General features: G+C 55.2%; 80 protein-coding genes, 1 tRNA gene and 3 pseudogenes. 50 read left to right on the top strand and 34 right to left on the bottom strand.

What is annotated here, in order from left to right; genetic code table 11:
* From IPM58_14950 to IPM58_14920, 7 genes are all read right to left on the bottom strand, one after another.
* A partial coding sequence (locus IPM58_14950; protein ID MBK9308339.1) for a hypothetical protein occupies positions 1-222 on the bottom strand: 222 nt, incomplete at its 3' end.
* Positions 223-258: 36 nt separating this feature from the next.
* Positions 259-1,323, bottom strand: coding sequence for a transposase (locus tag IPM58_14945; GenBank protein ID MBK9308338.1), 1,065 nt, complete (start codon positions 1,321-1,323; stop codon positions 259-261).
* Between the two features lie 66 nt (positions 1,324-1,389).
* Positions 1,390-1,965, bottom strand: coding sequence for a transposase (locus tag IPM58_14940; protein ID MBK9308337.1), 576 nt, complete (start codon positions 1,963-1,965; stop codon positions 1,390-1,392).
* 1,793 nt (positions 1,966-3,758) lie between these two features.
* Positions 3,759-3,995 carry a CopG family transcriptional regulator gene (locus IPM58_14935; protein MBK9308336.1) on the bottom strand — a complete coding sequence of 79 codons (237 nt, stop codon included), beginning with the start codon at positions 3,993-3,995 and terminating at the stop codon, positions 3,759-3,761.
* A complete protein-coding gene (locus IPM58_14930) occupies positions 3,964-4,248 on the bottom strand; it encodes a BrnT family toxin (protein ID MBK9308335.1) in 285 nt (94 codons plus the stop codon). Before IPM58_14930 ends, IPM58_14935 begins: the two co-directional genes overlap by 32 nt.
* Before the next feature lie 58 nt (positions 4,249-4,306).
* On the bottom strand, positions 4,307-5,119 hold the full coding sequence (locus IPM58_14925) for a class I SAM-dependent methyltransferase (protein MBK9308334.1): 813 nt from the start codon (positions 5,117-5,119) through the stop codon (positions 4,307-4,309).
* 13 nt (positions 5,120-5,132) lie between these two features.
* Positions 5,133-6,779 carry an alpha-D-glucose phosphate-specific phosphoglucomutase gene (locus IPM58_14920; protein ID MBK9308333.1) on the bottom strand — a complete coding sequence of 549 codons (1,647 nt, stop codon included), beginning with the start codon at positions 6,777-6,779 and terminating at the stop codon, positions 5,133-5,135.
* Positions 6,780-7,039: 260 nt separating this feature from the next.
* On the opposite strand from IPM58_14920, the gene IPM58_14915 reads away from it, so the two are divergent.
* The 3 genes from IPM58_14915 (at position 7,040) to IPM58_14905 (ending at position 12,375) form a co-directional block, all read left to right on the top strand.
* Positions 7,040-10,399 carry an AsmA-like C-terminal domain-containing protein gene (locus tag IPM58_14915; protein ID MBK9308332.1) on the top strand — a complete coding sequence of 1,120 codons (3,360 nt, stop codon included), beginning with the start codon at positions 7,040-7,042 and terminating at the stop codon, positions 10,397-10,399.
* A 227-nt stretch (positions 10,400-10,626) separates the two neighbouring features.
* Positions 10,627-11,775 (top strand): aminopeptidase P family protein, encoded by a 1,149-nt coding sequence (locus IPM58_14910; GenBank protein MBK9308331.1) that lies wholly within the window; start codon positions 10,627-10,629, stop codon positions 11,773-11,775.
* Between the two features lie 249 nt (positions 11,776-12,024).
* Positions 12,025-12,375 (top strand): PilZ domain-containing protein, encoded by a 351-nt coding sequence (locus IPM58_14905; protein MBK9308330.1) that lies wholly within the window; start codon positions 12,025-12,027, stop codon positions 12,373-12,375.
* Positions 12,376-12,499: 124 nt separating this feature from the next.
* Here IPM58_14905 and sthA (IPM58_14900) read toward each other — a convergent pair whose 3' ends face one another.
* Positions 12,500-13,915: a Si-specific NAD(P)(+) transhydrogenase gene (gene sthA / locus IPM58_14900; GenBank protein ID MBK9308329.1), complete on the bottom strand. Its 1,416-nt coding sequence runs from the start codon at positions 13,913-13,915 to the stop codon at positions 12,500-12,502.
* Positions 13,912-14,775 (bottom strand): HDOD domain-containing protein, encoded by an 864-nt coding sequence (locus tag IPM58_14895; protein MBK9308328.1) that lies wholly within the window; start codon positions 14,773-14,775, stop codon positions 13,912-13,914. The genes sthA (IPM58_14900) and IPM58_14895 overlap by 4 nt, the downstream gene beginning before the upstream one ends.
* A 129-nt stretch (positions 14,776-14,904) precedes the next feature.
* On the opposite strand from IPM58_14895, the gene IPM58_14890 reads away from it, so the two are divergent.
* Together IPM58_14890 and IPM58_14885 are read left to right on the top strand one after the other, a co-directional pair.
* Positions 14,905-15,342: a hypothetical protein gene (locus IPM58_14890; GenBank protein MBK9308327.1), complete on the top strand. Its 438-nt coding sequence runs from the start codon at positions 14,905-14,907 to the stop codon at positions 15,340-15,342.
* A 25-nt stretch (positions 15,343-15,367) separates the two neighbouring features.
* Entirely contained in the window at positions 15,368-15,688 is a 321-nt protein-coding gene (locus IPM58_14885; protein MBK9308326.1) for a cupin domain-containing protein, read from the top strand.
* Positions 15,689-15,800: 112 nt separating this feature from the next.
* On the opposite strand, the gene IPM58_14880 is transcribed toward IPM58_14885, so the two are convergent.
* The 5 genes from IPM58_14880 to IPM58_14860 all read right to left on the bottom strand — a co-directional run bounded on the left by IPM58_14880 (position 15,801) and on the right by IPM58_14860 (position 20,856).
* Positions 15,801-16,256, bottom strand: coding sequence for a cytochrome c (locus tag IPM58_14880; protein ID MBK9308325.1), 456 nt, complete (start codon positions 16,254-16,256; stop codon positions 15,801-15,803).
* Between the two features lie 358 nt (positions 16,257-16,614).
* Positions 16,615-18,480 carry a transketolase gene (locus IPM58_14875; GenBank protein ID MBK9308324.1) on the bottom strand — a complete coding sequence of 622 codons (1,866 nt, stop codon included), beginning with the start codon at positions 18,478-18,480 and terminating at the stop codon, positions 16,615-16,617.
* 182 nt (positions 18,481-18,662) lie between these two features.
* Positions 18,663-19,277, bottom strand: coding sequence for a fibronectin type III domain-containing protein (locus tag IPM58_14870; protein ID MBK9308323.1), 615 nt, complete (start codon positions 19,275-19,277; stop codon positions 18,663-18,665).
* 286 nt (positions 19,278-19,563) lie between these two features.
* Positions 19,564-20,415 (bottom strand): sulfite exporter TauE/SafE family protein, encoded by an 852-nt coding sequence (locus IPM58_14865; GenBank protein ID MBK9308322.1) that lies wholly within the window; start codon positions 20,413-20,415, stop codon positions 19,564-19,566.
* Between the two features lie 6 nt (positions 20,416-20,421).
* The gene (locus IPM58_14860; GenBank protein MBK9308321.1) at positions 20,422-20,856 is read right to left on the bottom strand and encodes an Rrf2 family transcriptional regulator; all 435 of its coding nucleotides are present in this window, start codon (positions 20,854-20,856) and stop codon (positions 20,422-20,424) included.
* A 269-nt stretch (positions 20,857-21,125) separates the two neighbouring features.
* Between IPM58_14860 and IPM58_14855 the strand changes: the two genes are divergently transcribed.
* The 12 genes and pseudogenes from IPM58_14855 to IPM58_14800 all read left to right on the top strand — a co-directional run bounded on the left by IPM58_14855 (position 21,126) and on the right by IPM58_14800 (position 33,534).
* On the top strand, positions 21,126-22,061 hold the full coding sequence (locus IPM58_14855) for a glycine--tRNA ligase subunit alpha (GenBank protein MBK9308320.1): 936 nt from the start codon (positions 21,126-21,128) through the stop codon (positions 22,059-22,061).
* A gap of 6 nt (positions 22,062-22,067) precedes the next feature.
* A complete protein-coding gene (locus IPM58_14850; GenBank protein MBK9308319.1) occupies positions 22,068-24,257 on the top strand; it encodes a glycine--tRNA ligase subunit beta in 2,190 nt (729 codons plus the stop codon).
* A gap of 57 nt (positions 24,258-24,314) precedes the next feature.
* Positions 24,315-24,785: a hypothetical protein gene (locus tag IPM58_14845; protein MBK9308318.1), complete on the top strand. Its 471-nt coding sequence runs from the start codon at positions 24,315-24,317 to the stop codon at positions 24,783-24,785.
* A 49-nt stretch (positions 24,786-24,834) separates the two neighbouring features.
* Positions 24,835-27,621, top strand: a complete 2,787-nt coding sequence (locus IPM58_14840; protein ID MBK9308317.1) for a pyruvate, phosphate dikinase — start codon at positions 24,835-24,837, stop codon at positions 27,619-27,621.
* A 26-nt stretch (positions 27,622-27,647) separates the two neighbouring features.
* On the top strand, positions 27,648-28,736 hold the full coding sequence (ribD, locus tag IPM58_14835) for a bifunctional diaminohydroxyphosphoribosylaminopyrimidine deaminase/5-amino-6-(5-phosphoribosylamino)uracil reductase RibD (protein ID MBK9308316.1): 1,089 nt from the start codon (positions 27,648-27,650) through the stop codon (positions 28,734-28,736).
* Complete coding sequence (locus IPM58_14830) at positions 28,733-30,022, top strand: hypothetical protein (protein ID MBK9308315.1); 1,290 nt, start codon at positions 28,733-28,735, stop codon at positions 30,020-30,022. Before ribD ends, IPM58_14830 begins: the two co-directional genes overlap by 4 nt.
* Positions 30,019-30,834 (top strand): hypothetical protein, encoded by an 816-nt coding sequence (locus tag IPM58_14825; GenBank protein MBK9308314.1) that lies wholly within the window; start codon positions 30,019-30,021, stop codon positions 30,832-30,834. The genes IPM58_14830 and IPM58_14825 overlap by 4 nt, the downstream gene beginning before the upstream one ends.
* Positions 30,831-32,000 (top strand): MFS transporter, encoded by a 1,170-nt coding sequence (locus IPM58_14820; protein ID MBK9308313.1) that lies wholly within the window; start codon positions 30,831-30,833, stop codon positions 31,998-32,000. The genes IPM58_14825 and IPM58_14820 overlap by 4 nt, the downstream gene beginning before the upstream one ends.
* A gap of 157 nt (positions 32,001-32,157) precedes the next feature.
* Positions 32,158-32,811: a riboflavin synthase gene (locus tag IPM58_14815; GenBank protein MBK9308312.1), complete on the top strand. Its 654-nt coding sequence runs from the start codon at positions 32,158-32,160 to the stop codon at positions 32,809-32,811.
* A 122-nt stretch (positions 32,812-32,933) separates the two neighbouring features.
* Positions 32,934-33,123: pseudogene (locus IPM58_14810) on the top strand (hypothetical protein).
* 8 nt (positions 33,124-33,131) lie between these two features.
* On the top strand, positions 33,132-33,434 hold the full coding sequence (locus IPM58_14805) for a HigA family addiction module antidote protein (protein MBK9308311.1): 303 nt from the start codon (positions 33,132-33,134) through the stop codon (positions 33,432-33,434).
* Positions 33,421-33,534, top strand: a pseudogene (locus IPM58_14800) (riboflavin synthase). The gene IPM58_14805 and the pseudogene IPM58_14800 overlap by 14 nt, the downstream one beginning before the upstream one ends.
* 771 nt (positions 33,535-34,305) lie before the next feature.
* On the opposite strand, the gene IPM58_14795 reads toward IPM58_14800, so the two are convergent.
* The gene (locus IPM58_14795) at positions 34,306-34,503 is read right to left on the bottom strand and encodes a transposase (protein MBK9308310.1); all 198 of its coding nucleotides are present in this window, start codon (positions 34,501-34,503) and stop codon (positions 34,306-34,308) included.
* Positions 34,504-34,749: 246 nt separating this feature from the next.
* Here IPM58_14795 and IPM58_14790 point away from each other — a divergent pair, with 246 nt between their 5' ends.
* Both IPM58_14790 and IPM58_14785 read left to right on the top strand, forming a co-directional pair.
* On the top strand, positions 34,750-34,944 hold the full coding sequence (locus IPM58_14790; protein ID MBK9308309.1) for a hypothetical protein: 195 nt from the start codon (positions 34,750-34,752) through the stop codon (positions 34,942-34,944).
* Positions 34,922-35,347 carry a PIN domain-containing protein gene (locus tag IPM58_14785; GenBank protein MBK9308308.1) on the top strand — a complete coding sequence of 142 codons (426 nt, stop codon included), beginning with the start codon at positions 34,922-34,924 and terminating at the stop codon, positions 35,345-35,347. Before IPM58_14790 ends, IPM58_14785 begins: the two co-directional genes overlap by 23 nt.
* A 120-nt stretch (positions 35,348-35,467) precedes the next feature.
* On the opposite strand, the gene IPM58_14780 is transcribed toward IPM58_14785, so the two are convergent.
* Together IPM58_14780 and acs are read right to left on the bottom strand one after the other, a co-directional pair.
* On the bottom strand, positions 35,468-35,692 hold the full coding sequence (locus IPM58_14780; GenBank protein MBK9308307.1) for a hypothetical protein: 225 nt from the start codon (positions 35,690-35,692) through the stop codon (positions 35,468-35,470).
* A gap of 5 nt (positions 35,693-35,697) precedes the next feature.
* Positions 35,698-37,587 (bottom strand): acetate--CoA ligase, encoded by a 1,890-nt coding sequence (gene acs, locus IPM58_14775; protein ID MBK9308306.1) that lies wholly within the window; start codon positions 37,585-37,587, stop codon positions 35,698-35,700.
* Positions 37,588-37,798: 211 nt separating this feature from the next.
* On the opposite strand from acs, the gene IPM58_14770 reads away from it, so the two are divergent.
* Positions 37,799-39,157 (top strand): caspase family protein, encoded by a 1,359-nt coding sequence (locus IPM58_14770; protein ID MBK9308305.1) that lies wholly within the window; start codon positions 37,799-37,801, stop codon positions 39,155-39,157.
* Here the strand turns inward: IPM58_14770 and IPM58_14765 are convergent.
* Complete coding sequence (locus IPM58_14765) at positions 39,154-39,324, bottom strand: hypothetical protein (protein MBK9308304.1); 171 nt, start codon at positions 39,322-39,324, stop codon at positions 39,154-39,156. The two genes, IPM58_14770 and IPM58_14765, sit on opposite strands and share 4 nt — an antisense overlap.
* 147 nt (positions 39,325-39,471) lie before the next feature.
* On the opposite strand from IPM58_14765, the gene IPM58_14760 reads away from it, so the two are divergent.
* From IPM58_14760 to IPM58_14735, 6 genes are read left to right on the top strand one after another with little or no spacing between them, the layout of a single operon-like run.
* Entirely contained in the window at positions 39,472-40,038 is a 567-nt protein-coding gene (locus IPM58_14760; GenBank protein MBK9308303.1) for an LPP20 family lipoprotein, read from the top strand.
* A 21-nt stretch (positions 40,039-40,059) separates the two neighbouring features.
* Positions 40,060-40,698, top strand: a complete 639-nt coding sequence (locus IPM58_14755) for a penicillin-binding protein activator LpoB (protein MBK9308302.1) — start codon at positions 40,060-40,062, stop codon at positions 40,696-40,698.
* Positions 40,699-40,752: 54 nt separating this feature from the next.
* On the top strand, positions 40,753-42,198 hold the full coding sequence (locus IPM58_14750) for a hypothetical protein (protein ID MBK9308301.1): 1,446 nt from the start codon (positions 40,753-40,755) through the stop codon (positions 42,196-42,198).
* 32 nt (positions 42,199-42,230) lie between these two features.
* The gene (locus IPM58_14745) at positions 42,231-43,334 is read left to right on the top strand and encodes an LPP20 family lipoprotein (protein MBK9308300.1); all 1,104 of its coding nucleotides are present in this window, start codon (positions 42,231-42,233) and stop codon (positions 43,332-43,334) included.
* A gap of 31 nt (positions 43,335-43,365) precedes the next feature.
* Positions 43,366-43,635 (top strand): hypothetical protein, encoded by a 270-nt coding sequence (locus IPM58_14740; GenBank protein MBK9308299.1) that lies wholly within the window; start codon positions 43,366-43,368, stop codon positions 43,633-43,635.
* A 4-nt stretch (positions 43,636-43,639) separates the two neighbouring features.
* Positions 43,640-44,083 (top strand): type II toxin-antitoxin system VapC family toxin, encoded by a 444-nt coding sequence (locus tag IPM58_14735; GenBank protein ID MBK9308298.1) that lies wholly within the window; start codon positions 43,640-43,642, stop codon positions 44,081-44,083.
* Between the two features lie 31 nt (positions 44,084-44,114).
* Here IPM58_14735 and IPM58_14730 read toward each other — a convergent pair whose 3' ends face one another.
* Complete coding sequence (locus IPM58_14730) at positions 44,115-44,987, bottom strand: HAD-IIB family hydrolase (GenBank protein ID MBK9308297.1); 873 nt, start codon at positions 44,985-44,987, stop codon at positions 44,115-44,117.
* A 408-nt stretch (positions 44,988-45,395) separates the two neighbouring features.
* Complete coding sequence (locus IPM58_14725; protein MBK9308296.1) at positions 45,396-47,057, bottom strand: alpha-keto acid decarboxylase family protein; 1,662 nt, start codon at positions 47,055-47,057, stop codon at positions 45,396-45,398.
* Positions 47,058-47,219: 162 nt separating this feature from the next.
* Between IPM58_14725 and IPM58_14720 the strand changes: the two genes are divergently transcribed.
* Positions 47,220-48,395: a class I SAM-dependent rRNA methyltransferase gene (locus IPM58_14720; GenBank protein MBK9308295.1), complete on the top strand. Its 1,176-nt coding sequence runs from the start codon at positions 47,220-47,222 to the stop codon at positions 48,393-48,395.
* A gap of 614 nt (positions 48,396-49,009) precedes the next feature.
* Here the strand turns inward: IPM58_14720 and IPM58_14715 are convergent.
* Positions 49,010-49,195: a hypothetical protein gene (locus IPM58_14715; GenBank protein MBK9308294.1), complete on the bottom strand. Its 186-nt coding sequence runs from the start codon at positions 49,193-49,195 to the stop codon at positions 49,010-49,012.
* Positions 49,196-49,431: 236 nt separating this feature from the next.
* On the opposite strand from IPM58_14715, the gene IPM58_14710 reads away from it, so the two are divergent.
* Complete coding sequence (locus IPM58_14710) at positions 49,432-49,692, top strand: type II toxin-antitoxin system ParD family antitoxin (GenBank protein MBK9308293.1); 261 nt, start codon at positions 49,432-49,434, stop codon at positions 49,690-49,692.
* Positions 49,692-50,012 carry a type II toxin-antitoxin system RelE/ParE family toxin gene (locus IPM58_14705; GenBank protein MBK9308292.1) on the top strand — a complete coding sequence of 107 codons (321 nt, stop codon included), beginning with the start codon at positions 49,692-49,694 and terminating at the stop codon, positions 50,010-50,012. Before IPM58_14710 ends, IPM58_14705 begins: the two co-directional genes overlap by 1 nt.
* A 322-nt stretch (positions 50,013-50,334) precedes the next feature.
* Here the strand turns inward: IPM58_14705 and IPM58_14700 are convergent, their stop codons facing one another.
* The 3 genes from IPM58_14700 to IPM58_14690 form a co-directional block, all read right to left on the bottom strand.
* Positions 50,335-50,508 carry a hypothetical protein gene (locus IPM58_14700; protein MBK9308291.1) on the bottom strand — a complete coding sequence of 58 codons (174 nt, stop codon included), beginning with the start codon at positions 50,506-50,508 and terminating at the stop codon, positions 50,335-50,337.
* Between the two features lie 340 nt (positions 50,509-50,848).
* Positions 50,849-51,571 carry a hypothetical protein gene (locus IPM58_14695; GenBank protein ID MBK9308290.1) on the bottom strand — a complete coding sequence of 241 codons (723 nt, stop codon included), beginning with the start codon at positions 51,569-51,571 and terminating at the stop codon, positions 50,849-50,851.
* Between the two features lie 177 nt (positions 51,572-51,748).
* A complete protein-coding gene (locus IPM58_14690; protein ID MBK9308289.1) occupies positions 51,749-52,768 on the bottom strand; it encodes a TIM44-like domain-containing protein in 1,020 nt (339 codons plus the stop codon).
* A 263-nt stretch (positions 52,769-53,031) separates the two neighbouring features.
* Here IPM58_14690 and IPM58_14685 point away from each other — a divergent pair, with 263 nt between their 5' ends.
* The 3 genes from IPM58_14685 to IPM58_14675 all read left to right on the top strand — a co-directional run bounded on the left by IPM58_14685 (position 53,032) and on the right by IPM58_14675 (position 54,737).
* Complete coding sequence (locus IPM58_14685; GenBank protein MBK9308288.1) at positions 53,032-53,598, top strand: FABP family protein; 567 nt, start codon at positions 53,032-53,034, stop codon at positions 53,596-53,598.
* Between the two features lie 91 nt (positions 53,599-53,689).
* A complete protein-coding gene (locus IPM58_14680; GenBank protein ID MBK9308287.1) occupies positions 53,690-54,439 on the top strand; it encodes a UPF0149 family protein in 750 nt (249 codons plus the stop codon).
* Positions 54,440-54,545: 106 nt separating this feature from the next.
* On the top strand, positions 54,546-54,737 hold the full coding sequence (locus IPM58_14675) for a hypothetical protein (GenBank protein MBK9308286.1): 192 nt from the start codon (positions 54,546-54,548) through the stop codon (positions 54,735-54,737).
* A 6-nt stretch (positions 54,738-54,743) separates the two neighbouring features.
* On the opposite strand, the gene IPM58_14670 is transcribed toward IPM58_14675, so the two are convergent.
* The gene (locus IPM58_14670) at positions 54,744-55,244 is read right to left on the bottom strand and encodes a YbaK/EbsC family protein (GenBank protein ID MBK9308285.1); all 501 of its coding nucleotides are present in this window, start codon (positions 55,242-55,244) and stop codon (positions 54,744-54,746) included.
* A gap of 253 nt (positions 55,245-55,497) precedes the next feature.
* The gene (gene sthA / locus IPM58_14665) at positions 55,498-56,913 is read right to left on the bottom strand and encodes a Si-specific NAD(P)(+) transhydrogenase (GenBank protein ID MBK9308284.1); all 1,416 of its coding nucleotides are present in this window, start codon (positions 56,911-56,913) and stop codon (positions 55,498-55,500) included.
* A 213-nt stretch (positions 56,914-57,126) separates the two neighbouring features.
* On the opposite strand from sthA (IPM58_14665), the gene IPM58_14660 reads away from it, so the two are divergent.
* On the top strand, positions 57,127-57,585 hold the full coding sequence (locus IPM58_14660) for a hypothetical protein (protein ID MBK9308283.1): 459 nt from the start codon (positions 57,127-57,129) through the stop codon (positions 57,583-57,585).
* A gap of 298 nt (positions 57,586-57,883) precedes the next feature.
* Here IPM58_14660 and IPM58_14655 read toward each other — a convergent pair whose 3' ends face one another.
* The gene (locus tag IPM58_14655; protein MBK9308282.1) at positions 57,884-58,297 is read right to left on the bottom strand and encodes a hypothetical protein; all 414 of its coding nucleotides are present in this window, start codon (positions 58,295-58,297) and stop codon (positions 57,884-57,886) included.
* 500 nt (positions 58,298-58,797) lie between these two features.
* On the opposite strand from IPM58_14655, the gene IPM58_14650 reads away from it, so the two are divergent.
* The 7 genes from IPM58_14650 (at position 58,798) to IPM58_14620 (ending at position 71,333) form a co-directional block, all read left to right on the top strand.
* A complete protein-coding gene (locus IPM58_14650) occupies positions 58,798-59,118 on the top strand; it encodes a hypothetical protein (protein MBK9308281.1) in 321 nt (106 codons plus the stop codon).
* Positions 59,119-59,202: 84 nt separating this feature from the next.
* On the top strand, positions 59,203-60,246 hold the full coding sequence (locus IPM58_14645) for a hypothetical protein (GenBank protein MBK9308280.1): 1,044 nt from the start codon (positions 59,203-59,205) through the stop codon (positions 60,244-60,246).
* A 2-nt stretch (positions 60,247-60,248) separates the two neighbouring features.
* On the top strand, positions 60,249-66,902 hold the full coding sequence (locus IPM58_14640) for a DUF2974 domain-containing protein (GenBank protein ID MBK9308279.1): 6,654 nt from the start codon (positions 60,249-60,251) through the stop codon (positions 66,900-66,902).
* A gap of 180 nt (positions 66,903-67,082) precedes the next feature.
* Positions 67,083-67,349 (top strand): hypothetical protein, encoded by a 267-nt coding sequence (locus tag IPM58_14635; protein ID MBK9308278.1) that lies wholly within the window; start codon positions 67,083-67,085, stop codon positions 67,347-67,349.
* Positions 67,350-67,471: 122 nt separating this feature from the next.
* Positions 67,472-68,524: a hypothetical protein gene (locus IPM58_14630; protein ID MBK9308277.1), complete on the top strand. Its 1,053-nt coding sequence runs from the start codon at positions 67,472-67,474 to the stop codon at positions 68,522-68,524.
* Positions 68,464-70,437 carry a hypothetical protein gene (locus IPM58_14625; protein MBK9308276.1) on the top strand — a complete coding sequence of 658 codons (1,974 nt, stop codon included), beginning with the start codon at positions 68,464-68,466 and terminating at the stop codon, positions 70,435-70,437. Before IPM58_14630 ends, IPM58_14625 begins: the two co-directional genes overlap by 61 nt.
* A gap of 5 nt (positions 70,438-70,442) precedes the next feature.
* Complete coding sequence (locus IPM58_14620) at positions 70,443-71,333, top strand: hypothetical protein (GenBank protein ID MBK9308275.1); 891 nt, start codon at positions 70,443-70,445, stop codon at positions 71,331-71,333.
* Between the two features lie 35 nt (positions 71,334-71,368).
* On the opposite strand, the gene IPM58_14615 is transcribed toward IPM58_14620, so the two are convergent.
* Complete coding sequence (locus IPM58_14615; GenBank protein ID MBK9308274.1) at positions 71,369-71,830, bottom strand: helix-turn-helix transcriptional regulator; 462 nt, start codon at positions 71,828-71,830, stop codon at positions 71,369-71,371.
* Positions 71,831-71,988: 158 nt separating this feature from the next.
* On the opposite strand from IPM58_14615, the gene IPM58_14610 reads away from it, so the two are divergent.
* From IPM58_14610 to IPM58_14585, 6 genes are all read left to right on the top strand, one after another.
* The gene (locus IPM58_14610; GenBank protein ID MBK9308273.1) at positions 71,989-72,330 is read left to right on the top strand and encodes a hypothetical protein; all 342 of its coding nucleotides are present in this window, start codon (positions 71,989-71,991) and stop codon (positions 72,328-72,330) included.
* 56 nt (positions 72,331-72,386) lie between these two features.
* Positions 72,387-73,208, top strand: coding sequence for an RNA methyltransferase (locus IPM58_14605; protein MBK9308272.1), 822 nt, complete (start codon positions 72,387-72,389; stop codon positions 73,206-73,208).
* A gap of 98 nt (positions 73,209-73,306) precedes the next feature.
* Complete coding sequence (locus IPM58_14600) at positions 73,307-74,572, top strand: TolC family protein (GenBank protein MBK9308271.1); 1,266 nt, start codon at positions 73,307-73,309, stop codon at positions 74,570-74,572.
* Positions 74,569-75,108, top strand: a complete 540-nt coding sequence (locus IPM58_14595; protein MBK9308270.1) for an efflux RND transporter periplasmic adaptor subunit — start codon at positions 74,569-74,571, stop codon at positions 75,106-75,108. The genes IPM58_14600 and IPM58_14595 overlap by 4 nt, the downstream gene beginning before the upstream one ends.
* Positions 75,035-78,808: a CusA/CzcA family heavy metal efflux RND transporter gene (locus IPM58_14590; protein MBK9308269.1), complete on the top strand. Its 3,774-nt coding sequence runs from the start codon at positions 75,035-75,037 to the stop codon at positions 78,806-78,808. The genes IPM58_14595 and IPM58_14590 overlap by 74 nt, the downstream gene beginning before the upstream one ends.
* A 33-nt stretch (positions 78,809-78,841) precedes the next feature.
* Positions 78,842-79,204 carry a cytochrome c gene (locus IPM58_14585; protein ID MBK9308268.1) on the top strand — a complete coding sequence of 121 codons (363 nt, stop codon included), beginning with the start codon at positions 78,842-78,844 and terminating at the stop codon, positions 79,202-79,204.
* Between the two features lie 225 nt (positions 79,205-79,429).
* Here the strand turns inward: IPM58_14585 and IPM58_14580 are convergent.
* From IPM58_14580 to IPM58_14570, 3 genes and pseudogenes are all read right to left on the bottom strand, one after another.
* Positions 79,430-79,505, bottom strand: a tRNA-Phe gene (locus IPM58_14580).
* A gap of 204 nt (positions 79,506-79,709) precedes the next feature.
* Positions 79,710-80,327 (bottom strand): response regulator transcription factor, encoded by a 618-nt coding sequence (locus tag IPM58_14575; protein MBK9308267.1) that lies wholly within the window; start codon positions 80,325-80,327, stop codon positions 79,710-79,712.
* Positions 80,328-80,831: 504 nt separating this feature from the next.
* A pseudogene (locus IPM58_14570) lies at positions 80,832-81,955 on the bottom strand (IS3 family transposase).
* A 403-nt stretch (positions 81,956-82,358) separates the two neighbouring features.
* Here IPM58_14570 and IPM58_14565 point away from each other — a divergent pair.
* The 4 genes from IPM58_14565 (at position 82,359) to IPM58_14550 (ending at position 84,679) form a co-directional block, all read left to right on the top strand.
* Positions 82,359-82,910 (top strand): UpxY family transcription antiterminator, encoded by a 552-nt coding sequence (locus tag IPM58_14565; protein MBK9308266.1) that lies wholly within the window; start codon positions 82,359-82,361, stop codon positions 82,908-82,910.
* A 65-nt stretch (positions 82,911-82,975) separates the two neighbouring features.
* Positions 82,976-83,254 (top strand): transposase, encoded by a 279-nt coding sequence (locus tag IPM58_14560; protein MBK9308265.1) that lies wholly within the window; start codon positions 82,976-82,978, stop codon positions 83,252-83,254.
* 2 nt (positions 83,255-83,256) lie between these two features.
* Entirely contained in the window at positions 83,257-83,355 is a 99-nt protein-coding gene (locus IPM58_14555) for a PEP-CTERM sorting domain-containing protein (GenBank protein ID MBK9308264.1), read from the top strand.
* A 322-nt stretch (positions 83,356-83,677) separates the two neighbouring features.
* Positions 83,678-84,679, top strand: a complete 1,002-nt coding sequence (locus IPM58_14550; GenBank protein ID MBK9308263.1) for a hypothetical protein — start codon at positions 83,678-83,680, stop codon at positions 84,677-84,679.
* A gap of 22 nt (positions 84,680-84,701) precedes the next feature.
* Here IPM58_14550 and IPM58_14545 read toward each other — a convergent pair whose 3' ends face one another.
* The 3 genes from IPM58_14545 to IPM58_14535 form a co-directional block, all read right to left on the bottom strand.
* Positions 84,702-85,583, bottom strand: a complete 882-nt coding sequence (locus tag IPM58_14545) for a DEAD/DEAH box helicase (protein MBK9308262.1) — start codon at positions 85,581-85,583, stop codon at positions 84,702-84,704.
* A gap of 299 nt (positions 85,584-85,882) precedes the next feature.
* Positions 85,883-86,326 carry a hypothetical protein gene (locus IPM58_14540; protein ID MBK9308261.1) on the bottom strand — a complete coding sequence of 148 codons (444 nt, stop codon included), beginning with the start codon at positions 86,324-86,326 and terminating at the stop codon, positions 85,883-85,885.
* Positions 86,327-87,306: 980 nt separating this feature from the next.
* Positions 87,307-87,533 (bottom strand): hypothetical protein (locus tag IPM58_14535; protein ID MBK9308260.1); only part of this gene is annotated, 227 nt, incomplete at its 5' end.

The following is an 87,533-nucleotide window of genomic DNA, read 5'->3' as shown; positions in this document are numbered from 1 at the left end:
TGATTCAGCCGGTTGCAACACAGTGTCGGGCATGTGCGTGGCACAATAGGCATACCATTGCCGGACCAGGTCGGCGAGTGCTCGCCGATACCCGCCACGACCGACCCACTGGAGCTGGGTGTTTCCAGCCGCCTTCACCGGCAGGAGGGCTGCACCCCGCTCGATACAGGGTTCAGATGTCGTGGGGTCCAGCTGCGTGATAGCGGTATCGAGTCTCAGCACGGTTAGGTACGGCTTGAGCGCATTTGTAATGACTTGTCAAGAAGTGGCCCCCATGGTTCGGTTCTGGTTGTGAGACAAATCGGATGGCACAGTGGGCTCAGGAGCGACAATCTGGTGTCGATCCATAGTAGCGGTCAGGGGAGAAACAGGATTTGGAAAGATGGTTCCTGATGGAAGCGGGGATGAGACGGCCGTGAACGTGGCGAGTTTCTCGGCCGGGGTGAGGCCACTCAGGGCCATAGAGAAGCGCTCGTGATTATAGCGTCGCTCCCAAGCCAGGAGGGCCTCGGCGGCTGGCGTGAAACTCTCGAAGGTCGAGCGGCTCCAGAATTCTTCCTCATCCACGCGATGACTGCGTTCGACTTTGCCGTTCTGCTCTGGACACCGCGGCTTGATGTAGCGCAGCCGCATCCCCGCCTGTTGCACCGTGAGGGCAAAGGCGAGTGGGAACTCGGTGCCGTTATCAACCTGCAGTTTCTGGATTGGAAACGGGAGCGCCGCCCGAAGGGTGCTGAAGAACAGGTGGCTGGTCTGCTGATTTTTCCGGGGATAGAGGCGGAGGATCCGATAGCGGGTACAGTCATCAATGGCGGTGTATTGGAAACACTTGGTACCACCCACTCTGACCTCTTTGACGTCCACCTGCACACAGTCTCCAGGCCGCTCGCGACTAAAGAGGGTCAGTTGTCGCGGACGCCGTTGAGGCTTCCGGCTGAGGGGCGGATACCCGAGCCGCTGACAGATGCGGCGAATCGTGGCGGCGGCGACCCGAATCCGATGGACACGTTCAAGCCAAATGCGGGTACGGACTGCCCCATACTCGAGATCGCGGCGGGCGTGCTCAATCAACGCCACAGTTGACTCGGCAATCCGCCGTGCCCGGATCGAGGGATAGCGCGGCACCAGACCCACAAGCCCCGCGGTCTGCCAGCGGCGACACCAGGCGCGGATCGTCTTCCGATCCAAGCCAAACCGCCGGGCGGCCCCTTTGATCCCATGTTCGGTGGCGTAGGTCACGATGGCGAAACGACTCTTGATATTGTGATGATAACGTTTGGCGATCTTCAGTGTCGTCAGTTCCTTGGTCGAAATAGTCGGCATGTAGTCCCTCCTTTAAGTGGCCTGCGACTCTAGCGCGGTAGAGGGGCCCATTCTCAACAAGATATTTCAATAGACGGCTTTCGTCTTGCCGGCTCCGTCGTGCCGAGACTTCACGAATACACAATCAACATAGAGAATGGGATAGACGGTCTCCAAGGGCCGGCTCTGCCACCGGCGCACATCCTCCAACACCGCATCCGTAATCGTGGAAATGAGCGTGGGGGAGACCTCCGTCCCATACACTTCTTCCAGATGGTGTTGAATCTCACGCGTGGTCATCCCATGCGCATAGAGCGCCAACACCTTGTCGTCAAAGCCGTCGAGCCGCCGCTGCCGTTTCTTGACCACCGTGGGTTCACACGTGCCCGCCCGATCGCGCGGCACCGCCAAGTCGACCGGGCCTTGCTCGGTCTGGACCGTCTTCGGACTACTGCCATTCCGAGCATTGTCTCCTTTCGACGGCAAGCGGGCATGAGGCGCATACCCAAGATGGGTGGTCAATTCAGCGGCCAGCGCTCGTTCCACCAACCGTTTCGTGAGGCCCTTCAGTAATCCATGTTCACCAAGAATTTCTTCTGGAGACTCACAGCTTTGCAACAAGTCATCCAACAACGCATCCGTTTTCGTGTCTGGCTTGGTCATCAAATCCTCCCTCCTCTCTAGAAGAAGCATGATAACCAGTTACACAGTTAAGCTTACACGCCCTCATAGGTGCGAATGCGATCGTCGGCGGGCACGACTGTCGGTGTCTCTGGGGATGGTGGAGTCGGCGCGGTTTGGGTGCTACCAGTCCAGCAGTGTGTAAAGCAGTCGGGACATCCGCCGGAATGGAGAAAGTCGGCTAAGATTTCGGCGGACGGGTGGTTGATGACCAAGGGGTTGGTAAGCCACGCTCCCAGTGGATGAAGGAGAAGCCTCGATTTCCGTAGTTCTTCGTGCGACTGGCTTGGAAAGGTTCGATGGGCATGAACGACGACCTCTGATCCGTACTCAGGCAAAACCTCGTTGTGCTGTATTGCCCCAGCACTCATTGGCTTCCACGCGGCCGGTGCTGCTGAAGAAGACGATCCCTGCCGCATTGTCATGGCAGCGATTGCCGACCACTTTGATCCTGATCGGATGTTACGCACTCCCTCGCTTACTCAGCTGACTTATACCAGTTATCCGTCGTGCCGTTAGAACACTCAATTCCTGCTCTTCGTCTCGGTTATCCATAACATCACCTTGACTCAAAAATCTCGACCCCTTGTCCCAACAATTCTTTGTCTACGAATAGGCCGTACTCACCATCGGCCTGGTATTCTCCGGCTTGTGCCGCTCGAATTCAACCGCCCTGGGATCGTTCTTACGCCTCTCGCTTGCTCAGCCAGCTCCCTTAATCGTGCCTGCACCGACTATAAAACAGGACAATTCTCCCTCCATTATCAATCTCCGCCCCTCTCAACCATATACCCACTTCGTCACCTTGCCCCACTCCATCACCACTTCTTCAACCTGTTTCTCCATCTACTCCCGTAGTTGACTTCGTAACATCATTTCCCCACTATCCTCAAAATACGTAAGGCTCCCAAACTCTTCCTGCTATCTCTGATCCTTCGCGAAACCGCACTTTAAAATTCGCTCCTGCTTACACTTCTCCAACCATTCTCTTCAATCTCTTTCCCCTCCTCCTGCTCCCCCCCACGTAACAATTCACAATCCTTTGAACCTCGCATACAACCCACTCTTCTGTTAAACTCTTCCTTTCCTCTCTTGTCACTCAATTTCATCAAACTCCTCCCATCTAAATAAGTCACTTCTCCATGTGAAGAAGCGAGTACGATGCTGTTTCGAAAACCTCTTGCGGTACAAGACTGAATCGTGATTTGTTCTGACCGCTCGACGAAGATGGCAGCACGAGCGACTCCTCCCCCATCGCACAGGCATTCCGACACCAGCACCCGCTTCGCATCGGTGATCTGCACACAGATTTGTTCTTTTCTAGTGCTACTGAAGCCGATCTTGGAGAGCTGACAATTTGAGCCCGTGATGGCAAGTATCGGTCCTTCGCCATCTTGACGGAGGATGACGCCTTCAGTCCCGATGATCTGTACGCTGGAAGGGAGGGATAAGGTGGCCGTGCCGTGATAGGTGCCCGGTTCGAGGTGGATTTCGTCCCCGGCTTCGGCCTTCGCGAGCAGATCAGCCAGGCCCTGCTAGCCGGCTTGCGCGGTGCATTGATGAATGGCCATCGTCGATTGCCCTGCTGCTCAACCCAGTCGCAAATCCGCCGGCTGCCTCCCTCGGCACGGTGCTGGAGGCGAGCCCGTTCAGGCTACAACCTGGCCATACTTTTAGCAGGGGACTTCACTGGGAGACAAGGGAGGTACGGGTGGGGTATGACCGTTAGCGCCTTTATGGCGCGTGACCGGTGATCAGGCCTAGGACGCAGGCGCTCAACTTGCCTTCTTCTGTTCCTCTTTCAGTCGCTCGGCGATCCACAGCTTGATTACTGATTGTCTCGTGACTCCAAGTCGGCTTGCCTGAGCGTCTAGTGAATCGATGATCCAGCTAGGAAAATCGACGTTCACTCGTCTCTGCTCATGTCCAGGGCGGCGTGCCTTCGAGAGGTCAAGATGAGGTGTTACGTCTTTTCCCTCGTCAAACATCTTCTCGAGATGCTTGGCTTTCATGGTAGAGCTCCCTTTCTTCTTCTCTGGCTCTTCGGACCGAAATCAACCGAATGCGTCTCGTCCGATAGGTGAGAAAGGCCGACCAGAGCTTTTGCTTGAGGGCCGCAATGAGCACGTACCGGGGTTCGTCTTCTGTTCGAGCTGGGATTTCGAGCCGGTCCTCGTCTTCCCACAGTTGTTGGGCCTCGATAAAATCAATTCCGTGTTTTTCACGGTTGGCCGTGCTCTTCGCTGCATCGAATTCGAAATCCATCCTGGTATAGAAAATATACCAGTAGAGAGTCGATCGTCAATCCAGGAGGATTCGGTGCTCAACCTTGGCAATCAGCAGAGGCAGTCCGCTTCCATCCTGAGAGTACACAGCGTTGCGCGATCAGGGGGGTGAATAGCGTAATGTCTTGAGCGATGTCGATCATGAACCGATCGGCGACGGACTGGTCCTCAAAGCACTCATACACGTCATCGAGAAAGCCGCCGCGCAAGAGCGGGTGATAGAGAAATTCTTGCCCCGGACCAGTTTCAACTTCGAGAGGATATTCCATTACCTCGACTCGTTCGAGGTCGAGTTTCCCAAGCCACCCTCGTCCATCCTGTGCTGATGGTCGTTCGTTCAAATAGGAGTGAAATCGCTCTTGCTCGTTCGTTAGTCCCTGCCGGACCATTGCATGATCGACTCGCTGCCACAATGAATCAAACGTTCCATAGGATGGAAAGGTCAGGACGAGTTGGCCTCCTGGGTTGAGCCGTTCGACGAGTTCACGAACGCCCTCGAACCGATGGGGGCGGAAGAACATGACGGAGAGGTTCCCGGTGATGCGGTCAGACATCGGCAGATCCGGTGGCAGTGCGCGCATGTCCGCACACTCGAAATGAAGCCATGGCAGGTGCGATCCTTGGATAGCTCTCGCGCGGGCGACTTGGCCGGCACTGATATCGATGGCCCGCACGGCACCAGCGGGCCCCACCTGCTCTGCGAGGTAGAAGGCCGGGATGCCATGGCCGGAGGCGATATCGAGGATTTTCAGATCTGCTCGAAGGTCGAGATGTTGCAACAACGATTCGGCAAAGGGCGTGGACCAATAATCATGCTTGGGAAGGGTCCAGCGGGGTCTGTGTGTGTTCATGACAAAAGGGGCATCATGGCGCTGAGGCCAGTGCGCTGGAAACGATTGCTCGAGCCTCTTCTTGAATCTTCTTCAGATGCTCTTTCCCTTTGAAACTTTCTGCGTAGAGTTTATACACGTCTTCCGTTCCAGATGGTCTGGCGGCAAACCAGCCGTTCTCGGTTACGACCTTTAGACCACCGATTGCTGCACCGTTGCCGGAGGCTTTGGTGAGCATGGCGATGATCCTATCACCGGCCAACTCCTTGGCTTTGACTTGATCGGGTGAGAGCTTCGAGAGGATGAGTTTTTGCTCGGGTGTGGCTGGTGCATCGATCCGTTCATAGACGGGTTCGCCTAATTCCTTGGTGAGGTCTCGGTATAACTCAGATGGATCACGTCCGGTTTTGGCCATCATTTCGGCAGCCAGCAGGTTCATGATGATACCGTCTTTGTCCGTGGACCACACGGTTCCATCACGGCGTACAAACGAAGCGCCGGCGCTTTCTTCGCCGCCGAAGCCGAGTGACCCGTCAAGCAGGCCGCTCACAAACCACTTAAAGCCCACGGGTACTTCCACCAGTTTCCGGTTCAGTTTTGTAGCGACTCGGTCGATGAGGCTGCTGCTGACTAACGTCTTGCCGATCCCGGCAGTTGGATTCCAGCCGGAACGGTTGGCGAAAAGGTAGGCAATCGAAACGGCAAGGTAATGATTCGGGTTCATCAGACCGGAACGAGTGACGATTCCATGTCGGTCGTTGTCCGCATCGTTCCCAAACGCCACATGAAAGCGATCTTTGAGTGCGATGAGGTTTGCCATGGCATAGGGGGATGAACAGTCCATTCGGATCTTGCCGTCCCAATCCAGTGGCATAAAGCGAAAGGTCGGGTCGACCGATGGATTGACGATCTCGAGAGTCAATCCATATCGCTCGGCAATCGGCTGCCAGTAGCCCACACCGGATCCGCCTAGTGGATCGATGCCAAGCTTCAGTCCAGCAGTCTTGAGGATGTCCATCTCGATGATTGTCGCCAGGTCATTCACGTAGGCGTCAATGTAGGCATGCCGATGGGTTGTCGAGGCCTGCGTGGCTTGCCTGATTGGAAGCCGGTTACATCCGTGGAGGTTGTTCGTCAAAAGAGTGTTCGCCCTCTCTTCAATCCACTTCGTGACCTGGGTATCAGCCGGCCCTCCATGAGGTGGGTTGTATTTGATACCGCCGTCTTCGGGTGGATTGTGTGAGGGGGTTATGACGATGCCATCGGCCAGGCCTGAGGTTCGGCCACGATTGTAGGTGAGGATCGCATGGGAGATGACCGGGGTCGGTGTGTATCCGTCGTTCTGATCGATCATGACCTCGGCACCATTCGCTGCGAGGACTTCCAGAGCGGTCACAAAGGCTGGATCAGATAGTGCGTGCGTATCCTTGCCTAAATACAGTGGACCGGTCGTGTGCTGGGTCGTTCGGTATTCGCAGACGGCTTGCGTAATGGCGACGATATGACTCTCATTGAAGCTGCGTTTCAGGGAGGAACCTCGATGGCCTGAGGTGCCGAAAGCGACACGTTGTCCTCGATCCGAGGTGTCCGGTTTCTCCGTCGAATACAGAGATAAGAGCTTCCCTATGTCGGCGAGGACTGACGAGGGGGCGGGCTGTCCTGCGTGTGAATGAAGGCTCATAGACACAGGTGTAGATCTCTCGTTTGGTCCTTGTCAACTCTTAAAGAGTTGAGGAAACCCGAATGGAGTCGATCTTTTGACTGTACGAAGATCATGATGATGCTGTAGCGTCTGGTCCGATCAAAGCCAACTCAAAGTCAATGGCGATGGGTGAGGCCGTTTGTTGAGAAAGCCCTTGTAGATCGGTGAGTTGATAGATTTCATCTGATTGATCCGGTAAGATGCCATGAAGGACTATAGGTAGTACCGAGGGGGGTGGTGTGTCTCGTTTTCGACTGGGTCTGTTGATTGTCCTCAGTCTGGTGGTATTAGTCGGTTCTTTTCTTGCTTTTTCACGAGAGTTGACCGGCCAGGACTATCTCAAAGACTTTGTTCTTGATCAACTCGAGGAGAGTCTGGGTCGAAAAATCGACGTGCACCGTGTCAGACTTGTCTTCTTCCCTAGCATTCGTGCGGAACTTTTCAATATTACAATCCATGATCCGCAATCGGAACAGGAGGTGTTGACTGCAAAACGGGTCGATCTTGTTCTGCGTCTCTGGCCACTCCTGAAAAAGAAAATCGTCGGCAAACGATTGCTGATCGATGAACCGACGTTGACTCTCAGGCGGAATGAAGGGGACCGCTGGAATATTTTCGATAAGGGAGACAACCAGACTGAAGCCGACCTCGGAACGATGAACGTGATGGCTAGGACGTTCAGAATCACAGAGGCCCAAATCGAGAACGGTACGATCACGGTTGTTGATGCAGCACGGCCTGATGGAATCCGGTCGATCAAGCTTGAGCATGTGAAGTTTGGTCTCGTGATACGGCCCGGCCAGGAACTTGGGGAAGTGCATGCATCGGTTAGTCATCAAGGCACACAAGGGGTCTCGGTGGTCTCGCTCAACGGCGTCGTCAAACCTGCGGACATTCCTGTGTCGTTGACGGGGGAGGCCGCGGGAACATCGCCATCGGGGTATCAATTTGACGGGCAGATCGATGCAGTGGACCTGAAGATTCGTGATGCAGCGGACTTCCTAGGACCCAGACCTGTTTCTGATCAGCTCCAGGGTGCCTTGAACCTCAAGAGTATGGTTCGAGTCATGCCGGGGGTCGCCGGATATGACATGGTGTTATCCGAGATGACTGCGAGGTTAAGCGACATTGCTCTGACCGGCCACGCGAATTTGGCCGGGCTGTTGACTCCTCAACCCACCTTTTCCGTCACATTCGCTAGCGCTCCAGTCTCGGTTCGCAAGCTGGTCCACACCATTCCTCCTGATTGGATTTCACCGCAACTCCCGGCTCTCTTGGCGGATCACCAGGTCGACGGCAAGGTGCAGGCGGTTCATGCGACGCTAACCGGGTCCACGACGACAGGGCCGCAAGTGTCGACCACAGGGGAGTTTAATGTTTGGGACGGGCAAGCTGTCATTGGACGCGACCGAACGCCCGTCAGAGACTTGGCGGCGGTGGTCATGGTGGAGACGGGACGTGTGCGTATCGCGAAAATGAACGGAGCCTATGGAGCGATGCGCCTTACCGACGGAAAGGCCGACGTGTCGTTTCTAGAGAAAGGCCCAGCGCTGGCGCTGGAGGTGACAGGCGAAATGGCCGCAGCACCCTTGGTGGAATTTCTTAGCAAGACCGTCAAGATGGAGCCTGTTCAAAAGATCATTGCTGGTATTCACGATCCTGAAGGAACGGCAGAGGCAACCTTTCGTCTCGTCGGTCCCTTGGATCAGGTCGAGAAGATCGTTTTCGACGGCGGGGAAATTACGGCTCGGCAAGTGAGTCTCAGTCATAGGGCGTTGCCGGAGCGGTTGACCGGGATCCAGGGGCGGTTCATCTTGGAGGGGGGATCCGCTCAATTTGAGCAAGTGGTTGGACACCTTGGGAACACTGCTCTGCAAGTCCAAGGGATGATTACGGGTGGGACGACGAGTCTCTTCCAAGATTTTATCATCAGTGGACGAGGCGATGCGTCTCAGTTGGAGCGGCTGTTCAGATCCGCAGCTGTTGGGCAGGGGACGCTAGAAGGAACGCTGAGCTCGACGGTGGTCTTATCAGGGTCGACAGTGAAACCACAGATTCGAGGGTCACTCGTATTCGATGAGGCGAAAGTGGTCCTTGGTTCACTGGAGAAACCCATTGGAGCGCGCGCCACTGTGGAGTTTGATGGCATCCTGCCTCCTCGAAGCGGCGTGACATTGGATCGGGTGGAGCTTGTCTTGCCTAGACTCACCATCCCTGCGAAGGGATCCATGCATCTTGGTGATCGCTTTCTGATTAATATGGCGATCACGACCAGAGGCCTGTCGATGTCGAGTTTACCGGAATGGATTGCCAAAGCCGGGCTTGAAGCAGGAAATCTCGATCTTTCGCTTGATATTAAAGGCAAAGGAACAGACTGGAAGGCATGGAGAGTCACGGGATGGATGGGAGTGACGAACGGGATGATGGCTGTGAGTGGGGTCGACGGCCATCTCCAGGATCTCTATGCTCGCGTCCGGTTTGCCCGGAATGAGGTTGACCTCAAGCGGCTCTCATTCAAGCTGCAAGGCAGCGATCTTGCTCTGGAAGCCACGGTTCGAAACTGGTTAGGGAAGCCCACGATTGCCGGCAAGATCGAATCGGACCAACTCGATTTGAGCCTTGTGATTCCAAAGGGTGAGCGATCGCCGGTAAGGGAATTCCTCGAAGGCTTGGCGGAGACCAGTCAAGTCACGATGACTGCGTCTGTGGCGAGGGGGCACTACAGACAGATGAAGTTTACGGGGCTGTCCGCTCGGATCAATATTCAGGATGGCGTGCTTGATATCGACCGTTTGTCAGGGGCGTCTAGTCATGGTCACGTAGCTGGGCGACTTGTGGTACGGCTCCCTCCCAAGGCCCCAGCAGAAGTCGACCTGTCGTTTAGAGCAACCGGTGTGGAGTTTGATGATCTCTTGCGACTGACGAAGACACAGGTTCATGGTGTGTCTGGGGAGACGCGCTTGAGCGGAGTGGTTCGTGGGCACGGACGCAATCCTCATGGTATCTATCCTTCATTGGATGGGAAAATCGAAGTTCTGCTGGAAAATGGGCGTGTTCTTAAATCGAATGAGCGGGCGATATGGAAAATCATCAGCCTTCTGAACGTGCCTGCGGTGTTGCAAGGGAAGGTTGATCTGGAAAAGGAAGGATTGCCATACAACCGAATTACGGCAACCGTTGAGATTCAGCATGGCATGTTTCAGACAGACAATCTGATCCTCGATAGCCCGATTTTACGGATTACGGCTGCCGGGAATTATGACTTACCGACTGATCAGCTGGATCTCGCCGTGGCGGTGAGTCCGTTTGGGTCCTATTCGCAATTTCTCAAGACCATTCCGCTCTTCGGTCGTGTAATCGCGGGAGAACGAAAGGGGATCGCGACTGCAATGTTCACCGCGAAGGGAGCGATCGAAGATCCTGAGGTGACTTATCTCCCCGTGAAATCTTTTGCATCCGGTCTATCAGGATTGGCCGAACTCGCCGTGGATGTCCTCACCAACACTCTAACGCTTCCGATCGATCTCGTGGCACCTGATGAAGAAACTGAGGTGAAGCCAAGGGATATGTCGATCTCACCGGCTCCTGCCATTCCATGACCGACGTCGATCGCTAACCGAACTGTTGTTGACCAACCCCTGCCCCCATGCTAGCATCACCTCCCGGATGCTGACGATGTTGGCTGGTCTTAGTTCCACACCGTGAAGGCCATCAGGCCATCTCACTGCATAGGTTGTGATGTATCAGGAATGGGCACATGGCCATGCCGCGAGCTTCAATTTGAGTATGAGATCACTCTGATTATCCTTATTCCGGTCACCCTCCGATGAAACGCACCACAGCCTCTCATACAGAAGCAGCGACGCTGTTCATCGCTGCCAGCGAGTACGATTCTAATCTCTACTATGCGACACGATTCATCGCCCCCGATCCGTTTATCTATCTAGAAGTGAAAGGCGAGCGGATGATGGTCATGAGCGATCTTGAGATGGATCGCGCCAAAACTCAGGCTACTGTGGATCGCGTGCTGTCCTATTCTGAGATCGAGCGGAAGGCCAAGAGACAAGGGATTAAACAGCCGCTGACGATCGATGTGGTGCACGTGGTCTTAAAAGAACTAAAAGTCCGTCGGTTACTGGTACCCGCCAATTTTCCTTTTATCTACGCCACACGTTTACAGGAATTAGGGTACAGCCTCAAGCCGAAGCGTGATCCGTTTTATGAACAGCGTGTGATGAAAAGCGCGGAAGAAGTGCAACATATTGAGCTATCCCAACGCGCCACTGAAGAAGCCGTCGCCTCAGCCCACGACCTGCTCCGCCGGGCAACCATCCGGGAGGGAGCGCTCTGGAGTGATGGAGCGGTCTTAACGTCTGAACGGGTTAAGCAGCTGATCAATGTGAAACTCATGGAACGCAACTGCGTAGCACAGCACACGATCGTTGCGGGAGGCGAACAGGCCTGTGATCCGCACGACGAGGGCAGTGGACCGTTACCGGCCCATCGCAGCATCATTTTTGATGTCTTCCCCCGATCCGCAACAAGCCGCTATTTTGCGGACATGTCTCGCACCGTGATTCGTGGGACTGTCTCGCCTGAGTTGAAGCGGTTGTACGGCATTGTGAAGGACGCCCAAGAAGAGGCGATCACGAAGATCAAAGACGGCGCCGATGGGATTAAGATTCATCAAGGCATTTGCTCACGTTTTGAAAAGGCTGGATACAAGACTGGTTTGATCAACGGACGGATGCAAGGCTATTTTCATGGCACGGGGCATGGGGTAGGACTCGATATACACGAAGCGCCACGCATCAGCCGAACCGGGTCGCTTCTTCAGGAAGGCCACGTTGTCACCGTTGAGCCAGGGTTATACTACCCCGGACTGGGAGCCGTGCGAATCGAAGACATGGTCTTGGTGACGAAGGATGGCTGCCGAAACCTCACCAACTTCCCGAAGGTGTTTGAACTCGACTAGCCGCAGACTTCCCCCGCGGTTAGATTACTAGCTGTCCCACTCTCCGTTCGCTTCATAGTTCGCGTGCGGGTATCCTGTCGTATTCCCGGTTGAGTCGATGTGGCCATGGCGAATCGGAAGAGACTTCCGACATGAATCCATCTGGAGTTGTCGACTTCATCGATCGTGCAAAAATCGAAAAAACAGTAGCGGGATTGCGTGTGATCGGCGATATACAAGGTAGGCACTTACCATTGTAAGGTCGCATTCATGGAACAACGAAAAGATACTCGGTTTCCGGTTGTCTTTCGAAGTTCATTTAGCTCGGCAAATGTTGTATCCGGCGACGGCACCCTTAACGATCTTTCCGTCCGAGGCTGCCGTGTCTTCAGCCTTGTTGAAGTGAAGCCTGGGACGGCCCTCCAACTGCGCATCCATGCATCTGATCACGAACCACCCATTCACATTTCCCAGGCGGTTGTGCGTTGGTGTCGAGCAGGCAGTTTTGGGTGCGAATTCGTCAACCTCAGTCCAGATGAATGGGCCAGGCTCCACCACATGATCAGAGAGTTAAAGGTGCATCCGTTCCAACGACATCACGAAGACACCGAAGTCGCATGATGTTTTGGCTATGCCTCTCGACGAGTAATCTTCCACGGAGCGCTGGCATAAGGACGTGAGGCGTCCAACACGTACTGTAGGTGTGGCATGAGCTTCAGATCGCGAGGCGAGAAGGGAGTTTGTGCTACGCTGCTTTGGCCGCTCGTCGCTTTGCAACCTGCCCTAGAATGTCGAGGGCGGCAATTCGGTAGGCTTCTGCATAGGTCGGGAAATTGAAGATGTTGTCGATAAACGATTCAATTGTGGCAGAGCTTTGAAGCGCCAACTGTCCGATATGTACCAGCTCTGTTGCAGAATCTCCGACGACCTGGACGCCCAGAAGATGCTCTCCTTCAGGATCAGCGACCATCTTCAGTAACCCGTGGCCGGCCCCGGATATTTGGGCGCGAGCCACTTCTTCAAACTTCGCTCGCCCGATCAGAGGGTCTTTATATCGCTCCCGAGCGCTCTTCTCATCAAGCCCAATGCTGGCCATTTCCGGAATCGTATAGATACCCATAGGGATTGTTGACGCAGCATCGCCGACTGGGAGGTTCAAGGCGTGGCGAACGGCTCGCCGACCTTCTTCCATTGCCTTTGAGGCGAGAGCGGGGCCCACCGCCATATCGCCAACCGCATAAATGTGGGCGATATCCGTCTGGCAGTATTGATTTGTGGGAATGAGACCTTTCTCCGAGACGCTGATTTTGGCTGCCGAGAGATTTAAGTCCTCGACGTTCGATTGCCGACCCAGGGCGACGAGCATTTTCTCGCTTTTGATTGTGGTCCCGTCGCTCAATCGAGTGACGACATGGGCCACATTGTCCCAGCGAACCTCTGTAATTTCCCTTCCCCCGAGGTATCGGCCTCCCTGGCGTTCAAAACTCTGCACGAACTGTTTGACAAGTTCGCGATCCATGAATTGCAAGGGGTACTGAGCACGGTCGATCAGGGTGACTTCCACACCAAGGAGGGAAAAAATCGACCCATATTCACACGCGATCACTCCACCACCAAGGACTGCCAGAGACTGTGGGAGGTACATCATGGAAAGGAGGGAATCGCTGTCCAGAATGTGTTCATGGTCGATTGGAATCTCTTTGGGAGCTCTGGGGCGTGATCCGGTAGCGATGATGATGGTGTCGGCCGTGAGTTGTTGCCGTGCCCCGTCGACAGTTTGCATCTCGATGATGTGCTCGCTCAGAAAGTGGGCTCGTCCATGAAGCAAGGAAATGCCGTTCCGTCGGAGCTGTTGACTCATGAAGGAGTCATGCGCTCGAACTACATTTTCGAGCCGACTCAAGAGTGTTGCAATCTGAGTGTCGGGTTTGAGGGTAAATTGGAGGGCTTCGCCAGCCCGCTTGAGTTGATCAAGATGGAGCGCACTTTCCCGTAATGTCTTGCTAGGAATCGTTCCGCGATACACGCAACTTCCGCCGATGCCTCGTTCTCGTTCAATTAAGGCAACATGTTTGCCGGCCTTGGCCCCTTGGACTGCCGCTTTTTGGCCGGCGGGACCGGCTCCGATGACGATAATATCGTATGTAACGGATGTACTCATAAATTGAGCGCATTCACGATCGCCAGGACATGGTCTTTCATGGCCAGTAGCTGATCAATGTCGTTAGGATACAGGTTCAATTCAGCAAAGACCGGTTCGGCACGAAGCGTCTCATCAGGCATCTCCTCGGGTGTGAGTACATGACTTGCTAGTCGGTCGGAGGTGCATGTGAGCAGACATTCCTGTCGAAAGGAATCGGCATGATCGTAATTGTCATAGTATTGGATAGCCGTTGCGACTTGTTTGGGCAAAGCCCATTTTTCTGCAATGAGAGTACCGACACGGGAATGATAGCCGTCGATCCATCCCTGCAAGACCAATGTTTCAATAGAGAGACCGTGGGTCTGGGCGAGTGTAGTTGCTGTCTGCAAGACGACCGGCTTCCCGATTTCGTGCAACAGACCGCAGAGGTAGGCACTTTCGACGTTGACACGTCTGAGTCTGGCCACTTCCTTCGCGAACGCTCCACTCGCTAGAGAATGACGCCAGAGTCGCCTTACTTCATCCTCATGCCCTGGAACTTTAAACGCACCAGATTTGAGAGAAGCAGTAAAGGCTATCTCTGACAACAAGGTCATACCCAACATGGCTACCGCATGCTGAAGAGAGACGACGGGGCTACGAGGCATATAGGCTGGAGAGTTAGCAATCCGCAACACATGTGCAGCGAGGGCTTGGTCTTGATGAATCAAGGCTGAGAGCTTGGCGGCATCGGCGGCTGGATCTGACGCCAACGCCATCACTTGACTGGCTGCTTGCGGAAGGAGGGGGAGTTCAATATCTCCGGTCTCGATTTTCTGAACCAACGACTGTTCAAGCCGTTCAACCGGGGAAGTTGCAGATCCTATTTCCGATGCCATAGCAACGAGCCTCTCGAATGCGGGGAGTTCGGTTCCGACTACCCTTTTCGGTTGATATGGGGAGAAAGTTTAGCGGTCGTGACTTTAGGAATGTGGCAGACTATACTTCAGCGGCTTTGTGAGGAAAATATGAATCGAAGTCAGTTGATCGCAGGTGCAGCAGGGGTGATGGGTGTGTGGTTGGGCCCAATGTCCGGTATGGCCGCTGAATCCGCCGTGAGTGCTGAAAAGGTGGTGAAGGAAGCTCAAGAAACGATCGAGGCGACCAGGCAGTATACCGTTCAGCAAAAGGAGACCTTTCAACGGAAGGCGCAAGAAGAACTGGCAGTCATGCAGCAGCAGATTGTGGAGTTGCGGGAAAAGGTCGAGAAAGCTTCTGATTCTACTCGGGCAGACCTTCAGCAGTCGCTCCACGAGTTGGAGAAGAAAAAGGACGGAGTGAGAGAAAAGCTGGACGAACTAAAATACACAACGGATGCCAAGTGGAATGAGGTACGGGAAAGGATGAACAGCGCTCTCGATGAAGTGAAACGCTCATATCGGAGGCTACTGGCTCATTTGCCGTGATTGCTAAACTAGAGGAGTATTCGTGATGAACGTGGTCACGCTAACAGACTTGGAACAGTTCAGCAGCGAGAAGATGAAGAAGAATAATATCTTTCAAACAGAACGATTCTTCTGTGATATTTATTGCTTCGAGCCGGGACAAGATCAAAAAGGGCATGTCCATCGTGATCAAGATAAGGTGTATATAGTGTTGGAGGGGCAAGGAACCTTTCACGTCGGTGCCGAACAGCGAATCCTTGTTGCGGGTCAAGGCACGATGGCTTCAGCTGGAGAAGAACATGGGGTGAAAAACCATACAAGCGGGCGACTCAAGGTATTGGTGTTTGTCGCTCCAAACCAAGACTGATGGAGTAGAAGCACTCTCAGCCAATGGCAAAGGGGGAGCGGGCATGGCGCCCGCTCCCCCTTTGCGTGTACAGGGCTGATGAAAACCTGTTCAGCCCAACAACTCTCACTCCTCAGGGCTTGTAGCAGGATCGGTCGGCTGGCTTCCCGTCGTGCGAGAACTGGTTTTCATATGCCATCACCTGCCAGATCTGCTCTTCGGATAGAAGACCCTTATTGCCCTTCATCTTGGTTTTTGGAATTCCCTCTGAAATACGCCAGAACCAGTACGCATCTGAGAACCGGCAGACGATTTTGGGATCACGAAGATCGCGTGCACCCTTTTTCTTAGGCTTGCCATCGTCTCCGTGGCAGCTGCTGCAGTTGACATCGGTCTTGAACTCGCCTCTGTAAATCTTGCCGCCCTCCTCGATGGCCTTGGGATCGGTCCATCCACCGGCCGGCATTTTTTTGTCAGCATACTCAGGTGGAACCGGGGCCAATGGGGGCTCATCAGCGAAGGAAACCCCTCCGGAAAGCATGAGGACGCAACCCATCATCAATACTGAAGCACTTACGGTTCTACGCATTCGTACCTCCCATTTAGTTGTAATGAACGTGTTCCCTCTTCGCATACTCGACAGAGTGTCTAAATTTTAACAACTATACCACACCCAATTTTATGGAAAAATGAAAAGGTGGCACAGGAACTCTGTCTCCACATTGGCTACTCTCGTTAGCATGAACCTACTGCCGAATAGGTATAGCCTCAATCCCTTTTGCTCCTAGCAATTCGTGAGTACACCGAATGATCTTGTCGTGGAACAAGATCTTGTGGTGGTAAGGGACGAATCCAGTGAGTTCATGGGAGATGGGCCGGCGGTATTTTTCTCACGGAAGCCTTGACCTAGAATCTTCGATCAAGCTCAAGCCTCATATAGGACCAGGTTATTTAATAAATTGCTTAGCTGCCTCAACAATGGACCGTACTCCGATACCATAATGATCCACCAATTCTTCAGGTTTCCCGCTGTGGGGGATTTCACGAACAGCCAGTTTATGGACCTTGAAGCCATCGGTTGCAACGGCACTCAAGACGGCATCACCGAGTCCTCCGTGGGCGTAGTGGTCCTCCACGGTAAGGATTCGGCCCTGCGTGGATCGCCCACTGTCCAATAGCGTATTCCTGTCGATAGGAGCGATACTATACAGATCGATTACACGAATCGAGATGCCGACTTCCTTCAGTTGATCATAGGCTTTCAGGGCTTCATGTAGAGTCACACCCGCGGCGACGATCGTGAGGACATCCGATGAGCTTTGCCGAAGGATCTTACTGCCGCCGATATGAAATTGTTCTTCCGGGCCATAGAGAATAGGGCTTTTGGGCCTTCCGGCACGCAGATAGACCATCCCTTTGTAGTGAGCAGCAGCTCCGACCAAGTGATAAGTTGAATTTCCGTCTGATGGATAGAGCACTGTGATATTGGGTTGAGCTGCCATCATGGCGATGTCCTCTAATCCCATTTGAGAAGGTCCATCTTCGCCGATGCTGACGCCAACATGAGTTCCAACCAGCTTGATATTTGACCCGCTGATCGCAGCCATACGGATGAAATCGTAGGCACGGCTCAGAAAACAAGCAAACGTGGCTGCGAAGGGGATCTTCCCGCATGCCGCCAGACCAGCGGCTGCGCCCACCATGTTTTGTTCTGCGATAAAGTTTTCGAAAAATCGATTCGAAAACTTCTTGCCGAATTTGTCACTGTACGTGGAGTTCTTCACATCGGCATCAAGGGCGACGACAAGCGGGTTCACGGAGCCTAGCGCCTCGAGTGCGATTCCAAATGCTTCTCGGGTGGCGACCGATTCACCGATCTTGTATGGGGCGGGAGGCATGGTGCCGATAGACCGAGAAGGGATGGAGCCGGGCGACGGTTTTCTGATGTGAGACACCGAGCCGTTCGGACTTAATTGCTTGGTGAGTTCGTCGAGCGCCTTCTGCGTCTCTTCTCCTTTCTTGAGAGGCTTGCCATGCCAGTCGGGTTTGTTTTCAATGAACGAAATGCCTTTCCCTTTATAGGTCTGGGCCAGCAGCACGGTGGGTTTTCCTTTGGTCTGAGCCGCTTCGTTGAACGCTCTGAGTATGGCATCGAAGTCATGCCCATCAATGACGATCGCGTGCCAGCCAAACCCACTCCAGCGGGAACGGTAGGCTTCCATGTCGTGTTGCAGCATCGTAGGGTCACTCTGGCCGAGTCGATTCACATCGAGAATGGCACACAGATTATCCAGCTCATACTGGCGTGCAATTTCGACGGCTTCCCAGACCGATCCTTCGACCGATTCTCCGTCTCCCAGGAGGACGTAGGTTCGGTAATCGAGGTGATCGACGAATTTTGCGTTCAACGCGATGCCGACACCGACGGGAAGTCCTTGCCCCAGTGAACCGGTGGCCATATCGACAAATGGCAATCGTGGAGTGGGATGACCTTCCAGATCAGATGCGAGGGTACGTAATTTTAGGAGATCGGTTGATGGGAAGAGTCCAGCTTCTGCCCACGCTGCGTACAACAATGGGGCGGCATGTCCCTTTGAGAGAACGAAGCGGTCATTGTTCAGCGCTTTCGGATTCTGTGGATCGTACCGCATGACGGAGAAGAACAGGGCGGCCACAATATCGGCGGCCGAAGCACAGCTCGATGGATGACCGCTTCCTGCTTCGCTCGTGGCCCGCACGCTGTCGATTCTGAGTTGAGTTGCTTTATTACGTAAAGTGATAAGTAGTTCAGAGGGAGTGACTTGACCTGTCATCGAAGATCCTTTCGGGATAGAAATCGAACGCCGTCGTAAATCGATTGCCTATATCATATGGACAATTGAGAAAGAAATAGCATGTGAAGCTAGCAAATCGACCGAGGAAGGTCAATGAACTGATCCGCCCTCCGACAACCATCAGAGGGCGGAAGCGTAGAAGCACCGATGGGCAGGTTCTATCAGGTTTGTGCTGGTGGTGTGACCAGAAGTACTTCGTTCGAGCAGGGGCTTTCTGCTTCACCACCATCGCCGCCGTAAGCACTAATTGCAAAAAAATAGGGGGTGTTTGGCTCGAGTCCGCTGATTTCAGCCGGTGGAACTTCGACCGTTTGACCTTCTTCGTAAGAGCATGACCCGTACTCTCCAGATGACTGCTTCCCGTAGTAGACATGATAACCAGATACATTTGGATCGGTAGATGCATCCCAGGTCAATCTGGCCGTGACCCCATCTGGGGTGGAGGTCAGTGAGATTGCCGGGTCGTCCGCTTCATTAGAGTCTGCGAGGTTCGCGAAAACTTCTGAATCTTCCGCGTCATGTTCGGGTGAGCCCAATGCCTGATCATCACCTTCGGACAAGTCCGACGTACTCGAATCAAGGCTTGATTCGTTCGCTTCCTCCGTCGACGCTGGATCATCAGCCGGAGTGGAGAGCGAAGAAATGATCGGACCTCCTCCTTCCTGTTCGCCACAGCCGGATAATGGCAGTGCGATCACACCCAGGAGGATCAGTCCTGCTGTCGATCTTGTGAAGAGATGATAAAAGAAGTCGATCAAATTCATGTTTGCCCGCATATGAATTGCTCCTAAATTAATTAAGCAGGTGAATGGCCAGAACTTGTCACGGATTCCGTCCGCCATGTAGCGGTTGATTCAAGTTAAGCAAACATAGTGCCAAGGTGCGTGCGTGGAAATATTACATACAGTCAATTGGTTATGGGATATTAAGAGTTGCTGAAGATACCAGGTATGTGAAGGGTTCAACCTTCAGCTATTACAATAATTAGGAATGCACCTGGATGGGGGAAGGCTTAATGTGGACTCTTATGGCCCGTGATGTAGTCATCAACGTCGGCCACCGTCAAGGGCGAACTCGTTGGGGATCAGTGCGCTCTTTAAAAAATCTCAAGAGCAGGACCCCATTCACCAGAATGACGATTGCCAGGATAACGTAGGTGGTCACCGGTGAGGCAAGGTCCAGCTCACCCAAGACACGAGAGAGCCCGAATCCGACGATCAACCCGTCGAATGCCATACAAATACGCCTGAATGTCTCAGGGTCCATCAAGCGGATGAGAAACGTCCCCAACGGAATACCAACGATCACGCTCGGGACGATGTAGGGGATAATCTCCATACTGCCGGCGCTGTAGAAGCCGATCAATCCATAGGCGATGGCGGTTAGTGACGATTCCGCCAAACGGATGATGCCCAGCGCGGCGCGGAAATCCTGTTTGGGATAACCTTGATTATTGAAGAGGAGAGCTAACGGGGGACCGGAAATGGTGGTCACGGAGTAGAGGGTGCCGAGTCCTAGTCCAAACGGTACGGCGATGACTTTTTCAGCCTGGATGGGTTTGCGAATGCCTGCGGCTTGGAGCAGAATCAAGGGTAACAGAAAAAAATAGGTGACGAACTTGATCCACGCTGGGTCCACGAGGGAGAGAAGATAGCTCCCGATGCCGACGCCGACCGCTAGACCACCCAGAATTGGAGCCACCCGCCAGAAAATATTGGGGATACTGCGTCGGTTGATAAAAAGCACATAGGCGTTGATCACGAGCTCAACGAGTACGAGTGCTGGGTTCAAGATACGATTGGTGTAGAACAAGAGGGCCACAGGAACGGTAATCGAGGAAAAGCCGTATCCAAGGGCTCCATTCACGATGGAAGCCACAAAGGTAATGACGACAAGAACGACAACATCATCCATGGAGTGTTAGTCCTTGAGACCGTCGGATGCAAAGTCGGCAAGGGTGTAATAGTCGAGGATCCCGGCGATGGCATCACGAACGGTTCCCATCACCTGTTGCACTGGACACCGGGTCTTCTCCGCATAGGGACACTCACGACACTTTTGATAGGCTGTCTTGCTCACGCATCCGATCGGGGCAAGCGGACCATCGAGGGTGCGTATGACCTGTCCTAGCGTAATTTCCTTTGGTTGTTTGATGAGGACATATCCGCCCTTTACACCACGTCGACTGGAAATCAATCCGGCTCGCTTGAGCGTGAGGAGAATTTGCTCTAAGAATTCGATCGGGATGTGTTGCCGATCAGCAATGTCGTGCCGCTGGAGTGTCGTTCGTCCATGTGCGAGCGTGAGTTCGAGTAAAGCTCTCAGACCGTACTCACTTTTCTTCGACAGCTTCATGGTATTGTATTGGCAGAAATTCAACTAACTTTGTCAACAAGCATAACAATATGAAAAGTATATTCCATACGTCAAGGTTAAATCAGAGGGGACAAGAATCTCATCTCAGGCACTCATGCGGGGTAAGGATCTCGTCTTTCTTGAGTCTTGATGGTGTGTGGTAACAGCTTAGAGCGGGCTGTTCCTTGACACTGGAAAAGCATTCTTGCTAGCCTGCCAACTTCACATGTAAACATCTAGTCATCTCTCCTGACGAGGCTGCACGTTCAGTGACGTTCCAAGAACTGATTCTAACCCTCCATCGTTTCTGGGCCGATCATGGATGTGTCATTCATCAACCCTACGATATGGAAATGGGCGCAGGGACGTTTCACCCTGCCACGTTCTTACGATCACTCGGACCAGAACCATGGCGCGCCGCCTATGTGCAGCCGTGTCGTCGACCTACCGATGGCCGGTATGGTGAAAACCCCAACCGTCTCCAGCATTATTATCAGTACCAAGTCGTACTGAAACCTTCACCGGACAACATTCAGGAGCTGTATTTGGAGAGTCTGGCTCGGCTGGGGATTAATCCAAAGGAGCATGATATCCGCTTCATTCAAGATGATTGGGAATCACCGACGTTGGGAGCCTGGGGACTTGGCTGGGAAGTGCGTTTGGACGGGATGGAAATCACCCAATTCACGTACTTTCAGGAAATTGGAGGCATTGAACTGAGCCCCATCACGGGCGAAATCACCTATGGGACAGAGCGAATTGCCATGTATCTGCAGCAAGTGAACAACGTCTTTGACCTGGCGTGGACGGATTCCATCAAGTATGGCGATATTCACCATGAAACCGAGGTGCAGGGGTCGCGGTACAACTTTGAACAAGCGGATGTGGCCATGCTGGTGCAGGCGTTCGAGGCGAATGAACGAGAGTGTACGCGCTTGCTTACCCAAGCCGACCAGCGCAGAACGCTGCCTGCCTATGATTACTGCATCAAGTCGTCCCATGTGTTCAATCTCTTGGATGCGCGCGGTGCGATCAGTGTGGCGGAGCGAACGGGTTATATTGCCAGAGTGCGAGCATTGGCCAGGCAGTGTGCTGAACGCTATCTCGAAGAGCGAACTGCGATGGGCCATCCGCTGTTGAATCACGAACCGAGAGGCACAAAGTCCGGCACGCCTCGAGCAGAGGTCGGAACAGGCCGCACGTAATTCGTTATGGCAACTCAACAGAAAGCCGCACGCCGAAAGACCGCACAGAAGAAACGTAGCGAGACTTCCGCACCTGCCACGGCTGAGTTGCTGTTGGAAATTGGTGTAGAGGAACTGCCCTATCAATTCATTGCTCCCGCGCTCACGTCACTCAAGGAATCGGCTAAAGCTCTATTCAACGATCATCGGGTCACCTTTAAGTCCATCCAAACCATGGGGACACCGCGGCGATTGACGATCGTGGTTGATGGCTTGGCGGCGAAACAGACCTCCATCATGAAAGAGGCAATGGGACCGTCCAAGGCTGTTGCGTTCGATCAGGCGGGGCAACCGACCAAAGCGGCCTTCGGATTTGCCGCTGGTCAGGGTGTGGCCGTTCAGGAGCTTCAAGTACGCCAGACCCCGAAGGGTGAGTACCTGTTTGCAGTGAAACGTGCGGACGGCCGGGCGTCCACCGATGTCTTGCTCGAAACGCTCCCGCAACTCGTATCAGGTCTGGCTTTCCCCAAAGCAATGAAATGGAACGAAAGCGGCGTGCGCTTCGCCCGTCCGATCCGGTGGATGGTGGTGCTGTATGGAGGCAAGGTGCTTCCAATCAAGGCCGGCGGGATCACAGCATCGGATCAGACGAAAGGCCATCGAGTCTTAGGCGGAGGGAAGTGGGGCACTGTTCGCGATGCCGCTTCCTATGCCAGGTTGTTGGAGCGCCAGGGTGTCATCGTTGATCCACAGCGCCGTCGAGAACTGATCGAGGAACAGATTACTGCCATTTGTCACAAGGCAGGATTTCAGTTGAACGACGACGAAGCCTTGCTTGACCAGGCCGTGTACGCCACGGAACAGCCCCAGGCGATTATGGGGTCTTTTAAGGATGTGTATCTGAAGATGCCGGAAGAGATTCTGATGACCTCGATGAAGGAACACCAGGGATTTTTTTCCTTGCGGCAGAAACACACCGGCAAGCTAGCGCCCCATTTCATCGCCGTAGCGAACAACCGTGTCAAAGATATGTCTCTCATCCGCGAAGGTAACGAGCGTGTGTTGGCAGCTCGGTTGGCCGATGCGAGATTCTTTTTCGATGAAGATCGGAAGATCACGTTGGAAGCGCGTGCCAAGAAACTCAGTGGAGTCACGTTTCATCGGAAACTGGGCACGATGGCTCAGAAGCAAGAGCGAATGAGAAAACTGGCTGCTTTCATGACCGCTCAATTGGATGGTAGCCAAGCTGAGCTACCAAAAGTTTGTGATCGGGCGGCGGCATTGTCCAAAGCCGACCATCTGACTGGGATTGTGGGTGAGTTCCCTGAGCTTCAAGGTGTCATGGGGGGAGAGTACGCGCTGCACGACGGAGAATCAACGGCGGTGGCTCAGGCTATTCGAGAGCAGTACCTGCCTAAAGCAATTGAGGGAGCATTACCCAAGACGAGGGCGGGACAGGTTCTTTCCCTGGCAGATCGACTAGATTCCCTTGCATCGTTTTTTCATGTGGGTATCGTCCCGACGGGATCAGAAGATCCTTTTGCGTTGCGCCGTCATGCCACCGCGATCGTAAGGGTCGTGCTTGAAGAGAATCTTCGAATCGATCTCAGGCCATGTATTGACCAGGCCATGGAGATTGTGGTGGACGACGGGTTTAGCGGCGCGCCAGGGTTAGATCAGGAACGTCGTCTGCGTATCACGGAGTTCATCTTTGAGCGACTTCGACACTACGGCCGAGTCGTATATACCTTGCGGGATGACGTTATTGATTCAGTGCTGAAATCATCCCATGCTAAATCGGTAGATCTCGTCGACCTTATGCAGAAGATGAAGGCTATTGAAGAAGTAACAAGGAAACCGGAGTTTGATCCCTTGATTGTCGGGTTCAAGCGTGCGCATCGGCTAGTTGAAAAGGAACAGTGGGAGCGCTTGCCGGTTGATGACACGAGGTTTCAAGATCCCTCAGAAATGACGCTTCACCAGGCAGTCGCCGAAGAAGGACAAAAGATGGGGTTCGCGCTGTCCACAGGTGACTATCAAGGGGCATTGAATTCCTTGGTTGGACTCAGGCCGATCATCGATACATTTTTCGAAGCCGTGATGGTGAATGCAGAAGACAAGACCATCCGCAGTAATCGGTTGTCGCTACTCAAAGAGGTTGATGACCTGTTTATGTTATTCGCGGACTTTTCCCAGATTGTGGTACAAGGACGGTAGATCGAATCGGACGGAAAGCGGACTGCGCTGGGTGGACCAGGCACAGCGAGAATTGCCATGGATCAGCCGATGGTGGCCGAGTCCAGTCGGGCGAACAAGATCCGACGATTTTCTCTTGTGGTTTCGCTGGGCTTAATCGTGTGCTGTAATGCCGTCCTCTTCGTAGGGCTTAAGCTCAGCGGCATCAATTTGGATGACTTGGTAAAGACTCCCGATCTTTTTAATGCCAAACAGGATGTCTGCCTTCGATTGTCATGGCAGTCCCCGCCAGGTGAAACTGAACCAGTTCAGCTCTGTTCGGAATGGCTCAACCTTTCTGATCCGAGCGGCCAGCCGCACTCTCTTTCGCCCGATACGAAGCTCAAGAAGGCACCTGATGGTCACTATTATGTCGATCAAGGTGTTCAGGCCGACTACCGATTGTTGATGCTGATGTTGTTTGTCGCTGCTATTATCGTTGGTGGCGTAAAGACAAAGTGGCTCCTAGTGAACCGGTATCGGCTTCATCTGGAGTCGACCGACAGATGAAGACGTCGACAGCTCATTGATACGCATTCTTCCTGGAAGGAGAAGTCACGTGGCAAAGAAATACGTCTACTATTTCGGTGACGGCAAAGCTGAGGGTACCTCACACATGAAGGAACTGCTCGGCGGAAAAGGGGCGGGATTGGCAGAAATGACGAATCTCGGTATCTCGGTTCCACCCGGCTTCACGATCACGACCGAAGCCTGCATCGAATACGACAAGCACGGGAAGAAATATCCACCCGGCATGTGGGAGGCGACATTGGCTGCCCTGAAGCGCGTAGAGCGGTCGATGGGGATGGGGTTTGGGAATCCCGAAAAGCCGTTGCTGGTCTCCGTGCGTTCCGGTGCCCGCGCATCAATGCCCGGGATGATGGATACGGTGCTCAACGTGGGCCTGACGTTGAAGACGGTTGAAGGCCTTGCCGCGAAAACGAAGAACGAACGGTTTGCGCAGGACAGTTATCGCCGGTTTATTACGATGTTCGGCAGCATCGTCATGGGGGTTCCGCGCGAACATTTCGAAGCAATTCTCAAGCACAAGAAGGAAGAGATGGGCGTGACCCACGAGACCCACTTAGATGCAGGTGGATTGCGGGACCTCGTCGCACGATTCAAGACGTTGGTGAAAGAAGAAACCAGGAAGGAGTTTCCGGACGACCCCAATGAGCAGTTGCGCATGGCGATCAATGCGGTGTTCTCGTCCTGGAATGGTGCACGTGCGATCACCTATCGGCGGTTGAACGGCATTCCGGACCATTGGGGGACCGCGGTCAACGTGGTTGCGATGGTGTTCGGCAATATGGGCGATACCAGCGGAACCGGTGTGGCCTTCACCCGCGATCCGAACACCGGCGAGCACAACTTCTTCGGTGAATGCTTGATGAATGCTCAGGGTGAGGATGTTGTGGCTGGTATCAGAACGCCGTTGCCAGTCAGCGCACTCGCGAAGAATGTTCCGGCAGCCTACAAAGATCTCGAACAGACCTACAAGAAGTTGGAGAAACATTACCGAGACATGCTTGACCTGGAATTTACGATCCAGGAGGGCAAACTCTATATGCTCCAGACGCGCGTCGGGAAGCGGACCGGCATCTCGGCCGTTCGGATTGCCGTTGAAATGGTCAAAGAAGGATTGATCACAAAGCGTGAAGCCGTGCAGCGGGTCGGTCCTGATCAATTGGCGCAGTACCTCTATCCAATTTTCGATACGGCGGTGGAATCCAGTTCGACGCCATTAGGCAAAGGCTTGCCGGCCGGTCCTGGGGCGGCGGCGGGAAAGGTTGCGCTCACACCGGATCGTGCGGTCGAGATGAAAGCCGCTGGGCAACGGGTCGTGCTCGTCCGTGATGAAACCAGCCCGGACGATATTCACGGGATGAATGCGGCAACCGGATTTTTGACCGCGCGTGGCGGGATGACATCGCATGCGGCCGTGGTGGCGAGACAGATGGGGAAGGTCTGCGTCGCCGGTTGTGAAGCCGTAGAGGTGATCGACGATCAATCAGTACGGATCGGTTCGAAGGTGTTCCGCGAAGGGGACTATATCTCCGTCAATGGTTCCACCGGGAATGTCTACGATGGGGACGTGCCGGTAGTGGAATCGGAGATCATTCAAGTCGTGCAAGGGAGACTGGATTCCAAGAAGTCGACGAAGTATCAATTGTTCACGACATTGCTGTCCTGGGCTGACAGCGAACGGACACTGCGTGTTCGAGCCAACGCTGATGTTCCGGACCAGGCAAAGATCGCGAGGGGATTCGGAGCGGAAGGCATCGGATTGTGCCGGACGGAGCACATGTTCTTTGCCGAAGATCGAATTTCGATCATGCAGAAGATGATCCTGGCACGCACGAAAGAAGAACGTGAAAAATTTCTTGATCAACTACTGCCGCTGCAGAAGCAAGACTTTATTGGGCTCTACCGAGAGATGCAGGGGTACCCTGTCACGATACGGCTCCTTGATCCGCCGCTCCACGAGTTTTTGCCGAAGCGCGAAGACCTGATGGTAGAGATTGCCCAGCTGGAACTGACCGAGCATGACGGGGCCAAGCTCGAGGAAAAACGGCGTTTACTGGCTCGAGTGGAAGAACTTCACGAATTCAACCCTATGCTGGGGCTCCGTGGCTGTCGGTTGGGTATTACCATGCCGGAGATCACGCGGATGCAGGCAAAGGCGATCATGGAAGCGGCTTGCGAGTTGGCGAAGGAAGGGAAGAAGATCGTACCGGAGATCATGATCCCACTGGTCGGCATGGTCGCCGAAATGAAGTCTCAGAAAGATCTCGTGAGAGAAGTGGCTCTGGAGACCATGAAACGGTACGGCGTGAAGCTCAATTATCTGGTCGGGACGATGATCGAGTTGCCGCGTGCGGCTGTGACGGCCGATCGGATTGCGCAGGAGGCGGAGTTCTTCTCATTCGGGACGAACGATTTGACGCAGACCACGTTCGGTTTCTCACGTGATGATGCTGCGAAGTTCATCGATTTCTATAAGACCAACAAGATCATGGATTCGGACCCCTTTGCTGTGCTCGACCGCGAAGGCGTTGGTTCGCTGATGAAACGGGCCATCGAGGGTGGGCGCAAGACGCGACCCGATATCAAGCTGGGCATCTGTGGCGAGCATGGCGGCGATCCCAGCTCCGTCGAGTTCTGCCATCAACTGGGGTTAGATTACGTGAGCTGTTCACCATTCCGCGTCGCGATTGCGCGATTGGCGGCGGCGCAAGCAGCGATCGCAGCTTCGAGTGTGAAGCCGGCAGGGAAGAAACCCAGGACGGCGCGCAAGCCAGCGAAGTCGCGTAGGTCTTCGACGTCACGCCGTAAGAGACGGTGACCACTACTCAACACGATCTCCGCTTCATGACCCTAGCCCTTCGCTTGGCGGCGAAGGGCCAGGGAACGACGAGCCCGAATCCGATGGTCGGAGCCTTGGTGGTCCGTCAAGGTGAACTTGTCGGGCAGGGATTTCATCTCCGACCAGGAACTCCCCACGCAGAGATTCACGCGTTACGACAGGCAGGGACTCGCGCTCGAGGTTCAACGCTCTACATCACCCTTGAGCCCTGCTGCCATCTCAAGAAACGCACGCCACCTTGCGTCCCAGAAATCCTTCGCACTGGTGTCCGCCGTGTGGTGATTGCGATGCAGGATCCGAATCCATCGGTCAAGGGAAAAGGAGTCGCCGCACTTCGACGAGCCGGACTCTCGGTCTCGGTCGGAGTGGCTCGCCTCGAAGCCGAAGAATTGAACAGGGCCTACTGCCATTGGATGAAGACCGGTCGGCCTTATGTCACACTCAAGGCGGGCATGACACTAGATGGACAGCTGGCGACGGCAAGGGGCGAGTCCCAGTGGATCACGAGTGAGATGTCCCGTCAGGAGGTGCATCAGCTTCGTCGTTCTGTCGAGAGCATCTTGATTGGAGTGAACACCGTTCTGATTGATAATCCGTCGCTGACTGCGAGGACGGGAGCGCGATTAGAGACGGTCGCCTCACGGCAGCCTCTTCGCATTGTCGTCGATAGCAGACTACGCATCCCCCTCACGGCAAAGATTTTAACGCAACAGGATAAGGCCAAGACGATTGTTGCGACAACGGCGATGGCCCCACGAACCAGGCGATCGGCGTTGGAAGAGAAAGGCATTGAAGTCTTTACGATTTCCGCTCGGGAGGGTCGTGTGTCGTTGCCGGCTCTCCTCAGGGAGCTTGGACGGCGCGGCGTCCGGTCTGTACTGGTAGAGGGAGGGGGCGAGATCAATGCAGCGATGTTGAGGGGCAAGTTGGTTGACCACGTTCGTCTCTACATCGCGCCCCTGTTGCTCGGTGGCCGAGATACCAAGGGACTCATCGGGGGAAACAGTCCCGCACGACTCGCAAAGGCAATACGTGTCCGTCGTATGGTGGTGCGGCCGCTCGGTGACGATATGGTCGTGGAAGGAGTGTTGTGATCTTTTTGCGGTGGATGATTATTCTGACGGCGTTCTTGGCAGGCAGTGGAGCGTTCAGTTTTCTAGAAGTATCCGCTCAGTCCGCCCGAAGTCTCACAGCGCTCGTCCATCAGTATCTCGATGCCGGCGACGCGGATGAGGCAGAGCGTCTGTTGGCAACGATTCTGTCCGATGAGCAGGCGTCGATCGAAACGGTTTCTCTCATCATCAAGAAAGGAAGAGCGTACCAGAGTCAGCTCACCGGGACTCTTCCGAGTGAACAGATTGTCGTCCGTGGGCAGACCTACCCGTTGTCGTTGTTTGTTCCGGATTCCTATGAGACTGAGAAGCGCTATGCGCTGGTCGTGTGTTTGCACGGATTCGGTTTTACCGGTGAAGAATACCTCGAGCGGTGGCGTATTCGTTTGGGAGAAGACGCTCTCTTGGCTTGTCCCACCTATCCCTCCGGCGCCTGGTTTACGAGGCGGGCTGAGGAATTGGTGTTGGAGACGATTCAGGATGTCACCAGGCGATACCATATCGATCCCGATCGAGTCTTTCTGACAGGTATGTCGAACGGCGGGATCGGAGCGTGGCTGATCGGGATGCATCATGCGCCGCTCTTTGCCGGGATTGCGCCCATGGCAAGTGGATTGGATGATGTGCTGATGCCGTTCCTCGTGAATCTTCGCAACACACCCATCTATATCATTCATGGAGCCAAAGATCAGGTCATGCCCGTGCAGCTGAGCCGATCGATTGCGAAAGAGCTGGATGCGCTTGGCTATCCGTACCTGTATCGCGAGCACCAACGTGAGCATCCTATCGCAGGCGGGCATTATTTCCCCAAGGAGGAGTTACCGGACCTTGTTGCATGGTTTCATCATCAGCGCCGCCAGCCGTTACCGGCTAGAGTCACGCTGGTGCGCGATGCCAGCCACTTTCAACCGTTTAACTGGGTTCGCCTTGATGCGACCGACCCCATCGCAGCATTTTCAGAGGATTTGGTGGACAGGCGTGACGAACGCATTAAGCGTCGGGTCTACGCCAGACTTGATGCTTCGATCGCCGAACGCAACCGCATCGAGGTGCAGGCTGAACACGTGCAACGGTATAGTCTCTTTCTGAACGAGGAGTTGATCGACATCTCCAAACCACTCGCCGTGCTGACGAACGGTCGGCCTTCATTCGAAGGGACCGTCACGCCGTCGGTCGAGACCCTCTTGCGACAGGCTAGACTACGCCAGGATTCTGAGCGTCTCTTTCCCATTCATCTCACGATTACCATCACGAAACCGGCTCCATGATTTCCGCAGCACGGCTTGACGTTGGTCCTCTGGCACGCCTGCTCGTCGTGTCCATCGGCCTCGTGCTGTGTACACCATCCGGGAATAGCCGGTCGGAGAGCTGTACATTGCCTCCCAATCATGCCGGGCTCACCTTTCCCGTCGAACGAGTGGACCAGGCCTGGGCCTGTCGACTGCAACCGATCATCGAGAATAATTCGATCGAGAGTCGACTCGGACCGATTCGAACTACGGTATCCGGAGCGTTGTATCGGTATCTCTTGGATGATCCTCCGTTGACTGCAACGCTGATTCGGCGTCTCAATCTTGGCCTGTACCAGTCGGAAGGGCGGGGTCCTGGTCGATTTTGGGGGGACGATGGAGAGGGGTCAACGGGTATCGTCGAGCTGGTGTATGAGGATCCTGCCTCGCGCATCTACTTCCTCGATGGTACGCACGAAAGCCGGCTGCTGCCCCATGTGACGGGGAAGGCGGTCGTCTTTCTTCGGATCGGTGTCGTGCAGGATGAGGGGAGCCACGAATCGACGGTAAGCACGTTAGTGGCCTATACGAAATTGGATAATCCGTTTCTATCGGGGTTAGTGACCATCCTGCATCCGCTTGTGTCCAGACTTGCGGCCGGCAGGTTGAAAAAGGGAGTGGAGACGGTTGATCGATTGGGGGTGGTGATGCGGGAGGATCCTCAACGCGTGTTGTCTGAAGCACGGAATCCTCCGTCTCTACCCGATCAGCACATGGCGTTCCTGAAGCAGATCTTGAGCAGCCCGCGGAGCCCTGACAACGGGAATTCTGACGGGCGATCGACCCCATGACCGCCTCACGCAGCTTCGTGCTGATCTGCACGGTCGGCATCTTTTGTTTCATCAGCTACAACATGGTGCGGATGCCCGCCCTAGCGTTGTTCGCCGAATCGCTCGGCGCGAGTCCGGAGCGAATCGGTTTGATCGTCTCCGTATCGACCATCACGGGTGTCTTGCTGAAGCTGCCGTCCGGCGCCCTTTCCGATATCTATGGACGACGGTTCTTGTTGCGGATCGGCGTGGTGGCGTTCGGCCTGCCGCCCTTTCTCTATCCGTTCATCACAGATTTGGATGCGCTGACGGCGCTGCGGTTTCTCCATGGCCTGGCCACCGCTATGTTTGCCCCAAGCGCATTGGCCACCGTGGCAGAGCTCTATCGGGAACGGCGCGGTGCCGCGCTCGGGACCTACACGGCTTGCACCCAGTCGGGCTCACTGTTGGGGCCCTTTCTTGGTGGCTATCTCATTCATGCGGCCGGATTCGACACGGCATTCGTTACAGCCGGGGTGTTCGGCTGCATCGCCATGGTCTTGTTCTATAGTCTGCATCTCGACGTCGCCGTACCGCCTCGGACAGAAGAGGGAGCAGGGGCGGTCTTATCTGAAATGTGGAAAGGCTTCGCGGCCGTCGTGAAGAATAAGAAAGTTCTGATTACGAGTACGGCCGATGCGGCTAAGATGATCGCCAATGGGGCCTTGATGGCGTTTCTCCCGTTGTATGGCGTGTCGGTGGGGCTGAACCCGGGTGAGGTCGGGATGCTCTTTACGGTGCAAGCCGTCACTTCATTTTTCTCCAAGCCGATCATGGGGCGCATCTCCGATCGGGTGGGGCGGCAGCCGCTGATTATTCTGGGTCTCTGTATCTGTGCCGGGACGTTTATCTGTGTTCCGCATGTCGCGATGTTTCCCATTTTGCTGATGCTGTCGGCTGGGTTTGGGTTTGGTGAAGCCGTAGTTTCTTCGTCCTCTTCGGCACTGGTCGCGGATAGTTCGGAATTCAAGAGACTGGGGGCCGGCTTGGGGATGCAAGGGACGATCATGGATATTGGGCACGCGAGCGGCCCGTTGCTGGCAGGCCTGCTGATTGCGAATTTGAGCTATCCGACGGCCTTCGCCATCATTGCGGGGATGCAATTGATGGCCGCCGGCGTGTTTTGGATCATGATTAAGCGAGTGTAGGTCGTGCCATCATGACGTAGCTGCGCTATAATGGCCGCGAGATGAAGGACATGTCGACGGGCGATCTCACAATCGGCGTGCTGGCTGTTCTGGGCGTGGTGGTGCTGCTTGTGTTGCTTGTCTACGTGGTGAAACAGATCATCCTGAGGAAAGACTGATGTTTACCGGCATTGTCGAAGAAATGGGCGCGATCACGGTCTTGAAGAAATCGCTGACCGGTGCGAAGCTCACGATTTTGGCTTCGACGGTGATGGCCGACCTCAAGATTGGTGACAGTGTGAGTGTGAATGGCATCTGTCTCACGGTCGTCTCGAAAACCGAGCGCGACTTTTCCGTCGAGGTCTCGCCGGAAACGCTCTCCGTGACGACGCTGGGGAGCTACCCGGTGGGCATGCCGGTCAATCTCGAACGGGCGATGAAGCTCAACGAACGCATCGGTGGGCATCTGGTGGCCGGCCATGTGGATGGAGTCGGCGTGATCCGGAGCCGACAGCAAGATGCCAACGCGATTCTGTTGGCCATCGAAGCGCCGCCGAATATCTTGCGATACTGTGTGGCCAAGGGGTCAATTACGGTGGATGGAATCAGTTTGACGATCAACGATGTGAACGACAAGGGGTTCTCCGTCGCCATCATTCCGCACACGGCCAAGGTGACGACACTTGGACTCAAGCAGGTGAACGATTCCGTCAACCTTGAATCCGACCTCATTGGGAAGTATGTCGAACGTCTGCTCCAAGAGCGAGGCCAATTTCCGAAACCCACCCTCAGCATCGATACAGACTACCTGCAGAAGCGCGGACTGATCTGATCGCTGCGAATCGGAAGCGCTTCTGGCTGCCACCGTGCTCAGCCGCCTCTCCCCATGTACATCTCATCTAGACAATAGTTGATGCTTGACCTATGTCGCGTAGCGGAATAGACTGACGCCAGATGATACGGTCATTCAGATCAAAGGCGACCGAGTCGTTGTTTGCCGATGAAGAGGTGCCGCGCTTTCGTGCATTTGAGAGGATCGCCAGACGAAAACTGTTGCTGCTCCATCGGGCGAAGGTGCTGGATGATCTGTTTCTTGTGGGTTCAGGGCGATACCCATGATGTGGAGATTGTGGACTATCATTGAGGTGCAATATGGCGCGCAAACGGTTGCTGGAGCCGATACATCCGGGTGAAATTTTATTCGAAGAGTTCATGAAGCCGATGGACATCAGCATCAATCGGCTTGCCCGTGAGATTCATGTCTCGCCGGGACGGATCAGCGCGATCGTCAATGGAAAGCGCGCCATTACAGCTGATACCGCGCTCCGGCTCAGCCGGTATTTGGGAACGTCGTCGGATCTCTGGATCGGACTCCAGGGGGAGTTTGACCTGCGAGTTGCCCAACGTACGATTGGGCCAGAAATTGAGAGGCATATCCAGCAGCATGTTGCCTAAGCGTGCATGTCCGAAAGTGACGGCGCTTGGTCTCAAGCAGGTGAACGATTCCGTGAATCTCGAGTCCGACCTCATTGGCAAGTACGTCGAGCGGCTGCTCTAAGAGCGCGGCCAGTCTCCTATACTCACCATCAACATCGATACAGACCATCTACAGAAGCGCGGGCTGATTTAATTTGTCGCGGTCATGTGCGTGTGTATCGTGGGTGCGCTCAAGAGCTATTGGTGACTCAGACCTTGAGGATTATCTATGCGGATGTCCTTCATCGAGGGCCAGCGGTGTCCGTAGTCCGCTGGATGGGATGTAAGCCTCTTCAATGAGGGTATGTCATGCGGATCCGCCTAAACATTGTTAGATCGTGAATCCCACCCAATACTCCTACGCGACTCAGCCTGCCCACGAGGCTGATTCACTCTTCTGGAAAGGGCGGCAATGACAGCTGACTATGTGCAGTTGATTAAGGCGCAACTGACTGATCGGCTTTCCGACGAAGTCAGGCGCGCTACCGACTCGGCGGTACAAACTCGGATTCTCCGGTCCACGGCAACAGAGATTATGATCTTCGTAACACCCGCAGGGACACGACTCGCGCCGGAGTTGTCCACAAACTATGCCGAAGCGCTATGGTGCTTCGCCAGGGGGAAATCATTCAGAGGAGTTGACCACGACAGCGCGATCACCATGCCCATAGTTGACAGTGTTCAGGCAGCGCTTCTAGGGAAGCTCTGATTAATTCACAGCTCCATTCAGAACGCTGGTTCTCGAGTGATTCTCAGGTCAAATTCGGTGGGCATCCGCTACTTCACAGGCCTGTTCATGGGGGAGCCCACCGTCTGATGACCCGTGGCTGGCCTCTGGCCCCCACGTTCCCTACGCCCCTGCCATGAGCCGCCTCCGTGCGACATAGAGATTCGCTAACCCGCAGCTGATATACAGCCAGTGCGTATTCTTTGCCAGCCCGCGGTACCGGACTGTGGCCCACCCGAAGATGCGGTTGATGACCAAGAAGGCATGTTCGACTTTCGCCCGCACTTTTGATTTCACTACGCTTGGGGTCGGATCTTGCATCGTGCATAATGGAAACGATTTGGTGTGATCTGCTCTCACTGCCCCAGCCCACACATGATTGCCAGCTGGTATTTTCTTCTCTGCGTCGCGACTTTGGGCGTGATTCTCGATGTGACGCCTCGGCTGCGGTATGACTTGTGAAAGCAGTTCCGTTCATTCCCCCACAACCTGCCTCCAGTGCGAACAGTGTAACCGTCTTGACGATGTCTGACAGAATTTGGTACATTGTCCGACAAGAGGTCGGACATGGCACTTATCCAAGTTTCCGCCAGGCTAGATCCCACGCAATTGCGGCGAGCCCAAAAAGCACTCGGCGCCAAGACTACGAGTGAAACGCTGCAGCGCGCGTTGGATTTGGTCACTGAAAAGGCTGCGCACGATCGCATCCTCCAGCGATATAGCGCGGTGGGTAAGCCCGATGCCTTCGGCGAAGACCACTAAGTTCGCGCTGCTCGATACCGCAATCTACATTGAGAATTTCCGATCCGGTCGCTTCACGGTTCGCTTGCTGCAGTCTCCTTTTGTCATTAGCTGCTCTTCTGTTGTGCTTCACGAATTGCTCCGCGGGGCTCGCACTGCTACTGAACGAAAGTTTGTTCTTGAGCTAAGCCGACGATGCCAGGTGTTGACGCCAACAGAACAGCAGTGGCTGAAGGCCGCAGAGATCCTCAACAGGCTTCGACGGCGGGAACACTATGAGGCCACCAAACTGCGGGATCTCGCTTTTGACGTGCTGATTGCGCTGTCCGCAAGAAGCATTGGTGCCAGTGTGATTACAACGAATCACACCGATTTCCAGGTGATTCAGCGGGAGGTGCCCTTTCATCTTCTGTGTTGGGACTAAGGTGATTTCAGTCTATCCTGATACTCTGTGTGTGGTGTGGGGAAGGTGGAGAACTTCTCGCTGGCCTAAAGCAAGAAAATTGCTTTCTACATCATATCCTGGGGAAGAACCAGACGCTTTCTATGGCTGATTTTTCGCGGATGATCGGTAGGTGTAGTAGAGGATGAGACCGGCCAAGATCGACACGAAAATCCCAAATCCCATCTGTGCATCGAAGCTCACCGGGCCGATGTAGATCTGGTAGAGCTGTAGCAGCACTACCGGCAGGCATACCGCTAGGATGAGCGCGAGCAGATGCCGCCGAAGATAGATCGGCTCGCCCGGTTTTCGCCCGCCCCTTCCCATCACCCTCACTCCTCAATCGTCGAAATGTCTCCTGGGTCTTGCCCTAGCTCTTTGGCTTTGAGCACGCGGCGCATGATTTTCCCGGATCGAGTCTTGGGCAGTGACGAGACGATATCGATCTCAGATGGCACCCCGATTTTACCCAATTCTTTCAAGACTTGATCCTTGATTGACTTGATCAGATCCGGACTATCCTGCTCACCTTGCTTCAAGATGATAAAGGCCTTGATCGATTCACCGACCGTCTTGTGCGGTTTGCCGATCACGGCCGCCTCGGCGACGGCAGGATGACTGACCAAGGCGCTTTCAACCTCGGCGGTGCCCAGCCGATTGCCGGCGACCTTGATTACATCATCAGCCCGGCCCATGAACCACATGTAGCCGTCGGCATCTTTATGACAGACGTCGCCGGCCGTATAACAATTGGGGATCGTGTTCCAGTAGGCCTTGTACCGCTCAGGATCTTTGTAAATTGTGCGCATCATGGAGGGCCAAGGTTTTTTGATCACGGCAAATCCGCCTGCATTTGGAGGCAAGCTGTTTCCTTCTCGATCGACCACATCAGCCTCAATTCCAAGGAATGGTCGCGTGGCTGAGCCAGGTTTCAAGGGCACGGTGGGAAGCGGGGTAATCAAGATGGATCCTGTTTCGGTCTGCCACCAGGTATCCATGATGGGTTTGTCTTCTCCTGCCGCGCGATGAAACCATTCCCAGGCTTCCGGGTTGATCGGTTCTCCGACGCTGCCGAGGATGCGGAGCGTAGAGAGATCGAACTTCTTGGGCCAGTCTTCACCGTACCGCATGAGGAGGCGGATGGCCGTGGGAGTCGTGTAGAAAATAGAGACGCCGTACCGTTCAATAAGATCCCACCAGCGTCCTGGAGTGGGGTAGTCGGGTTTTCCTTCTGCCGTGAGGATTGTCGCACCATTGAGCAGTGGGCCATAGACGATATAGCTATGGCCTGTGACCCAGCCGGGATCTGCCACGCAGAAGTACACGTCCTCGTCTTTCAAATCGAACACATACTTGGTCGTCAGATAGGTGCCGACCATGTAGCCACCATGGACATGGACGACGCCCTTGGGTTTACCGGTTGTCCCGGATGTGTAGAGGATGTAGAGTGGAGTTTCTGCATCGAGTTGTTCTGCCTCGCACACTGCTCGTTCATGCTTAACCCATTCGTTCCAATCGAGTTCCTTCGGAGCGGAGAGCGCTATTCCCGGTGCCTGGCGGCGGATCACAACGACATGCCCAACGGTCGGACAAGTCTTGAGTGCCTCGTCTACGACGGGCTTGAGGTTGATAACCTTGCCCCGGTCGTATCCGACATCGGCCGTGATCACGACTTTAGCTTCGGCGTCGTTCATGCGACTCGCGAGGGCCGGCGCGCTGAATCCTGAGTAGACCACACTGTGGATCACGCCGATCCTGGCGCATGCGAGCATGGCAATGACTTGTTCCGGGATTTTGGGGAGATAGATGGTGACACGGTCACCTTTCTGAAGGCCGAGCTTCTTCAGGGCGTTCGCGCAGCGGTTGACCTGCCGAGAGAGTTCACCGTACGTGAAGATGCGTTCCTGGTCGTTCTCGCCCACCCAAATCAGTGCGACCTTATTCTTCCGCCACGTTTTAACGTGACGATCCAGACAGTTGTAGGCGATGTTGCATCGTGCATCGACAAACCATTTCGCCCATGGATACTCCCACTCCAAGACCTTGTTCCAAGGTGAAAACCACTCTAGTTCTTTGGCGGCATTGCTCCAGAACGTCTCCGGATCCGCGATGGATTTCTTGTACTCGGTTTCGTACTCTTTGATATAGGCTGCAGCGATCGTCTTGGGAGTCGGCTGATAGGTCCGACTCTCTTTCAGCAGAGTTTCGATCTGTTCACTCATGGCAGGCGTGTCTCCTTCATCAACGGAGTCCAGGGAGAGAGCATTATGGAGAAAGTCATGGATACCTGCAACCGTGCAACGACCGCGAACCGATCTCACCGCACCAGGGCGAGTGCTTCGACTCAGTTCCTTGACACCGGTCATGGCCGACGATAGGCTCACGACCTCGGCGATGAACACTCCACAGAGGTTGATGATGAGATGTGCTTGGATGATGCTTGCGAGACCCGTGATGCTGGTTGCTTACCTGATTACCCTGCAATCGCTGCATTGTCTGCCAGTTGCTGAAGCGCAATTGGGAAGGCCTGAGGGGCTTTATTATAAGTCTTGGGCGATCGTGATCGGGATTGAACACTATGTGGTGGGGCCGCCGATCCCAGGCGCGATCGCTGATGCAAAGAAAGTCGCCGAGGCCTTTCGGCAGTTGGGGTTCGACGAGGTAGTTGAACTCTACGACAAGGAGGCTGGATCGCGGCGTCTACACCAGATTTTAAACGATGTGCTCCCGAGAAAAGTTGGGCGCATGGATCGACTGGTGATCTTCTATGCAGGCCATACCGGCTGGATACCAGATGCCGATGGGCAGGACCGGGGATATCTTGTGCCGTTTGATGCACCGCTCAACAACGTCACCAAGTCGGTCACAGTTGAACAGCTCAAGGAATTTACTCGGCGGTCCGCCTCAAAACACACATTGCTGATTCTGGATGCACCGATCGTTGGATGGGAAATGACCAAGCCGCAAGAGCTTACGCTGGAAGGGCGGCTGAGTCCGGAATCGGAGACAGAGCGCCGTGCGGTGCAAGTGATTAGCGCGGCTCGTCAGGGCGAAGTTTCCGAACGACCCGATAACGAGAGCCGCTTTGTTCATACGCTCCTCGCAGGTCTTTCGGGAGCGGCGGATCTCGACAAGAACGGCTGGCTCATGGTGTCCGAGTTAGGCCGCTATCTTGAGCAACAAGTTGGAGCCGCGTCCAGTGGCAAGCAACTCCCGACGACTCTACGCATCGAGGGAGATGGCGACGGTGTCCTCATTGAAGGACGCAAGTCGGCTTTGACATTCGGCGCGGAGCCTCGGTCACCTGCCGAACGACAGCAACACGCGAAGGTTGAATACGAACGCGCCGTCGCCTTGATCCAGGAAGGAAAGGCGATCGAAGAGGCGGTCGAACGGCTGAATCGCGCGATCGAGTATGATCCCACCTATGGCGATGCCTACGTCCTCAAGAGCTATGTTCGATCGGAAGTTCTCCCAAATCTTGATGAGGCCTTGAGTGCCGGTCTTCTTGCTGTAAAATATGCTCCAGAAAATCCTGATTCCTTTTACATGTTGGGAATGATCTACGAAAAGCGCGGGCAGTTTAGGGATGCCGAGACAGCCTTGCAGCAGGCACTGCGTGTGAACGACGCCTATCAGGATGCCTACTTTGCGCTAGGGGAACTCTACGCTGATCGACTCAGCGAGCCACACAAGTCACTCGAGGCGTTTCGTCGGTACGTCGAGCTGGGTGGCACTCATGATCGAGCCCGTGCAGCGGTGAACCAAGCCGATCGTACGCCGACTCCTTAGTCCCGTTCTCCGCCTTTCAAATACCCCAGCCCAATCTTCACTGCGCGACGTGTGATTTCTGCCCAGCGTGTTTGAGGGTAGGCCGAGAGGATGGCTGCCACGGTGGGGTCTTGGATATCAAGCTGCTGAATGCGAAGAATCCCGTCTGTAATTTGGATGTCTGCCACAGATCCTCCTTGGTTTGTGATCGAGGGTGAAGCTTGTAGCGAGCGTTGCGTTGACGGATTAAAACCCACATGTTAGCATGATTTCACGGTTTTTACGCGTAGCCGCTACGTAAGGAACACTTCTTATTCATCTGGAGGAGGATTGCTATGATCAGGTCGCAACTGACTCACTCGAGGCTGGTCGGCCTCTGTCTTACGGTCCTGCTAATGGTGACACTTGTGGCTTGCGGTGGTCCCCCCAAGTGGGTCCAAATGGGATCCGGGGCGTTCAATGAAAAAGACAGCAAAGCCTTTTATGGGGTGGGTGCTGTCACGGGAGTACGCAATATCCCGCTGGCATGGGATACGGCAGAGAACCGAGGCCGGGCCGAGATTGCAAAGACCTTCGAAACCTATACGGGATATTTAATGAGAGATTATGCCGCTTCGACGACGGCAGGGGATTTCACGCGAAATACGGAAGAGCAAAACGTCGAGCGCGCGATCAAGACCATCACGACCACGACACTCAGCGGCGTGCGGAAAGTCGATCAGTATATGGACCCCAAGACCAATACGTATTATGTCTTGACCAAGCTCAATTTAGAGGATATGAAGAACAACTTGGAGCAGGCCAAAGAGCTCAATGCCCAGGTTCGAGACTATGTGAGAAAGAATGCCGATCGTCTCTTTGAGCGTTTGGAGCAGGAAGAGGAACGGCGAGATGTTCGGTAAACGGTGCTGAATAGGTAGAAGATGGTCCCTTCGCTTGGGAGGCGTCCTGTGATCCAAGGAGTGAGTTATTCGCTTATTGCCACGGTGACGGTTGCGTTCGTCCTGTCCGGCTGCGGTCATGAAACAAAGGTCACTCGAGTCGACACCGGGGTGGTTACTGACCTGAGTGGTCGGTGGAACGACACGGATTCCCGAGTGGTGGCAGAGGCGATGATCAAGGACGCTCTGCAATATCCGTGGCTCGGCAATTTTGAAAAGACGAACCAACGTCAGCCTGTCGTCGTGGTAGGGACCGTGCTGAACAGCAGTCATGAACATATCAGCGTCCAGACGTTCATCACGGATCTGGAAAAGGAACTCACCAATTCCCAGAAGGTCACGTTTGTGGCCGGCAAAGGTGAGCGTGACGAGGTTCGAGCTGAACGCAAAGAGCAAGCGATCTACGCGCGCGAAGAGACTCAGAAGTCACCAGGGAAAGAGACTGGGGCTGATTTCATGATGAAGGGCACGATTGCCACCATTCTCGACGAAGCCGACGGGACCAAAGCCGTCTTCTATCAGGTTGATCTTCAGATGATCGATCTGGAGAGTAATGCCAAGGTCTGGTATGGGCAAAAGAAGATCAAGAAGGTGGTCGAAAAGAAGCGTACCGTCTTTTAAGTTCCGCGGACACTGTTGAGACCATTCCTCCCACGGTTTTCCCCCAGGGGTTCTGTGTGGTTGGGCGTTACCACTCCCATCTCGTCGGTCTTGTCAGTTGTCGTTCTTTTTCTCCTGACGGGCTGTGGTCTCTCAGTCAATCACTATCTTCTGATCGAACAAAGCTTACAAGCCGGCGATCCGCATCGGGCTGCCACGATCGTTGAGCACGCTGAGCAAGAGTATGGTGCGAGAGGTCGGCTCTTATACGCGATGGATCGCGGTATGGTGCTGCAGTTGGCCGGCCAGTACGAGCACAGCAACGCAGCACTGAATCGAGCAGAAGAGGATATTGAGCGGCTCTATACCAAGAGTATCCGTACCGAAACCGCCGCCTTTCTGACCAATGACAACGCCTTACCCTACGAAGGGGATGCGTACGAGCATGTGATGGTCAACGTGATCAAGGCGTTGAACTATGCTGCGCAGGGGCACGTCGACGAGGCATTGGTGGAGGTGCGTCGTGTCGACCATCGTCTGAATGTGCTTGGCGATCGGGTCAAGGACAAGGGCAAGTACCGAAACGACGGATTTGCTCGATACCTGAGCGGGATTCTCTACGAAGCAGCCGGAGATCTCAACAATGCGTTCATCGCCTATCGGAATGCCTACGAGGCGTATGGTGCCATGAGTGGGTGGGCGAAGATGTCGTTTCCTCCATCTTTACGGGCTGATCTCCTACGCACAACCGAGGCCCTCGGGCTGACGACGGAATTTGAGTCATACCGGAAAGCTTTCCCAGATGTGACCTGGGAGCCTTCGATTTCTGGTGGGCGATCCGCTCAGGTTGTGATGATCAGCTACAATGGGCGGGCTCCCCGAAAGGAAGACCTGTTACTCGATTTGCCGATCAGTCTTGATGCCGTACAGTTAGTTTTGCTAAATAGAGGGGTGTTGTATCAGCCCTACAGGAGGGATCGCATGGTCGACAGCGTTCTCTATGGCCTCAATGGGCGGGTAGTTCGAGTAGCGCTTCCGCAATTGGTTCGACAGAAAACGCGAGTTCCGTCTGATGCCATGACGTTGACGGATTCACGTGGGCGCTCCGTGACCGTCCGATCGGAGCTGGCTCAAAATATAACAGCCCTGGCCGAACAGAGTCTTTCGGAGCGTCTGCCCGCGATGACGGTGAAGGCCCTTGCCAGAGCTGCGACCAAATTTGCGATGGCGGAAGGCATTACCCGAGGCGCACAACATGCGGCGGGGAGAGATGCCGCTCCGTGGGTGGGACTGCTGGTGGAATTGATCACCAAGGGGGCCGCGGTGGCCTCGGAAGAAGCCGATAAGCGAAGCTGGCAGACCTTACCTGATGAAATTCACGTCGCCAAGGCATGGGTCTCACCTGGTCAGTATCAGGTCTCTGTTCAACCGCCAGGACATCGCATGATGGGGAAGGATGGACAGGCAATCTCGCTGTCTGCCGGCCAAACCCTGTTCATCATTCGGCGTGTGCTGCAATGATCAACCGGTGTGGATCGATGCTGGGGCAAAGGATGGTGATCGGTCTGTGTCTCTGTGGAGTCGTGCCGATGACCGGTGGATGTACCTGGATATTGGGAAAAGACAAACCCACGTGGGTCGATGGTCGGACCTCGGACTATCCTCCCGCGCACTATCTGACCGGGGTCGGACAAGCCGACAATCGGAGCAGCGCGGAGGATCAGGCGTATGCGGCGGTGGCACGCATCTTTAAGGCGAAAGTGGCTTCGCATGCCAAAGACCAGGAGTCCTATTCGATCGTCGAGAACCAGGGCCTTGTGAATACCGAGAGACGGTTGACGATCGATAGCGTGACGAACGTCTCGACCGAGAAGGTGCTCGAGAATGTCAGAGTCCTGGACAATTGGTACGACTCGGACAAGAAGGTGCACCATGCCCTCGCCGTGATGAATCGATCTCAGGCGGAAGTGTCGTTGATGGATAAGCTCGGGGAATTGGATCGGACGATCACCGCGGAGGTTGCAGAGGCCAGGCAGGCAACAGACAAGCTTGCGAAGGTCCGTGCGCTCTTCACGGCTGTTCAAGACACGGTTCTGCGAGAGGCCTATAACATGGATTTGCGAGTGGTTCGCCCTAGTGGACAAGGAATTCCTCCTGCCCATCGACCGAACGAATTATTCAGGGAATTGGAGCAGTTTCTCGCGACAAATCTGGTGCTCTCGGTACAGGTGTCCGGCGAGCAAGGGGAGCTGGCCCAGCATGCGCTGGTCGAAGGGCTGCTTCGAGAGGGGCTGCATGTGAGGCCCCAGGTAAGTGAGGTCGACACCGGCTCGACGGAGGTACTCGTTCGTGGCACGGTGCGGCTCTTCCCCATCCAGGTGGGGGATCCACACTTCAAATATGTCCGATGGTGCAGCGATTTTGAAGTTCTGAATCTCGTCACGAGGCAAGTCATTGGGGCGGTTGCCCGGGGAGGGAAGGAGGGGCATTTGACAGAGGGCGAAGCGATGGCGAAAACGCTTCGCGTAATGCAGCAAGACGTGTCGTCCGAAGTGGCAAAGGCGATTGCGGCACAGATTCTTGACGATGATGCGTCACCCGTCATAACGGGGATGCCGGTGGGTTGTCCGCGAGAAGAGTCAATGGTGGGTCCGTGAGTGAACGTTCATATCTGAGGAGGTCATAATCGTGAAAAGATCGGATGACGTGTCCGTCAGTCGTGCTCCACGCAGCAGGGGCAGAGGCTTGACCAAGTCGGGACAAAAAGTCTCAAGCCGACTGGCTAAGCGGCGCTTGAATGATCGTCTGAAGCAAGACACACTGTCCTTCAACCAGGGTAACTTGGCGGACACCTTTCGTAAAGAAGGGTATGAAGAGGTCCCGCTCGATGAGTTACAGGACCGGCTCTCCAAGCTCCAAGGGCCATTGGCCGAAATCATTTTGAAGGGGAGGGTGTAAAGAGATGCCGTACTATTATTTTGATTCAACTGCACTGGTGAAGCGGTACAGTATGGAGCGAGGCACACGGATTGTGAATAAGTTGATGGTGAAACGTGGGAAAGTAGCCATCCTTCCGACATGGTCCGTCACGGATTTCTTCACGACTCTGTGTGCGCGCGCCCAAGAGGGGCAGATCACGCGGGATGATTGCTATTCTGTTCTGCATAAGTTCGAGATTGAGTCAAAACAGGGGCTCTATCAGTTTATTGCACCAAGAATGGAGACCTATCTGGCGACCAAGGAGTTGGCTTTAGAGTATCCGTTCCTTCGATCACTTCAGGCGATGCACTTAGCCTTAGCGTTAGAGCTGAAGCCCTTGCGGTTGACCGTGGTCAGCGCCGATACCCAGCTGCTCGCAGCATCGAAAACCGCGGGGCTCCATATCATCAATCCAGCGGAAGATTAGCGGCTTCTGTACAGGGAAGAGTAGCTCGCCATCAACTGATTCTGATATTCAGAGGTTGCCCTTGCGGTGTCTTTTCTGAGGCACGCTGAAGGATATCCAGAACAGCATGGTTCCATCCGGCTGGTCCGATGCCTGGGGCTCGAATGAGGTTGGGGAGAGTGATGTCTGGGTCGTAGGATCCGTCCGGTTTTTGCACTAATATCGGATGATCGACCGTAAGTAAGAGGGGGAGGTCGTTGAGGCTATCACCGATACCAATGGTCTCGAGATCCGACAGGTCAGGATCGAGTCCTTGTCGTGTATAGCATCGAAGCAGGATCTCGACTGCCCGGCCTTTATCGTTGTTTCCCATCAAGTGAAAGAAACGCCCTCCTCGTGTCCAATTTAGACCTCGCGTCACGATTTGGCGACAGATCTCCTCGATCAATTTGGGAGGTCCGTTGACCAAGAATGGTTCATCGAACTCGCGAAGCATCGACCGCAGCGCGTCTTCACGTGAAAGCCCTGTCGTCGCCATGACCTCATCGACTGATAGATCGCCGAACCCTTGCAGCCTCGTTCCTACCGCGTCCTCGATTTGTCGGAGGACATCGCGGAGAAGCGCATAGGGAGTGCCTAATTCTATGACGTGATACGAAGCACGTCGGCGAGATCGTGCCGGAGTGAAGTCAAAGGTCTCGAGCGGGACATACACCGCCGCTCCGTTCTCGACGATAAAGGGTGCCTGATGGTCCAATCGTTCGCGAAGCGGTTCGATTTCGGCACAAGTCTTTCCGGAGACCAAAATGACCGGAATATCCTGGGAGCGGAGCAGGTCGAGCGCTGGCCGGGCTTCGTCGAACGAGTAGGTGTTTCCGTCTAACAGCGAACCGTCTAGGTCAGTGAACAGGAGATATTGTGGCATAGGGCCCAAAGATAGTGTTCATCGCCGTTGAGCGAAGACCAGTGTCGGCTGCTCAGACGACGCGCCGAAAATTGTTCGGCGGGTCCTGTCTGTTCAGCTCCGGGTCAAATTGGACGGGGCCTCGCCGGCCGAAACCGTGAGGAGCGGTACTCGCACCATTTTGACAAAAGTACGACTCGACATTCTCGCTACGTATTCAACATTATGGCTGAAATGCGATCGTGCGTAAAGCCTGGATGGGCGCGGAGCAACGGTCCCTTTCTTCTAGGAACAGATGCAGAGGACATGCCATCACTGGTGGCAACGATAACATGTCATGTGTGTTGTTTTCCTCAGAGATTTTTGGGGTCTTGGGGGAGCTTCCCTTTTAGGGTGTAGGGAAAAGGAGGCAGGGGTGAAGGATTGTACCTATGGCTTGTCGGTCGAAAGTTTCTTTCCGAGGCGACGTGCCAAGCGTACCATGCCAGGGGAACGGTCATTCGGGTTCAAGAGGACGTTGAGAAGGTGAAGCTGGCTTCCGTCCGCAAAGGCGGCGGCGAGACCCTGTTCAAATTCTCTTTGCGTGCTCACGCGTGACCCTTTGCCACCGCCGATCAGCTCGCACACCCGTTCATACTGCCATTCATGGACATCGTTGAAAGGACCTTCCAGAATTTCGCGTTCTGTCGAATAGCCTCGGTTATTGAGCACGATGACAATCGGAGCTTGCCCATACCGCACGCAACTGGCCAATTCAGTTCCGGTCATCTGAAACGCACCGTCTCCTACCAGGACGATAGGTCGCAGGCTCGGGTCGGCAAATGCAGCGCCCAAGGCTGCAGGCACAGCGAACCCCATCGACGTGTAATAAGCCGGTGATAGAAACTCAAACCGATGGCGCACGTGCAGATCGGCCGCCGCGAAGAGCGACTCACCCACATCGGCAATGACGACGGTCTTTTCGGTGAGGACGGTATCCAGATGTCGGAACAGCCCCTCCAGCGTGACCGGCGCATCCAAATTCAGAACCGACGAGGTTGCGACGGACCGAGTCGGAAGCGTGCGTGGAGCATGAGAAAACGAGGGAAGCGGAGATCGTACCAGGCCCTGGACAAAATCCTGGAACTTGATCGATTCATACCGATGGTGCTTGATGGCGACACGATCGGCCGTGGCATGGATCGTTCGTCCTTCAGACAGCAACGGCGATCGTGCATCCAGGTCTTCCACATCGGATAAAACAGATCCCAGGATCAACAGACAGTCAGAGTCGTTGATGAACGCCTGGACTTCTTCTCGGCCGATGAGTCCACCGTACACGCCCACATAGAGGGGATGATCTTCCCGAATGATCGATTTGCCGAGCAAGGTGGAGGCGATGGGAATGTTGAGGCGCTCGACCAAGCGCGCCAAGTCGTCCTGTAACCCGAAGCGGCCGACTTCGGCGCCGACGAGCATAGCCGGCCGTTTTGCCGACGCCAGCATGATTCGAACTTCGCTGAGCGCTTCTTCCAAGGCGGCGGGGTCGCTCGGCGTATCTTCGATGCAGATCGGCTTCATTCCCCCAGTCAACGGACAGTGGACCATATCGCGGGGGATTTCGATATAAATGGGGCGGCGGTAGCGAAGCAGGGCGGCAAAGGCTTGATCCATCTCGCGCTCAGCAGTCAGGGGATCGTCCAGAGTGACCGCAGCCACGGTCATCCGTTCGAAGACCTCTCGCTGAGTGGAAAAATCTCGGACCATGTGATGTAAGTAAGGGGTGCGAGTTCGTTCAGACAGACCTGGTGAACCGGTCAGGAGGACGACCGGCGACCGTTCGGCATAGGCGCAGGCAATGGCGTTGACGGTATTGAGCCCACCGACACAGTAGGTCACACAGACTGCCCCGATCCCGTTGATTCGGGCATAGGCGTCTGCCGCAAACCCGGCACAGTCTTCTCGCGTCGTTCCCACATGTTTAATCGGTGAGGCTTCGATCAATTGATAGAGGGAGAGGACGTAGTCACCCGGAATACCGAAGATATGACGAACGCCGAGGCGATGCAGTCGGTCCAATACGGCAGAACCAATAGTGGCTTTGTCGCCCATTCTTCTTTATCCTCATGCAGAATGTGAAATGTGTCATCCTCAGGAAAACATACTGGCCGGGGTTCGTCAAGCAATGAGCGTGTGACGTTCGAATTGATAGCAGCCGGTCCGTGACCATTCACGTAATAGAGTTCGTAACATCATGGTATGGGAGAACAGATTATGACGTCCATGGCCCACGTCCGCCTCACTTCACTCCGCGTCCCGGAGGGGCGGCCTCTCTGGCTCTTTGCCAATCATGTTGGGCCGCTTGTCGGTCAGGCAACCGCTGGAGACTTGGTCGATGTCCTGACCCCTACTGGACAATTTTACGGACGTGGCCTCTACAACCCTGCTTCGAAAATCCGCGTTCGTCTCCTGACGTTTGAGGATGAGCCCATTGATGAGACGTTCTGGCGGGGCAGAATCCAGCAGGCGATCCGCTTACGGCAGCGCGTGGTTGCGCAATCCAATGCCTATCGGCTGATCTATGCCGAGGGCGATCGACTGCCGGGGTTGATCGTGGATCGCTACGATCAGCTGCTGGTCATGCAGTGCCTCTCCTTCGGCATGGATAGCCGGAAGGAACTCATCGCGGACGTGCTGATGAAAGAATTGAATCTGACCAGGGTCTATCTACGGAACGAGGCCAAGAGCCGGCAACTTGAAGGTCTGCCGCTCGAACGGAGGTTTCTCTGTGGCAGCGGCCCGACACAAGTGGAGATTCAGGAAGGTTTCGCGAAGTTTCTCGTCGATGTGGAGAAGGGACAGAAGACCGGCTGGTTTTGCGATCAACGGGAAAATCGGTTGGCGGCGGCCAAGCTCGCGGCAGGAGCGGACGTGTTGGAAGTCTTCTGCCATACCGGCGCGTTCGGCATTCATGCCGCGCTCGCCGGAGCCGTATCAGTGGAGGGCCTTGATGTCAGTCTAGACACACTGGCCATGGCCAAGACGCAGGCTAGGATGAACAAGGTGGAGGATCGCTGTACTTATCGCCAAGCCGATGCGTTTGAAGAGATGCGCAAGCTGGTGAAGGAGGGGCGACGCTATGACCTGGTGATCCTCGATCCTCCAGCCTTTGCCCGGAGTCAACAGGCCTTGGCTGGTGCGTTGACGGGGTATAAGGATGTAAATCTACTGGGCTTGAAGTTGCTGAAGCCGGAAGGATTTCTCGTCACCAGCTCCTGCTCCCATCCCGTCTCCGAGGCAGATCTCTGGAAGAGCATCCGCCTCGCGGCACGCGACGCCAAGCGAGATATCCGGCTCATTGAACAACGTGGCCAAAGCGCCGACCATCCCATCCTGGCCAGCATGCCGGAGACGCGGTATTTGAAGTGTTTTATCGTGCAGGTGTTTTGAACCGCTCGGGAGACGCTTGGGGAATTCTACATTTGATCATCCTTACCTCTATCACTGCGACGAATGATTCGAATGACAAATGAATAAAAGGTCCACCCACCGACAAAGTACCATGCAACACCAGCAAGATAGAACGTCGCTTGCACCATAATTCCAAGCAATGTGCTATCGCAGTTGCGAGCGTGTAAACCACCACAGACGAAGACGGCAGGAATGAGTGCCGGGTATATGAGAAAGATGAAAGCAAGTTCAAGAAGTTCTACTCCTTGCTTGGGTATGCCGCTCGGCATAGTGGCAAGGAATGCACAGGCAAGAGTTGAGTGATATATGATGTACGCCCACCCGATCCGCCTAAGAAGATTTTCTCGTGCCTTTGCTAATCTTATGAGCTTCCGTAAGAAATGCATTCGTCCATTTCTCCAAGCTCAACGCGAAATCCGAGATCTGACTTTGTGCTCATCGAAACATATGCATTCCTGACCTGCCAATAAAAACAGAAAAAATACAGAGTGCCTTTTGTCGCTATCGCGCCATAGCTACAGAGAAAGAAACAAAAACGGTACTTGGAGTATTTTTAAAGGTTACTACGCAAACCGTCAGTACGCGACCGCGGTTCAGTTGTCCATGCCTACACCGATCACGATGAGCAGCGCATAGTCCTGCTTCGTGCAGCCCTCGACCGGAAGCATTGTGGCTCCAGGCGCAACGGGCAACGCTGCCTGCTTTGCGTGAGTTGGCGAGTAGGAGCCACCCACCGTTGCCGGTGCATAGCGTGCAGAAAGGCAGGTCAGGTAGGTCACGGCGAAGGGTGTTGCACCTTGATCGAGCTCTCAGCGTCTGTCGTCATGAGTCTTCTCTCTGGCCGCCAGTGTTGCTCCTCAATCTTGAACTCACACTCAAATTGATGAAAGCCAATAATCGGCTATCTGGATGCAGGGGCTTAGCCACATTTCACCATGGCATCTAATGCCATTTATTGCCATTTCTCGCCATCTGTGGCATAGTCGAAAAGGTACATGACTGAAGGAGGCACCCGATGCAGAGCATGAACATTTCGCTGCCTGATCCCTTGAAGCAATTTGTCGATGGGCAGATCGCCCAAGGCCGGTATAGCAGCGCGAGCGAATATGTGCGGGAACTCATCCGGGCCGATGAAAAGCGCAAAGCCGAGGACGAGCTGGAAGCAAAATTGCTAGAGGGATTGAAGACCTCAAAAGCAGCATTGACGGCGGCAGATTGGAAAGAGTTTCGCGCCGAGGCTTTGGCAAAGGTGGCTGCCCGAAAGAAGCCGCGCTGATGCTGACGGTCTACCAGCACGCGGCGGCCAGGCGCGAGCTGGTCGAGCAATTTGTGTATTTCGTAGAAGAGGCAGGGCTGGACACGGCAGAGCGGTTCCTGGCCAGTGCCGAAGCGAGTTTCAACGATCTGGCCTGTCAACTGATGATCGGCGCGCCGCTGACGCTGCGCCATCCTGATCTTGCCACCATGCGCAAGTGGCGCATCAACAATTTCGAGAGCAATCTGATTTTCTATATCCCACACTCGGATGGTGTCACCATTGTGCGCGTGCTGCATGCGGCACGAGACTGGTGGAGCGTATTGGGAACCAAAGCTTAGCAGGGTAGGGGAAGTTCTTGCTTGAACGAAACATCCGACGCTTAAGCGTGAAGTAAATGGGAGTCTTGTGTTGATAGCCTCAGGTCACTTTATTTCAATTACTCTTTGGCCGCGCCGTTTCCGACTTTCAGCTTCTACCTCTCAGCGAGGAGAGAGTCTTTTATCGACACCGACACGCTGGCGCATCGGGCAACGCCGCCTGCTTTGCGTTGGACGGTGAGCATGGCGTACCCACCGTCGCCGGGGTCTAACACGTGGGACGGACGGTTGCTCCATGAGCAATCCGAGAATGCAAAGTGTCCGTCCTCGTTGCCTCGGTTTCTTACTGCGCAGCAACGGTCTGGGACTCGCGGGCTGCCAGACTCTTTCGTCGATTGCTGGAAATAGTGCGGTCGATGATCGCCCCGCAGTTGATGCATTTCCAGGCATAGAACACGAGAAAGAAATCCGAGAACCGCTCTAACATCATCATCCCTTTACATTTCGGACAGTCCATAGCTCCCTCCTAAGGTGGTTACGGTCACAGCTACCACCAAGGTGGAGCAAGAACTGCGCCAAATGTGCAGATGTCGGTATTCCAAGGATTTCGTAGATATGTATTTAAACTTAGCTAAGTATTGTTAAGTTATTGACGGTTCAAGTGGGATCAATCCGTCAATGTCTTGTCAGGCTGTGCGTAGAGAATAGGAGCGGGAATCTTTTCTCGTCGGCCATGCATCACGTCTGATGCGAATAGCTCTATCTATGCTGTTCCCGACTCTTCACTGAGTGGGAGGAGATGCACTGGGAGGTTTCCGGTAAGCCGGCTGCGTGCACTGTCGGTGCGCCACTGAGGCTCAGTTTCCCACGCCTATACCGATCACGATGAGCACGGCATAGTCTTGCTTCGTGCAGCCCTCAACGGGAGGCATCGTGTCTCCTGGGGCAACGGGAAATGCTGTCTGCTTTGCGTTGGCCGGCGAGCATGAACCGCCAGCCCTCGCTGGTGTATAGCGCGCGGAACGGCAGGCCAGGTGTGTCACGTCATGGAGCGTTGCGTCTTGATCAAGCTCCCAGCGCTGGTCGCCATGGCTGTCGGCGGGATGAATCGTCAGCACGGACGTCACCTTGCGGGCGCCTGTGACCAGGTATTTTCCGGGAGGGAGTGGAATAGTCGGTTGCTCCATGATTAAGCCGTGTTCCTCCAGCCACCAGGTTGTCTCGTCGAATTGCCAGCGTGACGGGGCGACGCCACCGGCATCTTTCAACGATTGATAGTGGTTCAACTTCACGCCTCGAGGACCTGGGTCTCGCGGCCATAAACCCCACCATTGCGCGCCGTTCCCGGAGGTCGCGCCTGGCTCACCCAACGCGGCGATGTACTGTGTCGAGCTACGTTTGAACTTCGCTTGGCTTCCGCCTGCAGCGTCTACCGTCTGAGCCAGGAAGGAGAGCGTCACCAACCACAGGATTCCAATGCAGGTGCGGCGAAGGAGATACTCCGTCCTCTGGTTCCACGGTGGCGTATCACTTCGCGATATCGGCGTGCTCATCCCAATCATGTCGAGTGGTGACATCATCGTGGGCCCCTTCTGTTCAGGATGGGTCGTCACCTGCGAGATTCTCGCCATCGTCCAGTAGGCTGTGTTTCGACATGGTGGGCAGCGGGTTGGGATTTGCCGAGAACGGTGTGCATTCAGCCTTACATGGAGTCGGATCGGCGGCTGACTCACCGAGTCAGCCGCCTTCCCTGAGGATTATTGTTGTTGAATGGCCGAGAGCAGCCACTGTCCGTCTCGCACGCGCATGAAGGTCCAAACTTCACAGGATTCTGACGGTGTTTCGTCACTGCCTTCAATGAGAGAGTCCGCTTGTCCACGTGGGATGGTCGTGGAGATGGTGTAATCACAAGCGTTCCAGCGGAGGTCCACGGTTGCATAGTCCATCTCGCCCTCGGACCAGGCTTCACGCACGTCTCCCTTGAGCAACTCCACCGCTTCCACATGATTCTCTACGCCTCGGCTATGGTTCTCGGCCAAGGCGGTACTGAAATAACTTAGTATTTCTGGTGTCACACATCGTCGCAAAGCCGCGACATCCTGTGCACTCCAGGCGGATTGAATGTCGGTCAGCAGCTGTTGGAAGGTGGCTTTATCTTCCGTCGTCACGGTGTAGGCCTTCGTGTCTTGCTCATCCGTTGTCTGATTGGCTGAAACGTCCAGGAGGCTCCCTCTTGCGGTGGTGCCGCGCGACAGTCCTGTGAAGACCGGTGCTGGTGTCTGCTTGGATCTTCTGAAGAAATACAGTGCGCCGGCTCCGATGGCCATGAGGAGGAGGATGAGTCCAAAGGAGTTTTCCGAAGGAGATGCTGTTCCCGAGCCCGACTCTGTGTCGGTCGTCTTCGCCGTGCTCTCTGTCGCACCGAAGAGCATATGGCCGATCCATGTCCCGGCCAGACCACCGGCGATTCCCGCGAGCAAGGGGTTGCGTTGCCACCATGACGGCGACGTGGCTGGAGCAGGTTGGCCCATCGGACGGTTGGCCGCTGTCGGCGGTGGCGCTGTCGATGGTTTGGCAGTGGTGGATTGTTCGATGGGCTTGGCGCCGTTGTTTTGATAGGTGCGGGAACCACGGCTGCCCATGCTTCCATAACCTCCGCTTTGTGAGCCGCGGGAAAATCCGCCACCCCCTCCACGAGCTTTGGCAAATGATAGCGTCGGTGCTCCGATCAGCGAGGCGATGAGACAGACTGAAATGAGGTGTGAACGTTTCACCATGAGTGTTCCTTTCACAACAAGATAACGCCCTGATACGTACAGGTGCATAGTAGCAGTTTTTGATCGAGAAAACCTGAGATTCGTCACCTATTCCGGGAAGACAAAGGCGTGAAACCGGTTTTCACCGTTTCGAATTTCTGTCGGTTTGGTTTGCACCGCACGATAGGAATCTCCTACAATCACGTGCGATGTGATCAGCCTGGTTATTCACGAACAGGTCGTGTGCATCGTATCAATTGTTCTCATCTGTGTGAGGAGGCTTCATGGATTCAGATTTGGTGGCACAGCTTGGCCCGCTGGCTACGCTGGCTGGTGTGTGGGAAGGCGACAAGGGAACGGATGTGGCTCCGTCGGATGATCGGGGAACGGAAGAGAACAAGTTTCGCGAGCGGATCACGTTTGAACCGATCGGACAGGTGCGTAATCATGAACAGGTGTTGTATGGCTTGCGTTATGCGACGGTGGTGCGACGAATCGGGGAAGCTGAGCCCTTTCATGAAGAGGTCGGTTATTGGCTATGGGATGCAGGCGAGCGACAGGTGCTGCGCTGCTTTATCGTACCGCGCGGGGTAGCACTGATTGCCGGGGGCACGGCTGAGCCGGATGCCACGACCTTTTCCCTCTTAGCGGAGACAGGGTCTGAGACCTATGGAATTTGCTCGAATCGCTTCCTCGTGAAGGAATTTAAGACGGTGCGCTACGAATTGACGGTGACGATTCTCGACAAGAAACGATTTCACTACCGAGAGGACACACACCTTCAGATGCCGGGCCGGTCGGATCTGTTTCATCATACGGATGAGAATACGCTGATGAGAGTGGCGGGATAATCGCGCGAGGTCTTCATCTAATCAAGCCGGGGACCCCGCTAAGGGGGCTATATATGGACAGACCGTGCATTCCTTACAATGGTGGTCGAGCATGAGGGATACGGTTCCATTATTTACAGGCTCACAGGCAACGCTCTTGACGCATTTCTTGTCGTCACCGAAACGTCCTAAAGACACGTTGACCTATCCTCAATTGGCTGGGTTCTTGTTCAGCCTGGGGAATGGGCCGGAGTTGATTCCACCCTCGGAATGGATTCCACTCGTCTTCAACGACCAGGAGGCTCAGTACGAGACCAAGGACGAAGCGGAGCAGGTACTTCAGGCCATGATGGCACTCTACAACGAGTGCATCTGTGAACGAACAGGGGGAAGTGTGTCGCTTCCACCAGGGTGCGAGATCAGACCATGGCCGCTGGATAACCTGAGTGACGATGCGCCCCTGAGTCAGTGGGCACAAGGATTTGGGATGGGGTATGACTATCTAGCGGAGGTATGGAACGAGTACACGCCTGATGAATTCGATGAGGACTTCGGGGCGTTGCTGATGACGCTTAGTTTCTTTACGTCGCTGAAACTTGCCAAGGCCTACCATCAGGAAACAAAGGGGAAGGGGAGTCTAGAGCAGTTTGCCCAAACGGTGATTGAAATCTTCCCCGAGGCGATGCGCGAGTATGCCCATCTAGGGCGTGCCATCTATCAAGCGCGGCTCGAAGCGGGCGATCTCGATCTGGCGCCCTCGAACCACACGAAAATCGGGCGCAACGATCCTTGTCCTTGCGGGAGCGGGAAGAAGTTTAAGAAATGCTGTGGTGGGACAGGCTCCGGCCCTGTGTTCCACTGATCCGCACTGTTCCAGGAGGTGTGATGCCTGGAGCGTTCGGGCAGACACGGTAGCGTGTTTCGTTTATACTCGGCTTATGTCAAATCCTTCGGGGTCGTCTCCCTCTTTGTCGGCCGAAGGTCGGCGGACGTTCTACGAACGCCATCGTTCCCTGGCCTTGTTCATGATTCTCGTCGTGTTCGCGGCCCCGTTTGCAGGACTCTACGTGGCCGGGCTCTTCGGTGCGGTCGTGGGGGTACTGGCCTCTGCCGCAGCCTATCTACTCATCCCCTACCTGTGGAACTGGCTGGGTGAGTGATGCGGCCTAGTTCCTGGCGCTCTCGGTCAATCCATCGCATGGCGGATGATGCAGGTCCACCACCGTGGGGAACATGAGCGCCGCGAAATCCCAGTATCGCATGCTGATCGCCTCCGAGTGCGTACCGCCTTCAAAGACAATCTCTCCGTCCTGCGCGAGCGACCGATCCACATAGACCGGAAGTCCATAGAGCATCCCGAAAGGCGGCATCGCACCCACCTCACAGTCGGGGAACAGCTCCGTCATCTCCTGCTCGGTCGCCAGCCGTACGCGATGAGTCCCAAACATCTTTCGGAGGCCATGAAGGTCGACGGTCCATCTTGCCGGCAGGACGGTGGTGACAAAGTGCTGTTTCACCTTCACGATCACGGCCTTGGCCATTTGCTGTTCAGGCACGTGAAGGGTTCGCGCGACCTGAAGAGCGCCACATGTTCGAGAGTGCGGGAGCACCTCGTAATGAACATGTTCGCGATCGAGACGAATTCTGAGAATTTGAGGAATCGGCATGGCGTACCTCCAGTAGACGCAGATCTCCAGGCAGAGCTCTGCTGGTGGACGAGCAAGACTGTCTATAGGGCAGCGAGGAGAGACGAAGAGTTGAGTAGAGGCTCATGACCACGACTCCTCGTAGATCATGACGACCTGAAGCACAGCGCGATTATATCTTCTTTGGAAACAAAAGCAAACGTGTTCTCACCGATCCAACACTCCTCTGCTTGGAAAGATCACTGGAGGAGAGAGCAGGTGGTGCTGGGCAGTCTCAAGCGGCGGCAGCTGGTTGGCACTTCGTCTGCTGCAGTCGATTGAGCCCATCGAGAGCCGCGGTGCGATAGCACTCGGCCATCGTGGGATAATTGAAGACGTTGTGGACGAAATATTCCACCGTTCCTCCATACGTCAGCACCGATTGGCCGATATGGATCAGTTCGGTTGCTCCTTGGCCGATGATATGAACTCCCAGGAGCGTATGTGTGTTGCGGTGAAAGATCACCTTTAAGAGACCGTGGAGCTCTCCGCTGATGTGACCGCGTGCCATTTCTCGAAAGAAAGCCCTCCCAGTGGCGTGAGGGATATCTGCGGCGGTGAGGTCCTCTTCGGTCTTTCCGACCATCGAGACCTCCGGAATGCTGTAGATGCCGTACGGGATCACCTTGATGTCATGCGCATCGGGGATCTGAAAGGCATGACAGGTGGCGAGACGGCCCTGTTCCATCGCAGTTGCGGCGAGTGCCGGGAACCCAATAACATCGCCTGCCGCATAGATGTGTGGGAGCGCGGTTTGGTAGTGAGCGTTGACGGGGAGTTGTCCCTGCTGGTCTGTGTCCAACCCGATGGCCGGGAGATTCAACGCTTCGGTGTTGCCGATCCGCCCCATCGTGTAGAGCACCATGTCGGCCGTCACAGTTTCACCATTGTGGAGTTGAACGGCCGGGCGGTTCGAGTCACCGATCACCACATTCAGATGCTCCTGCCCCAGCCGTATTGCCACGCCATTCTCCTCCATCTGCGTGGCCAGTGCTGCTGCGATTTCCTGATCAAGAAACCGCAACATCTGGTTCCGGCGGTCAATGAGCGTAACCGTGATGCCGAATGCGGCCAGCATCGACGCATATTCAGTTCCAATGACACCACCACCAATAACGATGATGCTGGTGGGATGCTTCCTGGTGCGTAAAAAAGAGTCCGAATCGCAGATCATCACATCGTCGAATGGGATCTCCGAGGGGCGACGTGGTCGCGACCCTGTGGCGAGGACGATGATCGAGGCGCGGACCTGATCGGCGGTTCCATCCGATCGCGTCACGTTCAATGTATGCGAATCGAGAAAGCTCGCGGTGCCCTGGAGAATCTCGATCTTGTTGCGCTGTAATTGGTGCCCCACGACACCGACCTCAGTTTCGATGACCTGGTCTTTTCGTGCCATCAGATCAGGGAGAGTCAACCGCCGCGTGAGCTCTGCCCCCAGTTGGGGCAAGCCTCGACGCCCTAATCCGTGAAGGTATTCAATAGTGTCTTTGAGGGTTTTGCTGGGTAGGGTGCCGGTGTTCAACGAGGTACCGCCCAATTGGTGGGCCTTTTCGATCAGGACCACCCGTTTCGATAACTTTGCTGCTTGAACCGCTGCTTTCTGACCGGCCGGGCCACTGCCGATGACGACCATGTCATATGATCGCATGAAGTATCTCCGGTAGTTCTTCTGTGGTCTGCTGCACGTACGATAACGTGGAGCCCCCCGCTCGCCAAGAAAATAGCGGATGTGTGAAGCTAACCTCAGCGAGGCTGATCGGCGAAATCCGCTCTCCAATCATGCCAAGGCAAACGGGAAACACATTGTGAGGCGGTGCCGACCTCTTGCATAGGTGTCGGACAGGTTGTAAGGTGTGTCTCTATGGCTCAGCTGTGTGCCATTTCTAGACATTGTCGATGCCTTCTGGGGATCGGTCTTATGGTCGGCATCAGTTTGGGCGAGCCGCTTCCCTATGCGGGTGCGGCCGGTGACCGTCTTCCCATGCTCGGATCCTCGGATTCCGGAACGATGCCGCCGACTGCCATCGTCACGGAGATGGATAAGCAGTGGCTGCCGTCGGGCTCGATACCGGGAAATGGTAAGGTGCTCATCCGGACCCTTCCAAATGTGTCGAAACAAATTTCGGTGGGAGGAACGACGCTGGTACCCTATTTCGGCGCGGGGTTCAGGGGAGGCTATGCCACCGAGTTTGATCGCTTGATCAGTCCGGCGCTGTCTAGTCCATTATCGTCCTCCAATTCCACCGATGTCGGACTCAGAAGCTTGGCCGGACAAATGGTCCCGAATGAAGTGCAGGTCGGTATCCGGTTTCCATTCTAATCAACATCCATTCCGATTGCCTCACGTAATAAGCCTACGGCTGCTCTCCTAGCACGGCGGATGAAGAGCCGAGGAGTAATCGTGCAATTATGTTCGGTTGCGCTCGGTCTGAAAACATGGGATGCGCGATGGGGCATGCCGATTGGCCGAACGTCGCCTGGCTCAGGCAATGGTTGTGATTGGGGAGTTTCGAGAGGCGATCAAGTCGGTGAGAGAAACGCGCTGAGGATCGTCTAGGCGCGGAGGCAGACCACGACGTAGGCAGGGAGATTGCTGCCTACGTCGTCTCCTGACACGGTCATTTTCCCACTTTCAGCAGCCAGCCATCCGCTTTGTCGCAGCCACCGGGGCCTTTGGCGAACACGTCGAGGCGAATATAGCGCCCCACCGCGCTCTCCGGCAGCTTGCCTTTGACCAGGTTCCCGTTGTGGATAGGTTTCACCGTGACGGGGACTTTTTCATCCTTGATCTTCACCGTGATGCTTGACGGAGGGGCGGTCTTGGATACAAGAAACGAAAACTCCGATTTCGGTGCGACTTCCACATTGTTCTTGTCAACGGAGAACGCAGGAGGCGTGAAGGCGGAGAAGATCACCTGGTTGCAAGGATCCGTACTACTTGCGCCCGGGCTGGCGTCGTACGCCCACACGGTACCGACTGTGCCGCAGAGACTTGCTGTCATGATGAGCTGCAAGAGTGTTCGTGATGTCACGGGTCTACCTCTCTATAATGATGATGGTGAATGATCAGATTGGCGTTGACGAATCGGCACTATTGTAACGCCTGAGAGAGAAATTACAACCCCCTTTCCCATCCAGGCCTATTCCAAGGGCGCTGAACTTGATATCTGAACATCTCGATCTGATTGAGGTTATCGGCGCACCGCCGGTTTTATCTAGGGCGATGGGCGTCTCCTATTTACGCCATCGAGGGGTAGGTATTCGGTTTGGCTCGTAGGATCTGAAGGGCGCTTCGATACCGGTCCACCGGTCCTTATTCCCCCTCTTTTGCCCAGTTACAACCTGTAGGTAGTTTCAGGCAAAGTCCATCCGGCCGGCGCTGGTGGCCTATGGGGAGCACGGGTTCTTGACAGCGTATCGACCGCCTTTTAGACTCACGCACCCATCTCATTAGGAATACAAATGCATTGGGAGTATCCCACGCTGTTGTCATCTACTCGGCTGTTTACCCACGACAAAGGAGTGTGAACCGATGAGCGAACCGAACACCACCATTGCACTCAACGTCCGCTTGAAACCCAGCGAGACGTCAGCCCATCCACGTGCGACGAATTATACGAACGTTGGTGTGGCCCAGGGGATCGCGTATCTCGACTTCGGCTTCATCGAACCGGCGCTGCTGGCCACGATTGCAAAGACGGCCAAGGACGGTCAGGCCGCGCCGAAGGGGTTGGAGGGTCACCTTGTCACCCGTGTGGCCATGGACGTGAACGCCCTGGTGCGATTGCACCAGCAGATTCAGCAAGTATTGGGTGGGCTCGGTGCGGCGCAGAAGGCAAAGGCGAAAGGCTGAATGGGAGTAGAGGCACTGGCGGATTGTATAGGGCGCAATGGGCAAACCTTGGGCAACAGGCAAGAAAAGTTGAGAGGTTGGAGCATGCAGCGACTGTGGTTGATTGTGATATTCGCTATGGTGATTGTGAGTCCGCAGTTGGCGACTTCGGCAGATAAACCACCTTTCGTTCTCAAGGATTCAGGGTTCCAGACAAGTAGCCAGCACCGTCTCTACTGGCTCGATAATGATCGCGTGATGTTCACGGGATATGAGATCAACCTCGAGAATATAGACAAACGAGGTCAGTATGCACGGGAGCAGAACATCTACATCTGGGATACTCGCGAGAATCAGCGAACAGTGTATGTGAAGAATGCCAGCCTCGGTTGTTATTTCCGCGGCTACATTGGTTACTCCATCAGCGAGGGTCCATCGAAGAAAGGACCGATGGGGGAGGAACGGACGTACCTCGATGTTCATTACTCGAAGGAAACCTGGGAGGGTGAGCCACCGGAGTGGGAGGAAGGGGTAAAGCACCACCCGATCACGTGCAAGGCTTATCACTCACGAGGGCTGCGAGGTGACTATGTTGAGTTATTGCCTGAGCATGGATACCTAGATGTCCGACGTCCACGCGACCTTCAATCTGGCAAGGATTTAGCGGTTCTCTGGCATCGACCTGGCACGAGCTACGCAATCCCACTACCAATTCTAAAGTCAGAAGTGGATCCATCGCACATCCATTACATAACCTTTCTAGATTCTTATTTCATGTATGGGTGGAACAATATTGCCAAAAGAGAAGTTGTTCAGCCCCAAACCTACTGGTTTATGAAGCCCGATGGAAGTGTAACTAGGCATGAAGTCTTAGGACATTTTGGAGGCTGGACAAACGCCACGCCAACACAAAAAGGACTTTTTGTTATTACTAACGCCATAAACGTTCATAAGTCGCTAGATCCCGGTGACGCGGGTGCCTATTGGGTTCATCAAAATCAACTGCAGAAAATCAGCGGGGGTATGATAGCCAGCTTTACAGCATCTCCGGATGGCTGCAAGGTGGCATTTGTACGTGATCCTTTTGATGCCAAAAATCGAGAGCTACGTATCACTCTAAACATCATAGACGTGTGCAAAGGAACATAATCATGTTTGTAACACAGCAACTCAATGAGTTAGCCAAGCTAGCGCTAATCGCAAGCGATGCTTCGTATTTCACCGCATCACTTTCGGCGCCGCAATTCCTTGCTCCACTTCAAGATACCCCCACCTACAACATTCTTCCGGCCTATACCATTGCTCAAGGCTTCGAGAAACAATTCGAGCGCCGTAATGATGCCGTTGGATTTAAATTTGTAACCTACAAGAACACAACAACAAACGAAGTAATTGTGGCCTTTGGTGGAACCGATGGTTCAGACCCTGTCGATTGGACTGGCAACACAGCATTGGGGTGGAATCAGTGGGTCGCGGGACGGGAACAAGTATTTGCTGATCTACGATTGATGACTGATTCAGAAACCAAAATCCATTTCACCGGCCAAAGCCTCGGCGGCGCCTTGGCACAGTATGCGGCCTATGAATGGGTTCAAAAGAAACTGACGACTACGAATCCGCTGGATCCTGAGTTCCTCGCTGACTTTAACAAGCAGAATGTGAGCTTAACCACATTTAATGGGCTCGGAGGATTGAAGGGGCTGACGGATCATGGTGGCTATGATCCGACTGTTCTGCAAGGTCTCGGTCTCTCCGGCCACTTCTATGTCACCAATGACATGGTTTCCCGCTTCGGTGGCGGCCATGTGGGTGGCGATACCTTCTTGCTCGATTTCAGGTCCGATAGAACCAACGATCTGGGTCACCAGTACGCCTATGGGCTGATCGATGCACATCGGATTGAAACCGGGTTTTATGACAATCTGCGGCCCGGCGCGCTGCTGGAGTTTCAAGTATCACCGGGTACAAGCCCGATTGGGTATCTCAATGTGGATTCGGTGCAAGAGTACGCTGCCTTGCTTGGTAACCTCCTCAACAATCAGAATCTTGGATTGGTTGAATCTCGATTTAGGCTTGTCGCGGCAGTCACGGCGGGGTTGACCATCGGTTCGCCTAGTAGTGTTAATGCGGTGACCCAGGCGCTGCTGACAAGCCTCCATGATTCCGGCGATCTGAGCGATAGTTGGTTCCAGCGATTCACCGGAGTCAACTGGGGTGCCATCTTCACCCCCACCCGCCCCGTGACCGGGGCCCTTTCCATTCTGAGCACTCTGGGTGCCGTCTTCACAGACGCGGTACATGGGGCAGCGAGCGGGATGTCCACTATCTTCCAAGCTATCGGTGAGTATGTCGGTGCTGGATCGCGTCCTGATATTACGATCCTACCTCCACCAGGGAATGTTTCAAACCTTGACCTTCAATTTGAAATTTTGATGGCCAAGTTGGGAGCTGCTCCACATTTGGCAGAGCTCACCGCCAGTCTTTCCCCAGGACTTGATCCAGAAGTGCTGGCGGCACAGATGTTGAGTGGAGGTACTGATTGGTTGGCCAACACGCTGGAGTTTATACGGTCACAAGCTAACGCGGCAGGACAACCCCCGGTGCAATTAGCTGAAATGACCACGCAGCTTGCGGCCGCAATCAGTCATCGAATCGATGCGTTTCAAGACATTGCACCGCAGGACAAGGAACAGCTTGTTGCCCAGTTGAATACCTTCACGCATGAGACAGCCGCTGGTTTCGCCAATGCGTTGCCTGACTTCGTTCAGAAAATTTCCAATGTGGCCTTCAATCTTGGCCAAGCGATCAGTGATTTCGCTGATATGCAATTGATCGATCAAGCGTGGGCTGCTGAGTTGAATGACCCTCGGTTGTCCTCTTCCACGAGAACCGCATTCGAAGACGCACGAGAGGTCTTTCAGCGCGCCGGCCAAACGGTCGTGATCCAGGAGGGTATGGGGCCCAACCCGTTTGACACCACGGGCTTTAATCCCAGTACCGCGCCGCCGGTGCCGCTGACCATGACAGAGGGACAATCCCAGACGCTCACCATCTACTTGCCTTTCGCGGCACAAACGGGCGGCCAGCACCTCGAACTGACATTGAATGGCCCAGAGGCCAACGCGTTTGCGCTTCGGACCACTGATGGTGAACTCACGTTGCAGAATGGTGGATTTGTGGTGGTGGTTCCTGAGGGAACGCGACAGCTTACCGTGCATCTCTGGGCCAAAGAGCCGGTGAGCAGTGCGAGCAGTTTGTCTCTTTCTGCGCAATTGATCACCGCGGCGGAAGTCGCCACGCATGAGCTCGATGTCGAGGGGGCCATTGCGCTCGCCGACGTGGGCACCATTCCAAACGGCGACTTGCCGCTGATCGATTACTTCAATGGCCAGCAGTCGGTCACGTGGGTTGGCGACAACGACAGTAATGAGCCGAGTTTCAATGCCGGGGCCAATCATGTGGCGTTTGGCAATGGTGGGTTTGACATCCTAGATTTCTCCCAGGGTGTGGCGCTGTTTAACCATCAGATCTATGGCGGGATCGGGAATGACGCGCTTTTGGGTGGAGAGGGCAAGGATCGTCTGTTCGGGGAGGAAGGGTTTGATTTTCTCAGCGGTGGAGGTGGGCAGGATATTCTCTACGGAGGCGATACCGGAGACCGGTTATTGGGGGATTCCACCGATCCATCTCTGGTGAACTCCGTGCCAGGCAATGACTACCTCGATGGCGGCTTGGGCGACGATCGACTCGAGGGGCAGGCCGGTGACGACACGCTCTATGGCGGTGTTGGAAACGACATGCTCTTTGGCGATGATCATGTGATTTATGTCACCCGTCCCGTGGGAAGAGATTATCTCGACGGTGGAGATGGCAATGATTTCCTCTTTGGTGGCCGTGGCGATGACCAGCTTGTCGGCGGGCCAGGGAATGATCTTCTGCGCGGGGATAATAAGTTTAACGATGACCCCGATCTGATTTTCACTCGTATGCCCGGCAGCATGGTGTTGTCGCCGACCACCGCTAATGCGTTCGTGGTCGGCGACGGTGGTGCGGATTATCTTGATGGTGGGGACGGTGATGACACTCTCCTCGGCGATGGCGGGGATGACATTCTTCTTGGCGGGGCCGGGAACGATCGCCTGTATGGAGACGAAGAATTCAATTTGCAGACGGGAACAAACGTCGGGAATGACTGGCTTGAAGGTGGCGCGGGGAATGACGAGTTGTTTGGAGATGAAGGTGAAGACGCACTCTTCGGAGGAGAGGGGGATGACTTTCTGCAGGGCGATTACGTCAATGAAGCGGGCTTCTCGGATTATCTCGATGGTGGAGCGGGCAACGACGTGTTGGCGGGGGTCTGGGGCGAGGATGTACTCATCGGTGGAGATGGGCAGGATCTTTTGGCGGGTGGGGATGACTCCGATGTCCTCAATGGAGGCGCAGATAACGACAGACTGTTCGGTGAACAAGGCAACGACGTCTTGGATGGTGGAGATGGTGACGATCAGCTCAGTGGTGGTGAAGGAGACGATGAGCTGGATGGCGGAGATGGGGTTGATGTTCTTCAGGGTGATGACGGTGAAGATCTTCTAACCGGGGGCGCGGGCAACGATCTGCTCTTGGGTAATGTGGGTGATGATACGATTTTTGGAGAAGAGGGCGACGATGAACTTCAGGGAGACAGTGGCAACGATCTCTTAGCCGGTGACGCCGGTGACGATACGATTTTTGGTCAAGCGGATGATGATGATCTTTTTGGGAATGAGGGTCACGATACTCTGTGGGGTGGGTTGGGCAACGACTTGTTGGATGGGGGTGCGGGAGATGATGCTCTTGTTGGGGACGATACAGATCTCGTTAGCGTATTCGGCTGGGCCGATATTTTAACGGGTGGGTTAGGGAACGACTATCTTGGCGGCGGCGGCGGTGGTGATACATATCTCTTCAACCCTGGAGATGGCTTCGATGTGATCCGCGATTTTTCCGGTGAAGGCAATCGGCTCATCTTTGGAGCCGGCATCAGCGCCGGTTCGCTCATTGTGGCGGTGTCTCCGAATGATTCGCTCGTGATTCGAACCGGTAACAGCAGCGATGCCGTTGAAATTCTGAATTACGGCACAGCCAACCTTGATGGATCACACCCGATTGACACCTTTGAGTTCTCGGATGGGACCGTTCTGACCTATGCCCAACTGGTCGTCAATGGATTGGGAATTTCCGGAGGATTTGGTGCCGATACGCTGTGGGGAACTGCGGGTGGGGAAAGAATTTTTGGCGGAGCCGGGAACGATATGATCCTTGGCTTGGACGGGGCCGATCGGTTACTCGGCGAGGATGGCGCGGATCGTCTCGACGGTGGGAGCGGGCATGATGTGCTCTCAGGTGGGAGAGGAGACGACCTTCTGATTGGTGGGGCTGGGCTGGATACCTATACCTTCCCGGCCGGCGGGGGTATCGACCAGATTCAGGATACAGCGGGTGAAGGGAATCGATTGATCTTTGGAACGGGCATTTCGAGTGCAAATCTCACCTTAGGGTTTCGGCAAACGACCGTTTCCGGAGGAGATGGAGAAGAAGAAGCAGGGGGAGATCCTGGCACCGTTGTGAACTACTTGGTCCTGCGTACCGGAGGGCCTGGTGATGCGGTAGAGATTCAATGGTTCGATCCCGGCAACCAGTTGGCGTCGCTCGCAGTTGATCAGTTCGTGTTTGCGGACGGAACGATCCTCACCTCCTCCCACCTGCTGGCGGATGGATTGGAACTAGTAGGGACAGCCGGGTTCGACACTTTGGATGGCCAAGCGATCTATCGCCGGATTCGAGGGCTTGCCGGCGATGATCTGCTGATCGGTGGGGTCATCGACAATGTGATTGATGGGGGTGATGGGCGTGATGTGCTTCTCGGAAACGAGGGAGTCGATCAGCTCTCCGGCGGGACTGGCGACGATGTGCTTCGCGGTGGTGATGGCAATGATGTGCTGGTCGGCGAGGATGGGAGTGACTCCCTTGAAGGTGAGTCGGGTGACGATGCGCTCGTCGGTGGTGTCGGTGACGATCAACTGAACGGTGGCGAGGGCAGCGATACGTATCATTTCAATCTCGGAGATGGATTTGATTCGGTGTTTGATTCCGGTTCTAGTGCTGATGTCGATACGGTGACGTTTGGGAGTGGAATCACGTCCGATTCGATCTTGCTCTCCTCGCAGTTTGGACAGATCGTGATCACAGTGGGTGCTGGTGCAGAGGGCATTCTGTCAGGATCGACCTTCGATGTCTTTGGCTCGCAAACGATCGAGCGATTCCAATTTGCCGACGGCAGTACCCTCGCCTATGCGGACCTTGTGGCCCGTGGGTTTGCGATCGATGGGACTGAGTTCGACGATGTGCTGTTCGGTACGAACTTGGCCGACCGCTTTCGTGGCGGGATCGGCAATGATCGATTGGAAGGTGGCGAAGGGAACGACTCCTATGTCTTCAATATCGGAGACGGGATCGACTGGATTGCTGATACTGCGTCAGCCGGTGGCGGGAATGAAGTCGTCTTCGGTTCCGGCATCACGGCATCCAATCTCCATCTCGACCTCGTTGCTGATGAATCCAACCAGACCGCCAGCGATCTTCTCCTGCGAGTCGGCACGAACGGGGATGCGATCCAATTTGACACGTTTGATCGAACCAACCCATCCGGTGCTCGTACGGTCGAGACCTTCCGTTTCGCAGACGGCAGTGCACTGACGTATGAGCAACTGCTCGCACATGGAATTGATCTGTCTGGTACGGAAGGAGATGATCACATCGATGGGACTGGTACGGTTGACCGAATCAATGCCGGTAGTGGGGCAGATGTGCTGCGGGGCGGAATGGGAGACGATCAGCTCGATGGAGAGAGCGGTGACGACCGGCTGTTGGGTGGGCAGGGGAACGACACCTATCTGTTTGGTCCTGGATCTGGTCGAGATACGATCGTGGAAGTTCAGGGCAACCAGGATGTGATCCGCATGGCGCCTGGCGTGGCCCCTGCCGATGTCGTGGTGACTCGGCAGAACAATGATCTGATCTTGAGCCTCAACGGCGGCGCAGATCAATTGACTGTCTCCCTGTATTTTCTGGCCCCGCCGCTGCACATCGAGCAGATTCAGTTTGCCGATGGGACGGTGTGGGATGCCTCGGCGATTCAGGAACGGTTGCGCCCGACGATCATCGGGACGGTGGACCACGATACGCTGGTCGGAACGGAAGGAGATGACCGCTTGCTCGGATTGAGCGGAGACGATCAGCTCGCCGGTCTTGCCGGCCATGATGAATTGGATGGCGGAAGCGGGGCTGATCAGCTGATTGGAGGGTCGGGCGATGACCAATACCTTGTCGAGGATCCAGGAGACCTGATCACCGAGCTGACGAACGAAGGAGTCGATACGGTTCTGAGCAGTGTGACTCGCGCACTCGAAGCCAATGTCGAGAACCTTACTCTAGTTGACCCTTCGACCGGCTCAGGACACATCAACGGGACCGGCAATGAGTTGGATAACATTCTGACCGGGAATAGCAGCATCAACGTGCTCACTGGTGGTCTGGGGAATGATACCTATGTTGTGAGTGAGGGCGATCGCGTCGTCGAGTTGGCCGGCGAAGGAACGGATACCGTTCAAACGGGTAGCCATGCCACTCTGGATGCCCACGTTGAAAATTTGACACTGACCGGCAGCGCATCCTTTCGCGGAATCGGGAACAGCCTTGATAACGTGTTGCACGCTGATGGATCTATCAGTGTGCTGGTTGGCAGCGATGGAATGACACCTATCTGATTGGGCCGAACGGGGATGACGATATCTTCGTTGAAGAGCGGCGACAGGTGGGATCGATACGGTCGTCGCTGCGCACGACTATCGATTGCCGGCGAATATTGAGAACCTGACGCTCCTCGACCTCGCATCCCCGACGTTGCGAGCTTCACACTCCTCCCGTATGGTTCGCACGATCAATCCGTGGCGGGATACGGCAATGATTTGGAGAACACACTCGTCGGGGGCCGGGCGAACAATGTACTCGATGGAGGGCTCGGGGCCGATACGATGAGCGGCGGTGTCGGTGATGATATCTATATTGTGGATGATGTCAACGACCGTGTGATCGAGCAAACAGATGAGGGGATCGACATGGTGCAGAGCACCGCGAGCTACACCCTCAGCGAGCATGTCGAGAATCTTACCCTCCTGGGAATTCCGCCATCAATGCGACCGGCAACGCGCTGAATAATCACGTGCAAGGCAACGAGTCATCGGAACGTGCTTGATGGAGGGCTGGGAACGATACGCTTGCCGGATTCGGCGGGGCCGACACCTATCTCTTTGTTCGAGGTTCGGGCCGCGATACGGTGTTCGATTCAGGGCCGGCCGATGAGATCGATACGATTCAGTTTGGTTCAACCGTGGCGGTGGATGATGTCGACGTCTATCGCAATGGGTTCAATCTTGAGCTGGTTATTCGTGGAACTGCCGATGAGCTGACACTGGTTTCATTCTTTGGGCTGGCTGGATATGAGCAAAAACAAGTGCGATTTGCCGACGGCACCCTGTGGGACAGTGCCGAGTTGAGCGCGCGAGCAGTGGTTGGCGCGACCATCACGGGAACATTCGAGAGCGAAACCATGGTGGGAACTGATGGGCATGATCTGTTGATCGGATCGGCGGGGAACGACGTGGTCCAGGGAGGGGATGGCAAGGATACGCTCTACGGAGATACGACGTTCCAATCGTTGTTCGGCCCGCAAGTGATCGGCGACGACACGTTACTCGGCGGGGCCGGTGACGACACCCTGTTCGACTTCAGAGGCAATAATCTGTTCGATGGCGGAGCTGGGAACGACACGCTGGTTCTGGGGACGGGCGTTGATACGGTTCTGTTCGGTCGAGGATCCGGCCTGGATCGAGTGAGTCTCGATGGCGGCAGAAATGACATCGATGTCATTCACATGGCGGCGGACATCGCGCCGACTGATGTCGTGTTGTCTTGGCGATCGTCTTCCGTTGCAGACATTCTTATTTCTGACAGCGGGGATAGACTCACGGTACAGCTTTCAACGGATTCGTTTGCGGTGGGTCCCGAAACCACACAGGCACGTGTGCGATTTGCCGATGGCACTGAACGGAGTCTGGAATGGTCTTCCCTCAACGTCGGCGTGCCTGCTGCTCGTCGGGTGATGATGTGCTCAGTGCTTTGTTCCCTGCCGCTCTGGCCGGGCTTGGTGGGGATGATACTTATCTTCTCGGCGGTTCGGGTGTCGCTGGAACCTATGGGGTCATTGAAGCAGAAGGTGACGGGATCGACACCATTCAAAGTCTTTTCGACTATGTGTTGGATCCGCACGTGGAAAATCTCATTCTCGCGGAGGACGGCGGTGCTACACAAGGGACTGGTAACGAGTTAGACAATCTCATCATCGGCAACACCGGCGACAATATTCTCGGTGGTGGGGAGGGGGACGATGTGTTGGTCGGCGGGATCTTTCTGGAGCTTGAGGGACCGCCCTACATCGAAGAGACCGGGAGCGACATTCTCATCGGTGGGGCCGGCGACGATGTTCTCATGGCCGATGGTGGCGATCTCGTCTCTGACATGGCGAATTCGCCTTTGGGAAGACGGCTGTTCGACGAAGCCGTATTGAATGTTCGGGAAGATGTGCCTCGCCTTGCCGACGATCTCTTCATTGGAGGGACCGGCAACGATACCTACGTCGTGCATAGTCAACAACAGACGATTGCGGAGTTCAACAACGAAGGGACCGATACCGTCAGGAGCACGGTGACCTATGTCCTGGGTGAGCATCTCGAAAATCTCATGTTGGTCTCGCCTCCCGAACGCTATGACGATGACGACAATCTTATCCCCGCGCCACCACTCGACGGCACCGGCAATGAGTTGGATAATCTGTTGATTGGCTCCGGAGACGCCAACCTACTTTCCGGTCTCGCAGGGCGCGATACGCTCGCTGGAGGTCATGACTCTGATACCCTTCTCGGCGGCATCGGCCACGACACGTACCTTTTCAACATCGGCGACGGGATCGACACGATCGAGGACGTGGCGAGCATCGGGGAAGGCAACCGCATTCAGTTCGGCGTAGGGATTACTCCCCGTGATCTCACGTTCACGCACGATGAGAGTGAACGAACGCTCACCATTCAGGTCGGCGATAGCGGAGCTGACCAGCTCGTGCTCCCGAACTTCGATCCGAGCGGGGCGACCGGGTCCCTCGTCGTCGAGACGCTGGCCTTTGCAGACGGGAGCGAAGCGATGCTCACGAGTCTGTTGGGGCCCACGATCACCATCTATGGGACTGACAACAATGACGTCGCGGTAGGTACCGCTGGTGGTGACGGCATCGATGCCGGGAATGGTGACGATACGGTCTATGGAAATGCTGGGAATGATTTCATCCTTGCCGGGGGCGGTGTCGATTCAGTTTCGGGCGATGAGGGTGCCGACGCCATTTTCGGAGGGAGCGGGACTGATTATCTCTATGGTGGCGAGGGGGATGATGCCATCAACGGCGACGAGGGCCACGATGTCGTCGTGGGTGATGCGGGGAACGATACCCTTTCAGGCGGTGCGGGCAATGATGTACTGAATGGCGGTGTAGGTGCCGATCAACTCTCTGGCGGTGAGGGGGACGACACACTCTACATCGATGCGGCGGATACCACGGTCAGTGGCGGTACGGGTTACGATGCCGTGACGGTGGTAGGGACCGACGCCGTGATTTTGGACGCCACCACTGCAGAAGTGGAATTTGTGGCCGGGAGCAGTGGGAACGACGTCCTTACGGCAGTGGGTGGTGTGACCGGCGTCACGTTCTATGGTGGCGAGGGGAACGATCAGCTGATCGGTGGGGATGGGAACGATGTGTTGGTTGGTCAAGCTGGTGAAGATATTCTGGCCGGGGGTGTGGGCCATGACGTGCTCAACGGCGGTGATGGAGACGATCACCTCAGTGGGGAAGTCGGCGATGATACGTTCTACGCGGGAGCAGGTAACGATCAAGTCACTGGAGGTGATGGTAGCGATTCGGTGAGTGGTGATGACGGGGCTGACGCAATCTTTGGCGGAAACGGGGCCGATTATCTCTACGGTGGCGAGGGAGATGACGTGATCAACGGCGACGAGGGCCACGATGTCGTCGTGGGTGATGCGGGGAACGATACCCTTTCAGGCGGTGCGGGCAATGATGTACTGAATGGCGGTGCAGGTGCCGATCAACTCTCTGGAGGCGAGGGGACGACACGCTCTGCATCGATGCGGCCGATATCGTGGTCAGTGGGGGACCGGGCTATGACGCGATAACGGTGATGGGAACGGACGCCGTGATTTTGGACGCCACCACTGCAGAAGTGGAATTTGTGGCCGGGAGCAGTGGGAACGACGTCCTTACGGCAGTGGGTGGTGTGACCGGCGTCACGTTCTATGGTGGCGAGGGGAACGATCAGCTGATCGGTGGGGATGGGAATGATGTACTGGTCGGTCAAGCTGGTGGAGATATCCTGACCGGGGGTGTGGGCCATGACGTGCTCAACGGCGCCGAGGGCGAGGATATTCTGGTCGGCGAGTCTGGGAACGATATGGTCTATGGTGGAACCGGCAGCGATCAGATCAGTGGCGGAGACGGCGACGATACGATAAGCGGGGATGACGGAGCCGATTGGATTTTCGGCGGAGGTGGCGGTGATTATCTCTCCGGTGGTGACGGCGATGATGTCATGAGCGGTGATGAGGGCAATGACACGCTGGTCGGCCACACAGGAGACGATACGATCGCTGGTGGTGTTGGAAACGATTATCTGGCCGGAGGGACCGGAAATGACGTATACGTTTTTACTCGAGGAGATGAGGCCGACACCATTTCAGAGGTTGATGTAACTGCGGGTAATACCGATCGCTTGGCGTTCGGTACGGCGATCAATCCATTGGATCTGATTCTTAGCAGGCAGGCGAACGATCTGAGGCTGGCGATTCGCGGCACCAGTGATCAGGTGGCCATTGAAAACTGGTATCTCGGCGACGAGCACCACGTGGAGACGATCCAAGCCGGGAATGGCCAGGCGCTACTCAATACTCAGGTTGATCAACTGATTCATGCCATGGCAGCGTTCACAGAACAAACGGGTCTGACCTGGGATCAGGCTGTCGATCAACGGCCACAAGATGTCCAGCCGTCTTGGCGGCGAGTTGGCAATAGATGAGAAGCGGGATCAGCCTCAGAACTCGGCCGGATGCGTTAGTCGCTCGGCGGCTCAAAATGTCCGGAGGGGCGTTGTTGCCAGGGCACGGTGGCCTGGCGAGACTGCTTCACCAAACTGCGGAGACTCATTTCAGCGGCACGGAGGAGTTTTGGATCCCCGGCCTGCATGAGCGTTGTTAACAGAACATAGAGCGATCGATCGGCTCGTGATGCGGCGAGGATGCGATCGGTTACCGGATCGATGTGCGAAGGGTCCGGCGCTTCACCCTCGTCTGCGTCGGTGAACAGGTGTGTAAAGGATTGCGGCTCATCAAACAACCACGGTGGAGGGATATGAAGCGCTCTGGCGAGGGCTTGGATCGTCTCTGCTGTGGGGTCCATTTGGCCTGATTCGATTTGTTCAAGAAGAGAGGTGGGAATGCCAGCCGCGTCTGATAATAACTCGACAGACTGATTTTTTGAGTGCCTCCAACTCTGGATGCGTAGACCGATCGACATGGACAAGATGATACACAATAGAAGGTCGAGCTTCAACGAAAGGCGAGGGAAGTTCTAAATGTAATATACTTTTCAATATGTTACATGGAGTTTTCGATTGAGTGTCAAATCGAGTATAATGCGCGCAAGTTGTATTGCGGTGAAGGAGGTAGAGATTTATGTTGGGAACAGACATTCGTGGCATCATGGCTGAGGAAGAAGAGGTTCAGCGACGTCAAGACGCACTCAAGTCTCTCGTGACGATGAGGGCTAAGCAGCTTCGGGAATCGTTGGACGAGCGAATCAAGCGTGCAAGGAGCAGCGGGGATTGGACCCAGCTTTCAAAGGCGGAGTGCGCGAGCTTGCACAAGCGAGAAAAGGCCCACTTGAAATCTCAGCTTGAGCAGTTGCAGTTCGAGCAAAATCGTACGCGTGGGAAGCTGACTGCGCTGAAGCGCGCTAAGGCTCGGGCCCAGCGAATCCGCGCCGCGGAAGCGGCCTCCGAACGAAGGCGCCGGTGATCGGCGATCTTCTCTCTCTCCATCCTATCCCTTCGGGAGCGATGTTGGGGCGCTAAGTGGATGCAACGACGCATCTCCGGGCCCTCACTCGCTCTCAGGGCACTCTCATCCGTCGGCTTCTTCGTGAGAAGAACGTCAGATCACAAGAGGGGGCGTTTGTTGTCGAAGGGACCAAATCCTGCCTGGACCTCATTTCGCGACACGTCGGTGCCATCGAGAGCCTGGTCCTCTCCCCACATTATCTCCGTACCGAGACCGATGCTGAGCGGCACGTACGGTCTCAATTGCCCGCATCTCAGTTTGTGTGTCCGGACAGTGCATTTGAGAAGCTGACTGATGTGGAAAGGCCGCAAGGGATACTCGCGGTCGTTCGACAGCCACGATGGGACGAAGCGCAGGTTTTCAACCGGACGACGGTACTCGGAATCTATGCTGATCGGCTTCAAGATCCGGCGAACGTCGGGGCGATCATTAGAACGGCCGCGGCGCTGGGTCTTTCTGGAGTATGGTTAAGTGCAGAGTGTGCCGATCCCTTCGGCCCGAAAGTTGTCCGTGCCGCAGCCGGTTCGATCGTAAATATCCCGATTTTTTGGGGGCGGGAGATTCGGACATTTTCCACGTATAGATGTGAAATTTACTCGGCGGTCCTCCCATCGGCTGGTATAGTCTCACTCAGGAACATTCAAAAGATTCCGAGCCGCCTCGTGATCGCCCTCGGCAACGAGGGTGCGGGGCTGGCGCCGGACGTCGTCGCGGCATCTCCCGTCAAATTTTCTATTCCACTCGCCGATGGGATGGAGTCTCTCAATGTCGCTGCCACGGCGGCGATCTCGGCATTTTATTTTAGCGGACTGCCGTTTGATTCCGTGACGGGATAACGGAGAAACTTCAATGCGCGGCATGAACATTTGAAAAGAGGCCATAATAGGCCTAGTATGATGAGATATCTGTGGAATGGAAGAGGTGGGAGACGGTAATGGCATTGGTATTTGCTCTGGTGTGGGGGATGAACATCGCGCTTGGCGTGGGGATGGCTTTTGCCGAGCCTGTGGCGCAGGTGTATAGTCTGGACATGATTGTCGATCTGGCCTTGACGAAGAACCCCGTCGTGTCGTTGGCAGAAGGAAACATCGAGCAACAAAAGGGTCAGCAGACGGCGGCTGGTGCCTATCCCAACCCTGTCGTCACCGGCTTCGGCGGCCGTGGGATGCTTCGAGATACCTCCCGAGTGAGTGGTGGGACGAGTCCCGATCCCCAAGCACTGTCGGAATACAATGTGACGGTCGGGCAACCCGTTGAATGGCCTGCACTGCGCGCCGCTCGTCAGCAGGTTGCAGATCTTGGCTTTGCGACGGCCAACGTGGGCTTGTTGGAGACTCGACTGAATTTGTCGTCTCAGGTCAAGGCTGCGTTTTACGACTTGTTGTTGGCACAGCAGGGGGCCAACATTGCGCGACAAAATCTTGATACCGTCGAAGGCGTGGCACGGATCGTCAAGGCGCGGGTCACATCAGGCGAGGCCCCTCAATTTGAGTCCATCAAGGCAGAGGTGGAAGTCCTGAAAGCCCGGCAGCAGCTCGCACGTGCAGACAATGTCGTTCGCATCAGCCGTGTCGTTGTTGACACCTTAACAGGCGGTGCGCTTGGGGCGACGTATACGGTCCAGGGCGAGTTTAGGATGGTCCCGCGTGATTTACAGATCGAAGGGCTCATGGTCCGCATGATGGACCAGCATCCGACCATTCAACGTCTGCTGAGGTCAGTGGAGCGATCGGACTGGAAGATCGAGTTTGAACGCCAGGCACGGGTGCCGACTGTGACCGTCAGCGGGAGTTATTGGCGTGAGCTGGGGCGTGAAGCGTTTCAAGGGGGACTCTCCGTTCCCATGCCGCTGTGGTATCGACGTCAGGGAGAAATTGCAGCGTCGTTAGGGGCTAAGCGCCGTGAGGAGGCTGAGTTGCTCAGGACGCGTAATGAACTGGGGCGGGCTGTCTATCAACATTATCAGGATGTTCGCACCACGGCTGAGTTGATCGAGGTCTTTGATAAGGGGTTGCTCAAACAAGCTCAGGAGGCGCTGAGGCTTGCGCAGTTCAGCTTTCAGCAAGGGGCGTCGAGCCTGCTGGAAGTGCTCGATGCGCAACGTGTGGAACGACAAATACTATTGGACTATGCCGAGGCGAGGCATGCCCTCTCCGTCTCACTCGCGCGTCTTGAGCAAGCCGTAGGGGGAGCATTGTGAGGAATCTGTTCAATTTATTGCGAGAGTCGTCACTGTGTATCAGCCGAGGATTCTGTGGGTTGCTCTTTGGTCTGGCGACGATGAACGCAGGCTGTGATGGGACGCCGAGTGACGTGGTGGCCAGTAAGTCGACCGCTGACGTCGTGACACCAGGGCTTATCACGCTGTCGGCAGAGGAGTCGTCACGAGTGGGGCTTGTCGTCCAACCGGCGGCACTCAGCGACTTTCGAACGCATCGGGATTTCCCTGCGATCGTTCAGCCCAATCAACGGAATATGGCGGAGATTACGACGTTGGTTCGCGGGCGAGTCGTCGATGTGTATGGTGACCTTGGCCAAGAAGTCAAGGCGAATGCCCCGCTGGCGATTTTATACAGTAGTGAATTGGGCCTCGCGCAGTCGGCAACATCGAGCTCAGGCGAAACTCCACGTTGCGGAACAAGCCTATGGACGGGCAAAATTCTTGTTGGAAGAAAAGGTCATAGGAGAAGCGGAACTGCAGCGTCGTCATGCGGAATTGTTGAGTATCCAGGCTGAAGCCAATGAGTCGCGTGATCGACTGAAGCTGCTGGGCATGAGCGTCGACGAATTGCGTCGGCTCGACCGGAGTCGTGAGATTCGGTCTGTGGTGCCGATCGTGGCGCCATTCGCCGGTCGCATCATCGGGCGCAATCTGACGCGTGGCGAAGTCGTCGAGACGACGGAGAATTTGTTTGTCATTGCGGATCTCTCGGAAGTCTGGATTCTCGCCAATATCCCCGGGAGAGGGATATTCCATTTGTCCATTCTATCCATGCCTCCGGTGGCACACAGGTCGAAGTGCGGATCAATGCCTATCCCAAGAAACGTTCAAGGCATGATCACGTACGTGGGAGATGTGCTGGATCCCGTGACGCGCACGATGCAACTGAGGCTTGAATTGCCGAATCCAGACGGACGGCTCAAGCCCGAAATGTTCGCGACCATTCGGCTGTTTTCAGAGGCGCAGCCAGATCGATTGGCGGTGCCGGAGACTGCCTTGCAACGCGATCAAGGCCGCACCTTCGTCTTCGTCGTCATCATCTTTGCGATGATGATGGGGATCGGAGGAGTGTACGCGTTTCGAACCATCCCCATCGACGCCTTCCCCGATGTGACCAGCGTGTTGGTCCAGGTGGTGACGAAGGCTCCAGGTCTCTCGCCGACTGAGGTCGAGCGCTTGGTCACGTACCCGATCGAGCTTCAACTCGCAGGTGTGCCTCGCCCTCACAGAAATGCGCTCCTGACAAAGGTCGGGCTGTCGCTCATTACGATTGTCTTTGATGATTCGATGGATATTAACGTCGCTCGACAGTTGGTGCTCGAGCGGTTGCTCGAAGTCGAGGAGCTCCTTCCGTCAGGGGCCGAACCTATGCTGGCACCGAATAGTACCGGGCTGGGCGAGGTGTTCCAGTATTATTTGGAGGACAGACGCGGATCGGCGATGAACCAGGAAGCTGAGCACCAGAGTTTGATCGAACAGCGAACGATTCAAGATTGGGTCATTCGTCCCATTCTGAAAGGCACGCCGGAAGTCATCGACGTCAATTCCATGGGTGGCTTCGTCAAACAATATCAGGTGTTGGTCGAGCCTGGTCTGCTTCGAAAATATGGCCTGACTCTCAGAGAAGTCTTTGACGCCGTGGCGAGAAATAACGCCAATGCCGGCGGCAATATTCTGGAAAAGCATGACGAAAAATATATTGTGCGTGGGATCGGGCTGATTCGCTCCCTGAGTGACATCGAACGCATCGTCGTCAAGGAAACCGGTGGCACTCCGGTCTACATCTCTGATGTGGCCCACGTGGTGATCGACCATGCGGTGAGACATGGGGCCACGGTGCTGAACGGAGAGCGTGAGGTCGTGAGCGGGATCGTGCTGATGTTACGGGGCGGCAACGCTCGAGATGTTATCGAAGGTCTTAAAGGACGGATCGACGACATTCATGCCAAGAACTTGCTTCCGAATGGATGGCGGATCGTCCCGTTTTATGACCGCATCGAGCTGATCACGGCCGCACTGAATACCGTCTATAAGTCGCTGGCGGAAGGCGTGGCGCTCGTCGTCGTGGTGTTGTTCCTCTTCCTTGGGAATTTGCGCAGCGCGCTGATCGTCGTCGGGACCTTGGTGTTGGCGCCGCTGGCCACATTTATTGTCATGGGGCAAATCGGGCTGACGGCCAACTTGATGTCTCTTGGAGGATTGGCCATCGCGATCGGCATGATTGTGGATGGGTCAGTCGTCGTCGTCGAAAACGTGTACCGCCATCTCTCGCACCATTCGGCTGCCGCAATACCAAGGCTTCAGCTCGTCACGCAAGCGGTGAAAGAAGTCGGACAGCCGGTCGTCTTTGGGATTCTGATCATTATCTTGGTGTTTCTCCCGCTCCTCTCGCTTCACGGGATGGAGGGCAAGATGTTCAAGCCACTTGCCTATACCATCATGATCGCGCTGCTGGTCTCTCTTGTGTTATCGCTCACGCTGTCGCCGGTGCTCTGCTCGTTGGCACTCAAACAGGGGAGTGAGGAGGATCCGTGGATCGTCCGACAAGCGAAGCGGCTCTATGCGCCGTCCCTTCGATGGGCGCTTGGACACCGGATCGTGGTGTTGGCTTTGGCTGTCGGAGCTTTGGTCGGAGCATTGGCCTTAGTGCCGTTTCTGGGAAGCGAATTTATCCCGATTCTAAATGAAGGGTCACTGGCTCCACAAACCATTCGTCTTCCGAGCGTGTCGTTGCCGGCGTCGATTGAGATCGAGAAACGTATGCAGCAAGCGATTATGGAGTTTCCAGAAGTAGAGATGGTGGTCTCGAAAATCGGCCGAACGGAATTGGGAAATGATCCACAGGAGCCGAATGAGAGCGATCCGGTCGTCCGGCTTCGGCCGCTGGACCAATGGACGACGGCAAAGACGAGGCCGGAGCTTGTTCAAAAGTTCCGTGAACGCTTGACCAGTGTGGCCGGAGCGACGTTTCTTATCAGCCAACCGATCCAACAGCGGGTTGATGAGTTGATTTCCGGTGTGCGGACGGAAGCCACCGTCAAGCTGTTTGGTGATGATCTGGAGATCCTTCGAGACAAGGCACAGGAAATCGCTGAGGTGTTGGAAACCGTCCGAGGTGTGCGGGACATCAAAGTGGAGCAGTTATTTGGACAGCCGTATCTCACGATTGATGTCGATCGAGGCAAGATTGCCAGGCATGGGATCAATGTGTCCGATGTCCGAGAGATCATCACGACCGCGATTGGTGGTGAAGTGGCGACGCGCGTCTATGAAGGACAGCAGCGGTTCGATCTCATTCTACGGTTTCCAGAACAGTATCGGGACAGTGTGGAAGCGATCAGCAATATTCGGGTGAGCGATCATGCCGGTGCCTTGATCCCTCTGGCGGACTTAGGCACTGTGGAGTTGGAAGAGGGGCCTGGGCGTATCAGTCGCGAGCAGCTTCAGCGGTATGTGTCGATCGGGTTCAACACATTGGGACGAGATATCGGCAGTCTGGTTGCGGAGGCGCAGCAGAAAATCGAGCAGCGTGTAGATCTTCCCATCGGGTACAAAGTGACATGGGGCGGCTCGTTTGAGAATATGGAACGAGCCATGGCCAAACTGCAAATCATTGTTCCGATCACGATTGGATTGATCTTCCTGTTGCTCTACTCGACCTTCAATTCCCTCCGTCAGGCGACCCTGATCATCTTGAACTTACCGTTTGCCATGATCGGTGGAGTGGTGGCGCTGTGGCTGACGGGAGAATATCTGAGCGTGCCGGCATCCGTCGGTTTTATCAACCTGTTCGGTGTGGCTGTGCTGAACGGCATCGTGCTGGTCTCCTACATGAACAAACTTCGCGACGATGGCCATAGCCTGGATGAAGCGGTGACGTCGGGGGCACTCCTGCGGTTACGCCCCGTACTGATGACTGCGTTGGTTGCGTTGTTGGGTCTTGTCCCACTGGCATTTGCGCAGGGAATCGGGTCCGAAGTGCAGCGGCCGCTCGAAATCGTCGTCATCGGCGGCCTTGTGAGCTCGACGTTGCTGACGCTGATCATGCTGCCGGTACTCTATCGCTGGCTGGAAGAGGGTTCGCAAGGGACGACGCCCGAGGGTGATCCGCAAGGAGGCGTAACCGGTGACTCGCCTGAGTCACCCTTCGAGACGCCTCAGGGGACCCAGGAGCCTCGACGCTCCCACCAACCAGGCAGCCTGCCGTCGACGTGATGTGGAATCAGGCTCGAGGAGGACGAAACAAATATGACAATGCGAAACGTGATCATGGGAGTTGTGTTGAGCCTCACTCTTATCCTTGTGGTGGGAGCGCATGTGCTCGCGGTTCAGACGGATACCGATTCTCAAGGTGGGGACGATGTCAGAGGAAACGTACTTTATTCTCAGCATTGCGCAGGCTGTCATGGACTAAAGGGTCAAGGAGACGGGTACATGATGCTGGGACCAGACCCGGCGAATCTCACGAGACCGTCGACCGCGCGAAAGTCTGACATGGTGTTGCTGGAAACCATTCATGAAGGAAAACCCAACATGCCGTCCTGGAAGCGTCTTTTGTCGGAAGAGGAGAGCCGAGCTGTGTTGGCCTACGTCCGGACGCTGGCGAAGTAGAGAGGGGTTCTGAAGCTTCTGTCCGATGCGGGTCGCAGTCGATCTCAAGTCACCGCATAGTCGCCGCCTTTTCACATTCCATTGTACGCACCTGAGTTCTGACCAGTGTATTGAGCGCTGAATCGCACACTCATCAGCAGCTGAAAAGACCCGACCTGCAGGAACTCGCGTCTTGCAACATACGGAACAGTGTGGATTCCGAGAGAGGATAACTGACGAAGAGAGTGGTGCCGAGGGACAGAATCGAACTGTCGACACCAGCCTTTTCAGGGCTGTGCTCTGCCAACTGAGCTACCTCGGCACCTTGGGTATGACGTCGACCGGGCGCATCTTACCAAGGTCGTGCATCGGACTTCCACATCTTTTATCTGTGCGGATTTCTACCATGAAGCTCCACGCCCTGGTACCTGTGAGCAGTGTGCTCTGTGGCCAGCAGGCAACCGTAACGGGGCGATCTGGGAAAAGTAGATGGAGGATATGGCTATTGACGTACGTTCACGTGAGGTTAGACCGGTGGGAAACGCAAATGATGAGTGTGGAGTAGAAGTTTTTGTCGATTCGGCACGCCGACTTTGTCGAAGATACTGGTAAGGTGGTGGCGGACGGTACTGTTAGCGATGGATAAGCGATAAGCAATATCCTTGTTTGACATCCCTTGGCCGACAAGTTGGATAACTTCTCGTTCACGCTCGGTAAGCGCGTCAGGCCACGGCGTGGCCTGTTCCCTCGAATCGTACCTTTCCAGGATAGACGCTTGGAGATCCAACGGCCCTCCAACATTGTTCCCCATGCAGGTCCCGTTGTCTGGTGAAGGGGATAAGGTTTCGATTGTGGCCAGCACAACCGCCGGGGGACTCCAAACTACGAGCTTACTGGTGGGAGAGCACTCTTGGATCTGTTGGATGGTTCCGATGGCGTCTCGTTCGGTTTCGGTGTCCAGAATAACGATGTCAGGCCGATACTGTGTGAGGAGTGTTTGATTTCCGTCCCGCTGGACCGGCTCTCCCACAACACGCATGGTCCTGGAGTGTTCAAGGATACTCTTTAAGCCTAGCCAGACGACATACTGGCCACTGATAATCGCGACGGTTCGGAGTGAAACCTGCGCATTTACCTTAGCCATAGTTCTCCTTCTGGTATCTATTTTGCCGCCGCTTGCTCTGACGATCTCTAGGTATACATAGATCTGAAATATGATGCTCAATAGCCATAGTCGAAGTACGTATAGCAATTCAGACATCGATGAAGCAAGAGAAAATGTTCCCCAATGTTTTGATCAGGAGCATTTATACGGATAAGGCGTATACGAACGGACCCAGTCAAATTGTATCAATGTGACACAGATTCTATGGACGAGTCGGCAAACTCATCAATCGGGGTACCGGCAGCAATCCTGTCGATAGTCACTGGCAGAAACCAGTGAAATTAGTCGTCTACACTTGATTCGTCTTCCATCATTCTCTTTCGAGTAGGGGGTCTGTTGCGTCTTCAGTACTGTTCTAAAGTACGACAATTCTCAATCGTCTTACGGAATGGTTCAGCAATGTTTCAAAATGAAGAACAGAGGTGGCTCCGGTTGTTTGGACAGCGCAGGCCATTCCTTAAGTGGTGCCTGGCTGATGGCTGACTACGCGGTGGTCTGCCGTGTGGTCAGATTGTCATCATAGACCTGGTCCGGCGTCTGGCCAGCAAGCGCCTGATGCGGTCGGGTCTGGTTATAGAACCGCAGATAGCGCTCCAACCCCTGCTGGGCCGCGCTGATGGTGTCATACGCGTGCAAATACACCTCCTCATATTTCAGGCTCTTCCAGAGTCGCTCCACGAACACGTTATCCCGCCAGCACCCTTTGCCGTCCATGCTGATCTGAATCCCTGGCCTTTCAAGAGCCCCGTGAACTCCTGGCTGGTGAACTGACACCCCTTGGTCGGTGTTGAAGATCTTGGGACAGCCATACTGCGTGATCGCTTCCCGCACGGCGTCGAGACAGAAGTCCGTGGTTAGCGTATTGGAGAGCCGCCAGGCCAACACCCGGCGACTGGCCCAGTCCAGAATGGCAAACAGATACACGAAGCCCCGGCGCATCGGAATGTACGTGATATCGGCAGCCCACATGATTTGGGCGCGTGATGGTCAGCTGTCGTAGTAAGTACGGATAAGTCCGGTGAGCGGGATGCCGCTGGCTGGTCCTCGGCTTCCGATAGATCGCCGTGATGCCCATCCGTCGCATCAACGTCGCGACCTGTCGTCTCCCAATAGCGTGGCCCTCTTGCCGGAGGAGATCACGCAGCATGCGGGCGCCGGCAAAGGATACTGCAGATGCAACTCGTCAATCCGACGCATCAGTGCCAGTGTCGTATCAGGAACGGACCTCGGCTGGTAGTAGGCGGTGGACCGAGCCAGCCGCAGCACCTGGCATTGTCGCCCGATCGGTAATGGATGGGTGCGATCGATCATCGCTTTGCGCTCAGCAAGCCCGCCTTGGTGAGCGCGCCTTCTAAAAAATCATTCTCCAGCGTCAGTTGTCCGATCTTTGCGTGCAAGGTCTTGAGGTCCGGCGCCTCTGCCGGTGGTTTCGACCCGCCAAACACGTCCGCCGCCCGGGCCAGGAGCTGCTGCTTCCACTCGGTGATCTGGGTGGGATGGACCTGGAATTGCTCAGCCAATTCCGCCACCGTCTTCTCTCCTTTGACAGCGGCCAACGCCACCTGGACCTTAAAGGTCGCTCCATGATTCCGTCGGGTTCTTTTCATCGCCTCGCTCCTTTGTGTTGCCACCACTCGATGGCCTTGGTGAAGCCAGGCTACCACTTAGCACACTGTCCGAATTTCCGGAGCCCCCTCTTACAGCAGAGCGATGGATCGAGAAGGGTTGGATGACGAAAGTTCTACCCACACCATGAATGATGTGTGCCGCATCATTGTACGGACTGCACTGTATCACGATCAGTCGATACCTCTTGGGGGCTCATCCTCACTCCACGTCATTGATCGTACGCCCTCCGACAAGCGCTTGACCGGACAAAGGTGCCGGATGCGAACAGCATCTCTACACATTAACTAGACATATGTCCGATAGCAGATGTGCACCATGCTTTCCTAGGATGCGCGCTGCAACTCCCGTCTTGAATTGGGCTTGGACTGAGGGGGCGAAGCTGTGACTGCTACCAGTGGAGTGCAATTGGTTGTAGAGGAAAGAAACGCGACCGCCCCGGCTGAGGATCGTTGCTGGTACGCGATACAGACACATTCTCGTCATGAAAAGCCTGTGCGTGACCGGCTCATGGCAGGAGGCATAGAGCCGTTTCTCCCTTTGAGTAAACAACGTCGGCAGTGGTCAGACCGCAAGGTGTGGACAACGGTGCCCTTGTTTCATGGCTATTGTTTCGCAAGGTTTTCGCTGAGTGATAGCCTCGTGGTCCTCAAAACCCCGGGTGTCGCCCGTATCGTTGGTGTGTCGAAACCAGAACCGATACAGGAGGAGGAAATTACGGCCCTCCAACAAGTCTCGTCGGCGAATCGCATGATGGAACCATGCGATTACCTTATTGAAGGCAAGTGGGTGGAGGTGGTGCAGGGGCCGCTCACAGGGTTACGCGGACAGCTCATCAGACGAACCAAACATCATGGGTTGGTGATCCGAGCCTCTCTCATTCAGCAAGCCGCGCTTGTCTATATCGAGGCCGATGAAGTTGCGCCGATTCACTAAGTTGGTGCTGATCATAGCCCTGCCTTTTGCTCTGAACAATGCGGGGAGATATTGACGGTGGCCGTATGGCCAGACCTAGCTATACAAAAGGTCAGATGAAAGTGGCACTCTCTAAGTTGAGTGCCGGTCGATCTGTCAGCGATGTCTCTCGTGAGGATGGGATTCCCCAGCGGACGCTCTACCGGTGGCGTGCGAGGCTTACCATGAGCCCGAGGCCGACCACAGAGCAGTTGCGTGTTTTGGAAGCTGAACATCGTCGGCTGCAACGACAATTTGCGGAGCTTGCGCTGGACCATTCGACGCTCAGGGCAGCCTTACTGAAGGACGTCAAAGGAGAGTGTTAGACATGCACACAATTCCGGAACCGGCGTCTGTTCTCTTGGTGGGCCTGGCATTGCTCGGACTTGGTGTGTGGAGTCGGCGAGCATTGAAGACTCAGAGCTAAGCTGATCTCAAGTCCGTTTGTAATGTGAAGGCCACCCCGATCTCAGATCGAGGTGGCCTTCTTCTTTAGAACGCTACTCCTGCCGCTTCTACCAACGAGAGTCTTTTCTTATCAACAGTTCCTCTTGCCCATCCTACGCTTATCGTGAGCTCTCAGAGGATAGTGGGCTCATCCGACAGGCTGCGCATGTCTCACGCGTGCGGTTCCCCTCAGGTTCATGAACAGGAAAGATCTACCAAGCGACTGTTGTCTCGGGTATGATCCTCGGAATGGAGCGATGCATTGGGACGGTAGTGAGTCAAAGTGGTGGTGGAGGATGATAATGAGGTCATTACAGCACCAGCCTGTAGGGGTTTCCAGCATGGTCCTGTTGCTCCTCGTTGCATCAGCTGACTTGAGCTGGGGACAAGGTGCCGAACCGCAAAAGAATCCACGGGTGGAGCTGTCACTCAGATCGTGGTTGTTCACGGCGGGTGAAACCAGATGGAGTCATGACGCATCTGGACTCGATCCCCGGCTGGGCGATCCGACCTCAAAGCTGGTCTACAATGATAACGATACCCATATCATCGAACTGGGAGGAAAGGTCCACTTCGGTCGCCGTGGGTTTGTCCGGGCTGAAGGCGGGTTCTCTGTCTCGTTTGATCGAGGACTCCTCGTGGATGATGATTTCACGGCGGTGGGTGGACAGCACATCTTTTCACGAACGCATAGTGATATTTCTGGATCAGGTACTCAATATGGGCGCCTTGATCTTGGGTTCCGTGCGGCCGAGTTTACAGGGTCGCGTGGATATGTCGACGTATTCGCCGGTTTTCAGTATTGGAGGACCAGGTACGAGGCGACCGGTGTCCGCCAGGAGATCTGTACCCCTTCAGGAATTCCTGGTTTGTCTTGTACGCCGAACCTTAACTTGACTGGTGTGACGGCCATCACGAATACCGCGCATTGGATCACGCCCATCCATATTGGAGTCGAAACGGAATATCACGTCACCCGTCGAGTGAGCCTTGACTTCAAGGTCTCCGTGAGTCCTGTCAGTCTTCTCTACAACGAAGACGTGCATCATCTTCGCTCAGACCTACAGCAGGATCCGAGCTTTTCGATGTGGGGAATCGGAGTCGGTGCCACAGCAGGGGCAGGTGTGAAGTTCTCGCTGACGGGGAATCTCGCCCTAACAGGAGGCTATCGCGTCATGTGGAACCGCACGTATGACGGTGAGTGGAAAAATCATCCCATTGGAGGTGGTACCGACAGGGTTTCTCTTAACGAGTTCCAAACCATTCGTCATGGGGTGCTCATCGGGCTGACCGGTTCTTTTTAAACTTCCAGAAGGATCGTAGAAGCTACCGTCTCGAACGTCCTGACGGCAGGGTTTCCTCTTCGTATTCCACGAACAGGCGCTTAGCCTCAGGATTGAGTTGGCTCGGGTGTCCGTAGGGGATGCCCTGCGTCCTGAACAACGGCGTCAGTTTCCCGTTGGGATGGAGATAGCCCGCTCTGAGCGGGACTGTCCGCTTGCTATGCCGTACCAGACGGCATGTCGTAGGCCGGATCGAGGTCAGCCAATCGGCAATGTCCTGAGGATTCCCGATCGAAGCGGAGAGCAACAGGAGTCTTGCCTGTGATGGGCAAAAGATGATGGTCTCTTCCCACACGACTCCACGCTCAGGATCGGCCAGATATTGCGACTCATCCAAAATCACCAGCCCCAGCGTGTCCAACCTGACATCGATTTCTCCGCTGGCTGCATCGTAGAGCAGATTGCGGAGAATTTCTGTCGTCATGATCAGCAACGGAGCCTGGCCGTTCTCTTGCCGGTCGCCGGTGAGAATGCCGACTTTCTCCGACCCGAAGAGCCGTGAAAACTCCGTATATTTTGTGTTGGACAACGCCTTAAGTGGGGAGGTGTAGATGACGGTGCGATTGTCCTCCATGGCGCGGCGGGCTGCTTCCACTGCGACGTAGGTCTTGCCGCTTCCCGTGGGCACGCTGATCACGACGTCGGTTGCACTCACCGCTGAGAGGGCCTCGGTCTGCCACGGGTCCGGCACGAACGGTTGTGGAGTCGGTACACCGATGCCTTCCAACCAACTGGCGAGTGAGATAGCTGGTTCCATCACCGCTGGGATCGGTGCTTGCGCGGGTAGTTGCTTCCGGGTGCTGAGTGGAGGGGCGTGTCGCACCTCGGGCAAGCAGAGCCTGGAGATCGGATTCCAGACCGGCACGATTCTGACTCGAATGTTGAAGCAATAACTCGATCAGACGTCGTTTACCGGCGCGGAATTGTCGATGAACACGGCCGCGGGCCAGGCGATGCAAGAGCGCCACGGGTTGCTGTGCGAGCAGTCGTTCGAGTTCGTCAGAAGTCATGTCTTTCTCGTGAAGCGTATTGGTCGACAGTTTCAACTTTCATGTTTCAGGTTTGAGGTGTTTTGGATTCTGGATGACTTGAAACGTTGAACGTGAAACTTGGAACTCAAAATCGAAGGAATGAACGACGCTTCATGAATGACGAGAGACGCGTTCACGGCAGTTCCTCCAAGACTCCGCGTCGGATCAGCGCAAGTGCTTCTGCTGCAGAATCAGCCAATCCAGGATGGGTGGCTTTGAGTGTCTGTATCTGAGAGAGGAATTCAATCGTTCTGGCAAGCAGCCGGTGATATCTCCTTCTGCCATGGTGGTGAGTCGACAGAGGCCGATCCAGGTGAGCGTCGGCTCGAGCGATCCACCGCTCGGCTAATGCGGCCACGTCCGCGCGAAGGAGCGGTGGGTCTTCGTGTGGTGACAGACTCTCCGCGGAGCTGCGAACTTGCCGCAGTAGCGAACTCAAGCTCGGACTAATGCGGGGAAATGCTCCCGGGCGATCATCGTCGTGAGCCAAGCTGGCCATGATGCCGGCGAGAAGCGACGGGTCCGCGCCGGTGAACGCCTCGGCACGAATCAGTTCCGTGATCAGGGAGTGAGTGATCGTGCGGGATCAGTCGTGCCCATTCTCCATCGGCGGTGAGTTGCGCGGTCGAGGAGATACCCGAATGTCTGGAGGACGTCCACGCCTTCTTGACAGCGGTGCCAGAGGCTGGTTCGCAGCGCTTGAATGGACTTGGCAGTGCCGGTGCTGTTCTTGGCGAAGTCGGAAGGCAGGGGGAAGTCCTTTTGACAAGCTGGTCGGGACGAAAAGGTCGGTCAGGAAGTCCCCAAAGGATCCGCACGACGGCATCCGGCAAACGGTTCCACGGAAGGCGGTCAAAATGGGGAGAATGGGCAATCGGGGAGGAAGATTCTCCAACTGCTCGCTGAGCCGATCGAACGATTCTGTCGAGCACCAGGGATGGCTCCGGGAGCTCCGCACAGTCGTAGGTTCGGTCATAGACTTCTCGCACACTGGTCACCGGGCATTCTGTGACGGCGCCACCAGGCCGCAGCATGGTCAGCATGGAATTCTTTTGGCCTTTACTCCGATACTGTCTGAGAACAATTCCATGCCCCCTATGAAGTCCTACCACTCGTCCCGGTGTGAGAAATGATAACCGTGCGGCGACCTCCGGCGACTCTGGTCGATGCGTCTGATGTCGGGTTGGACGGTGCCGCCGTACGTGATCGAAGGATTGCCATTGCGTGATCCAATCCGTTCACACCGAGGACCGAACGATACTTGTGTGCAGCAGATCTAATTTCCGTTCAAGAAGCTCCGCCCGTTGGTTGAGTTGGAATTGCGCAAAACCCTTCTCCAGGATGCCTTGAATGTGCTCGTGTGGATGCGCCTTGAGGAGGTTCAGGACCATCGGGTAGCTGATGGTGAATTGGCTGTCGATCGCTTCCGGTTGTCCCGTCAGTCCTTTCGTGAGGACGTTCAGGTCGATGTGGGGAGGGGTGGATCACCGCAAAGCCCACGTGATCTTTTCCTCGTCGGCCGGCTCGCCCCCGCGATCTGCTGCACTTCGCCGATGGTCAGGTCGGTGAAGTCGCGGGACTTGCGGATGCTGGATTGGTGATGACGACCGTGCGTGGTGCCGGAAAGTCGACGCCTGCTGCCAGCGTAGTGGTGGCGAACACGGCATCGAGATGGCCCTGTCGCATCAGTTCTTCGATCGCGATTTTCCACGAGGGAAGATGCCCCGCATGATGGGCGGCCACCCCGATCCGTTGGACGATGGGAATGAGAGGATGTTCGGCGA

The organism is Nitrospira sp. (assembly GCA_016715825.1).
Classification (GTDB): Bacteria; Nitrospirota; Nitrospiria; order Nitrospirales; family Nitrospiraceae; genus Nitrospira_D.
The sequence above is the reverse complement of the archived record's forward strand: the minus strand, read 5'-3'. Positions and strand labels throughout refer to the sequence as shown.

Coding starts and splice junctions, on each gene's coding strand:
- IPM58_14865 (MBK9308322.1), bottom strand. CDS start 20,415: ATGGATGATGTTGTCGTTCTTGTCGTCATTACCTTTGTGGCTTCCATC.
- IPM58_14945 (MBK9308338.1), bottom strand. CDS start 1,323: ATGCCGACTATTTCGACCAAGGAACTGACGACACTGAAGATCGCCAAA.
- IPM58_14795 (MBK9308310.1), bottom strand. CDS start 34,503: ATGCAAGATCCGACCCCAAGCGTAGTGAAATCAAAAGTGCGGGCGAAA.
- IPM58_14640 (MBK9308279.1), top strand. CDS start 60,249: ATGTTTGTAACACAGCAACTCAATGAGTTAGCCAAGCTAGCGCTAATC.
- IPM58_14845 (MBK9308318.1), top strand. CDS start 24,315: ATGGATCAGCCGATGGTGGCCGAGTCCAGTCGGGCGAACAAGATCCGA.
- IPM58_14805 (MBK9308311.1), top strand. CDS start 33,132: ATGGCGCGCAAACGGTTGCTGGAGCCGATACATCCGGGTGAAATTTTA.
- IPM58_14575 (MBK9308267.1), bottom strand. CDS start 80,327: ATGGCTAAGGTAAATGCGCAGGTTTCACTCCGAACCGTCGCGATTATC.
- IPM58_14925 (MBK9308334.1), bottom strand. CDS start 5,119: ATGAACACACACAGACCCCGCTGGACCCTTCCCAAGCATGATTATTGG.
- IPM58_14710 (MBK9308293.1), top strand. CDS start 49,432: ATGCAGAGCATGAACATTTCGCTGCCTGATCCCTTGAAGCAATTTGTC.
- IPM58_14650 (MBK9308281.1), top strand. CDS start 58,798: ATGAGCGAACCGAACACCACCATTGCACTCAACGTCCGCTTGAAACCC.
- IPM58_14615 (MBK9308274.1), bottom strand. CDS start 71,830: ATGTCGATCGGTCTACGCATCCAGAGTTGGAGGCACTCAAAAAATCAG.
- IPM58_14610 (MBK9308273.1), top strand. CDS start 71,989: ATGTTGGGAACAGACATTCGTGGCATCATGGCTGAGGAAGAAGAGGTT.
- IPM58_14770 (MBK9308305.1), top strand. CDS start 37,799: ATGATGCTTGCGAGACCCGTGATGCTGGTTGCTTACCTGATTACCCTG.
- IPM58_14880 (MBK9308325.1), bottom strand. CDS start 16,256: ATGCGTAGAACCGTAAGTGCTTCAGTATTGATGATGGGTTGCGTCCTC.
- sthA (MBK9308284.1), bottom strand. CDS start 56,913: ATGCGATCATATGACATGGTCGTCATCGGCAGTGGCCCGGCCGGTCAG.
- IPM58_14905 (MBK9308330.1), top strand. CDS start 12,025: ATGGAACAACGAAAAGATACTCGGTTTCCGGTTGTCTTTCGAAGTTCA.
- IPM58_14685 (MBK9308288.1), top strand. CDS start 53,032: ATGGATTCAGATTTGGTGGCACAGCTTGGCCCGCTGGCTACGCTGGCT.
- IPM58_14870 (MBK9308323.1), bottom strand. CDS start 19,277: ATGCGGGCAAACATGAATTTGATCGACTTCTTTTATCATCTCTTCACA.
- IPM58_14585 (MBK9308268.1), top strand. CDS start 78,842: ATGACAATGCGAAACGTGATCATGGGAGTTGTGTTGAGCCTCACTCTT.
- IPM58_14935 (MBK9308336.1), bottom strand. CDS start 3,995: ATGAAAGCCAAGCATCTCGAGAAGATGTTTGACGAGGGAAAAGACGTA.
- acs (MBK9308306.1), bottom strand. CDS start 37,587: ATGAGTGAACAGATCGAAACTCTGCTGAAAGAGAGTCGGACCTATCAG.
- IPM58_14850 (MBK9308319.1), top strand. CDS start 22,068: ATGGCAACTCAACAGAAAGCCGCACGCCGAAAGACCGCACAGAAGAAA.
- IPM58_14860 (MBK9308321.1), bottom strand. CDS start 20,856: ATGAAGCTGTCGAAGAAAAGTGAGTACGGTCTGAGAGCTTTACTCGAA.
- IPM58_14735 (MBK9308298.1), top strand. CDS start 43,640: ATGCCGTACTATTATTTTGATTCAACTGCACTGGTGAAGCGGTACAGT.
- IPM58_14780 (MBK9308307.1), bottom strand. CDS start 35,692: ATGGGAAGGGGCGGGCGAAAACCGGGCGAGCCGATCTATCTTCGGCGG.
- IPM58_14895 (MBK9308328.1), bottom strand. CDS start 14,775: ATGGCATCGGAAATAGGATCTGCAACTTCCCCGGTTGAACGGCTTGAA.
- IPM58_14885 (MBK9308326.1), top strand. CDS start 15,368: ATGAACGTGGTCACGCTAACAGACTTGGAACAGTTCAGCAGCGAGAAG.
- IPM58_14670 (MBK9308285.1), bottom strand. CDS start 55,244: ATGCCGATTCCTCAAATTCTCAGAATTCGTCTCGATCGCGAACATGTT.
- IPM58_14730 (MBK9308297.1), bottom strand. CDS start 44,987: ATGCCACAATATCTCCTGTTCACTGACCTAGACGGTTCGCTGTTAGAC.
- IPM58_14825 (MBK9308314.1), top strand. CDS start 30,019: ATGATTTCCGCAGCACGGCTTGACGTTGGTCCTCTGGCACGCCTGCTC.
- IPM58_14645 (MBK9308280.1), top strand. CDS start 59,203: ATGCAGCGACTGTGGTTGATTGTGATATTCGCTATGGTGATTGTGAGT.
- IPM58_14920 (MBK9308333.1), bottom strand. CDS start 6,779: ATGAGCCTTCATTCACACGCAGGACAGCCCGCCCCCTCGTCAGTCCTC.
- IPM58_14760 (MBK9308303.1), top strand. CDS start 39,472: ATGATCAGGTCGCAACTGACTCACTCGAGGCTGGTCGGCCTCTGTCTT.
- IPM58_14910 (MBK9308331.1), top strand. CDS start 10,627: ATGAAACGCACCACAGCCTCTCATACAGAAGCAGCGACGCTGTTCATC.
- IPM58_14600 (MBK9308271.1), top strand. CDS start 73,307: ATGGCATTGGTATTTGCTCTGGTGTGGGGGATGAACATCGCGCTTGGC.
- IPM58_14660 (MBK9308283.1), top strand. CDS start 57,127: ATGGCTCAGCTGTGTGCCATTTCTAGACATTGTCGATGCCTTCTGGGG.
- IPM58_14815 (MBK9308312.1), top strand. CDS start 32,158: ATGTTTACCGGCATTGTCGAAGAAATGGGCGCGATCACGGTCTTGAAG.
- IPM58_14690 (MBK9308289.1), bottom strand. CDS start 52,768: ATGGTGAAACGTTCACACCTCATTTCAGTCTGTCTCATCGCCTCGCTG.
- IPM58_14820 (MBK9308313.1), top strand. CDS start 30,831: ATGACCGCCTCACGCAGCTTCGTGCTGATCTGCACGGTCGGCATCTTT.
- IPM58_14940 (MBK9308337.1), bottom strand. CDS start 1,965: ATGACCAAGCCAGACACGAAAACGGATGCGTTGTTGGATGACTTGTTG.
- IPM58_14790 (MBK9308309.1), top strand. CDS start 34,750: ATGGCACTTATCCAAGTTTCCGCCAGGCTAGATCCCACGCAATTGCGG.
- IPM58_14890 (MBK9308327.1), top strand. CDS start 14,905: ATGAATCGAAGTCAGTTGATCGCAGGTGCAGCAGGGGTGATGGGTGTG.
- IPM58_14620 (MBK9308275.1), top strand. CDS start 70,443: ATGGGAACGGACGCCGTGATTTTGGACGCCACCACTGCAGAAGTGGAA.
- IPM58_14875 (MBK9308324.1), bottom strand. CDS start 18,480: ATGACAGGTCAAGTCACTCCCTCTGAACTACTTATCACTTTACGTAAT.
- ribD (MBK9308316.1), top strand. CDS start 27,648: ATGACCCTAGCCCTTCGCTTGGCGGCGAAGGGCCAGGGAACGACGAGC.
- IPM58_14755 (MBK9308302.1), top strand. CDS start 40,060: ATGGTCCCTTCGCTTGGGAGGCGTCCTGTGATCCAAGGAGTGAGTTAT.
- IPM58_14700 (MBK9308291.1), bottom strand. CDS start 50,508: ATGGACTGTCCGAAATGTAAAGGGATGATGATGTTAGAGCGGTTCTCG.
- IPM58_14720 (MBK9308295.1), top strand. CDS start 47,220: ATGACGTCCATGGCCCACGTCCGCCTCACTTCACTCCGCGTCCCGGAG.
- sthA (MBK9308329.1), bottom strand. CDS start 13,915: ATGAGTACATCCGTTACATACGATATTATCGTCATCGGAGCCGGTCCC.
- IPM58_14695 (MBK9308290.1), bottom strand. CDS start 51,571: ATGATGTCACCACTCGACATGATTGGGATGAGCACGCCGATATCGCGA.
- IPM58_14930 (MBK9308335.1), bottom strand. CDS start 4,248: ATGGATTTCGAATTCGATGCAGCGAAGAGCACGGCCAACCGTGAAAAA.
- IPM58_14705 (MBK9308292.1), top strand. CDS start 49,692: ATGCTGACGGTCTACCAGCACGCGGCGGCCAGGCGCGAGCTGGTCGAG.
- IPM58_14725 (MBK9308296.1), bottom strand. CDS start 47,057: ATGGGCGACAAAGCCACTATTGGTTCTGCCGTATTGGACCGACTGCAT.
- IPM58_14745 (MBK9308300.1), top strand. CDS start 42,231: ATGGTGATCGGTCTGTGTCTCTGTGGAGTCGTGCCGATGACCGGTGGA.
- IPM58_14560 (MBK9308265.1), top strand. CDS start 82,976: ATGGCCAGACCTAGCTATACAAAAGGTCAGATGAAAGTGGCACTCTCT.
- IPM58_14555 (MBK9308264.1), top strand. CDS start 83,257: ATGCACACAATTCCGGAACCGGCGTCTGTTCTCTTGGTGGGCCTGGCA.
- IPM58_14680 (MBK9308287.1), top strand. CDS start 53,690: ATGAGGGATACGGTTCCATTATTTACAGGCTCACAGGCAACGCTCTTG.
- IPM58_14550 (MBK9308263.1), top strand. CDS start 83,678: ATGAGGTCATTACAGCACCAGCCTGTAGGGGTTTCCAGCATGGTCCTG.
- IPM58_14785 (MBK9308308.1), top strand. CDS start 34,922: ATGCCTTCGGCGAAGACCACTAAGTTCGCGCTGCTCGATACCGCAATC.